110 protein-coding genes and 1 pseudogene (2 of these 111 only partly in view) are annotated in these 112,804 nt (G+C 65.4%); 51 read left to right on the plus strand and 60 right to left on the minus strand.

Going from position 1 to position 112,804, the window contains the following annotated elements:
- The 6 genes from WG908_RS01940 to WG908_RS01965 form a co-directional block, all read right to left on the minus strand.
- Window positions 1-360, minus strand: the start of a protein-coding gene (locus tag WG908_RS01940) for a peptidoglycan D,D-transpeptidase FtsI family protein (protein WP_340184857.1). 1,347 nt of this gene lie to the left of the window's left edge; 360 of the gene's 1,707 nt are visible here — the first part of the coding sequence; the start codon lies at window positions 358-360; its stop codon lies off the left edge, out of view.
- On the minus strand, window positions 360-1,010 hold the full coding sequence (locus WG908_RS01945) for a colicin transporter (RefSeq protein WP_340184858.1): 651 nt from the start codon (window positions 1,008-1,010) through the stop codon (window positions 360-362). The genes WG908_RS01940 and WG908_RS01945 overlap by 1 nt, the downstream gene beginning before the upstream one ends.
- On the minus strand, window positions 1,007-1,963 hold the full coding sequence (gene rsmH, locus WG908_RS01950; RefSeq protein ID WP_340184981.1) for a 16S rRNA (cytosine(1402)-N(4))-methyltransferase RsmH: 957 nt from the start codon (window positions 1,961-1,963) through the stop codon (window positions 1,007-1,009). The genes WG908_RS01945 and rsmH overlap by 4 nt, the downstream gene beginning before the upstream one ends.
- A gap of 2 nt (window positions 1,964-1,965) precedes the next feature.
- Window positions 1,966-2,463 carry a division/cell wall cluster transcriptional repressor MraZ gene (locus tag WG908_RS01955; protein ID WP_340184982.1) on the minus strand — a complete coding sequence of 166 codons (498 nt, stop codon included), beginning with the start codon at window positions 2,461-2,463 and terminating at the stop codon, window positions 1,966-1,968.
- Between the two features lie 470 nt (window positions 2,464-2,933).
- On the minus strand, window positions 2,934-3,227 hold the full coding sequence (locus tag WG908_RS01960) for a hypothetical protein (RefSeq protein ID WP_340184859.1): 294 nt from the start codon (window positions 3,225-3,227) through the stop codon (window positions 2,934-2,936).
- Window positions 3,228-3,276: 49 nt separating this feature from the next.
- A complete protein-coding gene (locus tag WG908_RS01965) occupies window positions 3,277-4,266 on the minus strand; it encodes a cysteine synthase A (RefSeq protein ID WP_340184860.1) in 990 nt (329 codons plus the stop codon).
- Between the two features lie 168 nt (window positions 4,267-4,434).
- On the opposite strand from WG908_RS01965, the gene WG908_RS01970 reads away from it, so the two are divergent.
- On the plus strand, window positions 4,435-5,394 hold the full coding sequence (locus tag WG908_RS01970; RefSeq protein WP_340184861.1) for a cell wall hydrolase: 960 nt from the start codon (window positions 4,435-4,437) through the stop codon (window positions 5,392-5,394).
- A gap of 366 nt (window positions 5,395-5,760) precedes the next feature.
- Window positions 5,761-5,889, plus strand: coding sequence for an entericidin A/B family lipoprotein (locus WG908_RS01975; RefSeq protein WP_340184862.1), 129 nt, complete (start codon window positions 5,761-5,763; stop codon window positions 5,887-5,889).
- 55 nt (window positions 5,890-5,944) lie between these two features.
- Here WG908_RS01975 and tatC read toward each other — a convergent pair whose 3' ends face one another.
- From tatC to WG908_RS02020, 9 genes are all read right to left on the minus strand, one after another.
- Window positions 5,945-6,721, minus strand: coding sequence for a twin-arginine translocase subunit TatC (gene tatC, locus WG908_RS01980; RefSeq protein WP_340184863.1), 777 nt, complete (start codon window positions 6,719-6,721; stop codon window positions 5,945-5,947).
- The gene (tatB, locus tag WG908_RS01985; protein ID WP_340184864.1) at window positions 6,718-7,095 is read right to left on the minus strand and encodes a Sec-independent protein translocase protein TatB; all 378 of its coding nucleotides are present in this window, start codon (window positions 7,093-7,095) and stop codon (window positions 6,718-6,720) included. Before tatB ends, tatC begins: the two co-directional genes overlap by 4 nt.
- 26 nt (window positions 7,096-7,121) lie before the next feature.
- On the minus strand, window positions 7,122-7,358 hold the full coding sequence (locus tag WG908_RS01990) for a twin-arginine translocase TatA/TatE family subunit (RefSeq protein WP_340184865.1): 237 nt from the start codon (window positions 7,356-7,358) through the stop codon (window positions 7,122-7,124).
- Window positions 7,359-7,385: 27 nt separating this feature from the next.
- Window positions 7,386-7,979: an SMC-Scp complex subunit ScpB gene (gene scpB / locus WG908_RS01995; RefSeq protein ID WP_340184866.1), complete on the minus strand. Its 594-nt coding sequence runs from the start codon at window positions 7,977-7,979 to the stop codon at window positions 7,386-7,388.
- Complete coding sequence (locus tag WG908_RS02000; protein WP_340184867.1) at window positions 7,976-8,749, minus strand: segregation and condensation protein A; 774 nt, start codon at window positions 8,747-8,749, stop codon at window positions 7,976-7,978. The genes scpB and WG908_RS02000 overlap by 4 nt, the downstream gene beginning before the upstream one ends.
- A 43-nt stretch (window positions 8,750-8,792) precedes the next feature.
- Window positions 8,793-9,806, minus strand: a complete 1,014-nt coding sequence (nagZ, locus tag WG908_RS02005; protein ID WP_340184868.1) for a beta-N-acetylhexosaminidase — start codon at window positions 9,804-9,806, stop codon at window positions 8,793-8,795.
- Between the two features lie 96 nt (window positions 9,807-9,902).
- Window positions 9,903-10,631, minus strand: coding sequence for an SPOR domain-containing protein (locus WG908_RS02010; RefSeq protein WP_340184869.1), 729 nt, complete (start codon window positions 10,629-10,631; stop codon window positions 9,903-9,905).
- 31 nt (window positions 10,632-10,662) lie between these two features.
- Entirely contained in the window at window positions 10,663-12,387 is a 1,725-nt protein-coding gene (gene argS, locus WG908_RS02015) for an arginine--tRNA ligase (protein ID WP_340184870.1), read from the minus strand.
- A 125-nt stretch (window positions 12,388-12,512) separates the two neighbouring features.
- Complete coding sequence (locus tag WG908_RS02020; protein WP_340184983.1) at window positions 12,513-13,121, minus strand: hypothetical protein; 609 nt, start codon at window positions 13,119-13,121, stop codon at window positions 12,513-12,515.
- 187 nt (window positions 13,122-13,308) lie between these two features.
- On the opposite strand from WG908_RS02020, the gene ispH reads away from it, so the two are divergent.
- The 3 genes from ispH (at window position 13,309) to rnhA (ending at window position 15,790) form a co-directional block, all read left to right on the plus strand.
- Entirely contained in the window at window positions 13,309-14,268 is a 960-nt protein-coding gene (gene ispH / locus WG908_RS02025) for a 4-hydroxy-3-methylbut-2-enyl diphosphate reductase (protein ID WP_340184871.1), read from the plus strand.
- A 5-nt stretch (window positions 14,269-14,273) separates the two neighbouring features.
- Window positions 14,274-15,251: a homoserine kinase gene (gene thrB, locus WG908_RS02030; RefSeq protein ID WP_340184872.1), complete on the plus strand. Its 978-nt coding sequence runs from the start codon at window positions 14,274-14,276 to the stop codon at window positions 15,249-15,251.
- An 86-nt stretch (window positions 15,252-15,337) separates the two neighbouring features.
- Window positions 15,338-15,790 (plus strand): ribonuclease HI, encoded by a 453-nt coding sequence (rnhA, locus tag WG908_RS02035; protein WP_340184873.1) that lies wholly within the window; start codon window positions 15,338-15,340, stop codon window positions 15,788-15,790.
- A 16-nt stretch (window positions 15,791-15,806) separates the two neighbouring features.
- Here rnhA and WG908_RS02040 read toward each other — a convergent pair whose 3' ends face one another.
- Window positions 15,807-16,910 carry an NAD(P)/FAD-dependent oxidoreductase gene (locus WG908_RS02040; protein ID WP_340184874.1) on the minus strand — a complete coding sequence of 368 codons (1,104 nt, stop codon included), beginning with the start codon at window positions 16,908-16,910 and terminating at the stop codon, window positions 15,807-15,809.
- Entirely contained in the window at window positions 16,907-17,869 is a 963-nt protein-coding gene (locus tag WG908_RS02045) for an alpha/beta fold hydrolase (RefSeq protein WP_445326651.1), read from the minus strand. Before WG908_RS02045 ends, WG908_RS02040 begins: the two co-directional genes overlap by 4 nt.
- 41 nt (window positions 17,870-17,910) lie before the next feature.
- Between WG908_RS02045 and WG908_RS02050 the strand changes: the two are divergent.
- From WG908_RS02050 to WG908_RS02080, 7 genes and pseudogenes are all read left to right on the plus strand, one after another.
- Window positions 17,911-18,406, plus strand: a pseudogene (locus WG908_RS02050) (A24 family peptidase).
- 52 nt (window positions 18,407-18,458) lie between these two features.
- Window positions 18,459-19,466, plus strand: a complete 1,008-nt coding sequence (gene cpaB / locus WG908_RS02055; protein ID WP_340184875.1) for a Flp pilus assembly protein CpaB — start codon at window positions 18,459-18,461, stop codon at window positions 19,464-19,466.
- Between the two features lies 1 nt (window position 19,467).
- Window positions 19,468-21,000, plus strand: a complete 1,533-nt coding sequence (locus WG908_RS02060; RefSeq protein ID WP_340184876.1) for a type II and III secretion system protein family protein — start codon at window positions 19,468-19,470, stop codon at window positions 20,998-21,000.
- A gap of 17 nt (window positions 21,001-21,017) precedes the next feature.
- A complete protein-coding gene (locus tag WG908_RS02065) occupies window positions 21,018-21,674 on the plus strand; it encodes a CpaD family pilus assembly protein (protein ID WP_340184877.1) in 657 nt (218 codons plus the stop codon).
- Between the two features lies 1 nt (window position 21,675).
- The gene (locus WG908_RS02070) at window positions 21,676-22,971 is read left to right on the plus strand and encodes a nucleotide-binding protein (RefSeq protein ID WP_340184878.1); all 1,296 of its coding nucleotides are present in this window, start codon (window positions 21,676-21,678) and stop codon (window positions 22,969-22,971) included.
- Window positions 22,972-23,029: 58 nt separating this feature from the next.
- Window positions 23,030-24,028 (plus strand): type II secretion system F family protein, encoded by a 999-nt coding sequence (locus WG908_RS02075; RefSeq protein ID WP_340184879.1) that lies wholly within the window; start codon window positions 23,030-23,032, stop codon window positions 24,026-24,028.
- 16 nt (window positions 24,029-24,044) lie between these two features.
- Window positions 24,045-25,037, plus strand: coding sequence for a type II secretion system F family protein (locus WG908_RS02080; protein WP_340184880.1), 993 nt, complete (start codon window positions 24,045-24,047; stop codon window positions 25,035-25,037).
- A 171-nt stretch (window positions 25,038-25,208) separates the two neighbouring features.
- On the opposite strand, the gene WG908_RS02085 is transcribed toward WG908_RS02080, so the two are convergent.
- The 6 genes from WG908_RS02085 to WG908_RS02110 form a co-directional block, all read right to left on the minus strand.
- Window positions 25,209-27,254 (minus strand): alpha/beta hydrolase family protein, encoded by a 2,046-nt coding sequence (locus WG908_RS02085; protein ID WP_340184881.1) that lies wholly within the window; start codon window positions 27,252-27,254, stop codon window positions 25,209-25,211.
- Between the two features lie 426 nt (window positions 27,255-27,680).
- Window positions 27,681-28,379: an aspartate/glutamate racemase family protein gene (locus WG908_RS02090; RefSeq protein ID WP_340184985.1), complete on the minus strand. Its 699-nt coding sequence runs from the start codon at window positions 28,377-28,379 to the stop codon at window positions 27,681-27,683.
- A 73-nt stretch (window positions 28,380-28,452) separates the two neighbouring features.
- Window positions 28,453-29,889 (minus strand): NAD(P)(+) transhydrogenase (Re/Si-specific) subunit beta, encoded by a 1,437-nt coding sequence (locus tag WG908_RS02095; RefSeq protein ID WP_340184882.1) that lies wholly within the window; start codon window positions 29,887-29,889, stop codon window positions 28,453-28,455.
- The gene (locus WG908_RS02100) at window positions 29,889-30,173 is read right to left on the minus strand and encodes a proton-translocating transhydrogenase family protein (RefSeq protein WP_340184986.1); all 285 of its coding nucleotides are present in this window, start codon (window positions 30,171-30,173) and stop codon (window positions 29,889-29,891) included. The genes WG908_RS02095 and WG908_RS02100 overlap by 1 nt, the downstream gene beginning before the upstream one ends.
- Before the next feature lie 78 nt (window positions 30,174-30,251).
- Window positions 30,252-31,373 carry an NAD(P) transhydrogenase subunit alpha gene (locus WG908_RS02105; protein ID WP_340184883.1) on the minus strand — a complete coding sequence of 374 codons (1,122 nt, stop codon included), beginning with the start codon at window positions 31,371-31,373 and terminating at the stop codon, window positions 30,252-30,254.
- Between the two features lie 28 nt (window positions 31,374-31,401).
- The gene (locus WG908_RS02110; protein WP_340184884.1) at window positions 31,402-31,527 is read right to left on the minus strand and encodes an aa3-type cytochrome c oxidase subunit IV; all 126 of its coding nucleotides are present in this window, start codon (window positions 31,525-31,527) and stop codon (window positions 31,402-31,404) included.
- Between the two features lie 150 nt (window positions 31,528-31,677).
- On the opposite strand from WG908_RS02110, the gene WG908_RS02115 reads away from it, so the two are divergent.
- Entirely contained in the window at window positions 31,678-33,123 is a 1,446-nt protein-coding gene (locus WG908_RS02115; RefSeq protein WP_340184885.1) for a sigma-54-dependent transcriptional regulator, read from the plus strand.
- A gap of 94 nt (window positions 33,124-33,217) precedes the next feature.
- A complete protein-coding gene (locus tag WG908_RS02120; RefSeq protein WP_340184886.1) occupies window positions 33,218-33,838 on the plus strand; it encodes a hypothetical protein in 621 nt (206 codons plus the stop codon).
- A gap of 3 nt (window positions 33,839-33,841) precedes the next feature.
- On the opposite strand, the gene folP is transcribed toward WG908_RS02120, so the two are convergent.
- Window positions 33,842-34,963, minus strand: a complete 1,122-nt coding sequence (gene folP, locus WG908_RS02125) for a dihydropteroate synthase (RefSeq protein WP_340184887.1) — start codon at window positions 34,961-34,963, stop codon at window positions 33,842-33,844.
- 7 nt (window positions 34,964-34,970) lie between these two features.
- On the minus strand, window positions 34,971-36,101 hold the full coding sequence (locus WG908_RS02130) for a site-specific DNA-methyltransferase (RefSeq protein ID WP_340184987.1): 1,131 nt from the start codon (window positions 36,099-36,101) through the stop codon (window positions 34,971-34,973).
- 313 nt (window positions 36,102-36,414) lie between these two features.
- Between WG908_RS02130 and WG908_RS02135 the strand changes: the two genes are divergently transcribed.
- Window positions 36,415-36,717, plus strand: a complete 303-nt coding sequence (locus WG908_RS02135) for an ArsR/SmtB family transcription factor (RefSeq protein WP_340184888.1) — start codon at window positions 36,415-36,417, stop codon at window positions 36,715-36,717.
- Here WG908_RS02135 and rnhB read toward each other — a convergent pair.
- The 6 genes from rnhB to WG908_RS02165 all read right to left on the minus strand — a co-directional run bounded on the left by rnhB (window position 36,712) and on the right by WG908_RS02165 (window position 43,972).
- Window positions 36,712-37,311, minus strand: coding sequence for a ribonuclease HII (gene rnhB / locus WG908_RS02140; RefSeq protein WP_340184889.1), 600 nt, complete (start codon window positions 37,309-37,311; stop codon window positions 36,712-36,714). The two genes, WG908_RS02135 and rnhB, sit on opposite strands and share 6 nt — an antisense overlap.
- Window positions 37,304-38,062 (minus strand): bifunctional hydroxymethylpyrimidine kinase/phosphomethylpyrimidine kinase, encoded by a 759-nt coding sequence (gene thiD, locus WG908_RS02145; RefSeq protein ID WP_340184890.1) that lies wholly within the window; start codon window positions 38,060-38,062, stop codon window positions 37,304-37,306. Before thiD ends, rnhB begins: the two co-directional genes overlap by 8 nt.
- Entirely contained in the window at window positions 38,059-38,283 is a 225-nt protein-coding gene (locus WG908_RS02150; protein ID WP_340184891.1) for a DUF1272 domain-containing protein, read from the minus strand. Before WG908_RS02150 ends, thiD begins: the two co-directional genes overlap by 4 nt.
- Window positions 38,283-39,623 carry a phosphoglucosamine mutase gene (gene glmM / locus WG908_RS02155; protein WP_340184892.1) on the minus strand — a complete coding sequence of 447 codons (1,341 nt, stop codon included), beginning with the start codon at window positions 39,621-39,623 and terminating at the stop codon, window positions 38,283-38,285. The genes WG908_RS02150 and glmM overlap by 1 nt, the downstream gene beginning before the upstream one ends.
- A 297-nt stretch (window positions 39,624-39,920) precedes the next feature.
- Window positions 39,921-42,707, minus strand: coding sequence for a DNA polymerase I (polA, locus tag WG908_RS02160; protein WP_340184893.1), 2,787 nt, complete (start codon window positions 42,705-42,707; stop codon window positions 39,921-39,923).
- 95 nt (window positions 42,708-42,802) lie between these two features.
- On the minus strand, window positions 42,803-43,972 hold the full coding sequence (locus WG908_RS02165) for a serine hydrolase (protein WP_340184988.1): 1,170 nt from the start codon (window positions 43,970-43,972) through the stop codon (window positions 42,803-42,805).
- A gap of 205 nt (window positions 43,973-44,177) precedes the next feature.
- On the opposite strand from WG908_RS02165, the gene WG908_RS02170 reads away from it, so the two are divergent.
- Window positions 44,178-44,981: an alpha/beta fold hydrolase gene (locus WG908_RS02170; protein ID WP_340184989.1), complete on the plus strand. Its 804-nt coding sequence runs from the start codon at window positions 44,178-44,180 to the stop codon at window positions 44,979-44,981.
- Window positions 44,982-45,068: 87 nt separating this feature from the next.
- Here the strand turns inward: WG908_RS02170 and nadB are convergent, their stop codons facing one another.
- The 6 genes from nadB to WG908_RS02195 form a co-directional block, all read right to left on the minus strand.
- Entirely contained in the window at window positions 45,069-46,676 is a 1,608-nt protein-coding gene (nadB, locus tag WG908_RS02175; protein ID WP_340184894.1) for an L-aspartate oxidase, read from the minus strand.
- Window positions 46,676-46,798: a putative endonuclease domain-containing protein gene (locus WG908_RS16520; RefSeq protein WP_445326644.1), complete on the minus strand. Its 123-nt coding sequence runs from the start codon at window positions 46,796-46,798 to the stop codon at window positions 46,676-46,678. Before WG908_RS16520 ends, nadB begins: the two co-directional genes overlap by 1 nt.
- A gap of 217 nt (window positions 46,799-47,015) precedes the next feature.
- A complete protein-coding gene (locus WG908_RS02180; protein ID WP_340184895.1) occupies window positions 47,016-47,948 on the minus strand; it encodes an ABC transporter ATP-binding protein in 933 nt (310 codons plus the stop codon).
- Window positions 47,949-47,992: 44 nt separating this feature from the next.
- Window positions 47,993-49,069, minus strand: a complete 1,077-nt coding sequence (locus tag WG908_RS02185) for a M48 family metallopeptidase (protein WP_340184896.1) — start codon at window positions 49,067-49,069, stop codon at window positions 47,993-47,995.
- Between the two features lie 9 nt (window positions 49,070-49,078).
- Entirely contained in the window at window positions 49,079-50,140 is a 1,062-nt protein-coding gene (locus tag WG908_RS02190) for a YjgN family protein (protein WP_340184897.1), read from the minus strand.
- An 89-nt stretch (window positions 50,141-50,229) separates the two neighbouring features.
- Window positions 50,230-50,667: an ExbD/TolR family protein gene (locus WG908_RS02195; protein WP_340184898.1), complete on the minus strand. Its 438-nt coding sequence runs from the start codon at window positions 50,665-50,667 to the stop codon at window positions 50,230-50,232.
- Between the two features lie 169 nt (window positions 50,668-50,836).
- On the opposite strand from WG908_RS02195, the gene thrS reads away from it, so the two are divergent.
- The 3 genes from thrS (at window position 50,837) to WG908_RS02210 (ending at window position 54,206) form a co-directional block, all read left to right on the plus strand.
- Window positions 50,837-52,819, plus strand: coding sequence for a threonine--tRNA ligase (thrS, locus tag WG908_RS02200; protein ID WP_340184990.1), 1,983 nt, complete (start codon window positions 50,837-50,839; stop codon window positions 52,817-52,819).
- A 127-nt stretch (window positions 52,820-52,946) separates the two neighbouring features.
- On the plus strand, window positions 52,947-53,480 hold the full coding sequence (gene infC / locus WG908_RS02205) for a translation initiation factor IF-3 (protein WP_340184899.1): 534 nt from the start codon (window positions 52,947-52,949) through the stop codon (window positions 53,478-53,480).
- Window positions 53,481-53,807: 327 nt separating this feature from the next.
- On the plus strand, window positions 53,808-54,206 hold the full coding sequence (locus WG908_RS02210) for a nuclear transport factor 2 family protein (RefSeq protein ID WP_340184900.1): 399 nt from the start codon (window positions 53,808-53,810) through the stop codon (window positions 54,204-54,206).
- Window positions 54,207-54,411: 205 nt separating this feature from the next.
- On the opposite strand, the gene tsf is transcribed toward WG908_RS02210, so the two are convergent.
- Both tsf and rpsB read right to left on the minus strand, forming a co-directional pair.
- Window positions 54,412-55,356, minus strand: a complete 945-nt coding sequence (gene tsf, locus WG908_RS02215) for a translation elongation factor Ts (protein ID WP_340184901.1) — start codon at window positions 55,354-55,356, stop codon at window positions 54,412-54,414.
- 131 nt (window positions 55,357-55,487) lie between these two features.
- Window positions 55,488-56,246 carry a 30S ribosomal protein S2 gene (rpsB, locus tag WG908_RS02220; RefSeq protein WP_340184902.1) on the minus strand — a complete coding sequence of 253 codons (759 nt, stop codon included), beginning with the start codon at window positions 56,244-56,246 and terminating at the stop codon, window positions 55,488-55,490.
- A gap of 252 nt (window positions 56,247-56,498) precedes the next feature.
- Here rpsB and WG908_RS02225 point away from each other — a divergent pair, with 252 nt between their 5' ends.
- The gene (locus WG908_RS02225; RefSeq protein ID WP_340184903.1) at window positions 56,499-56,720 is read left to right on the plus strand and encodes a hypothetical protein; all 222 of its coding nucleotides are present in this window, start codon (window positions 56,499-56,501) and stop codon (window positions 56,718-56,720) included.
- 39 nt (window positions 56,721-56,759) lie between these two features.
- Here the strand turns inward: WG908_RS02225 and WG908_RS02230 are convergent, their stop codons facing one another.
- Together WG908_RS02230 and WG908_RS02235 are read right to left on the minus strand one after the other, a co-directional pair.
- Complete coding sequence (locus tag WG908_RS02230; RefSeq protein ID WP_340184904.1) at window positions 56,760-57,542, minus strand: CDP-alcohol phosphatidyltransferase family protein; 783 nt, start codon at window positions 57,540-57,542, stop codon at window positions 56,760-56,762.
- Window positions 57,539-58,273 carry a phosphatidylserine decarboxylase gene (locus WG908_RS02235; RefSeq protein WP_340184905.1) on the minus strand — a complete coding sequence of 245 codons (735 nt, stop codon included), beginning with the start codon at window positions 58,271-58,273 and terminating at the stop codon, window positions 57,539-57,541. Before WG908_RS02235 ends, WG908_RS02230 begins: the two co-directional genes overlap by 4 nt.
- Window positions 58,274-58,426: 153 nt before the next feature.
- Here WG908_RS02235 and WG908_RS02240 point away from each other — a divergent pair, with 153 nt between their 5' ends.
- Both WG908_RS02240 and WG908_RS02245 read left to right on the plus strand, forming a co-directional pair.
- Entirely contained in the window at window positions 58,427-59,647 is a 1,221-nt protein-coding gene (locus tag WG908_RS02240; protein ID WP_340184906.1) for an NADP-dependent isocitrate dehydrogenase, read from the plus strand.
- Window positions 59,648-59,809: 162 nt separating this feature from the next.
- Window positions 59,810-61,423, plus strand: a complete 1,614-nt coding sequence (locus WG908_RS02245) for a GNAT family N-acetyltransferase (protein ID WP_340184907.1) — start codon at window positions 59,810-59,812, stop codon at window positions 61,421-61,423.
- Between the two features lie 225 nt (window positions 61,424-61,648).
- Here the strand turns inward: WG908_RS02245 and glmS are convergent, their stop codons facing one another.
- Both glmS and glmU read right to left on the minus strand, forming a co-directional pair.
- Window positions 61,649-63,472, minus strand: coding sequence for a glutamine--fructose-6-phosphate transaminase (isomerizing) (glmS, locus tag WG908_RS02250; protein ID WP_340184908.1), 1,824 nt, complete (start codon window positions 63,470-63,472; stop codon window positions 61,649-61,651).
- A 124-nt stretch (window positions 63,473-63,596) separates the two neighbouring features.
- The gene (gene glmU, locus WG908_RS02255; protein ID WP_340184991.1) at window positions 63,597-64,892 is read right to left on the minus strand and encodes a bifunctional UDP-N-acetylglucosamine diphosphorylase/glucosamine-1-phosphate N-acetyltransferase GlmU; all 1,296 of its coding nucleotides are present in this window, start codon (window positions 64,890-64,892) and stop codon (window positions 63,597-63,599) included.
- A 157-nt stretch (window positions 64,893-65,049) separates the two neighbouring features.
- On the opposite strand from glmU, the gene WG908_RS02260 reads away from it, so the two are divergent.
- Entirely contained in the window at window positions 65,050-65,721 is a 672-nt protein-coding gene (locus tag WG908_RS02260) for an HAD family hydrolase (protein ID WP_340184909.1), read from the plus strand.
- Here the strand turns inward: WG908_RS02260 and WG908_RS02265 are convergent.
- The gene (locus WG908_RS02265) at window positions 65,718-67,496 is read right to left on the minus strand and encodes an ABC-F family ATP-binding cassette domain-containing protein (RefSeq protein ID WP_340184910.1); all 1,779 of its coding nucleotides are present in this window, start codon (window positions 67,494-67,496) and stop codon (window positions 65,718-65,720) included. The two genes, WG908_RS02260 and WG908_RS02265, sit on opposite strands and share 4 nt — an antisense overlap.
- A 161-nt stretch (window positions 67,497-67,657) precedes the next feature.
- On the opposite strand from WG908_RS02265, the gene WG908_RS02270 reads away from it, so the two are divergent.
- The 5 genes from WG908_RS02270 to WG908_RS02290 all read left to right on the plus strand — a co-directional run bounded on the left by WG908_RS02270 (window position 67,658) and on the right by WG908_RS02290 (window position 71,268).
- Window positions 67,658-68,386: an SIMPL domain-containing protein gene (locus WG908_RS02270; protein ID WP_340184911.1), complete on the plus strand. Its 729-nt coding sequence runs from the start codon at window positions 67,658-67,660 to the stop codon at window positions 68,384-68,386.
- A 92-nt stretch (window positions 68,387-68,478) separates the two neighbouring features.
- Window positions 68,479-68,787, plus strand: a complete 309-nt coding sequence (locus WG908_RS02275) for a hypothetical protein (protein ID WP_445326645.1) — start codon at window positions 68,479-68,481, stop codon at window positions 68,785-68,787.
- A 39-nt stretch (window positions 68,788-68,826) separates the two neighbouring features.
- Complete coding sequence (locus WG908_RS02280) at window positions 68,827-69,492, plus strand: response regulator transcription factor (RefSeq protein ID WP_340184913.1); 666 nt, start codon at window positions 68,827-68,829, stop codon at window positions 69,490-69,492.
- Window positions 69,493-69,610: 118 nt separating this feature from the next.
- Window positions 69,611-70,915 (plus strand): sensor histidine kinase, encoded by a 1,305-nt coding sequence (locus WG908_RS02285; RefSeq protein ID WP_340184992.1) that lies wholly within the window; start codon window positions 69,611-69,613, stop codon window positions 70,913-70,915.
- The gene (locus WG908_RS02290; protein ID WP_340184914.1) at window positions 70,915-71,268 is read left to right on the plus strand and encodes a YbaN family protein; all 354 of its coding nucleotides are present in this window, start codon (window positions 70,915-70,917) and stop codon (window positions 71,266-71,268) included. Before WG908_RS02285 ends, WG908_RS02290 begins: the two co-directional genes overlap by 1 nt.
- A gap of 1 nt (window position 71,269) precedes the next feature.
- On the opposite strand, the gene WG908_RS02295 is transcribed toward WG908_RS02290, so the two are convergent.
- Both WG908_RS02295 and WG908_RS02300 read right to left on the minus strand, forming a co-directional pair.
- The gene (locus tag WG908_RS02295) at window positions 71,270-71,728 is read right to left on the minus strand and encodes a vgr related protein (RefSeq protein WP_340184915.1); all 459 of its coding nucleotides are present in this window, start codon (window positions 71,726-71,728) and stop codon (window positions 71,270-71,272) included.
- Complete coding sequence (locus WG908_RS02300) at window positions 71,725-72,201, minus strand: copper chaperone PCu(A)C (protein WP_340184916.1); 477 nt, start codon at window positions 72,199-72,201, stop codon at window positions 71,725-71,727. The genes WG908_RS02295 and WG908_RS02300 overlap by 4 nt, the downstream gene beginning before the upstream one ends.
- A gap of 175 nt (window positions 72,202-72,376) precedes the next feature.
- Between WG908_RS02300 and dnaK the strand changes: the two genes are divergently transcribed.
- Window positions 72,377-74,272 (plus strand): molecular chaperone DnaK, encoded by a 1,896-nt coding sequence (dnaK, locus tag WG908_RS02305; protein WP_340184917.1) that lies wholly within the window; start codon window positions 72,377-72,379, stop codon window positions 74,270-74,272.
- A gap of 107 nt (window positions 74,273-74,379) precedes the next feature.
- Window positions 74,380-75,504 carry a molecular chaperone DnaJ gene (gene dnaJ / locus WG908_RS02310; RefSeq protein WP_340184918.1) on the plus strand — a complete coding sequence of 375 codons (1,125 nt, stop codon included), beginning with the start codon at window positions 74,380-74,382 and terminating at the stop codon, window positions 75,502-75,504.
- Between the two features lie 45 nt (window positions 75,505-75,549).
- Here the strand turns inward: dnaJ and WG908_RS02315 are convergent, their stop codons facing one another.
- A complete protein-coding gene (locus WG908_RS02315) occupies window positions 75,550-76,773 on the minus strand; it encodes a polyhydroxyalkanoate depolymerase (RefSeq protein ID WP_340184993.1) in 1,224 nt (407 codons plus the stop codon).
- Between the two features lie 120 nt (window positions 76,774-76,893).
- Between WG908_RS02315 and WG908_RS02320 the strand changes: the two genes are divergently transcribed.
- Window positions 76,894-77,550, plus strand: a complete 657-nt coding sequence (locus WG908_RS02320; protein ID WP_340184919.1) for a glutathione S-transferase family protein — start codon at window positions 76,894-76,896, stop codon at window positions 77,548-77,550.
- A gap of 86 nt (window positions 77,551-77,636) precedes the next feature.
- Here the strand turns inward: WG908_RS02320 and WG908_RS02325 are convergent, their stop codons facing one another.
- The 4 genes from WG908_RS02325 to WG908_RS02340 all read right to left on the minus strand — a co-directional run bounded on the left by WG908_RS02325 (window position 77,637) and on the right by WG908_RS02340 (window position 82,121).
- Window positions 77,637-78,338, minus strand: coding sequence for a glutamine amidotransferase (locus tag WG908_RS02325; RefSeq protein ID WP_340184920.1), 702 nt, complete (start codon window positions 78,336-78,338; stop codon window positions 77,637-77,639).
- 100 nt (window positions 78,339-78,438) lie between these two features.
- Window positions 78,439-78,690 (minus strand): CBU_0592 family membrane protein, encoded by a 252-nt coding sequence (locus WG908_RS02330; protein WP_340184921.1) that lies wholly within the window; start codon window positions 78,688-78,690, stop codon window positions 78,439-78,441.
- Window positions 78,691-78,821: 131 nt separating this feature from the next.
- Entirely contained in the window at window positions 78,822-81,491 is a 2,670-nt protein-coding gene (gene acnA, locus WG908_RS02335) for an aconitate hydratase AcnA (RefSeq protein WP_340184922.1), read from the minus strand.
- 195 nt (window positions 81,492-81,686) lie between these two features.
- Complete coding sequence (locus tag WG908_RS02340) at window positions 81,687-82,121, minus strand: DUF6438 domain-containing protein (RefSeq protein WP_340184923.1); 435 nt, start codon at window positions 82,119-82,121, stop codon at window positions 81,687-81,689.
- 159 nt (window positions 82,122-82,280) lie between these two features.
- Between WG908_RS02340 and rph the strand changes: the two genes are divergently transcribed.
- Window positions 82,281-82,997 (plus strand): ribonuclease PH, encoded by a 717-nt coding sequence (gene rph / locus WG908_RS02345; RefSeq protein WP_340184924.1) that lies wholly within the window; start codon window positions 82,281-82,283, stop codon window positions 82,995-82,997.
- Between the two features lie 88 nt (window positions 82,998-83,085).
- Window positions 83,086-83,715, plus strand: coding sequence for an RdgB/HAM1 family non-canonical purine NTP pyrophosphatase (gene rdgB / locus WG908_RS02350; RefSeq protein ID WP_340184925.1), 630 nt, complete (start codon window positions 83,086-83,088; stop codon window positions 83,713-83,715).
- 142 nt (window positions 83,716-83,857) lie between these two features.
- Here the strand turns inward: rdgB and WG908_RS02355 are convergent, their stop codons facing one another.
- Window positions 83,858-84,535, minus strand: a complete 678-nt coding sequence (locus tag WG908_RS02355; protein ID WP_340184926.1) for a CAP domain-containing protein — start codon at window positions 84,533-84,535, stop codon at window positions 83,858-83,860.
- Between WG908_RS02355 and hemW the strand changes: the two genes are divergently transcribed.
- Window positions 84,534-85,718 (plus strand): radical SAM family heme chaperone HemW, encoded by a 1,185-nt coding sequence (gene hemW / locus WG908_RS02360; RefSeq protein ID WP_340184927.1) that lies wholly within the window; start codon window positions 84,534-84,536, stop codon window positions 85,716-85,718. The two genes, WG908_RS02355 and hemW, sit on opposite strands and share 2 nt — an antisense overlap.
- 8 nt (window positions 85,719-85,726) lie before the next feature.
- On the opposite strand, the gene WG908_RS02365 is transcribed toward hemW, so the two are convergent.
- Window positions 85,727-87,202 (minus strand): tetratricopeptide repeat protein, encoded by a 1,476-nt coding sequence (locus WG908_RS02365; protein ID WP_340184928.1) that lies wholly within the window; start codon window positions 87,200-87,202, stop codon window positions 85,727-85,729.
- Between the two features lie 78 nt (window positions 87,203-87,280).
- Entirely contained in the window at window positions 87,281-88,393 is a 1,113-nt protein-coding gene (ada, locus tag WG908_RS02370) for a bifunctional DNA-binding transcriptional regulator/O6-methylguanine-DNA methyltransferase Ada (protein WP_445326646.1), read from the minus strand.
- A gap of 101 nt (window positions 88,394-88,494) precedes the next feature.
- On the opposite strand from ada, the gene WG908_RS02375 reads away from it, so the two are divergent.
- From WG908_RS02375 to WG908_RS02410, 8 genes are all read left to right on the plus strand, one after another.
- Window positions 88,495-90,042: a S1C family serine protease gene (locus tag WG908_RS02375; RefSeq protein ID WP_340184930.1), complete on the plus strand. Its 1,548-nt coding sequence runs from the start codon at window positions 88,495-88,497 to the stop codon at window positions 90,040-90,042.
- A 196-nt stretch (window positions 90,043-90,238) separates the two neighbouring features.
- Window positions 90,239-90,793: a F0F1 ATP synthase subunit delta gene (locus tag WG908_RS02380; protein ID WP_340184994.1), complete on the plus strand. Its 555-nt coding sequence runs from the start codon at window positions 90,239-90,241 to the stop codon at window positions 90,791-90,793.
- 3 nt (window positions 90,794-90,796) lie between these two features.
- Window positions 90,797-92,326: a F0F1 ATP synthase subunit alpha gene (atpA, locus tag WG908_RS02385; RefSeq protein ID WP_340184931.1), complete on the plus strand. Its 1,530-nt coding sequence runs from the start codon at window positions 90,797-90,799 to the stop codon at window positions 92,324-92,326.
- A gap of 107 nt (window positions 92,327-92,433) precedes the next feature.
- Window positions 92,434-93,318: a F0F1 ATP synthase subunit gamma gene (locus WG908_RS02390; protein WP_340184932.1), complete on the plus strand. Its 885-nt coding sequence runs from the start codon at window positions 92,434-92,436 to the stop codon at window positions 93,316-93,318.
- A gap of 52 nt (window positions 93,319-93,370) precedes the next feature.
- The gene (locus WG908_RS02395) at window positions 93,371-93,655 is read left to right on the plus strand and encodes a hypothetical protein (RefSeq protein ID WP_340184933.1); all 285 of its coding nucleotides are present in this window, start codon (window positions 93,371-93,373) and stop codon (window positions 93,653-93,655) included.
- Window positions 93,656-93,682: 27 nt separating this feature from the next.
- Window positions 93,683-95,128 carry a F0F1 ATP synthase subunit beta gene (gene atpD / locus WG908_RS02400; protein WP_340184934.1) on the plus strand — a complete coding sequence of 482 codons (1,446 nt, stop codon included), beginning with the start codon at window positions 93,683-93,685 and terminating at the stop codon, window positions 95,126-95,128.
- A 4-nt stretch (window positions 95,129-95,132) separates the two neighbouring features.
- On the plus strand, window positions 95,133-95,759 hold the full coding sequence (locus tag WG908_RS02405) for a hypothetical protein (RefSeq protein WP_340184935.1): 627 nt from the start codon (window positions 95,133-95,135) through the stop codon (window positions 95,757-95,759).
- Window position 95,760: 1 nt separating this feature from the next.
- Window positions 95,761-96,015, plus strand: a complete 255-nt coding sequence (locus WG908_RS02410; protein ID WP_340184936.1) for an ATP synthase F1 subunit epsilon — start codon at window positions 95,761-95,763, stop codon at window positions 96,013-96,015.
- 90 nt (window positions 96,016-96,105) lie between these two features.
- Here the strand turns inward: WG908_RS02410 and WG908_RS02415 are convergent, their stop codons facing one another.
- The 3 genes from WG908_RS02415 to WG908_RS02425 form a co-directional block, all read right to left on the minus strand.
- Window positions 96,106-97,497 carry an FAD-binding oxidoreductase gene (locus WG908_RS02415; RefSeq protein ID WP_340184937.1) on the minus strand — a complete coding sequence of 464 codons (1,392 nt, stop codon included), beginning with the start codon at window positions 97,495-97,497 and terminating at the stop codon, window positions 96,106-96,108.
- Between the two features lie 103 nt (window positions 97,498-97,600).
- Window positions 97,601-98,449 carry an alpha/beta fold hydrolase gene (locus WG908_RS02420; protein ID WP_340184938.1) on the minus strand — a complete coding sequence of 283 codons (849 nt, stop codon included), beginning with the start codon at window positions 98,447-98,449 and terminating at the stop codon, window positions 97,601-97,603.
- A 71-nt stretch (window positions 98,450-98,520) separates the two neighbouring features.
- Complete coding sequence (locus tag WG908_RS02425; RefSeq protein ID WP_340184939.1) at window positions 98,521-100,818, minus strand: molybdopterin-containing oxidoreductase family protein; 2,298 nt, start codon at window positions 100,816-100,818, stop codon at window positions 98,521-98,523.
- A gap of 476 nt (window positions 100,819-101,294) precedes the next feature.
- Between WG908_RS02425 and WG908_RS02430 the strand changes: the two genes are divergently transcribed.
- Window positions 101,295-101,774, plus strand: coding sequence for a Ros/MucR family transcriptional regulator (locus WG908_RS02430; protein ID WP_445326647.1), 480 nt, complete (start codon window positions 101,295-101,297; stop codon window positions 101,772-101,774).
- A gap of 117 nt (window positions 101,775-101,891) precedes the next feature.
- Here the strand turns inward: WG908_RS02430 and WG908_RS02435 are convergent, their stop codons facing one another.
- Window positions 101,892-102,362, minus strand: a complete 471-nt coding sequence (locus tag WG908_RS02435) for an Lrp/AsnC family transcriptional regulator (RefSeq protein WP_340184940.1) — start codon at window positions 102,360-102,362, stop codon at window positions 101,892-101,894.
- Window positions 102,363-102,459: 97 nt separating this feature from the next.
- Here WG908_RS02435 and putA point away from each other — a divergent pair, with 97 nt between their 5' ends.
- Together putA and WG908_RS02445 are read left to right on the plus strand one after the other, a co-directional pair.
- The gene (gene putA, locus WG908_RS02440; protein ID WP_340184941.1) at window positions 102,460-106,086 is read left to right on the plus strand and encodes a trifunctional transcriptional regulator/proline dehydrogenase/L-glutamate gamma-semialdehyde dehydrogenase; all 3,627 of its coding nucleotides are present in this window, start codon (window positions 102,460-102,462) and stop codon (window positions 106,084-106,086) included.
- A gap of 172 nt (window positions 106,087-106,258) precedes the next feature.
- Complete coding sequence (locus WG908_RS02445) at window positions 106,259-107,233, plus strand: NADPH:quinone oxidoreductase family protein (RefSeq protein ID WP_340184942.1); 975 nt, start codon at window positions 106,259-106,261, stop codon at window positions 107,231-107,233.
- A 7-nt stretch (window positions 107,234-107,240) separates the two neighbouring features.
- Here the strand turns inward: WG908_RS02445 and WG908_RS02450 are convergent, their stop codons facing one another.
- The gene (locus WG908_RS02450; protein ID WP_340184943.1) at window positions 107,241-108,059 is read right to left on the minus strand and encodes an ATP-binding protein; all 819 of its coding nucleotides are present in this window, start codon (window positions 108,057-108,059) and stop codon (window positions 107,241-107,243) included.
- A gap of 132 nt (window positions 108,060-108,191) precedes the next feature.
- Here WG908_RS02450 and WG908_RS02455 point away from each other — a divergent pair, with 132 nt between their 5' ends.
- The 6 genes from WG908_RS02455 to WG908_RS02480 all read left to right on the plus strand — a co-directional run bounded on the left by WG908_RS02455 (window position 108,192) and on the right by WG908_RS02480 (window position 112,570).
- On the plus strand, window positions 108,192-109,124 hold the full coding sequence (locus tag WG908_RS02455) for an L-threonylcarbamoyladenylate synthase (protein ID WP_340184996.1): 933 nt from the start codon (window positions 108,192-108,194) through the stop codon (window positions 109,122-109,124).
- A gap of 68 nt (window positions 109,125-109,192) precedes the next feature.
- A complete protein-coding gene (locus tag WG908_RS02460) occupies window positions 109,193-109,549 on the plus strand; it encodes a hypothetical protein (protein ID WP_340184944.1) in 357 nt (118 codons plus the stop codon).
- A complete protein-coding gene (locus tag WG908_RS02465) occupies window positions 109,546-109,788 on the plus strand; it encodes a hypothetical protein (RefSeq protein WP_340184945.1) in 243 nt (80 codons plus the stop codon). Before WG908_RS02460 ends, WG908_RS02465 begins: the two co-directional genes overlap by 4 nt.
- 62 nt (window positions 109,789-109,850) lie before the next feature.
- Complete coding sequence (locus WG908_RS02470) at window positions 109,851-110,786, plus strand: DUF808 domain-containing protein (protein ID WP_340184946.1); 936 nt, start codon at window positions 109,851-109,853, stop codon at window positions 110,784-110,786.
- A 3-nt stretch (window positions 110,787-110,789) separates the two neighbouring features.
- Entirely contained in the window at window positions 110,790-112,163 is a 1,374-nt protein-coding gene (locus WG908_RS02475; RefSeq protein WP_340184947.1) for an MATE family efflux transporter, read from the plus strand.
- 86 nt (window positions 112,164-112,249) lie between these two features.
- Entirely contained in the window at window positions 112,250-112,570 is a 321-nt protein-coding gene (locus WG908_RS02480; RefSeq protein WP_340184948.1) for a hypothetical protein, read from the plus strand.
- 15 nt (window positions 112,571-112,585) lie between these two features.
- On the opposite strand, the gene WG908_RS02485 is transcribed toward WG908_RS02480, so the two are convergent.
- Window positions 112,586-112,804: the 3' end of an ABC transporter permease gene (locus tag WG908_RS02485; RefSeq protein ID WP_340184949.1), read on the minus strand. 552 nt of this gene lie beyond the right edge of the window; only the last 219 of its 771 coding nucleotides appear in the window; its start codon lies beyond the right edge, outside the window; it ends in the stop codon at window positions 112,586-112,588.

The following is a 112,804-nucleotide window of genomic DNA, read 5'->3' on the forward strand; positions in this document are numbered from 1 at the left end:
CTTGTAGAAGGTCGCCTCAGGCTCGTCGGGAAATATCTCGTGCAGCTTGCGCGCCAGTTCGGCGGGTTCGCCGATCAGCTTGGACGGGCGCACCGACACCGAATAGGCGTCCATCGTCCGCGCCAGCGGCGCGCCGTTACGATCGACGATATCCGCGCGCGGCAACATCGCGGACCCGGCATTGCCGCCATGCTCCGCGCTTGCGAACAGCCCGATCCACATCAGCCGCGCCGCCAGGATAAAGGTGATCGCGCCGAACAGGATCAGCAGCAACATCAGCCGGTTATGCGCGATCGCCGTCAGGTTGACGCGCTGCTTTGCGCCCCTGATCCCCGAAGGCTGAACAATGATCGTCGCCATCAGTTCGCCCCCTTCCTGCGTTCGCGCGCGGCCTTGGCGCTGATTTCGCCCAGCGTCGAATCATCGAGCAGCTTGTCGTCCAGCATCGCCATCCGTTCCGCCCGCCGCGCGACCGGGCTGGGGCGCGACACGTCCGCCGCCGCCGCCTTGACCTTTTCCACGGCCCGCGCCGGCGCCGGCGTCGGCGCCGGGACCTTGTCCTGCGCATGCGCCGACCGGATGATCGCGATTTCGCTGCTGATCTGGCTCGCGGCCGGGCTGGCCGGTGCGGGCTGGGGCGCGGGCACGGTTTCGGCCGGCGCTTCGACCATCGCCACCATCACCGGCTGCGCGACATAGGCCGGGCCATTGGGCTGCACCCCGTCGAGATGCGCTAGCGCCCGTTCGCCCGCCAGATATTGCTGGGCGGTCGGCGTGGCATAAAGGAAATCGTCGGCGTTCCACCGTTCAAGCTGCCGCATCGACGCGCGCGCGCCGAATTCGGTTTCCAGATAGCGGATATCGTTGCGCGCCAGCGCAATCTGCATCTGCACCCGCGCCAGTTCATTGCGCTCGGTCGCGACCCGCAACGACACCAGATAGGCCCCCAGCGCGCCCAGCGCGACCAGCAGGATCCAGAACAGGCTTTGCAGGCGCTTGACCGCGATCATGGACGAGCACTCCGGGCAGGAACGGCGGACGGAACGGGAGCGGCGGTGCGGACGGCGCTGCGCAGCGTCGCGGACCGGGCGCGGGGGTTGCGCGCCAGCTCCACAGCGCCGGGCCGCACCGCCTTGGCGGGCTTGTGGAAGGTCGGCTGCGCCGCGCTCGTGCGTTCGGGCAAGTGGCGCGACCCTGCCGCCTCGCCGCCGCTGCGACGGCGCAGGAACTGCTTGACGATCCGGTCTTCCAGGCTGTGGAAGGTGACGATGGCGAGCCGCCCGCCTTCCTCCAGCAATGCCTCGGCCGCTTCCAGCCCGCGCTCCAGCTCTTCCAGTTCGCGATTCACATGAATGCGGATCGCCTGGAAGCTGCGCGTGGCCGGGTCCTTCTTGTCATGCGGCTTGTGCCCCAGCGCGCGGCGCACGATCGCGGCGAGCTGACCGGTCCGCTCCACCGGGCGCGCCTCGACGATCGCCCGCGCGATCCGGCGCGACCGCGGCTCGTCGCCATAGCGGTAGAGCACGTCCGCTATCTCGTCTTCCGCCGCCTCGTTCAGAAAATCGGCCGCGCTCATGCCGTCCTGGCTCATCGTCATCAGCAACGGGCCGTCGGCCTGAAAGGAAAAGCCCCGGTCGGCCCGGTCGAGCTGCATCGACGACACGCCGATGTCGAGCGTGATGCCCGCAACCTTGTCGATGCCATGCTCGGCCAGCAGCGCCTGCATCCGCGAAAACTCGCCTTCGACCAGGATGATGGCGTTCGCCTGCGCGACGGCCTGCCCTTCGCGGATGGCGTCGGGATCGCGGTCGAACGCGACCACGCGGGCGCCGGCACGGGCCATCGCACTGGCATAGCCGCCCGCGCCGAATGTGCCGTCGACATGGATCTCGCCCGGGGCGATGGCGAGAGCGTCGAGCACTTCGGCAAGCAGAACGGGAATGTGAGGGGCAGGAGCAGGCAGGCTCACTTGCCGCCCTCCGCCTCGCGCTGGTCGAGCCAGCGCCTGACCTTGTTGCGGATGAGCGCCGGCCGGTCGGGGCTGGCCACCAGCGCTTCGGGCTTCCAGATCTGGAAATAGCGACCGACGCCGTAGAAAAAGGCGACGTCGGTGATCCCGGCCTCTTCCTTGATGTCGGGGTGCAGGAAAAAGCGGCCGCCTTCGTCGAAGTTGACGTCCTCGATCATGCCCAGGCGGTTTTCCCGTTCCAGGTCGCCGTTGAACGGGCGATTGGCGACGCGCGCCTCGCGCTCCAGTTCATTGACCTCTTCGAACAGGAACAGCTTGTGGGACAGGCCGAATCCGCTGGCGCAGCCATTGTCGATATGGATCGACAGGCACAGGCGATTTTCGCCGCCGCTCGCCTGCTTCACCTGGCGGCGCATCTCCAGGGGCAACACGAACCGGCCCTTGCCGTCCGCGACGCTGAATGCGTTACCCGAATAGAGAATGACGTCCGACACCGGATAAACCTGCCCTTTTTTGGGGGGCACAGGCCTCCTGCCGTCGAATTCCTGATGATTGAAATCCGGCGGTCAGGACTCACCAAAGCCTTGCTAACCCCAATGCTGAATTATCTATCAAGCATCCGGGCCAGTGGGAAGGGGAAAAGACGGGCAAATATGGGAAATCCTGTTTTCGGATGGGTTTTACATGATGCTCACCGCGCAATTGCATTATTTTCACGATTTGTTCTTGAACCGGACGGGAATGAGCTGGGCCAAAGACCTTCGCGCCGATGAAAGCCCAGCGCGCCCTGGCCGGAAGCGTCACGCGCAGCGCGCTGTTTTCAGCCGAAAGGGATCGCGGAACCGCCCGCCCTGCGGGTACAGCCCGTCCGCGCCGGGGACCAAGGCCAAAGCAAGGCACAAGGAACGGAACCGACCCGCCCGGTCGGCAGAGCGCAATCCCTCCACCCGCATCGGCAACAACGCTATTGCGGATCGCGGTCCATCGGCTTGCGCAGATTGGGGTCGGGTTGCAGGTCCGGCACGGCGGACGCCTGGTCGGCGGCGGGCTGCACGCCCAGTTCGGCCAGCGGATCCTTGGGCGCGATCGCATTGGTGCTCAGCGTGGGCACCGTCGGCGGCGGCTGCGCGGCATCGTCGACCCGCGCCTTGTCGATCACGATATTGGCCAGCCCGACGAGCAGCACCACGCCCGCCACGCCGGTCAGGCCGATCTGGACGCGCTGCAATCCTTCCCGACTACGGGGATTTTCATCCATGCGACGCTCTTTTGTGTCTGGCCGCCACAATCCGTGCCGACGATCCCTACTAGTGCGCCAGCCAGGGGAATACCGTCAACCCCTTCGATTCGAGCCATGCCCGGTTGTACAGCGTCGACAGGTAACGAAAGCCGGTATCGCACAATATCGTCACGATCCGCTTGCCCGGTCCCAATTGCCGCGCCAGCGCCACCGCGCCCGCCACGTTGATCCCCGACGACAGGCCCAGGCACAGCCCTTCCTCCGCCAACAGCCGCCGCACCCACACCAGCCCCTCCTCGTCGGAGATACGGAACTGGGTATCGATGGGCGCGCCTTCCAGATTGGCGGTGATCCGCCCCTGGCCGATGCCTTCTGCCACCGAACTGCCTACCGCCTTCAATTCGCCATGGGCGTAGAATTCGTACAGCGCCGCCCCTTCGGGATCGGCGAGCGCGATCGTGACCGCCTCGTCATGCGCCTTGAGGCCAAGGCCGACGCCCGCGATGGTGCCGCCGGTGCCCGCGGCGCAGGTAAAGCCGTCGATGCGGCCATCCATCTGGGTCCAGATTTCCTCGGCGGTGCCGACGATATGCGCCTTGCGATTGGCGATATTGTCGAACTGGTTGGCCCAGATCGCGCCTTCCGTTTCCTCCGCCAGGCGGCGCGAGGTGTGAACGAAATGGCCCGGATTGGAATAGGCGGCGGCCGGAACGGTGACCAGTTCGGCCCCCAGCGCACGCAGCGTGTCCATCTTCTCGCGGCTCTGTGTCTCGGGCATGACGATGATCGTCTTGTACCCCTTGGCGTTGGCGACCAGCGCCAGGCCGATGCCGGTATTGCCCGCCGTCCCCTCGACAATCGTACCGCCGGGCTGGAGCAGCCCCTTTTCCTCGGCATCGTTGACGATGAACAACGCCGCGCGGTCCTTGACCGACGCGCCGGGATTGGCAAATTCGCACTTGGCGAAAATATCGCACCCGGTTGCGTCGGACGGGCCGGCAAGGCGTACCATCGGGGTGTTGCCGATCAGCGCGAGACTATTATTTTGCAGCAGCATGTCCGCACGCATAGCGGAGCACCCCGCGCCTTGCCAAGCAAAGGAATGCAAGCGGCGATGAAAGGGCGATTTGGGGTGGCGTTAACATTTGGTCGCTGTCCTGTCCCAACCCGATACAGGGGCGAATCGGGGGGCGAAACCTTTACGCTTTTCCCCTAAAGGCCGATCATGTTCGAACGGAAACCCGGCGGAAAAGTCGTGCGGCAGGCCCTGTTGGCGTCGCTGGCGCTGGTCGCGCTCGCCTTGCCGCGCCTCCTGCCGGCCGCCCCGCTGGACATGCTGGCGGGCGATGCACGGCATCCCGACCGGACCGAAGCGGCAAGCGACAATTTTCCCGGCTCCGCCTTCTTCTTCGCCGAAGGGGCGTTCGATCCGGTGCCCGGCGCAAGGGTCATCGGCGGCGCGCATGTGCTGGGGCTGGACGAGGTCAAGGCCGCACCGGCCAGCGTCTTCCGGGGCATGACCGCGCTTGACGACTATCGCGCGCTTCATTGCCTGACCTCCGCCATCTATTATGAAGCCGGCAATGAGCCGATCGAAGGCCAGCGGGCGGTGGCGCAGGTCGTCCTCAACCGCGTCCGCAGCCGGCATTGGCCCGACAGCGTCTGCGCCGTCGTCTATGAAGGGTCCGAGCGCACCGACATGCGCTGCCAGTTCACCTTCAGCTGTGACGGATCGATGATGCGCGCGCCGAACGCCGCCGCCTGGGCGCGATCCATGCTGGTGGCGCGACAGGCGCTCGCCGGCATGGTCTATGCCCCCGCGGGCCTCGCCACCCATTATCATACGCTGGCGGTCAGCCCCGGATGGGCCGGCTCGCTTCGCCCGGTCGCGGTGATCGGCGCGCACATCTTCTACCGGATGCAGGGCGCCAACGGCACTTATGCGGCCTTTGCCACGCCCTATACGGGACGCGAGCTGATCTCCGGGCCGGCGCGCCGGATCTGGCCGGTGCGGACGGGCGGATTGCCGGACAGCCTCGCTCTTCCCGACCAGTCGACCGGCATGATGCCGACCGCACCGGAAACGTCCCGCTGGACGCGACCGGACGCGCCAGCGCGCGATGACAGCCTGCCCCAATCGACGATCCGGCCCGAATTTCGCAATACCGGCCGCCCTCTCATCTGACCATCGCACAAATTTTTATGCGTTAACCGCCTGACAACCTGAGAAGCGACTGGAATCGCAGGGATAAAATTATGCGATTTTTCCGCCGGCGCGGGAACCCGTCCGCGCATTTGCGGGTTCTGTATTCCGGATAGCAAATCTTTTGCCCCCCGCTCTTGCTATCCACAAAGTATGGGCCTGGACGCATCTCCCCCCGACGCGATCCAGGCCCAAATTTTTTTCACACCCCCGATCGTCGCTGCATCGTCGGCAAGCGCTACTCTTTCGCTAACGGAACGCTTTGCCTCGGCAGGGGTTTTCCCTTCGCCCCCCGCGCCGCGCGGGGTAGCTCCCATCATCATGCGGCGCTCGCGTAGGAGATATATCATGACCAAGAAGTTGATCACCGCCCTGTTGCTGTCCGGCTCGCTGTTCGTCACTGCCTGCAACACCGTCGAAGGCGCCGGCCGCGACGTGCAGAGCGCCGGACAAGCGGTCGAAAAAGCTGCCGATTGACTGCGTTCACGCCGTTTTTCGTGATTGGAGGCCTGCCCTGACCGGCAGGCCTTTTTCATGCGGCTGCGTCCCGAGCCTCGGCCTTGGCCTGGCGGCGGTCGGTGAACCAGATCGCGACGATCGTGATTTCATAGAGCAGCAGCAGCGGGATCGCGAGCATCAGCTGCGACACGACATCGGGGGGCGTCAGCACCGCCGCGACGATGAAGGCGGCAACGACCATGTACCGGCGCATGCCGATGAGCTGGGCGCGCGTGACGAACCCGGCGCGGTTGAGCAGCATCAGCAGCACGGGCATCAGGAAGCTGATGCCGAACGCCAGGATGAACTGCATGACCAGCGTCAGATAGGCGTCGGTGCTGGGCAGCGCCTCGACCTCAAGCCCGCTACTATTCCCCTGAAATTGCAGGAAGAAATGAAACGCGGTGGGCATCACGACATAATAGGCCAGCGCCGCGCCCATGGTGAACAGCACCGGCGTCATCACCAGGAAAGGCAGCAAGGCGCGCTTTTCCTTGGCATAGAGGCCCGGCGCGACAAAGGCCCACAGCTGGTTGGCGATGATCGGAAAGGACAGGAAGAAAGCACCGAAGATCGCGACCTTCACCTGCACGAAAAACGCTTCGTACAGCTTGGTATAGACCAGTCGTCCGCCGCCGCTGCCGAATGCTTCCCTGAGCGGCTGGACCAGGAAGGCGAAAAGATTTTCGGAAAAATAGAAGCAGACCGATCCGAACAGGAACAAGGTGATCACGCATTTGAGCAGTCGCCCGCGCAGTTCGATCAGGTGGTCGAGCAGCGGCGCCTTGCTCTCGTCGATGTCGTCGGTCATGCCGGGGCGTCATCCTTGCGTACCGACGGCGCGGGCGCCTCAGCGATGTAGGGCGGCGCTTCTTCCGCGACGAAGGGCGGCGTTTGGGTGACGTGGTCGGGCAGCGCGTCCATGGCCGGGGCGTCAGCGGCCGGTTCGGGCGGGTGCTCGGCCATGATGCGCTGGTTCTGGGCCGCCCATTTCTTTTCCAGCTCTTCCAGTTCCGCCTCGCGCACCATCGCGTCCAGACCGGTGCGGAAATGGCGGGCCATGCCCTGCGCCTTGCCGATGATCTGCCCTACCTTGTACAGAACGCGCGGCAGGTCCTTGGGTCCGATGACGATCACCGCGATGACGACGATCACCAGAAATTCGGTCGAATCGATGCCGAACATCAGCGTTTACCGCGAACCGGGCCGGATCAGGCCTTGGTCTTTTCTTCGGTCACAGGCGCGGCGTCCTGCTCGGGAACGCGATGGCCCTCGATTCGCGTCACGGGCTTGGCCGGGGCGGCATCGTCATCGTCGGCCATGCCCTTCTTGAAGCTCTTGATACCCTTGGCGACGTCGCCCATCAGGCCGGAAATGCGGCCGCCACCGAACAGCAGCATGACGACCAGGAGCACGATGACCCAGTGCATCAGCGAAAAGGAACCCATTTCAAATCTCCTGAAAGCAGACCTTATCTAGGCCTCTTCCTCATCATTTTCCACAACGGATTGGCCACCGATACCCTCCAGCGCGAGATCGACCGGGTCAAGCAGCCCCGCCGCGCGCAAATCGTCGATACCTGGAAGGTCGCGCCGGCTGCTAAGCCCGAAATGTGACAGAAATTCTTCGGTCGTCACATAAATCAGCGGGCGGCCCGGCACTTCGCGGCGGCCGGCGGGGCGCACCCAGCCCGCTTCCATCAACACGTCGAGCGTCCCCTTGCCGACCTGAACGCCCCGGATCGCTTCTATCTCGGCACGGCTGACCGGCTCATGATAGGCGATGATGGCCAGCGTCTCCATGCCCGCGCGCGACAGGCGGCGCGCTTCGTCCTTTTCGCGCCGCAATATATGGGCCAGGTCGGCGGCGGTCTGGAAATGCCAGCGCCCGCCGCGTTCGACCAGGTTGACGCCGCGCCCGGCATAGTCTCCCTCCAGCCGCCGCAGCGCGGCGCGCAGGTCGCCCGCATCGCCGACATGGGCGCGCAGGTCGGCAAGCGCCAGCGGCTCTTCACATGCGAACAGCGCCGCTTCGACCGCACGCACGAAATCGTCCGGCTCCTCGATCACAGCAGTGCGCCCGTGGCGGGCGTGGCGCGCAGATAGAGCGGCGCGAACGTCGCGTCCTGGCGCAGTTCCACCCGCCCCTGCCGCGCCAGTTCCAGCGCCGCGACGAAGCTGCTGGCGAGCGCCGACCGGCCCAGCATGCCCTTCGCGCCATCCGGCAGGAACGTCTCCAGCGCGCTCCAGTCGAGCGTTTCCCCCAGCAGCGCGGCGACGCGATGGATCGCCTCGTCCAGCGTCATCACCGGGCGGCGCGCAACCACATGGACGGCGGGCTGGGTGCGCGCACGGATCTGGCCATAGGCCTGGATGAGGTCGAACAGGGTCGCGCCCCAATGCGCCTTGCGTACCGCGCGCAACCCTTCGGGATCGGGGCGAACGAACACGTCGCGGCCGATGCGATCGCGCGCCATCAGCCGCGCGCCCGCCTCGCGCATCGCCTGCAACCGCTGGAGCCGCAGGTGCAGCCGCAACGCCAGTTCCTCTGGACTGGGTTCGGGCTGGGCCTCTCGCGGCAGCAGCAGGCCCGACTTGAGGTAGGCGAGCCACGCCGCCATCACCAGATAGTCGGCCGCCAGTTCCAGCCGCAGCGCCCGCGCGCCTTCGATATAGGCGAGATATTGTTCGGTCAGCGCGAGGATGGATATTTCGCGCAGGTCGACCTTCTGCGCCCGCGACAACGCCAGCAGCAGGTCGAGCGGCCCTTCCCAGCTGTCGAAGCTGACGGTGAGGATGTCGGCATCGGGCGCGACAGCCGCGACGAACAGGTCGTTCAACGCGCATTCTCCCCGCAGCAGGGAGGATCTGGGGGCGCGCTGCTCACGCCGTCGCCAGGTCCAGCAGCGTATCGCGGGTGGCGAGCAACTCATCGAGCGACGGCCCGTCCACCGCCCCGCCCGCCCCGGCCATCGCCCGGTCGAGCCGCGCGCGCGCCTGCGGCGTGATGTCGGGCAGGATGCCGGCGATGCCGGTCATTTCGTCCATCCGCCCCCAGCAGTTGAGCGCGATGTCGCATCCGGCGGCGATCACCCCCGCCGCGCGCGCCGGCACATCGCCCTCCAGCGCCTTCATGTCGAGATCGTCGGACATCAGCAACCCGTCAAAGCCGATCCGGCCCCGGATGATGTCGCCGATCACGGTGGGCGACAGGCTGGCGGCGCGGTCCGCATCCCAGGCGGTATAGACGATATGCGCGGTCATGCCGATCGCCGCATCCTTGAGCGCGCGGAACGGGGCGATGTCGGTTTCCAGCGCATAATCGTCGGCGGTGACGATCGGCAGCGCCTGGTGGCTGTCGACCAGCGCGCGACCATGGCCCGGCATATGCTTGACGATGCCGACCACGCCGCCCAGTTCCAGGCCATTGAGGATCGCGCGACCCAGCGCCGCGACCCGCATCGGCTCTGCCCCCAGCGTCCGGTCGCCCATGATGTCGCTCGCTCCGTCCTGCCGCACGTCGAGCAGCGGCAGCGCATCGACGTTGATTCCGACTTCCGCCAGCGTCAGCGCGATCGCATGGGCATTGGCGCGGGCGGCGGCGATCGCGCTGGACGGCGCGATCTCGTACAGGCGGTCGAACGCCTCGCCGCAGGGGAATTGCGGCCACACCGGCGGCTGCATCCGCGCGACCCGGCCGCCTTCCTGGTCGATCATGATCAGCAGGTCGTCGCGGCCGTGCAGCGCGCGCAGATCGTCGGTCAATGCCCGCACCTGCGCCCGGTCGGCGATGTTGCGGCGAAACAGGATATAGCCGGCGGGCTGCGCGTCGCCGAAAAAGGCGCGTTCGTCAGCGGTCAGGGTTTCGCCGGACAGGCCGAATATGACGGGTTTCATGACGCATGGTGGTAGCGGGCCGAACACGGCATGTCGAAGGGGATTTTACCCATCCCCTCCCTATCCCCTTCGCGCGAGGGGGGAGGAACGCGCCGATCAGTTGACGACCAGACAGCTTTCGCCCGCGACCTTGAGGCGGCCGCACAGGGTGGACGATTGCGCGCCGGCCCGCGCGCGCAGGCGGTACACGGTGCTGCCGCCGACTTCGGCCGGTTCGACCACCATCGCCAGCGGGGCGAGATAGGCGAAGCGTTTCGACAGACGGCCCCAGGCATCCTTGGCGCCGCTTTCGCTGCCATAGGCGCCCAGCTGGATCATCGACCCGGCGGGCACGGCCTTGGCGACGGGGCCGGCGGGCCGGGCAGCGGTTTCATCCGCGACCGGCGCACTGACGCGCGCGGACGGCCGGGTCGAGGCGGCAGCCCTGGGCCTTTCGGCGGGCGGCGTGGTCTGGGTGATCGGCGCTTCGGGCACGCGGCTCGGATCGATCCTGCCTTCGCGCGCCACGCCTTCGCTGGCGGCGAAACTGGCGTCGCCCTCGCCTGCGAATTTCCGCGCGTCGGCCTCGTTGGCGGCGACCTTATAATCTCCCGCCGGCGCCTCGATCAGCCGGCCCGCGCCGCTGTCGCCGCTGGTGCCGCCGTTCTGGAACCACCACACGCCCGCGACCAGCGCACCGATCAGGATAAGGCCAAGCAGGATGAGGCCCAGCAGGCGCAGCGGCGATACGCCGTCGCCATCATCCTCGTCGTCCAGCGCCGGCTCCAGCCAGGGCAGCCGGTCCTCGTCGTCCAGATCGAGTTGGCCGCGTGCATAATCGCCCATCGCCGGTGTCTCCGCCCTTGTCACGTCCGTGTCACTGCATTTGCGTCAGCGCGGCCACACCCATCAGGGCAAGGCCGTTGCGGATAATCTGCCCTATTCCGCGGCTGAGGAAAAGCCGCGTGGCGGTGAGGCCGGGATCGTCGGCCAGGATCACGCGCGCGTTCGGATCATCGTTGCCCATGTTCCACCAGCTATGGAACGCCGATGCCAAGTCATTGAGATAAAAGGCGATCCTGTGCGGTTCGCGCGCCATCGCCGCGCTTTCGACGATGCGCGGGAACTGGGCGGCGAGCTTGACCAGGGTCAGTTCGTGCGTCCCAAGCCGGGACAGGTCGGGCGCCGGCAGCGCAATCCCGGCCTCCTGCGCCCGCCGTTCGAGCGAGGAAATGCGCGCATGGGCATATTGGACGTAGAAGACCGGATTGTCCTTCGACGCCTCGACCACCTTGGCGAAGTCGAAATCCATCTGCGCGTCGGCCTTGCGCGTCAGCATGGTGAAGCGGACGACATCCTTGCCCACTTCATGCACGACGTCGGCCAGCGTCACGAAATTGCCCGCGCGCTTGGACATTTTCACCGGCTCGCCGTCGCGCAGCAGCCGGACCATCTGGATCAGCTTGACGTCGAAGCGCGCCTTGCCTTCCGTCAGCGCGGCGACCGCCGCCTGGATGCGCTTGACGGTGCCCGCATGGTCCGCGCCCCAGATGTCGATCAGCTGGTCGGCGCTTTGGGCCTTCTGGAAATGATAGGCCATGTCGGCGCCGAAATAGGTCCAGCTGCCGTTCGATTTCCTGATCGGCCGGTCCTGATCGTCGCCGAATTTGGTCGACCTGAACAGCGGCAGCTCGACCGGCTCCCAATCGTCGGGCAATTCGCCCTTGGGCGCTTCGAGCACGCCGTCATAGATGAGGTCGCGGGCGCGCAGCCACGCTTCGGCCGCTTCAGGCTTGCCCGCCGCCTGAAGCTCGGCTTCGGACGAAAAGACATCATGGACGATGCCCAGCAGCGCGAGATCGGCGCGGATCATGTCCATCATCGCCGCCACCGCGCTGGTGCGGAACAGGACGAGCCAGTCGCTCTCGGGCGCGCTCGCATAGCGGTCGCCATGCTCGGCGGCGAGCGCCTGGCCGACGGGGACCAGATAGTCGCCGGGATACAGCCCCTCGGGAATCGCGATCGCTTCGCCCAGCGCCTCGCGATACCGCAGATGCGCCGACCGGGCGAGAACGTCGACCTGTCCGCCCGCATCGTTGATATAATATTCGCGGATGACCTTGTGGCCGACATATTCGAGCAGGGTGGCGAGCGCGTCGCCCACCACCGCGCCGCGGCAATGACCCATATGCATGGGGCCGGTCGGGTTGGCGGACACATATTCGACGTTGACGGTAACGCCCTGCCCCAGGTCGGACCGGCCATAATCGTCGGCATCGGCGTGGATCGCGGCCAGTTCGGCGCGCCAGGTGGCGTCGGTCAGGGTCAGGTTGATGAAGCCGGGACCGGCGATCGCGGCGCTCGCCACCTCGTCCAGCGCCTGCAGCCCGGCGACGATCCTGTCCGCCAGCGCGCGCGGATTGGTGCCGGCGGGCTTGGCCAGCACCATCGCCGCGTTGGTCGACAGGTCGCCATGGGCGGGATCGCGCGGCGGCTCGACCGTAACGGCCTTGCGCGGCAGGCCGGCGGGTAGCGCGCCATCGGCCTCCAGCCGGTCGAGAACAGCGTTCAGATGGGCAGTGAAACGGGCGTAGAGGGACACGAATTGACTTCCTTCGATACCGTTCGCGATGCGCGAAGCCGAAGGGTTCAGCCGAGCATCGCGAGGCACTTCGCCGCGCTCGGTGGAAGGCTCCGACGCCGCTCAGCCCGAACGGGACATAGGCCTTAGCGAGTGGCGTTATATTTGAGCTGATCCTGGGTCAGGTTGAAACCCACGAGCAGTTCGAAGCTGGTTCGCAGCAACGCCGCCTTCACTTCGGGCAGGGCAAAGGGGTCGAGCGCGGCGTCGGCATCGCCAGCCTTGCGATTCTGCGTGATCTTTTCCTGGATTTCGGCGGGCAGCGACGCGGCCGCCCGGTCGACATAGGAACCGGCGGTCGCCTGCGCGCTGGCGCGATATTCGCCGGCGGCGAAGTTCAGCGTCACCTGGCCGACGCGCTTGGCGACGACGGCGTTGCCGCCGCGCATGACGACCGAGAAATAGGGCAGCGTCACCTGCCGCGCGGCGCTCGCCTCGCTGCGGCGGGCATGAACGGTGAAGGTCGCCTGGGTGTAGAATTGATCGGCTTCCGCACAGGTCGATCGCAGGTCGGTGATGTTGGCGACCACGTCGATCGCCGCGGCGTCGGTGCTCTGCGCCGGATTGAACAGGGTGATGTCGCCGGTATAGGCGGGAACCGCCGCCGTCGGACAGGCCGATCGCACCGCGACGACACCGCCGGTCGCGTCGATTTCGCCCCGCCGCGAACAGCCGGCGAGCGCCAGCATGGCCATACCGACCAACGCAATCTTGCAGACGGTCTGGTTTTTCGGAAACATCGGGCGTTGGGAGAAAGTCACTGGCAATCCTCGGAAACAGGCGAGGGCTTCTTATCCGTCCGTCCCGCCCCACGCAACCGAAACGAAGGAAGGGGTTTTTAGGGGTATGGCGTCGGCTGCGCCTTTCGCCTAAGTCGGCGCGATGCCTCAATCCAGCGCCCCCCGTCCGCCGCTTCGCCTGCTCATCGCCGCGCCGCGCGGCTTTTGCGCAGGGGTCGACCGCGCCATCGTGATCGTCGAACGCGCCCTCGAATCCTATGGCGCGCCGGTCTATGTGCGGCATGAGATCGTCCACAACAAATATGTCGTCGACACGCTCAAGGCCAAGGGCGCGATCTTCGTGGAGGAACTCGACCAGGTGCCCGACGGCGTGCCGGTGGTGTTTTCCGCCCATGGCGTGCCAAAGGCGGTGCCGGCGAAGGCGCAGGCGCGCAACCTCACCTATTTCGACGCCACCTGCCCGCTGGTCAGCAAGGTCCATCGCCAGGCCGAACGCCAGGTGATGGAGGGACGTCACATATTGTTCGTGGGCCATGACGGCCATCCCGAGGTGATCGGCACTTTCGGCCAGGTGCCGGACGGCAGCATGACCCTCATTGAAACGGTCGAGGATGCCGAGGCGTTCGCGCCCACCGACCCCGAAAGCCTCGCCTTCCTGACCCAGACCACCCTGTCGGTCGATGATACCGCCGCTATCGTCGACATGCTCAGGCGCCGCTTCCCCGCGATCGTCGGCCCGCGCGGCGAGGATATCTGCTATGCCACGTCCAACCGTCAGACGGCGGTCAAGGCGATCGCGTCGCGCTGCGATGCGCTTTATGTCATCGGCGCGCCCAACAGCTCCAACTCGCTGCGGCTGGTCGAGGTGTCGACGCGCGCGGGCACGCCTGCCCGCCTGATCCAGCGCGCCGGCGACATCGACTTTGACTGGCTCGAAGGGATCGGGACGCTCGGCCTGACCGCTGGCGCCTCCGCGCCCGAAGTCCTGGTGCGCGAAGTGGTCGATCGCATCGGCGAACGGTTCGACGTCACCGAAGAGCAAGTCGAAACCGCGCGCGAGACGATCGCCTTCAAGCTGCCCCGCGGCCTCGAAACGGCCTGACCGATATGGCCGTCTACACCCATGTTCCCGCCGAGGAGATCGACGCTTTCCTCGCCCGCTATGACGCCGGCCACCTGGTGTCGGCCAAGGGCATCGCCGAAGGCGTCGAAAACAGCAATTACCTGCTGGAAACGAGCGGCGCCGACGGAACCGGGCACCGCTATATCCTCACGCTCTACGAAAAGCGGGTGGATGAAGCGGACCTGCCCTTCTTCATGGACCTGCTCGACCATCTGGGCGCGCGCGGGTGCCTGGTTCCGCGCTTCATCGCCGATCGCGAAGGGCGGCGGTTGCAACAGCTGTCGGGCCGGCCCGCCTGCCTCATCGAATTTCTCACCGGCATTTCCGTGACCGAACCGACCCCGGCCCAGACCCGCGCGGCGGGCAGGGCGCTGGGCGAACTGCACCGTGCGGCCGAAGGCTTCACCGCGCAGCGCCGCAACACGCTCGACATCGACGGCTGGCATGACCTTGCGGCGAAATGCGGCGATGATCTTGACCGGATCGCGCCGGGGCTGCGCGCGCGGGTGACGGACGAACTCGCCTATCTCACCGCGCACTGGCCCGCCGACCTGCCCCGCTGCGTCATTCATGCCGACCTGTTCCCCGACAATGTGCTGATGCTGGGTGACGAGGTGACGGGTCTCATCGACTTTTATTTCAGCTGCACCGACATCCGCGCCTACGACCTTGCGGTCACCCACAGCGCCTGGTGCTTCAGCCATGACGGCGCGACCTGGTTTGCGGCGCGCGGCGCGGCGCTCGGCGCGGGCTATCGGACGGGCTTTGGCCTCACCGATGCCGAACGCGCCGCCTTTCCGATATTGTGCCGGGGGGCGGCGCTGCGCTTCCTTCTGACCCGCGCCTATGACTGGATCAACACGCCGCCCGACGCGCTGGTCACGCGCAAGGACCCGCTCGCCTATCTGCGCCGGCTCGATTTCTACGCCCGCGCCGATGCGAGCGAATTGCTGGGGTCTTGAAACGCCCCGTTCGGGCCGAGCTTGCGACGCCCCCCTTTCTCAAGACAGGATGAGCCATTCGAAAGGCTCAGCGCGAACGGATAGTCATGGATAGCGAACGCCTCCCTTCCGTGGAGATTTTCACCGACGGCGCGTGCAAGGGCAATCCCGGCCCCGGCGGCTGGGGCGCGGTGCTGCGCTTTGGCGACAGCGAAAAGGAACTGTCGGGCGGCGAGCCGCTGACCACCAACAACCGCATGGAGATGATGGCAGCGGTCGAAGCGCTCAACGCCCTCAAGAAACCATGCCGCGTCACGCTCCATACCGACAGCAAATATGTGATGGACGGCATCACCAAATGGGTGTTCGGCTGGCAGAAGAACGGCTGGAAGACCGCCGACCGCAAACCGGTCAAGAATGGCGAGATCTGGCAGGCGCTGCTCGCCGCCACCGCGCGTCATCAGGTGACGTGGAAATGGGTCAAGGGCCATGCCGGCCACCCCGAAAACGAGCGCGCCGACAAACTTGCCAGCGCCGCCGCCGACACATTTCGGCGGTAGGGCGCACCCGCCCCAATCAACCGAACCGCGCCGGCGAATACGCCCCGGCGTCGATATGCGCGACCGCTTGGGGCATCGCCCCGCCGGTCAGGAGCGCCGCGGCGAGCAGGGCCGCGGCAGGCGCGGTCTGGATGCCAAAGCCACCCTGCCCCGCGAACCAGAAGAACCCCGGAACCCCCCGGTCATAGCCATAGACAGGCGCGCGGTCGGGCGCGAAGCTGCGCAGGCCCGCCCATTTGCGCTCCACCGCCGCCACCGGCCAGTCGACCGCCCGCTCGAACCGCGCGATCGCCTGCGCCACCGCCAGTTCGTCGGGCGCGGCGTCGCAGGGCGGCGATGGCGCTTCGTCATGCGGGGTCAGCCATAGGCGCTCGGTCCCTTCCGGCTTGAAATAGAAGGACTGGCCAAGATCCATCACCAGCGGCAGCCCGGCCGAAGGCATGGCGGGCACACGCAACTGGACGACGGTGCGGCGCAACGGGACGATGCCGATCGGCGCGACGCCGCTCGCCCGCGCGACATCGTCGGCCCATGCCCCCGCCGCGTTGATCAGCAGGCCGCACCCGATCGTCCCGTCGCTGGTATCGACCCGCCAGCCGTCGCCCTGCGCCACGGCGCCGCGAAAGGCGGTCGCCGTCCGCAACTCTCCGCCCAGCCGGGCAAAGCGCCGCAGATAGGCCTGATGCAGCGCGGCCACATCGATGTCGCGGCAGCTCGGCTCCAGCAGGCCGACGGTCCAGTCGGGACGCACTCCGGGCAGATGGTCGGCCGGATCGACCGGGATCAGCTCCACCCGTCCGCCAAAATCCGCCAGCATCGCGTCGCGCGCCGCGACATCCCGCGCGCGCCCGATATGAAGCGTGCGGCGCGGCGTCAGGAACGGCCGGTCGGACAGCGCCGGGTCGGGCGCCAGCAGCAACGGTCCCGACGCAGTGGTCAACGGCTGGACCAGCGGCCCGCCATAGGTTTCTTCCCAGAAGGCGACCGACCGCCCGGTGGCGTGATAGCCCGGCTGCGCTTCCATCTCCAGGATCAGCACCGACGCGCCTGTCGCCAGCGCCGCGCCCAGGCTCGCCCCGGCAATGCCACCGCCGACGATGACGATGTCGGCGCTGGTCATCGCGCGGCCTGGTCCAGAAATGCGTCGATCTGATCGAGCGCGTCGAGCCGCACCCCGTCCAGCTCGCGCAAGATTTCATGCGCCGATTCGCGGCCATAGATATGAAGCTGCGCGTGCGGCAACCGTGCGGCGAAGCGGCGGATCGCGGCGGGCGACACCAGCCGGTCGGCGCTTGCCCCCAGGATCAGCATGGGCGTACGGATCGCGACGAGCGCCTCGTCCCGCTCCAGCGCCGCGACCGACCCGAACGCCTGCGCCACCCAGTTCCAGCTTGGCGGCCCCAGCGCGATCTCGCGGCTCTGGTCGCGCCACCACAGCTCGTCGGCATAGCGGGCAGGGTCGTGCGTCAGCCGGCGTTGCCGCATCCGCCGCTGGCGCTCCGACGTTTCCTTCTGGCTCCATGCCTGCCGCTCGCCCCGGCCGATGCGGCACATCAGCGTCGCGATGGCGCGCGCCGCCCATGTGGGCAACGGCGCGCTATTGAGGCCCAGCATCGGCGCGACCAGCACCGCCGCATCCGCCGACACCGCATCCTCCGCCAGCGCGCGCAACAGCAGATGACCGCCCATGCTGTGCCCCAGCATGACGTACGGCCCCTGCCCCTGCGCCTGCCAATCCGGCGCCAGCGCGGCCAGGTCGGCGATCCATTGCCCGAAATCGGCGATATGCCCGGTCATCGGATCATCGACCAGCCGGCCCGAACCGCCCTGCCCGCGCCAGTCGAAGCTGGTCACCGCCCATCCCCGCGCCGCCCAGTGCGCGATCACTTCGAGATATTTTTCGATGCTGTCGCCGCGCCCGCCCATCACCAGCATCTGGCCCCGGCGGCCCTCGCCCAGCCGGTAGCGGCGCAGCGGCCAGCCGTCCGGCGCGGCCCAATAGTCCAGCCGCCCGCCCGGCGGCCAGGCGCGGCGATCGAACGGGGGCGAAACGGGGGTCAGCGAATCCATCTCGCGCATGGTTACGGTTTGGTAAGCCATCGGGTCTAGAGCCATGTCCCATGACGGGGGAATATTTCAGACTGGGACTGATGGGCCTGCTTGCCGCGCTGCTGATCGTGGCGGCGGTGACGGATCTTCGCGCCCGGATCATATCCAATCGGCTGAACCTTGGCATCGCCGCGCTCGCGCCCGTCTGGTGGATCGCGTCGGGCCTGTCGCTGTGGCCCGGAGTGGCGGCGCAGCTGCTGGTTGCGGCAATCGTCTTCACCCTGTTTGCCGCCGCCTTTTCCTTTGGCTGGATGGGGGGCGGCGACGTCAAGCTGCTTGGCGCGCTGGCGCTGTGGTTCCCTTGGGAAGCGGTGCTCAGCCTGCTGATGCTGATGGCGGTGCTTGGCGGGGTCGTCACGCTGGCCACGGTAATCCACCATCGCATGACCCGGCGGCTGGGCCAGCCGGAAATACCCTATGGCATCGCAATCGCGCTGGCGGCGCTGTGGGTGATCGGCGGCAGCACGGCCGTCGGTTGGCGAACGATATCTTAACCAATTTGCGTGATGAGTACGGGCTGAGGGGGTGATCCCCCCGCTTCAGGGAGGCGAATTTCGTCATGGATGCAAAGAAAATCGTGCTGCTGGTGGGGGCGCTGATCATAGCGGTTACTACCGCTTTGCTGGCACGCAGCATGTTCAATTCTTCCAGCGCACCGCAGGTCAGTGCCGCCGCCATGCCGGAAGCCGATCAGCCTCATGTGCTGGTCGCGACCAAGGCACTGCCGGTCGGCACCATCATCGACGCGGAAAGCTTTCGCTTCCAACCCTGGCCCAAGGAACTGGTCGAACAGGTCTATTTCCTGCGCGGACAGGCAGACCCGGCCAAGCTGGCGGGCAGCGTCGTGCGCAATCCGGTCACCGCCGGCCAGCCGCTGACGCAAGGGTCGCTGATCCAGCCGGGCGACCGCGGCTTCCTCGCCGCCGCGCTCGGGCCGGGCATGCGCGCCATCACCGTACCCGTTTCGGCGCAAAGTTCGGTTGCCGGCTTCGTCTTCCCTGGCGACCGTGTCGACCTGATGCTCACCCAGTCGGTTGCCGGCGGCGGCGACGGCGAAGCGCTCAAGGTGTCCGAAACCATCCTGCGCAACCTGCGCGTGCTCGCCACCGACCAGCGCACCGATGCGATGGGTCCTGACGGCAAGCCGGTCGTTCAGACCTATTCCAACGTGACCGTCGAAGTGACGCCCAAGATCGCGGAAAAGATCCAGGTGGCGCAGACCATCGGTTCGCTGTCCATGTCGCTCCGTTCGATCGCCGACAATATGTCGGATCTGGACGCGGCGATCGCCGGCGGCGACATCGACCTGCCGGCCAACGCCGATCCCGCGACCGAAAAGAAGATCATCGCCAGGCTGGCGGCCCGGCCCGTCGAACGGGGCAGCACCTATTCGACCGGTGCGGACGTGTCGCGCTTCCAGCGCAGCTCGGTGCCGGCCAAGGCCGAAACCATGTCGCCGGTCGCGATGGGACCGAACGGCCCGCAGGCGACCGTCGCCTACAAGGGACCTGTGATCCGCGTAGCCCGCGGCACCAATGTGACCGAAGTTCCGGTCGGGGGGAAGTGAGATGACGGCCATTCACACGCTTTCGCCGCGCGCCGGCGTCGCCAGGATCATCGGATCGGCGGTCGCCGCCAGCCTGGCGCTCGGCACCATCGCGGTGCCCACCGCCAGCGTCAGCGCGGCATCGTCAAAGCAGGACAATGCGATCCTGCTGTCGGTCGGCGGCAGCCGGGTGGTCAACCTGCCGGGCAAGATGACCGATGTGGTCATCGCCGATCCCGATGTGGTCGACGTCCATGTCCGCTCCAACAACCAGCTCTACCTGCTGGCCAAGAAGCCCGGTGAAACCACCGTCTTCGTGACCCAGGGCAACGGCAAGATGCTGTTTTCCAGCACCGTGCGCGTCGGCAACAACCTGACCAGCATCGACCAGATGCTGCGCGTGGCGATGCCCGAAGCGAACATCGCCGTGAACAAGATGAACGGCATGGTGCTGCTGACCGGCACGGTCAAGGCGCCCGAGGACGCGGCCGAAGCCGAACGGCTGACGCAGGCCTTCGTCGGCAAGGATGTGACCGTGGTCAGCCGCCTGCTGATGGCGACCCCGCTTCAGGTCATGCTCCAGGTGCGCATCGCTGAAGTGAACCGCAATCTGGTGCACAAGATCGGCACCAATATCAGTGGCATTGGCAACGGCACAGGCAGCTTTTCCGGCTATGTCGCGCGGTCCGGTCGCCCGTTCTATTCGGGCACGGGGACGGCGGCCGATCCCCTGAAATTCGTTCAGCCGTCTGACGGTTCGACGACATTCGGCGGTGTCGCTCGCCTGTTCGGCATGGACATCATTGCCGCGCTCGACCTTGCCGAAGACAGCGGCCTTGCCACCTCGCTGGCCCAACCCAACCTGACCTCGCTGTCGGGCGAAACGGCCAGCTTCCTCGCCGGCGGCGAATATCCCTATACCGTGAACAACGGTCCTTCGTCGGGCAACAGCATCGAATTCAAGCAATATGGCGTGCAACTCGCCTTCACCCCCACGGTGCTGGCCGATGGCCGCATTTCGCTGCGGGTGCGCCCGACGGTTTCGAGCCTCGACTTTTCGGTCGATACCTCCGTCCCGGCGCTCAAGAGCCGGACGGCGGAAACCACCGTCGAACTGGGTTCGGGCCAGGCGTTCATGATCGCGGGCCTGCTCAGCAACGAAACCGGCAACAATGTCAGCAAGGTGCCCGGCATCGGCAACGTGCCCATCCTTGGCAGCCTGTTCAAGTCGCGCAGCTTCCAGCGCAACGAAACCGAACTGGTCATCGTCGTCACCCCCTATCTGGTGAAGCCGATGAACGCATCGGACGTTCACCTGCCGACCGATGGCTTCCGTACCGCCAATGAAGCGCAGGGCCTGTTGATGCAGCAGAGCGCGGACGGGGTCAGCGGCGATCGCGGTCCCGCCCCCACCCGCGCACCCGGCGCACCGGTGCCCGGCCCCGGCCCGCAGGCCTTCGCCCCCGCTCCCGCTCCCGCCCGCGCGCTCGCGGCGCGCGACGAAGGCAAGCGGGCGGGCAAGGGCGGCGCCGCCGCTCCCGGCTTCAGCTTCTGACCCGAAGGATGAACATCATGATCCGCACCGCAACCGCAAAGATCGTTCCCTTCAGCCTGCTGGCCCTGCTGGCGCTGCCATTGGGAGCCTGCTCCACCGACGGCACCGACAATCGCGGCCTTCAGTCGGTCCATCAGCCGGTCGTCAGCTACGCCTCCTACACCTATGATGTGCAGGCCGGCGGCGGCAGCCTTTCGAGCGCCGAAGCGCAGCGTCTTGAAGACTGGTTCTCCTCGATTGGCCTGAGCTACGGCGACCAGGTCGCGATCGTCATCGACGCGGGCTATTATAATCCCGACCTGCGCGACGGCATCGCCGATGTGGTGGCGCGCCATGGCCTGCTGGTCGGCGAGGACAGTTCGGCCGTGGCCGGCGCCGCGCCGGGCGGATCGGTCCGCCTGATCGTTCGCCGCGCGACCGCCAGCGTGCCTGGCTGCCCCGACTGGCGCACCAAGGCCGAAAGCGACATGAACATGGCCGCCTCGTCCAATTATGGCTGCGCGCTCAACAGCAACTGGGCGGCGATGGTCGCCAATCCCGAAGATCTGGTGCGCGGCCAGGACAATCAAAGCGGCCTGCGGACAGCGACGTCCAACCGCGCGATTTCCACCTATCGCGAAAAGGCCCCGACCGGATCGGGCGGGCTTCAGCAACTGACTGCGGGGGGAAACTGACATGAACGCACCCTGGAAACCCGGCGCGGGCGGCCCGCGTGATCCCTTCCACGCCTTTGTCTGCGACGATCACAGCTATGACCTGCTGCGCGCGGTCGCCAGCGAACTGGGCTGGCCGGCGGAAAAGGTCCACAAGGGCGGCATGCGCAATGCGGTGCAGAGCCTGTCGGTCAGCGCATCCCCGCAAATCCTGTTCGTCGACATGTCCGAAAGCGGCGACCCGCTCAACGACATCAACAGCCTCGCCGAAGTGTGCGAGCCGGGCACCGTCGTCATCGCGGCGGGGCAGGTCAACGACGTGCGCCTCTATCGCGATCTGGTCGCCAGCGGTATCCAGGACTATCTGCTCAAGCCCTTCGGCGCCGATCATCTGCGCGAGGCGCTGACCCAGGCGCAGGCGGTATTCCTGGCCCCGCGCGTCGACGCGTCGCAGGAACGTCCGCACATGACCGTCGCCGTCATCGGCACGCGCGGCGGCGCGGGCGCATCGACGATATCGACCTCGCTCGCCTGGCTGCTGAGCGAAAAGCACAAGCGTCCCACCGCGCTGCTCGACCTCGACGTGCATTTCGGCACCAATGCGCTGGCGATGGATCTGGAACCGGGCCGTGGCCTGACCGACGCGATCGACAATCCCAGCCGCATCGACGGCCTGTTCATCGAACGGGCGATGGTCCGCGCCAGCGAAACGCTCGCCATCCTGTCTGCCGAAGCCCCGATCAGCCAGCCGATGCTGACCGATGGCGGCGCCTTCTACCAGTTGCTTGAGGAGTTCCGCTCGGCTTTCGAAGCGAGCATCATCGACCTGCCGCGCAACATGCTGATCGCGCATCCGCACCTGATGAACGACGTCAACGTGACCGTGCTGGTCACCGAACTGACGCTGGCGGCGGCGCGCGACACCATCCGGCTGCTGTCATGGCTCAAGACCAATGCGCCGCAATCGCGCGTGCTGGTCGTCGCCAACCGGGTTCAGACCGGCACGATCGAGATCAGCCGCAAGGATTTCGAACAGTCGATCGAACGCAAGGTCGATGTGGTCATCCCCTTCGACCTGCGCATCGCCGCCCAGGCGGCAAAGCTCGGCAAGTCGCTCGCCGAAACCGCCAAGGGCAGCAAGGTCGGCGCCGCCTGCATCACGCTGATGGAACAGGTGCTGGGCGCGGCTGACGATGCCGAAGCGACGACCGACGGCAAGCCGGCCCGGAAGAAAGGCGACAGCCTGCTCGGCAAGTTCGGCGATCTTCGGGGCATGATGCCCTCGCGTCGCAAGGATCGCGCGTCGATCGAAGACTGAACGGCGCATCGCGGCCGGGCGCCGCGACGTCAGGGCGAACGAGGGAACAGGCGGACAGATGGACGGCAATATCATCCTGATGGCGGTGCTGCTTACAGCGATGCTCGGCCTGGTTTACATGGCGTTCGCCGGCCCCTCGCCCGAAGCCGCGCGCAAGCGCCGGGTCGCGCTGATCCGCGGCCGGCACAGCGATTCCGCCGAAGCGCTGCTGGAAGCGCGGATGCGCAAGGCGATTTCCAATCGCCCCACCGGCAACGACATGAAGGTCCTGTCGTCGCTGGTCCCCAACCCTGAAAACCTGACCAAGCGCCTGCGCATGACGGGCAGGAAATGGACGCTCAACCAGTATATGACGACCTGCGCGGTCATCACGCTGCTGGTCATCGCCTTCCTGATGCTGCGCGGCTTCCCCGTCTTACTGGCGGTGTTCGTCGGCACCGCCGCGGGCCTTGGCCTGCCCCACTGGTGGGTCGGGCGGCTGATCAAGCAGCGGGTCCAGAAATTCACCGCCAAATTCCCCGACGCGCTCGAACTGCTGGTGCGCGGCCTGCGATCGGGCCTGCCCATCGCCGAAACGCTGGGCATCGTGTCGAGCGAAATTCCAGGGCCAGTGGGCGAGGAATTCAAGCTGATCACCGAACGCATCCGCATCGGCAACACGATGGAACAGGCGTTGCAGGAAACCGCCGATAGGCTCGGCACGCCCGAATTCCAGTTTTTCGTCATCACCCTGTCGATCCAGCGCGAAACCGGCGGCAACCTTGCCGAAACGCTGTCGAACCTCGCCACGGTGTTGCGCCAGCGCGCGCAGATGAAGCTCAAGATCCGGGCCATGTCGTCGGAATCCAAGGCGTCGGCCTATATCATCGGCGCGCTACCGTTCCTGGTGTTCGGCATGATCTGCTACATCAACTTCAACTACATGACCCCCTTCTTCACGCCCGATCCGCTGGGCCTGTTCGGCCTCGGCACGATGCAGATCATCGGTATCGGCGGCATGTGCTGGATGGGCATCGGCGCCTTCATCATGGCGCAGATGGTCAATTTCGAAATCTAGGGGGGCAGGACGGACCATGGAAGCACAACCTCCTCCCGGCACGACGCTGATGGGCCTGACGGCCAGCGATGTCGGCACTCTCCTCGCCCTGCTGGCGACGCTGGCGGTACTGATGGCGCTCTATGCGGTCATGACCGTGCGCGATCCGATGGCCAAGCGGGTCAAGGCGCTCAACGAACGGCGCGAACAGCTCAAGGCCGGCATTACCGCCTCGACCGGCAAGCGCCGCGCCAGCCTGATCAAGAAAAACCAGACGACCGACCATATGCGGTCCTTCCTGTCGAGCCTCAAGGTGCTGCAGGACGACCAGCTCAAGGAAGCGCAGGTCCGCCTGGCGCAGGCCGGCATCCGGTCAAAGGACTGGGCGGTCGCGGTGATCTTTGGCCGCATGGTGTTGCCGATCGTCATCGGCGGCGGCGCGGCCCTGCTGCTCTACGGCCTGGGCGCCTTCCCCGAATGGGGCGGTTTCAAACGGTTCATGGCCTTCGCCGGCGCGCTGCTCCTGTCCTACAAGGCGCCCGACATCTTCATCGACAACAAGGTGCAAAAGCGCGCCGCTGCGATCCGCAAGGGGCTGCCCGACGCGCTCGACCTGCTCGTGATCTGCGCCGAAGCCGGCCTGACCGTGGACGCCGCCTTCAACCGCTGCGCCCGTGAACTGGGCAAGGCCTATCCCGAACTTGGCGACGAATTCCAGCTGACCGCGATCGAACTGTCCTTCCTGACCGAACGGCGCATGGCGTTCGAAAATCTCGCATCCCGCGTCAAGCTCGACGCGGTCAAGGGCGTGGTCACGACGATGGTCCAGACCGAAAAATACGGCACCCCGCTCGCATCGGCGCTGCGCGTGCTGTCGGCGGAATTCCGCCACGAACGCATGATGCGCGCCGAAGAAAAGGCCGCCCGCCTGCCCGCGATCATGACCGTCCCGCTGATCCTGTTCATCCTGCCGACGCTGTTCGTCGTCATCCTGGGTCCGGCCGCCTGCTCGATCAGCACGGCGTTCTGACCGTCCAGGCGCAGGGGCGCACGCCGCCCCTCGCGCCTGGCCGCACCCCGCCGCGATGGCCGGCCCGTTCTGTCGAGCTGGCGGGTGAGCCGCCACGGGCGAAAGCCGGGCCGAACGGCGCCCGATATCGCCGCATTGCATAATTACCGCCCCAACCGGGCGATATCGGCATCAGGGCGAAGCAGCCTTGCCCGGCTGCGTTGATGCCGGGGCCAGAGCAGGAGCAGGAGCAGGAGCAATCGCCGCGGAAGCGGCGGACGCATCGGCGGGATTATATCTTTCGATAAAGGCCACCGTCGCCTGCAACATGGCCAGGCGGGTCGACCCTTTCGACAGCCAATGGTCTTCGCCCGCCAAAGTCACGAACTCCACCGTCTTGCCCGCGCGGCGCAGCGCGGCGGCCATGTCGTTGCTCTGGTCGTACAGCACCACCGTGTCGTCCTTGCCGTGGATCAGCAGCACGGGCGCCGTCACCTTGTCCGCAAAGCGAAGCGGCGAAACAGCGCCCAGATCGCGGCGGACGCCGATCTGTTGCTCCAGGCCGCGCCGCATCGCCGGATCGTTGCGGCTTCTCGCCAGGTCGGTGGACATCAACCGCACGACGTCGGCCACGCCGTTGACGGACACCGCGCATCGATACACCCCCTGCTGCAAAGTCACGCCGGCCAGTGCGGCATAGCCGCCAAAGCTCGCGCCCATGATGCAGGCGCGCCTGGGGTCGGCGATGCCTTCGCGGGCGAGATAGGCAAGGCCGTCCGACATGTCGGTCTGCATCTTGCGACCCCATTCGCCATGGCCGGCGCGCTCGAACGCAGCGCCATAGCCGGTCGATCCCCGGAAATTGGGCTGGAGCACCGCATAGCCGCGCGACGCCAGCGCCTGCGCCCACCAATCGAAACCGATCATATCGTGCGACGACGGGCCACCATGCGGAAAGATGATCACCGGGAGATTCCTGGCTTCGCGACCGGGGGGCAGCGTCAAAACGCCCGCGATTTCCAAACCGTCTCCCGCCTTGTACCGGATCATCTTGACCGGTCCCACATCGGCCGGCGCCACGAGATAGGATTGGCCAAGCGGTTGAGCCCGGCTGGTCTTGATGTCGACCAGCCACCAGCTTTGCGGATCGTCACCCCCCTCGGTCTTGACGATCAGCGTGTCGAACGCGTCGTTCCAGTCGATCAGGGTGACGGCATATCCGGGGAACGCCTTGAGCGTCGCGTCGACGATCTTCTGCTGACGCCCATTGACGAAGCGATAGGCCGGCATTTCCCCCGTCACTCTATAGCCGATGAACCGGCGGCTGCGCGGGTCGATGAAGCTGTGCTGAACGTCCGCGTCGGCCAATATCTCCTTCGCTTCGCCACCGCCAAGCGCGACCTCAAACCGGTGGTTTTCGCCGTCGTCATCGTCGGTCAGGCTGTATATCAGGGTGTCGCCCGCGCTGCCCAGGCTGACGAGGTCCGCGCCGCCGAGCTTGCTGACACCGGTCGCAATCTTCTGCCCCTGCGCGTTGCGGATGCTCCAGCTTCCGCTCTTCGAAACATAGTCGAGCGTCGCAACCACGGTGCCGTCCGGGCCGAGCGTCCAACTGCGGTAGACGCCATCGCCCGAACGGTCGCCGATCTTGCGGGCGAACCCGGTCTGCAGGTCGACCTCATACAGCACCGGCTTGGTCGTGACGAGCCTGGGCTCGGTCGCACCACCCTTCTCAAGCGTGATACCGCCGAAATAGCCGTACCATTTCTCCCCGCGCCGATTGACCCCGTAAAAACCGCGCACGCCGCCGGTGATATTCTTGTTACCCTTGAATACAGCCCAGATCTTCCTCCCGTCGATCGGCACGACCACGGCGGAAAACAGTTCCGCCTGATCCGCCGTAAAGCCCATGCCCAGCGCAACCGTGTCGGATTTGTAAATGAGGATCTGGTTTTCACCGATCCAGTAGAGTTCCCGGACCTTCGCATCGCCCAGCGGAACGGCGAGCAACGCCCTGTTGCCATTGTCGAGCACGACGAGGCGGCGCTCCTCGCCAATGACGCCGATCACCGCGATCATGCGTCCCGATGGAGAGAGAACCGCATTCGAAAACCCCGGAAGCTTGCCATAGGCCGAAAGCGGCGGCGCAGCATCCGCGCGGGTGTGGCCGATGCCCAGTATCGCCACCACCAACATCGCCACCACCAACATCGCCACATTCGCCAAGAAATACTTCATGCCGCCCCCCGTTCCACAGGCATCCTAAGAGGGCGCAAGACAAGATGTAAATGCACCATTGCGGCGCGGATTTTTATGCCGAGCTTCACCTGCATCGCTATCCTTTTGGCTGCGGGCAGGACCAGCCATGGCGAAAGCCTCAATGGGGGCGACGCGGCGCCCAGCTTTGCATAGGCACAGCGACTGCTTCAATCTGGCAGATGTCCGCCAGCCCGCTTCCCGCGCATCGCCACGTCCACGAAGCAGGCGCGCATGCAGATAACGCGGCCCTGCGCGCACGGGCGCCCGACACATCGCTGTCCTACAGCCCGCCGCTTATGATAGCGTCGATCGGTTCTTTGACAGCGTGAACCCTTGGCTCAGTCCGCGCAACAATTCCCAAGCCCCGCGACATAAAATATCACATCGGGCGGGAAAAGTGCGAAGTTAAGCGGCGTCGCTCAGGATGAAGTCGACCCCCGCCTTCGCATGGATGCTGGTGCAATCGTAGATCGGCAGGACGTTCGCCTTGACGTCGACGATCATTTCCAGCTCGGTGCAGGCCAGCACCACCGCCTGCACATCTTCCTTGGCGATGTCGGTCAGTTCGGACTTCATATAGCGTTCCGATTCACGGCTGATCTTGCCCACGCTCAATTCGTCATAGACGATGCGGTCGATCCGATCGGCCAGGCCCGCATCGGCAGGCAGCAGCGAAACGCCATGGCTCACCAGCCGCTGGCGATAGAATTTTTCGGTCATGACGTTGCGCGTCCCGATCAGCGCGGCGCGCTCGATCCCGTCCGCGCGCATCCTGGCGCCAACGACATCGGCGATATGGATGATGGGAATGCCGACCGCGCCCTGCACCCGGTCATGAACGCGGTGCATGGAATTGGCGCAGATCAGCAGCGTGCCCGCGCCCGCCTGCTCCAGCCGGCGCGCGGACTCGATCAGAAGCCCGGCATTGACATCCCAGTCCTCCTGCGTGGCGCTCTGCGCGACATCGGCGAAATCCAGGCTCTCGATCAGCAGCGGCGCGCTGTGCCGGCCGCCTCTCGTGCGATGCACGGCCAGATTGATGATCTGATAATAGCGGGCGGTGGACGTCCAGCTCATGCCGCCGATCAAACCCAGTTTGCGCATCATGTCCCCAAATGAAAAGGGACGGCCAGGCGGTGTGCCCGGCCGTCCCGAAAGGGGTTAGGGGAAGCCCCCGTCAGTGGGCAAGCCCCTTGACGATTTCCTCGACCATCTTCTTGGCGTCGGCCAGCAACATCATGGTGTTATCCATGTAGAACACCTCGTTGTCGACGCCGGCATAGCCCGCACCGCCCATCGAGCGCTTCACGAACAGCACCGACTTGGCGTTGGCGACATCCAGGATCGGCATGCCGTAGATCGGCGACGTCTTGTCGGTCTTGGCCGCCGGGTTGGTGACGTCGTTCGCGCCAATGACGAAAGCGACGTCGGCCTGGCCGAATTCGCCGTTGATGTCTTCCAGCTCGAACACCTCGTCATAGGGGACGTTGGCTTCGGCCAGCAGCACGTTCATATGGCCCGGCATACGGCCCGCGACCGGATGGATGGCGTATTTGACCTTGACGCCTTCCTTCTTGAGCAGGTCGCCCATTTCGCGCAGCGCATGCTGCGCCTGGCTGACCGCCATGCCGTAGCCCGGCACGATGATCACGCTGTCGGCCTGTTTCATCAGGAACGCGGCGTCCTCGGCCGAACCACGCTTGTAGGCGCGGTCGATGACCGGACCGCCGGCACCCGACGGGCCGGTTTCAGCGCCAAAGCCACCCGCGATAACGCTCAGGAAGCCGCGGTTCATAGCCTTGCACATGATGTAGGACAGGATGGCGCCCGACGAACCCACCAGCGCGCCGGTGATGATCATCGCGGTGTTGCCAAGGGTGAAGCCCATGGCGGCGGCGGCCCAGCCCGAATAGCTGTTGAGCATCGACACCACGACCGGCATGTCCGCCCCGCCGATCGGGATGATCAGCAGGAAGCCGATGGCGAAGCTCAGGCCGATGACCGTCCAGAACAGCCACGGCGCCATAACGGTCGGCGCGGCCATCACGTAGAACCAGGCGATCAGGCCCAGGATCGCGACAAGCGTGCCCAGGTTGATGACATGGCGCGCGGGCAGCATGATCGGCTTGCCCGACATGTTGCCGTTGAGCTTGAGGAAGGCGATGACCGAACCCGAAAAGGTGATCGCGCCGATCGCCACGCCCAGGCCCAGCTCGATACGGCTGGCGTTGTGGATTTCGCCGGTGACCGCATCGAGGATGCCGAACGCGCCGGGATTGAGATAGGCGGCAGCGCCCACCAGCACGGCGGCAAGGCCGACGAGGCTGTGAAACGCCGCGACCAGTTGCGGCATGTCGGTCATCGCGATCTTGCGCGCGGTGATATAGCCGATCACGCCGCCGATGGCGATCGCGCCGACGATTTCGGGCAGGCTGACGACATCATGGGTCAACAGCGTGGTGGCGACGGCGATCGCCATGCCCGCCATGCCGAAACGGTTGCCGGTGCGGCTGGAAGCGGGGCTGGACAGCCCGCGCAGCGCCAGGATGAAGAAGACGCCGGCGACCAGATAGGCAAAGCCGACACCCCAGGAAATCTGAGCGACTTCGTGCATCACTTGCGCTCCTTCTTCTTGTACATCGCCAGCATGCGTTCGGTGACCGCAAAGCCGCCGAAGATGTTGACCGACGCCAGGATCACGGCCAGCAGGCCGAGATATTTGGCCGCCGCGCTACCTGCTTCGGCCGACGCGACCAGCGCGCCGACAATAATGACCGACGAAATGGCGTTGGTAACCGCCATCAGTGGCGTGTGCAGCGCCGGCGTCACCGACCACACCACATAATAGCCCACAAAACAGGCCATCACGAAAATCGACAGGATGGAAATAAAGTCCATCATTCCTACTCCCCGTTCGTCCCGAACTGGCTGCGGGACGTTGCCCGCCCGTGCAAAGGCACGAGCGGGTATCTTCCCCTAGCCGAGCAGCCGCTCGTTCACGACCTTGCCGCCCTGCGTCAGGCGGATGGCGTTGCCGATTTCTTCATCGAGCACCGGCGCATTCTTTTCCTTGTCCCAGAATGCGGACAGGAAATTGTAGAGATTGCGCGAGAACAGCGCCGATGCGTCGGTCGCAAGACGCGACGGCACGTTGCGATGGCCCACGATCTTGACGCCGTGGATCGTCACGACCTCGCCCGCCACGGCCCCTTCGACATTGCCGCCCTGCTCGACCGCAAGATCGACGATCACGCTGCCGGGCTTCATCGTCGCGATCTGCGCGTCGGTGATCAGGCGCGGCGCTGGCCGGCCAGGGATCAGGGCCGTCGTGATGACGATGTCCTGCTTGGCAATGTGGGCGGAAACCAGCTCGGCCTGCGCGGCCTTGTATTCGTCCGACATTTCGGTGGCGTAACCGCCGGTGCCTTCACCCTCGATGCCCGCCACCTTCTCGACGAAGATCGCCTTGGCGCCAAGCGATTCGATCTGCTCCTTGGTCGCGGCACGCACGTCGGTCGCGCTGACCTGTGCGCCCAGACGCCGCGCGGTGGCGATCGCCTGAAGACCCGCGACGCCCACGCCCATGATGAAGGCGCGGGCGGCCGAAACCGTGCCTGCCGCCGTCATCATCATCGGAAAGGCCTTGCCATATTCGGCAGCAGCGTCGAGCACCGCCTTGTAGCCCGACAGGTTCGACTGCGACGACAAAATGTCCATTGACTGCGCGCGCGTGATGCGGGGCATGAACTCCATGGCCAGCGCCTCGAAACCAGCGGCGGCATATGCGTCGACGCGCGCCCGTTCCCCGAAGGGATTGAGCCCCGCAGCGATCCACGCGCCAGGCTTGGCGCCCGCCAGGCTTGCGGGATCGGGACCCTGCACGCCCAGGATGATGTCCGCACCGGCAACGGTGGCGGCACGATCTGCAACGGTGGCGCCGGCGGCAGCATATTCTGCATCCGACACGGATGCAGTCAGCCCCGCGCCCGCTTCGACCGAAACCTGCGCGCCTAGCGCAATATATTTCTTCACGGTTTCCGGCGATGCGGCAACCCTGCGCTCGCCTGCGGCGAGCTCCTTGACGACGGCTATTTTCATTCTGGCATCCCCCTGATGGTCCCGACCTTTAGCCCGAGATCAGCAGCACGACCAGCGCCGCCACCGCAACGCTGACTATCGTACCCCACTTCATTACCGACACGAAGCCCGAATAGGTCTGTGTCGCGCTCTTCATATTGGCATCACCGGCCATGTAGGTCCCCTTTTGGCAAGGTTGTTCGCGCCCTCTTATCGGCAACCGGCTCACCCCTCAACCCGCAAACCCCAAAGAAATTCTTTTAGATTAAGGCGCTCTTTACTGGGGGGGCCGTAGGGTCCCCTACTGTCAAATTCGAGGGGTAAGATGACGCGCGACGGCGTTCCCATGCTGATGCTGATCGACGACGAACCCGCCCAGCGCCGCCTGGTGTCGGCTCTGGCGGCGCGCGCGGGCTGGCGCACGGTGCTGGCCGGCGACGGCGAAACCGCGATCGCCATGCTGGGCACGCAGGACGGCATGATGCTTGATGCGATCGTTCTCGACCAATGGAGTCCGGACTATGAGCCTGCGGGCCTGATCCGTGAAATTCGCGCCCGCCGCCCCGCGCTGCCGATTCTGATTCTGACCGCGCATAATAATGTCGCCGTAGCGGTGGACGCCATGCGTGCCGGGGCAACCGACTATTTGTCCAAGCCGATCGCGCCCGACCGCCTGCTCGCCGCCCTCAATGCGACGCTGACCGACGAATCCGGGCGGGGCGAGCTGCGCCCCCTGACCGAAAAGATCACCGCGCCGCTTGCCTTTGAAGATGTCGTCGGGTCCGCTCCGCAATTCCGCGCCGCGCTCGCTATCGCTGCGAAGGCGGCAAGGGCGCGTGTCCCCGTGCTGGTCGAGGGCGAAAGCGGCGTCGGCAAGGACGTCATTGCCCGCGCGATTCACGCCGCGTCACCCCGGCACAAACAGCCGATGGTGACGGTCAATTGCGGCGCCATTCCCGCCAATCTGGTCGAATCCGAACTGTTCGGGCATGAGCGCGGCGCGTTCACCGGCGCGTTCGACCGCCATGTCGGCAAGTTTCTCGCCGCCGACATGGGCACGATCTTCCTCGACGAAGTCAGTGAACTGCCCCTCGATGCGCAGGTCAAATTGCTGCGCGTGCTCCAGGATGGCGAGGTGCAGCCGGTCGGTGCCCGCTTCCCGTCCCATGCCGACGTGCGGGTGATCGCCGCCACCAACAAGCGACTGCTCAACGAAGTGGAAGCGGGTCGCTTTCGCGAAGACCTCTATTATCGGCTCAACGTCGTCCAGTTGACCGTGCCACCGCTGCGCGAACGGATGGGCGACATTCCTGCCCTGTGCCGTCACCTGCTGTCGCGGATCGCCGGCCAGCCCGGACTGCGCAGCCTGGGGCTGACGGGTGATGCACTCGCGCTGCTCCTGCAGCATGACTGGCCGGGCAATGTGCGACAGCTCCAGAATGCGCTGTTTCGTGCCGCCGTGCTGTGCGAAGGCGACGCGCTGACGCCACAGGATTTTCCGCAGATCGCTGCCCAGATCGAGGCGCGGGCCGTGGGCGGCGGATCGTCGGGCATCCAGGCATCGCGCCATTCGAACGACGAAGGCGCGGGCATCACCCTGTTCGAGGGCGACGGCCATGTCCGCCAACTCGCCGAAATCGAGGCGGACGTCATCCGCCTTGCCATCGGCCATTATCGCGGGCGCATGACCGAAGTGGCGCGCCGGCTGGGGATCGGCCGCTCGACTCTCTATCGCAAGCTCGCCGAACTGGGAATCGACAGCGCCGCCTGATGGGGCGCCGCCCACGCACATTTTGTCGCGCATAACTGGCCGGGTGCAGTCTGCGCCGTTGAATAAGCGGCGCGGCTATGCTTTGGGTCGGTGCATGATCAAACAGCTCAACATTCTCCTCCCCCTGCTGCTGATTTCCGCCTGCGGGCGTCAGGAGCCGGTCGCCGAAATGCCGAGCGAGGAAGAACTGGCGGCTGCGGCCAATGCCGCCGCTGCCGAGGCAGTCGCACATAGCGGTGCGCCTGCGCCCGCGGAGAATCGCAACCATGTGGACCTGGAGCATGGCTTTTCGATCACCTTCCCCGATGGTTGGACGCGCAACGCCGCCGCCAGCACCGCCGAGGGCGTGATATTCGAGGATCCGGGGGCCGGAGCCGACGTGCGCGTCTTCTGGCAGGCGAATGCCAACGACCAGGATTTGCAACAGATTGTCGAAGCGGTCAGCGCCGGGTCCGACACGGTCGACGGCGATTTCATCAGCGACCGGGAATATCGCGGCACGGCCAATGACGGCGAAGGCAATAATGTCGCGGTGCGCTTGCTGAAACAGCCAGGCGGATCGATCGTCACCGTGACCTTCGTCTATCCCGAAATGCTCAGCGAGCAATATCGTGGCATCGCCAAGGCGACGCTCGACAGCTTACGCATCTTTCCGCCCAAGGGCGCCGCAGGTCCGGTCCCCGCCGCCGCCGCCGGGACGAACGCCGCTCAATAGGCCTTAGCCGCCGGTCAATGCCGCATCGCGCAAACCGCGCCACACATGCAATGCCTGTGCGGTTTCGGGAACGTCGTGGACACGCACCATCTGGGCGCCGCAATCCGCCGCCTTTGTCGCCAGCGCCAAGGATCCGGCCAAACGGTGCGATGCGGGCGCTTCGTTCGACAGCGCGCCGATCATGCGCTTGCGACTGCCCGCGAACAGGATCGGTACGCCCAGCCCCTGGAACATCGCAAGGCGATTGACCAGCGCGAGATTGTCGGCGAGCGATTTGCCAAAGCCAAGGCCCGGATCGGCCATGATCCTGTCGCGGGCGATCCCTGCGTTAACGCAAGTCGCGATGCGCGCCTCCAGCATGTCGAATACATCTGTCACGACATCGGCATAGCCCGCGCCCTTGTCGTGCGGATCGTCGCCTGACGAGGGAGCATGCATCAGAACCACCGGGCACCCGGTCCGCGCCACGACATCCAGGGCGCATGGATCATGGCGCAGCGCGCTTACATCATTGACGATACCCGCTCCGGCGGCGAGCGCCGCTTCCATGACCGCGGCCTTGCGGGTGTCGACGGACACCGGCACGCCCGCAGCGGCCAGCCGCTCGATCACCGGCACGATGCGGGCAATCTCGTCGCCTTCCCACACCTTGTCGGCACGCGGACGGGTGGATTCGCCACCGACATCGATCAGCGCCGCGCCAGCCGCCGCCATCGCGAAACCTGCATCGGCCGCGCCCTGGGGATCGCCCAGATGGTTGCCACCATCGGAAAAGCTGTCCGGCGTCATGTTGAGAATGCCCATGACCTGCGGCGCGTCGAAACGGATGGTGCGGTCGCCAAGCATGAGCGGCGGACGCTGTCGGGATATGTTGGCGGCCAGCGCCTGCGCACGCATCCACAGGGAATCGGGCAATGTCGCGAGCGCCGCGTCGAATTCGGCCACCGGGACGTGCTGTTTTGCGACACGTCCGTCGCGGCCGATTGCGATAACCTCAAATCCCTGAAACCACAGCAGGCCATTGCCCAACCGCGCCACTTGCCCGTCAAGCCCAAAGGGCGAGTCGGCAAACCAGATCGGCCGGAGATAAAGCCGGGCGTCGGCAGAGATGGCCGAAAGGGTCATGCAGGCATCAAGGCTCGGTCGCGAGAATGTAGGTCTGGCGGAGCGTATCGATCGGCTTGAGCCCGCCGTCCGCTTCGTAGTGCCAGAACGTCCAGCCATTGCACGAAGGGGCATTCTGCACGCTCGCCCCCATCTTGTGGATCGAAGCGCCCTCCCCGCCCATGGTGAGCGAACCATCGGCCCGCACGGTGGCGCGCCAGCGACGCTTGAGGTCGGTCAGCACCGTGCCGGGCGTCACATGGCCGGTTTCGACCAGCGTACCAAAAGCAACCTTGGGCTGCTGGCGCGCGGTCTGCATGATGACCAGCGAGGATTCATCGAGCGGCAGCGCCGCTTCGATCCGTTCCAGCGCGACTTCGATATACGCGTCTTCCCGCTCTATGCCGATCCACTTGCGCCCCAGCCGCTTGGCGACCGCGCCGGTGGTGCCGGTGCCGAAAAAGGGATCGAGGATGATGTCGCCGGGCTTCGTGCAGGCCAGCATGACGCGATACAGCAAGGCTTCGGGCTTCTGCGTCGGATGCGCCTTGGTGCCATTACGCTTCAAACGCTCCTGACCGCCGCAAATCGGCAGCACCCAGTCCGAGCGCATCTGCAACTCGTCGTTCAGCGTCTTCATCGCCTTGTAGTTGAACGTATATCTGGCGTCCTCGCCCTGGCTGGCCCAGATCAGCGTTTCGTGAGCGTTGGTAAAGCGCGTGCCCTTGAAATTGGGCATCGGATTGGCCTTGCGCCAGATGATGTCGTTGAGGATCCAGAAGCCTTCATCCTGCAGCGCGGTGCCGACGCGGAAAATATTGTGATAGCTGCCGATCACCCAGATGGTGCCGTTGGGCTTCAATATGCGACGCGCCTCCTTCAACCAGGCTTTGGTGAAGCGGTCATAGGCGGCAAGCGTGTCGAACTTGTCCCAGTCATTATCGACTGCATCGACCCGTCCGCCTTCGGGTCGGAACAGGTCGCCGCCCAGTTGCAGATTATAGGGAGGATCGGCGAAGATCATGTCCACGCAGCCATCGGGCAGCTTGCTCATTTCCGCGATGCAATCTCCGCGCAACAGCCGGTCGGCCTCGATTGGCGCCGCTGGCGCCAGCACAGCCTTTTTCCGCCGCGTCGCGACGCGCTCCATGACCCCCATGTTCGCAATATCCCCCTTCATCTTGGCACCAGCGATGAGTCCTCGGGAGTCCGCCGTCAAGTTCAGTAACTTATCTGTTAACCTTGAGAAAAAGGTTAATGGTATGAGAACGAAAGGGGGTACCACGACATATTGAGTCCGCACAGCATGTCGGACTCAACATCAAGTGGTGTGGCGTAAAGGACTCCGTAGAATGCAGCGCCAGATTTTTTTGGTTAACGCCCTCGACCAGGCTAAGGCGGGCGATCTGCTTGACCGAACAATAACCTGATGATTATGAGAAATGCCTGTAAATTGGACTGAGTGGAATAGAATGTACGACTGCGATCCGATGTTCAAAGCGCTGGCGGACGGCACCCGGCGCGCCCTGTTCGAGCGATTGATCGCCGACGGGGAACTGAGTGTTCACGCCCTCACCCGCTTCGCCGGCGTATCGCAGCCTATGGTCTCGCGCCATCTGGGCAAGCTGCGCCGCGCCGGGTTGGTCACCGCGCGCAGGGCCGGCCGCGAAACCTATTATACCGCACGATCCAAGGGGCTGGCGCCGGTGGTGCAGTGGATGGCGCGCTATGGGGCGTTGTGGTCGCAAAGGTTCAATGCGCTGGAGGAATTATAGCAGCAACATCTGCGCCACGGGCGCGAAGCTGCGGCGGTGGAGCGGGGTCGGGCCGTGCGCACGCAGCGCGGCGAGATGGTGGCGACTGCCATAGCCCTTGTTGCTTTCCCAGCCATAATGTGGATGCGCGGCGGCGGCGGCCACCATCATCCGGTCGCGCGCCTCCTTGGCGAGGATCGACGCGGCGGCGATGGACAGGCATTTGGCGTCGCCTTCAACGATGGCGGTCGAAGCGTAGCGCCATTTAGGGCAACGATTGCCGTCGACCAGCACATGCGCGCAGTCCCGGTCCAGCGCGTCCACGGCCCGGGTCATGGCCAGCATCGTCGCCCAGAGGATGTTGAGGCTGTCGATTTCCTCGACGCTGGCCACGCCGATGCCCCAGCATAGCGCCTTGCGCTTGATGATCGGTTCGAGTTCGGCGCGTCGGGCGGCGCTCAACTGCTTGCTGTCGTTGAGACCTTCGGGACAATCGTCGGTCCGCAGGATCACCGCCGCTGCGACCACCGGCCCGGCGAGCGGGCCGCGTCCCGCCTCATCCACGCCCGCGACCAGCCCGGGATGATGGCGCAGTTCGTGAGAGAAGTCAGGCATGGGCGCGAAAACCATAAGGCACGCCCATCGGACCATGACCGCCACCCAGCCCCGGCGCACAATCCAGCGCCTGACGCACATAGGCGCGGCCTCGCTCGATCGCATCGGCGAGGCTCAACCCCTGTCCCAGTCCGGTGGCGATCGCGCTGGCCAGCGTACAGCCGGTGCCATGGGTATGCGGCGTGTCGATGCGCGCGTCGCGCCAGTCGCTGATCTGGCCGGACGGACCGATCAGCCGGTCAGTCAGCATCGGCCCTTCGCCATGTCCCCCCTTGGCGAGAATATGGGTGCCAAAGCGCGCGGCAATCGCGTCGCCCCCCAGCGATTGAAGTTCGGGGATATTGGGCGTGACCAGCGTGGCGAGTGTCATCAAGCTTTCGAACGCGGCGATAGTGGCGCCGTCAGCCAGCGCCGCGCCGCTGGTCGCGACCATGACGGGGTCGAAGACGATAGGCACGCCCTTCAGCACCGCCAGCCGGTCCGCCACCGCGCTCGCCGTCTGCGCGCTCCCGATCATGCCGATCTTGATCGCATCGACGCCGATGTCGCCGATGCAGCTATCCATCTGCGCCAGCACCATATCGGTCGGCACGGGATGCACGGCCTGTACGCCCAGCGTATTTTGCGCCGTGATCGCGGTGATCGCGGTCATGGCGTGGCCGCCGAGCATCGTCACCACCTTGATGTCCGCCTGGATGCCCGCGCCGCCGCCGCTGTCGGACCCGGCGATGATAAGAATGCGGGCCGTCATCCTTTGAACTTGCGTTCCGTCGAGGCCGGGTTGCTTGCCAGCGCCTTTCCCGTGCGAGTGGGGCGATCCATCAGTTCGCCGCCGCAATTGGGGCAGCGGTCATCGAGCGCCTCGGCGCACGTCGCGCAGAAGGTGCATTCGAACGAACAGATGAACGCGCCGGGCGCGTCGGCGGGAGTGGCCACGCCGCAGCGTTCGCAATCGGGCCGCATGTCGAGCATCAGGCCGCAACCTTTGCGACGGCGGCGCAGATGCGGTCGACCACGTCGCGGACCTGATCCTCGCGGTCGCCTTCGGCCATGACGCGGATGACGGGCTCGGTGCCCGATGGCCGGATGACCAGGCGGCCCGATCCGTTCAGTTCCGCCTGCGCCTGGGCGATGATGCGCTTGACCTCTTCATGTTCGAGCGGCTTGCCGCCTGCGAAGCGGACATTTTTGAGCAGTTGCGGCACCGGATCGAACTGGTGGAGCAATTCGCTGGCGGGCTTGCCCGAGCGGACCAGTGCGGCGAGCACCTGGAGCGCGGCGATGGTGCCGTCGCCTGTCGTCGCATAGTCGGACAGGATCATGTGGCCGGACTGTTCGCCGCCGACGTTGAAGCCGCCGGCGCGCATCCTTTCGAGCACATAACGGTCACCCACGCTGGTGCGTTCGAGGGCGATGCCCTGTCCGGTCAAAAAGCGTTCGAGGCCGAGGTTCGACATCACCGTCGCCACCAGCCCGCCGCCGCGCAGCGTCCCTTGCCGGGCGAAATTGGCCGCGATCAGCGCCATGATCTGGTCGCCGTCGACGATCGTGCCCTTTTCATCGACCACGATCAGCCGGTCGGCGTCGCCGTCCAGCGCTATGCCGATGTCGGCGCCCGAGGAGACGACGGTTTCCTGGCACAAAAGCGGCGCGGTGGAGCCGCAGCCGTCGTTGATGTTCGTCCCGTTGGGACCGACGCCGACCGCGACCACGGTCGCGCCCAGTTCCCACAGGGCCGAAGGCGCGACCTGATAGGCGGCCCCGTTGGCGCAATCGACCACGATCTTCAATCCGTCGAGGCGCAGGTCGGCGGGGAAGCTGGACTTGACCGCGTGGATATAGCGTCCGCGCGCGTCTTCGACCCGGCGGGCGCGGCCGATATCCTTGGACGCGGCGAGCGCGATGTCCTGATCGAGCAGGGCTTCGATCTTCAGTTCATCCTCGTCCGACAGCTTGTAGCCGTCCGGCCCGAACAGCTTGATCCCGTTATCGAAATAGGGGTTGTGGCTGGCCGAGATCATGACGCCAAGGTCCGCGCGCATCGAATGGGCGAGCATGGCGACGGCGGGCGTCGGGATCGGGCCGAACTGGACGACGTCCATGCCGACCGCGGTAAAGCCCGCGACCAGCGCGTTTTCGACCATATAGCCAGACAGCCGCGTATCCTTGCCAATCACCACGCGATGACGGTGATCGCCGCGCTGGAAATGGGTGCCCGCCGCCATGCCGACCTTCATCGCGAGCGCGGGCGTCATCGGCCACTGGTTGGTGCGTCCGCGAATGCCGTCGGTGCCGAAATATTGCCTGCTCACATGTCCCTCGCTGCTGCGCGCCGCAGAGTATCGCGTTGCGGGGCCATAGCAATGTTTGATCGACTTTCCACTGGCGAGCGGCCCCTTCGACGCGACGGGCGGACGAAGGCTGAAGCCTTAACTTCGCAGATTTCGCGCTCGACGTGACATTTTATTTCCTGCTGCTGTAACAAGATTACGCGATACCTGCCTGCCAAATCCCACGATCATAAAGAGCCGCCACCGGCATAGCATCGACCCCATGCTGTAGGACAGACCGCAGCCACGCACGCTGAGCGGCGAAGCGCGATGCTCCGGTCAGTGCGCCGCCCCCCAGCTTGGCCCGTGGCCGATCTCCACGCCCAGCGGCACCGACAGATGGACCAGCGGCGCGGCGGCGGTTTCCATGATGTGTCGGATGGTGGCGCCTGCGGCCTCGACATCGCCCTGTGGCACTTCGAACACCAGTTCGTCATGGACCTGGAGCAGCATCCTGACCCCGCCCAGCCCCGCCTGTCGCAGCGCCGGACCCATCCGTGCCATCGCGCGCTTGATGATGTCGGCGCTGGTGCCCTGGATAGGCGCATTGATCGCGGCGCGCTCGGCCCCCTGCCGTTCGTGCTGGATCGGGGCGCGGATGCGCGGGAACCATGTCTTGCGCCCGAACAGCGTCTCGGTATAGCCCAGCGCCCGCGCCTTCTCCAGCGTCTCGTTGATATAGACACTGATGCCGGGGAAGCGTTCATAATAGCGCGAGATCATGTCCTGCGCCTCGTCGGCGGATATTTCCAGCCGGGAAGCGAGGCCCCAGCGCGAAATGCCGTAGAGAATGGCGAAATTGATCGTCTTGGCGCGGCCGCGCGTGTCGCGATTGACCTCTCCGAACAGCTGCATGGCGGTGGCGGCGTGAATGTCCTCGCCAGCGAGAAACGCCTGCCTGAGCGCCGGCACGTCGGCGATATGGGCGGCGAGGCGCAGCTCGATCTGGCTATAGTCCGCCGCCAAAATCACATGGCCGGGTTCGGCGATGAAGGCGTGGCGGATCTGCCTGCCCACTTCGGTGCGGATCGGGATATTCTGAAGATTGGGATCGGTCGACGAGAGCCGCCCGGTCTGCGCGCCCGTGAGGCTGTAGCTGGTGTGGACGCGGCCTGTATCCTTGTTGATCTGGCTTTGCAGTGCGTCGGTATAGGTGGATTTGAGCTTCGAGAGTTGCCGCCAGTCGAGGATCTTGGCGGCGATCGGCGCGCCCTGCGCCTTTAGCTGCTCCAATATCGTGACGTCGGTGGAATAGGCGCCCGACTTGCCCTTCCTGCCGCCCTTGTAGCCCAGCTTGTCGAACAGGATCGCGCCCAGTTGCTGGGTCGAGCCGATCGCGAAAGGCTGGCCGGCAAGGTCATGGATTTCGGTTTCGAGCGCGGCGATGCCGGCGGTGAATTCAGCCGACAGGCGCGAAAGATGCTCGCGATCGACCTTGATCCCTTGATGCTCCATCTTCGCGATCACGCCGACCAGCGGGCGGTCGACCAGTTCATAGATGCGGGTCGCGCCCTCATGCGCGATCCGGTTCTTGAACAGCTTCCACAGGCGCAGCGTGACGTCAGCGTCTTCGGCGGCATATTCGGTGGCGCGGTCGAGCGGCACTTCGGCGAAGGTCAGCTGCTTCTTGCCGCTGCCCACCACATCCTTGAAGCCGATGCAGGTGTGGCCAAGATGGGTCTTGGCGGCTTCGTCCATCCCGTGCCCGGCGAGGCTCTGCCCGGCGTCGAGATCGAAGCTCATGACGATGGTGTCGTCGAACGGCGCAATCTCTATGCCGTGGCGGCGCAGGACGGTCAGGTCATATTTCAGGTTCTGGCCGACCTTGAGGACGCCGTCATCCTCCAGCAGCGGCTTGAGGCGCGCCAGCACCAGGTCCCTGTCCAACTGCACGGGCCTCTGCGCGAACATGTCGGTGCCGCCATGGCCGACCGGAATGTAGCAGGCGCGGTTCGGCCCGACCGCAAGGCTGATGCCGACCAGCGCGCACGATACGCAATCGAGCATGTCGGTTTCGGTATCGACCGCGACGACGCCTGTCGCATGGGCGGCGGCGATCCAGCGGTCGAGCGCGTCCGGCGTCACCACGGTTTCATAGAGGCTGCGGTCGATCGGCGGTTCTTCCTCGCGCGCGGGCGCGGCGGGGGCGGTGGTTTCACTGCGAGCGGCAGCGACGGTCGCGACGGCCACGGCGGCAGCGGGCGCGCCCAGCCGGGTCAGCAGCGACTTGAAGCCATGATGTTCCAGAAACTGCGCGAGCGGCTCCCTGGGGATGCCCTTGAGCGCCAGCTGCTCCAGCGGCTCTGGCAGCTCCATGCTGTCGTGCAGCGCCACCAGCCGGCGCGACAGGCGCGCCATGTCGGCATGAGCGATCAGATTTTCCTGCATCTTCGATTTCTTCATCGACGGCGCGGCTTCGAGCGCGGCTTCCAGCCCGCCATATTCGACGATCAGCTTCGCCGCGGTCTTGGGGCCGATGCCCGGCACGCCCGGCACATTGTCCACGCTGTCGCCCATCAGCGCCAGCACGTCACCCAGCCGTTCGGGGCCGACGCCGAACTTGCCCACGACATAGTCCGCCCCGCGCCGCTCGTTCTTCATCGTGTCGTACATGTCGACGCCCGGCTGGATCAGCTGCATCAGATCCTTGTCGGAACTGACGATGGTGACGTGCCAGCCCGCGGCGACGGCGGCCCTGGTATAGGTGGCGATGATGTCGTCCGCCTCGAACCCCGCTTCCTCGATACAGGGGAGCGAGAAGGCGCGGGTGGCGTCGCGGATCATCGGGAACTGGGGCACCAGGTCTTCGGGCGCGGGGGGGCGGTGCGCCTTATACTGGTCGTACATGTCGTTGCGGAAGGTGTGGCTGCCCTTGTCGAGGATGACGGCCATGTGCGTCGGCCCCTCCGCCCGGCCCAGTTCCTCGGCCAGCTTCCACAGCATCGTGGTGTAGCCATAGACCGCGCCGACGGGCTGGCCGTGGCGGTTGGTGAGCGGGGGAAGCTGATGATAGGCGCGGAAGATGTAGCCGCTGCCGTCGACGAGGTAGAGGTGATTCTGGGACATGGCGGCATGGATAGCGGACAATCGGGGCGTCCTCCAGTGCGACCCCGTCCCGCAAGGCTATCGCATGTCCGCAAGGCAGACGGATGGACGCGCCCTCACCTCAATTCATGATTGGCCGCAATCGCTTTCGCCACCGCCTGCATCAGGTCCCACCGTTCGGGGATCGGTGCTGTCGTGCTGCCGATCATCACCGCGACGGCATAGGCGGTGCCGTCCGGCGCGGTCATGATGCCGATGTCGTTGAAGCCGGTCGAGCGCGGCCCCAGTTCCTGGCCGGTGCCGGTCTTGTGCAGGTAGCGCCAGTCGCGCGGCACGCCGCCCTTGATGCGTTGCGGGCCGGTCTTGGCTTCCTCCATGATCGACAGCAGCAGACGGGTGGAGCCGGGCGAGAGCATGTCGCCTTCGCGCAGCTTGGCAAGAGCGGCGACGATCGAGGAGGGCGCCGCGCCATCGGGCGGGCTGGCGAGATAATTGTTGAGCGCCTTTTCGCGCACCGCCATCGGCAGCTTGGCGCGCGCGGTGTAGAAATTGCGGCCGATCGAATAATCCTGCCGCCAGTCCAGCCCGGCGGTGGTCGATTGCAGCAGCCGTTCGCCGGGGCCGAAGCGAATATTGCCGATCATCCGCCGCGCCAGGAAAGCGCGCACCGCATCCGGGCCGCCCGCCGCGCGCAACAGGGCGTCGTTGGCGGTATTGTCGCTTTGCGTCATCGCCCGGCGCATCAGGTCGATATAGGTGGTCGTCCAGCCCATCGTGCCGACATTGGCGGCGCTGGGCTGGTGAAACAGGGTCAGGTCCGACCGGGTGATGGTGGTCGAGCCGGCGAGGCTCAGCTTGCCGCGGTCGACCGCGTCGAGGAAGGTCATCGCCACCCACAGCTTCGACACGCTCTGCTGCGGAAACAGCGCGGTGCCGTTATGCGCGACGGTCCAGTCGCTGCCGATGCGGCGAACGGCGATGCCGACCTGGCCGCGAAAGGTGGTGCCAAGCGAGCGGATGACGCTGACCAGCGCCGGCGGGGGCGTTTCGCGCTGGTCGATGTCGCGATAGGGCAGCGGCGGGTTGGCGACGGGGCGCGGCGGATCGGTCGCGGTCGTCGGCTGGACAGTGCGGATCGGCACGTCGAGCCGCTTGGTGGGTCGGGCCTGCGCGCCCGGCGATTGCGGCGCGCTGACACATGCCGACACGGCGGTCACCAGCAATATCAGCCGGGCAACACCCCCGGCACGCGGGCGCAACAATTGCCCGAACCCTTCGAAACGCATCAAAATCCCCGCTTTCAACAAGGACCATAGGGGCTATGACCCACCTCGCCGTGCAAGCCCGATGCGACGAATGATAGGACTGGCGCGATGTAAGGAGTCTGAACGGGGAACCTGCGCGCTCATTTTCGGTTCAGGGCGGTCCGGGCAAGGGGGTGGAATGAGCATGGTCGAACCTGTGAGCCGGCGCCTGTGGCTGGGCGGGCTGATGGCGATGGCGGTGTTGCCGCGCGCGGCGGCGAGCGCGGCGGCAGCGGGCGCGCCCTTTTCGTCCCGCCGGATCATGGTGACGGTACGGGGGAGCGGGCCTGACGTGTTGCTGATCCCCGGCCTCGCCAGCGGACCGGGGGTGTGGAACGGCGTGCTGGCGGCGCTGCCGGGCTATCGTTTCCACCTGGTGCAGTTGCGCGGTTTTGCGGGGCTTGCGCCCGACCTCAACCGCAGCGGGCCGCTGATCGCGCCGGTCGCCGACGAGATCGCGCGCTATGTGGCGCAGGCGGGCCTGAGGCGACCGGCGGTGGTCGGCCATTCGATGGGCGCCACGCTGGCGATGATGCTGGGGCTGCGCGGGGTGGCAGGGCGAGTCATGGCGGTCGACATGCTGCCGGCGGGCGCGGGCATGGTGGGCGGCACCGCGAGCGGGATGGGCTATCTGGCCGATCAGCTGAGCCAGTATTTCACCGGCACCAAGGCGGGGCGCGCCTATCTGGCGCAGATCGTCGAGCAGGCGCCGGGGGCGAAGGGCAGCGACCCCGATGTCATCGCCAATGCGCTGCGCGACCTTGCGAACATCGATCTTGGCCCGCAACTGGCGCGGATGGGGGTACCGCTGAGCGTCGTCTATGCGGTGGGGGCCGATGGCGCACAGGCAGCGGAGATCGGGCGGCGGTTCCGCGCGGCCTATGCGGCCAAGAAGGATACGGCGCTGACCGCGATCGGGCCAAGCGGACATATGGTGATGAGCGAACAGGCCGCACGGTTCAACGCCGCGCTGCGGGGGTTCTTGCGGTAGGTTTCTGCGCGCCCCCGCCCGGCCTCCCACAGTGTATTCTGAATGGGAGGCCGGGTGGGGGCGCGGGCCGGTGCCGCCTTCCCGAAATCAAGGCGCGATCACCGTGTCGATCGCTTCGGGCAGCGTGTCGGGATAGTCGAGCGTGAAATGCAGGCCCCGGCTTTCCTTGCGGTGGAGCGCGGAGCGGACGATCAGGCGGCCGACCTCCAGCAGGTTGCGCAGTTCGATGAGGTCCGGGGTGACGCGGAAATTGCCGTAATAATCGTCGACCTCCTGCGCCAGCAGGGCGATGCGGTGCTGGGCGCGCTCCAGCCGCTTGGTGGTGCGCACGATGCCGACATAATCCCACATGAAGCGGCGGATTTCGCGCCAGTTATGCTGGACGATCACTTCCTCGTCGCTGTCCGTCACACGGCTTTCATCCCACGGGCGGATCGGCGGCGCGACGGGCAGATCATCCCAATGGGCGCGGATATGCCGGGCGGCCGCTTCGCCGAACACGAAACATTCGAGCAGCGAGTTGGACGCCAGCCGGTTGGCGCCGTGCAGGCCGCTTTCGGTGACTTCCCCGGCGGCATAGAGGCCGGGCAGATCGGTGCGGCCATCGAGGTCGATGACGACGCCGCCGCAGGTATAATGTTGCGCCGGGACCACCGGGATCGGATCGCGGGTGATGTCGATGCCAAGATCGAGCAGGCGCGCGTGGATGGTGGGAAAATGGTGCCGCACGAAGTCGGGCGGCTGGTGGCTGATGTCGAGATGGACATAGTCGAGGCCAAGGCGCTTGATTTCATGGTCGATGGCGCGGGCGACGACATCGCGCGGGGCCAGTTCGCCGCGGGCATCGAAGCGGGGCATGAACCGCTCGCCGCCGCCGGGGACGCCGGGAGGCAGCTTGAGCAGGCCGCCCTCGCCGCGCACCGCTTCGGTGATCAGGAAATTCTTGACCTCCAGATGGTAGAGGCAGGTCGGGTGGAACTGGTTCATTTCCATGTTGGACACGCGGCAGCCCGCGCGCCAGGCCATGGCGATGCCGTCGCCGGTGGCGCCGCGCGGGGCGGTGGAGAAGAGATAGGTGCGCCCCGCCCCGCCGGTGCACAAAATCGTCGCGCGCCCGAGCAGCGCGTCGACATGCTTGGTCGCCTTGTTGAAGGCATAGACGCCCCAGACATGGCCGTCGCCCGAATAGCGCACGCCATGGCGGCTGGTGATGAGGTCGACCGCGACCATGTCCTCGCACAGGGTGATGTTGGGGTTGGCGCGCGCCGCCTTGAGCAGCGCGACCTGCACCGCGTGGCCGGTGGCGTCATCGACATGGACGATGCGGCGGTGGCTGTGGCCGCCCTCGCGCGTCAGGTGCCAGCGCTCGCCGAACGCCTCGCCCGCGTTGAAGGGCACGCCGAGCGCGGCGAGCCGTTCGATCGCGGCGGGGGCGTTGGAAACGACGAATTCGACCGTCGCGCGATCGTTGAGGCCCGCGCCCGCGACCATCGTATCTTCGACATGGGCGTCGAAACTGTCGCCGCCGTCGAGCACGGCGGCGATCCCGCCCTGCGCCCAGTTGGTCGAACCGCCGTCGAGCGCGCCCTTGGCCAGCACCAGCACCTTGCGATCCTGCGCCAGGTTGATGGCAGCGGTCAGGCCGGCGGCGCCGGACCCGATGATGATGACGTCGTGAATCGTTGTGGTGGGCATTATCCGATCAGCTCCCCTCCCGCTTGCGGGAGGGGCCGGGGGTGGGCCTGCGCAAGGGCGGTTTTGATATGCGCTATGACGCCTTCAAGATTTTCCATCACATCGGCATAGGAAAAGCGCAAGATTTGATAGCCTTGGGCGCGGCAGTAATCGTTTCGCCGCGCAATTTTCGGCCGAGCTTTCGGTTGCCGAGTTGTTGCCAGAGCGGGCGTTCCGGGGCGGAGGCGGCGGTGCGCAGTGCCTTTGCGCGCGACGTGTGGCGTGGTTTGACAGGTTGCGCCGTCCTACCCCCTGGCCCCTTCCCGCCAGCGGGAGGGGGAACAGAAGAGGTTTCGTCTCTCACGCCGCCGCCGTCAGATGCAGGAACACATCCTCCAGGTCGGGATCGCGCGTGACCACGTCGACGATGGCGAGGCCGCTGGCCTGCACGGCGCTCAGCACCTGTCCCGCATTGGCGCGGTCCTTCATATAGGTGATGGTCAGGGTGCGGTCGCCGGACAGTTCGACCTTTTCGAAACAGGGCGCGGCAGGCGGCGTGGCGATGTCGCGGTCGACCGTCACCTGCACCACCTTTTCCTGCGCCATGTTGACCAGTTCGCGGGTCGGCTTGTCGGTGATGACGCGGCCATGGTTGATGATGGCGATACGGTCGCACAATTCTTCGGCCTCTTCCAGATAGTGCGTCGTCAGGACGATGGTGACGCCGGCGGCGTTGAGTTCCTTCACATAGGCCCAGAGCTGCTGGCGCAACTGCACGTCGACCCCGGCGGTCGGTTCGTCCAGCACCAGGATCGGCGGGCTGTGCACCATGGCCTTGGCCACCAGCAGCCGCCGCTTCATGCCGCCCGACAGGGTACGCGCATAGGCGTGCGCCTTGTCTTCCAGATGCACCGCGCGCAGCAATTCCATCGACCGCCGCCTGCCCTTGGGCACGCCGTAGAAGCCGGCCTGGTTCTCCAGCGTTTCGAAGGGCGTGAAAAAGGGGTCGAACACAATTTCCTGCGGCACGATGCCGATGCTGTTCTTGGCATTGCGCGGATTGGCGTCGATGTCGAAACCCCAGATGCTCGCCGACCCGCTGGTCTTGTTGACCAGACCGGCCAGGATGTTGATCGTCGTCGACTTGCCCGCGCCATTGGGTCCGAGCAGGCCGTATATCTGCCCGCGCGGGATCGACAGCGAAACGGCGTCGAGCGCCAGCTTGCCGCCCTTGTAGACCTTTGTCAGGTCGCGGATTTCGATGGCGGCTTGGGGTGTCGGGGTATCGGTCATCGCCGGGACATAATGCGGCGGCAGGAGCGAGGGAAGGCGCAGCGTCAGAAAAGCGCGTCCCGCCCCTTCGCAACGTTCGGATCGGCGGTGCAGGAGGCGCGCAGCGCGCGCCATTGGACGGGGTCGAGCGCGGGGCGATAGCGGACGCCCTTTTGCACGGCATTTTCGAAGCGTTTGCGCCGGTCGGCCGAAAGCGGGTGCGAGGACAGCCAGCTCATCGCCTGCGCGCCCCGCCCCGCATCCCCCGTGCCGCCCATGCGCGTGAAGAAGCCGGCTGTTGCGGCGGGGGAAATCGCGGCGGCGCGCAATTGATCGATCGCCACGCCATCGGCCGCGCTTTCCGCCTTGCGGCCGTAGCTGAGCGCGAGCACGCCGTTCAGATAGCCGCCGGCATTGCCGCTGAACCCGCCCAGCACGACGCTGAGGCCCAGTTGGCGAACCAGCCCGGTCATCGTGTCGCGATTGCGGACATGGCCAAGTTCATGGCCCAGCACGCCAGCAATCTCGTCGGCCGAGCCGGCCTTCTGGATCAGCCCGTCGAACAGGATGATGCGACCGCCCGGCAGGGTCACGGCATTTTCCATCGGAATATTGGCAAGCGAAACGTCGCGCGCTTCGCCGCCGGGGTCGATCCGCGCCACCAGCGCGCGCAGCGCGGCGTCCCCGGCGGGCGTATGGCACAGGCGGCCGCCGAAATCGCCGACCATCGCGTCACCCATGCGGTTTTCCCACGCCCGCGGGATCAGTGGCGCCACCCAGCCGGGCGTTTCGAGCACGACCCAGACCAGCAGCCCGGCGATGACGGTAAAGGCCGCCGCCGCTCGCCAGAAGCCCAAACGGTCGATCCAGCGGCCATAACGCTCGGGCCGGGGGAGATGCGCGGCGATCTCGGCCGGCGCCTCACCGGCAAAGCCCATGCGCCAGCCGGGGATGGCGCGATGGCCATAGGCGCTGCGCCCGCCCTCCGTGCCGATCACGGTCAGGTCGGCCCAGTCGACCGGAACGCCGGTCCAGTCGCTGTCCGATTGCGCGAGCGCGAAGCCCCCCTCGCGCGGATGCAGCACCACGATGCGCCGCAATGCGCTGACGCCGTCATAATGCCAGAGCAGGAAAGCGTTCATGCGCGGGGTTCAGAATGCCCCGACATCGAACGCATCCAGCAGGCCTTCGCCATGGCTGGCGGTCCGGGTCTGCGACTGGGTGAGTTCGTCGGTATGGATTTCCCCGGTCACGCCCAGATGGGTGATGAAGAATTTCCAGTGGCGATATTGCAGGAAGATCGCCCCGATGCCCAGCGTGGCGATGACCAGCGCGATATCGCCCAGGAACAGCATCAGCCATTCGCGTGTCCTGGCATAAAAGTGGAAGTTGAGGCCCGCGAGCGAGAGGCCATCGACCGCTACGCGGAAAAATTTGGCGTAGAAGGCGAGCGCGACGAGACCAAGGGCGATATAGAAGCCGAAGATCAGAATCCCGGCCACGATGATGAAACCGGCGGCCCCGGCAGGCGCGCCCCGCTGATTGATCGCCATGACGGCAATGCCAACGAACAGCAGGATCGGCAACAGATAGAAAAGCAGGAACCGCTTCATCGTCGGGCCATGCTCTCCCGCCGATTCGAACCGGTGCGGGCCGAAGCTCATTGCGTTCCAGCGTTCGTTCCACAGCGACATCATCGACCAGGGAATCATGAGGCCGAGCGCCAGGCTGCCGACGAACGTCTTCCACAGATAGGAGACGCCATAGCCAAAGCCGTTATCGTCGCTGCCGCCGCGTATGCCGTGCCACCAGCTGCGGCTGAGGCGATAGCGCAGCGCACGGAAGCGCGCGAGGCCGATCATGTACATGATCGTGAGGACAGACGCGAAGGTGAGGAGGCCGGCAATGCCCACCCGCCCTTGCAGGATCAACGCCTGCGCGCCGAACTGGAGGACGAAGAAAGGCAGGCCGAGCAGCAGCAGCACCATCAGGAAGCCCACGAACAGTTCCTTGCCGGTGCCGGTCCATTCAAGCTGGTCGTCGATGAAACGGGTGCGCGACCAGAGATAGCGGCGCGTCCGCGTCGTCGCCCAGAAGCGATAGATGCCCAAGGTGACGATGGTCAGCGCCAGATTGGTGAAGGCGATCGGCGCATATTCGCGCCAGCTTCCCTCAAACGCAAAGCCTTCACGGCCGATCTGATCTTCGTCCATGCGTCACCCCCCATAGTCCCCGACACGCAGCAGACTATGGGGCGACGAAACCGTCAAGGCAAATTGGAGCCGGCACGCGCCATGATCGTTCAGAACTGCGAATAGCGCTCGTTGCCCACGAAGCCCAATTTGGTCACGCCCGAGCGCCTGATATCGGCCAGCACTTCATCGACCGCCAGATAGCGGGCGTTGGCGTCGGGTTCGAACTGCAATTCGGGTTCGACCGGCATGTCGAGCGTGCGCGCAAGATAACGACGCAACGTCAGGCGATCGATCGGCGCGCCGTTCCACCGGACCATGCCGGCGGCATCGATGGTGAGCCGGTTCTTGACCGGATCGGGAAGATGCGCGGTGCGATCGTCCGGTGTCGTGGGCAGATCGATGCCAACGCTGTGAGTCTGGATCGGGATGGTGATGATGAACATGATCAACAGCACCAGCATGACGTCGATCAGCGGGGTGGTATTCATCTCGCTCATCGGGCCGGCGTCGTTGCCGGTGGAAGCAGGCTTTGCCGCAATCGCCATCGAACCTCTCCTTTTTTAGGTTATGATATAACATCATATGTGCACCCATTGCCGTCCGCCCGCAAGCCCCCCCTTCCCTTGACAGTCACACCCGCCCATTTAAGGGGAGAGGCCCGGAAATTCCGGCGCCTTTTGCCCATCCCCGAGAAAGCGATTCCCTGTGTCTGCCATGCTGAAGATCACCCTGCCCGACGGTTCCGTTCGCGAAGTCGCGCCGGGCACCACACCGGCGGACATTGCGGCGGCGATCGGGCCGGGCCTTGCCAAGGCGGCGATCGCCGCGCGCGTCGATGGCGAGTTGCGCGACATCATGCGCCCGCTGGAGGCGGACGCACAGCTTGCGCTGGTGACGGCGAAGGACGAGGCCGATGCGCTGGAGCTGGCGCGGCACGATTTCGCGCATGTCCTGGCCGAAGCGGTGCAGGCGCTGTTCCCCGGCACGCAGATCACGTTCGGGCCGTCGACCGACGATGGTTTCTACTATGATTTCGCGCCCGCCGAGCGCCCCTTCACCGAGGAGGACCTGCCCGCGATCGAAGCGAAGATGCGCGAGATCATCGCCGCCGACAAGCCGCTGGTGCGCGAGGAGATCGACCGCGACCTGCTGATCGCCAAATGGCGCGCGGCGGGCGAACGCTTCAAGGCGGAATGGGCCGCCGAACTGCCCGATGGCGAAACGCTGACCGTCTATCATTCGGGCAGCGACTGGTACGACATGTGCCGCGGGCCGCATCTCGCCTCCACGGGCAAGCTCGATCCGGCGGCGTTCAAGCTGACGCGCGTATCGGGCGCCTATTGGCGCGGCGACCAGAAAAATGCGATGCTGTCGCGCATCTACGGCACCGGCTGGCTCAACAAGAAGCAGCTCAACGAACATCTGACCCGCCTCGAAGAAGCGGCCAAGCGCGATCATCGCAAGATCGGGCAGGAAATGGACCTGTTCCACCTTCAGGCCGAAGCGCATGGGAGCGTGTTCTGGCATCCCAAGGGCTACCTGATCTGGCGCGAGCTGGAAGCCTATATGCGCCGGGCGATCGACAAGGCGGGCTATCGCGAGGTCAAGACGCCGCAGGTGATGGATGCGCGCCAGTGGGAGCAATCGGGCCATTGGGGCAAATATCGCGAGAATATGTTCGTGATCCCCGACGAAGTCCCCAATGTCGACGACGAAGGGCCGATCGTGTCGGACGATGCCGACTGGATGGCGCTCAAGCCGATGAACTGCCCGGCGCATGTCCTGATCTTTCGCCAGGGCATCAAGTCGTACCGCGACCTGCCGCTTCGCCTGTATGAAAATGGCTGCTGCCATCGCAACGAGCCGCATGGCGCGCTGCACGGCCTGATGCGCGTGCGCCAGTTCACCCAGGACGACGCCCATATCTTCTGCCGCGAGGACCAGATCGTCGAGGAGGTGCGCGCTTTCTGTGCCCTGGCCGACCGGATCTACAAGGATTTCGGCTTTACCTATTCGATCAAGCTGGCGCTGCGCCCGGAGAAGCGCTTCGGCAGCGAAGAGATGTGGGACATGGCCGAGACCGAGCTGCGCGCGGCGGTGGTCAGCGCCGGTCTCGCGACCGCCGATCATGGCTGGGAGGAACTGCCCGGCGAAGGCGCTTTCTACGCGCCGAAGCTGGAATGGCACCTGACCGACGCGATCGGGCGGACGTGGCAGGTCGGCACGATCCAGTCGGACCGCGTGCTGCCCGAACGGCTGGACGCCAGCTATGTCGCCGAAGATGGCGAGCGCCACCGGCCGGTGATGCTGCACCGCGCGATATTCGGCAGCTATGAGCGGTTCATCGGCATATTGGTCGAACATTTCGCGGGCCGGTTGCCGCTGTGGCTTGCGCCGGTGCAGGCGGTGGTGGCGACAATCGTGTCGGACGCCGACGATTATGCGGGCCAGGTGGTCGAGCGGCTGAAAGCGGCCGGTATCCGCGCCGAACTCGACGTGCGCAACGAGAAGATCAACTACAAGGTGCGCGAACACAGCCTGGCCAAGGTGCCCAACCTGCTGGTCGTCGGCCGGCGCGAGGCGGAAGAGGGCACGGTCGCTCTGCGCGTGCTGGGCAGCGAGGGCCAGACGATGCTGGGACTGGACGATGTGATTTCCCGGCTTGCAAATGAAGCGCTGCCGCCCGATATGCGTTGAGGCAGCAATGCCACAGGGTTCGTGATTCCGCTGGTGCGGAGGCGCGGACCCCTTTGCGCTTTGCATAAAAGCCGCTAAGAGCCGTTCGTTTTTCACGACCACAGGAGAGTCTGCTATACGTCCCCCGATGATGCGCCGCCCGCTGGCGCCGCCGCCGAAGTCCGGCCCTCGCTACAATGAATTCATCACCGTGCCCAAGGTCCGCGTGATCGACGAGGAAGGCGAAAATCTGGGCGTGATGTTCACGCAGGAGGCGATCGAGCAGGCCGCCGATGTCGGCCTGGACCTGGTCGAAGTGTCGCCCACCGCCGACCCGCCGGTGTGCAAGTTCCTGGACATCGGCAAGTTCAAGTACGAGGCCCAGAAAAAGGCCAACATCGCCCGCAAGACCCAGAAGACGCAGGAACTCAAAGAGATCAAGATGCGTCCGAACATCGACGATCATGATTATGATACGAAGATGAAGAAGGTCCATGATTTCATCGGCGACGGCGACAAGGTGAAGATCACCCTGCGTTTCCGCGGCCGCGAACTCAGCCACCAGCAACTTGGCATGGCCCTGTTGCAGCGGGTGGCGGAAAATGTCGCCGAAGTCGCCAAGGTCGAAGCCTATCCCCGCATGGAAGGCCGCCAGATGCTGATGGTGCTCGCGCCGAAATAAGCGCGCGCTGTCCGGCGTGAGACAGATGGGGGCGGTCCCGCGAGGTGCCGCCCCTTCCGTGTCTGCCGATGCCGACGAGTGGCGCATGTGCGGCGCGCGCCGATCATCCCGCTGCCGACTGAGGCGCACGGGCCGGTCGGCTTCCATGCCGGGTCATGGCCCGCCGATCCCGCCCGGCAGCCAATTATTTTCATGGTCGCAATCGCTTTCGGCCTTCCGGCTCTCTATATCCGTTCCCTGCCCGAAAGGCGGGCCGATGATCCGCGCGAAAGCGTGTCAGGCCTTGACGCCGATGCTCATCATCATGTCGAAAAAAGGGAGAAGCCGATGTCGACCACGCAAGAGAATGTTTCCAGTGTCACGGCCTTTTTGAATGCGATGAGCACAAGCGACGTCGAGGGCGTCAAGGCGCTGGCATCGGACGGTTTTGAATATTGGGTTGCGGGGCGCACGCCGCTGTCCGGCACCAGCAATCTGGCCCAGCTCACGGCGGCGATGCCAGAGTTTGGCAAGGCTTTCCCGAACGGGCTGCGCATCAGCATGACGGGCACCACCGCCGAGCATCGGCGGGTCGCGGTGGAAGCTGAGGGATCCGGCATCACCGCCGACGGCAAGACATACGAGAATGTCTATCATTTCCTGTTCATATTCGACGACGCCGGCAAGATCGCGAAGGTGCGCGAATATATGGACACCGCCCATATCATGGAAACCTTCGGGCAGTGAAGCACGGCGGCAGCACCGCCCGTTCCTGCCCGATTTCGCCCGATGCCCCGGCGACGCGGACATGATGGCGCTGCCCTGACATGAAATGGGGGGAGCACCATTTCGGCGCCCCCCCCATTTCAAACGCTCCAGCCGTGGCGCGGGGAGCACGGGGCTTTCCGCGACATTCGGCCCGATCCTTCCCGGCGAGCGGGAAGGATGAAAATCAGACCCCGGCGGCGGCGGCCACTTCGGCGGCGAAGTCGCTGACTTCCTTTTCGATGCCTTCGCCCAGCTGGAAGCGGACATAGCTGGTCAGCGTGATCGACTTGCCCGCGTCCTTCGCCGCCCTGGCGACGACGTCGGCGATCGGGGTCTTGTTGTCCATCACGAACAGCTGGCTCAGCAACGCCTGCTCCTTGGCGAACTTGGCGACCGATCCGTCGAGACGCTTGGCGAGGATGTCGGCGGGGATTTCCTTGCCGGCCTTGGCGGCTTCCTCGGTCGCCTTTTCAGCGGCGATGGCGCGTTCGCGCTCCAGCAGGGCGGGGTCGATGTCGGCCGCCGACAGCGCCAGCGGGAAGGCCGCGGCGATGTGCATCGCGATCTGCTTGCCAAGCGGCTCCAGCACGTCGGCGGGCGCATCGCCTTCCAGCCCGACGAGCACGCCGATCTTGCCCAGGCCCGGCGCCGCGGCATTATGGACATAGGAGACGACGACGCCCTGGGCGACTTCGACCTGGGCCACGCGGCGCAGCGTCTGATTTTCGCCGATGGTGGCAATGTTGGCCACCAGCTTTTCCGACACGGTGCCGCCCGAAGGATAGGCCTGCGACGCCAGCGCATCGGCTTCGGTCACGCCGCTGTTCAGCGCGATGCCGGCAACGGTGCGGACGAAATCCTGGAACTGGTCGTTCTTGGCGACGAAGTCGGTTTCGCTGTTCACTTCGACGGCAACGCCCCGCGTGCCGGCGACGGCGACGCCGACCAGCCCTTCAGCGGCGGTGCGGCTCGACTTCTTCTGCGCGGCGGCGAGGCCCTTGGCGCGCAGCCAGTCGCTTGCCGCTTCGATATCGCCATTGGCTTCGGTGAGCGCCTTCTTGCAATCCATCATGCCCGCGCCCGAACGGTCGCGCAGTTCCTTGACGGCGGCAGCGGTAATTTCGGCCATGCTTCGGCTCCTAGTCTTTTAGGGTTTCCATATGCAGGAGGGCGCGTTCCGTGCGGAGCGCGCCCTAGCCTGTCAGTCTTGCAATCTGGAGACAGCCACGCCGCGGATGCGGGTGACAGGTCCCCAAAAGCTTACGCCTGCGCGGCGATCTCTTCGGCTTCGGGCTCGTCGAGCGCGCCCAGATCGATGCCGGAGGCCTGCTGCGCGCCACGGTTGCCCTTGGTCGCGGCGGCGGCGATCGCATCGCAATAGACGCGGATGGCGCGGCTGGCGTCGTCATTGGCGGGAACCGGGAAGGCGATGCCGTCGGGCGACACGTTCGAATCGAGGATCGCGACGACCGGAATACCCAGCGTGTTGGCTTCCTTGATCGCCAGTTCTTCCTTGTTGGCGTCGATCACGAACATGACATCGGGGATGCCGTTCATGTCGCGGATGCCGCCCAGCGACATTTCCAGCTTCTCGCGCTCGCGAGTCATCTGGAGCACTTCCTTCTTGGTGAGGCCGTGGGTGTCGCCCGACAGCTTCTCTTCGAGGGTCTTGAGACGCTTGATCGACCCCGAAATCGTCTTCCAGTTGGTGAGCATGCCGCCCAGCCAGCGATGGTTGACGAAATGCTGGCCCGACTTGCGGGCGGCCTCCGCGATCGGTTCCTGCGCCTGGCGCTTGGTGCCGACGAACAGCACCTTGCCGCCGCTGGCGACGCTGGCCGAAACGAAGTCGAGCGCGCGCGCGAACAGCGGCACGGTCTGCGACAGGTCAAGGATGTGGATGCCGTTGCGCTCGCCGAAGATGTACGGCTTCATGCGCGGATTCCAGCGGTGGGTCTGGTGGCCGAAATGGGCGCCAGCCTCGATCAATTGCTGAATGGTGACGACAGGGGCCGCCATAAGTCTTTCTCCTTCCGGTTGAACCTCTGGGAATCGGGAACCGGCAAGCGCCTGAAAGGCACGCCCGGCACCGGATATGGTGATTCCCATGTGGAATGGCTGCGCCTTAGCCCCGCGAAAAGCGCATTGCAAGGCTTGACACGGCGCCAAAACCGGAACATAAAGTGAACAAACGGAACAAAGGCGCCCAGTTGCCGTTTGATCCGTCATTGTAGGGCAAGCCGTGCATGCGGCAAGACGAAAGTTTGAGATATGTTCGCAATCGTTGCCGGTCTCGTCTTTTCCGCCGCCTTCATCCTGGCTGCGTTCGTCATCGTCATGATGCTGGCGGCCTATCGGGACAAGATGATCGCTGCTTTGCTGTTCGAGCCTATTCCGCAAACCGCGCCGGTCTATACCCTGCGCGTCAGGCGCCCCCGCATGGTGCCGGCGCTTCGCCCGATTGCCCGCCCATCGGGCGCGCTGGCGGCGTAGCCGGGATCACGCCAGCCCGGTTGCGCCAGTTGGATTGCTTCACGCCTGTCCGGTCAGGGCATCCTGCTGGCGACGCGCCCTGGAATAGCTCATCATGCCCGCCGGTATCATCGCGACATAGATGAGGCTGATGCCCGACAAGGTGAGCCACGGATCGGTGATGAGCAGCGCGGCGAGCAGCCCCGCCAGCGCGATCACCTCCAGCCGGATGCGCTTGCGCAGCCGCAGCGCCGACCAGCTGTAGGTGGCAATGTTCGACAGCATCAGGAACGCGACGAAGGCGAGCCAGGGCGCGACCACATACCAGGCGCGAAACAGTTCGGTGCCGGTGACCAGCCACAGATAGAGCGGCACGAACGCCAGCCCCGCGCCGGCGGGCGCGGGCACGCCGGTCAGGAAGCCGGCTGATTTGTGCGGCTGGATATCCGCGTCGATATTGGCATTGAAGCGAGCGAGCCGCAGCGCGCAGGACAGGGCATGGGCGAGCGCGAAGATCCAGCCGAACTTGGGCATCGCGTGCAGCGACCAGAGATAGAGGATCAGCGCCGGGGCGACCCCGAACGCGATCGAATCGGACAGCGAATCCAGTTCCGCGCCGAAGCGGCTTTCGCCGCGCAACAATCGCGCGATGCGGCCGTCCAGCCCATCGAGCACGCCCGCGATCAGGATGGAGAGGACAGCGCGTTCCCATTCCCCCGAAATGCCGTAGCGCACCCCGGTCAGGCCAAAGCAGAGCGCCATCGCGGTGACGGCGTTGGGGGCCACCATGCGCAAGGTGATGCCCCGGCGCAGGCCGGCCGGAATGGGGCGCCGCTGCCTCATTGCTGGATGCCGGCGATCGTGCGCGAATCGCCGATCTGGCCGAGGATCGTTTCGCCCGCGACGGTGCGCTGGCCAAGCACGACGCGGGGCGCGGTGCCGGCGGGCAGATAGACGTCGACCCGGCTGCCGAAGCGGATGAGGCCGATGCGCTGACCGGCCGCGACCATGTCGCCCGGCTTCACGAACGGCACGATGCGCCGCGCGACCAGCCCCGCGATCTGGGTGAAGCCGATTCGCACGCCGTCATGGCGTTCGACCAGGATATGCTGGCGCTCATTATCCTCGCTGGCCTTGTCGAGATCGGCATTGAGGAATTTGCCCGAAATATAGACGACCGCCTTGATGGCGCCGCCGATCGGGGTGCGGTTGATATGAACGTCGAACACGCTCATGAAAATGGAAACGCGGATCATCGGCTGGTCGCCCAGACCGTCGACGCCGGCCATTTCGCGCGGCGGGGGCACGCGCTGGATAAGAGTGACCAGGCCGTCGGCGGGCGCGATGATCGCCCGGTCGTCCTGTGGCACCGCGCGGACCGGATCGCGGAAAAAGGCAAGCACCCAGGCGGTGACGATCAGCATCAGCCAGCCCAGCACGTCCCAGCCCAGGATGAAGAGCAGGCCGGTGATGCCCGCCGCGACCAGGCCGAATTTCACGCCTTCGCGATGCACCGCCGGGAAGCGCCACTTGACGTTGCCGCCCGCAGCGAGGGTAATCTCGTTATTGTCCATGGCACCGTCTTTAGGGAGAGACCCGCCCCCTGACAACGACCGATGCCCCGCTGTGGGTCCAAACCTGTCCAGAACAGTTGAACATTGGCGCCTCTTTGCCTAGGGCTGGCACGCATTCCATCCCAAGCACAGCACAGAAAGCGAACCAGGCGCATGGCGAAGATCAAGGTCAAGAACCCAGTCGTAGAGATTGACGGCGACGAGATGACACGGATCATCTGGCAATGGATTCGCGAGCGCCTGATCCTCCCCTACCTCGACATCGACCTTAAATATTACGACCTGAGCGTCGAGAAGCGCGACGAGACGAACGACCAGATCACCGTCGATTGCGCCAACGCGATCAAGCAATATGGCGTCGGCGTGAAGTGCGCGACCATCACCCCCGACGAACAGCGAGTCGAGGAATTCAACCTCAAGTCGATGTGGAAATCGCCCAACGGCACCATCCGCAACATCCTGGGCGGCGTCGTTTTCCGCGAACCGATCGTCATCCGCAACGTGCCGCGCCTGGTGCCCGGCTGGACCGACCCGATCGTCATCGGCCGCCATGCGTTCGGCGACCAGTATAAGGCGACCGACTTCCTGATTCCCGGCCCCGGCAAGCTGCGCATGGTGTGGGACGGCGAAAATGGCGAAAAGATCGAAAAGGAAGTGTTCGACTTCCCCGGCGCCGGCGTCGCCATGGGCATGTACAACCTGGACGAATCGATCGCCGATTTCGCCCGCGCCAGCATGAACTATGCGCTCGACCGCGGATGGCCGCTGTACCTGTCGACCAAGAACACCATCCTCAAGGCCTATGACGGCCGTTTCAAGGACCTGTTCCAGGAGGTGTTCGACGCCGAATTCGCCGACAAGTTCAAGGCCAAGGGCATCATCTACGAACATCGCCTGATCGACGACATGGTCGCATCGGCGCTCAAGTGGAGCGGCAAGTTCGTGTGGGCGTGCAAGAATTATGACGGCGACGTCCAGTCGGACACGGTCGCGCAGGGCTTCGGCTCGCTCGGCCTGATGACATCGGTGCTGCTGTCGCCCGACGGCAAGACGGTCGAGGCCGAAGCCGCGCACGGCACCGTCACCCGCCATTATCGCATGCACCAGCAGGGCAAGGCGACCTCCACCAACCCCATCGCGTCGATCTTCGCCTGGACCCAGGGCCTCGCCTTCCGTGGCAAGTTCGACGGCACGCCCGATGTCACCAAGTTCGCCGAAACGCTGGAGCGCGTGTGCATCAAGACCGTCGAAGACGGCGCGATGACCAAGGATCTGGCGCTGCTGATCGGCCCCGACCAGGCATGGATGACGACGGAGCAGTTCTTCGAACAGATCCGCGTCAACCTGGAAGCCGAAATGGGCAAATGGGCGTAAGGGCGCGGAACTGATCCGCGCCTGCGCGGTTCAGTACGGAAACGGAATGAGGCGGCGCCGTGCAACCGGCGCCGCCTTTTTCATAACTGGCCCCCGCCGCGATGACATCATCCCGTTCCCATGGGTGATCCATTGCGGGCGGACCTGGCAGGAGACGAGCAGATGACGACGGCAACCCGCAAGCGCCTCGAAGTGCGCACGGCCATCCCGACCGACGTGCGGGCTATTCTGCGGCTGATCGCGCGGGTCTATCCGGGGCTTCCCAATTATTCCCCCGCGACCGTGCGCGGCCAGATCAACAATTTCCCCGACGGCTGCTTCGTCGCGCTCTACGACAACAAGGTGGTGGGCTATTGCGCGACCATGCGGGTCAGCAAGGGCATGGCCTTTGCCACGCATGACTGGGAGGAAATCACCGCCAACGGCTTTGGCACGCGGCACAGCGCGGCCGGCGAATGGCTCTATGGCTATGAAATGGCGGTCGACCCCAAGCTGCGCGGCCTGCGCATCGGCCAGCGGCTCTATGACGAGCGCAAGGAACTGGCCGAGCAGCTCGACCTGCACGGCATCGTCATCGCTGGCCGCATGCCGGGCTATCTGCGCGCGAAGCGCAAGGTGGAGGGGCCAAAGGATTATCTGGACAAGGTCGTTCAGGGCAAGATCCGCGATCAGGTGGTCAGTTTCCAGCTCAAGAACCAGTTCGAGCCGATGGGCGTGCTGGAAAACTACCTGCCCGAAGACAAGCAGTCGGACGGCCATGCCGCGCACCTCGTATGGCGCAACCCCTATATCGACCCCGACGAAGCGCCCGAAATGCGCGTGCCGCGCGGCGTGGAGAGCGTCCGGCTCGCCACCTGCCAATTGCAGGCGCGCGCGGTCGGGGACTTTGACGAATTCATCCGCAACATCGAATATTTCGTCGACGTGGCGGCGGACTATCGCTCCGACTTCATCGTCTTCCCCGAACTGTTCACGCTGCCGCTGCTGTCTTTCGAGAACAAGACGCTGACGCCGATGGAGGCGATCGACAAGCTGACCAACTATACCCCGCGCCTGACCAGGGAACTGACGCGGATGGCGCTGGAATATAATATCAACATCATCGGCGGATCGCACCCGACCCGCGCCGACGATGGCGACATCCAGAATATCGCCTATGTCGCGCTGCGCGACGGCTCCGTCCACACCCAGGAAAAGATCCATCCCACGCCCAACGAAGCCTTTTGGTGGAACATCAAGGGCGGCGATTCGCTCGACGTGATCCAGACCGACTGCGGGCCGATCGGCGTCCTCATCTGCTACGACAGCGAATTTCCCGAACTCGCCCGCCGGTTGGTGGATCAGGGCGCGCGCATCATCTTCGTCCCCTTCTGCACCGATTCGCGCCTGGGCTACATGCGCGTGCGCTACTGCGCTCAGGCGCGGGCGATCGAAAACCAATGCTATGTCGTCATGTCGGGCAATGTCGGCAACCTGCCCAATGTCGACAATATGGACATACAATATGCGCAAAGCGCGATCCTGACGCCCTGCGACCTGCCGTTCGCGCGCGACGGCATCGCGGCGGAATCGACCGAAAATGTCGAGACGCTGACGATGGCGGACGTCAATCTGGCGGACCTGAGCTGGGCGCGGGCGGAGGGCACGGTGCGCAACCTGCGCGATCGGCGGTTCGACCTGTATCATATCGAATGGGATAGCAATCCCGACCATGCCCATGCGCCCAGCGGCGGGCCGGTGCCGGCTGGCGGGCATAATTCGCCGGGGGGTGGGTGAGCGGCGGGATGGGGGTTCGCCTGAGGGAGTGGCCGTTTCCAGGCAATGGTTCTGCATCGTCCAGCGGCAATTATCGGTCGTTCAGTGCCACTTCTCCCCATCGTCATGCCGGGCTTGACCCGGCATCCCGCTATTATTCGCAAACGCCAGAGAAGAAGCGGGACCCCGGATCAAGTCCGGGGTGACGAATGTGAATGTGTCAGCCACTGGCCATAAGCCACCCCCTCACTCCACCGTCACCGACTTCGCCAAATTCCTCGGCTGGTCCACATCGGTCCCCTTCGCCACCGCAACATGATAAGCGAGCAGCTGCACCGGCACCGCGTACACCAGCGGGGCGATCAGTGGGTGGACTTCGGGCATTTCGATGGTGGCCATGCAGCCCTCGCCTGCCTGGGCGATGCCTTCGGCGTCGGAGATCAGCACCACCTTGCCGCCGCGCGCCTGCACTTCCTGCATGTTGCTCACGGTTTTCTCGAACAGCGGGCCTGACGGCGCGATCACGATGACCGGCACATTGTCGTCGATCAGGGCGATCGGCCCGTGCTTCATTTCGCCCGCCGCATAGCCTTCGGCATGGATATAGCTGATTTCCTTGAGTTTCAGCGCCCCTTCGAGCGCCATCGGATAGTCGGGTCCGCGCCCGAGATAGAGCACGTCGCGCGCCGGCGCGATCAGGTGGGCCATCGCCTCGATCTGACCATCGCGGGCGAGCGCTTCATTGAGCGCGGCGGGCGCTTCGGACAGGTGCCAGACGATCTCCGATTCCTCGTCCGGCGTCAGCTTGCCGTTGGCGCGGGCGAGGTTGGCGGCGAGCGCGGCGAGCACCGCAAGCTGACAGGTGAAGGCCTTGGTCGATGCGACGCCGATTTCCGGCCCGGCATGGGTGGGCAGCAGCAGGTCGGCCTCGCGCGCCATCGAACTGGTGGGCACGTTGACGACCACCGCGATGATCTGGTCCGCCGCCTTGGCATGGCGCAGCGCCGCGAGCGTATCGGCGGTTTCGCCCGACTGGCTGATGAACAGGGCAAGGCCGCCCGGTTCCAGCACCGGGTCGCGATAGCGGAACTCACTCGCCACATCGATGTCGACCGGAATACGCGCGAATTTTTCGAACCAGTATTTCGCCACCAGCCCGGCATAATAGCTGGTGCCGCAGGCGACGATGGTGATGCGCCTGATGCGGCCCAGGTCGAAATCCATGTCGGGCAGCGACACCTGGTTTTCCATGCGGCGCAGGTAAGCGCGCAGCGTCTGGGCGACGACTACCGGCTGCTCGTAAATCTCCTTCTGCATGAAGTGGCGGTGATTGCCCTTGTCGATCAGCGCGCCCGAAACGCCCGAAATGGTGACGGGGCGCTCGACCGGCCGATTGTCCTTGTCGAAAATCTCCGCGCCCTGGGCGGTGATGACGACCCAGTCGCCTTCCTCCAGATAGGCGATACGCTGGGTCAGCGGCGCAAGCGCCAGCGCATCGGAGCCGAGATAGGTTTCACCGTCGCCATAGCCCACGACCAGCGGCGAGCCGAGACGCGCGCCGATCAGCATGTCGGGATGGCTGCGGAACACTATCGCCAGCGCAAACGCCCCGTGCAGGCGCGGCAGCACCTGGGCCACCGCATCCTTGGGCGACGCGCCCTGTTCGACGAGCTCGCTGACCAGATGAGCGACGACTTCGGTATCGGTCTGGCTGTCGAAAACCCGGCCACGCGCGGTCAATTCCTCGCGCAGGCTCTTGAAATTTTCGATGATGCCGTTGTGGACGAGCGCGATTTCGCCGGTCGCATGCGGGTGCGCGTTGCTGGTGGTCGGCGCGCCATGGGTGGCCCAGCGGGTATGGGCGATGCCCGTGGTGCCCGGCAGCGGCGCGGCGCGCAGTTCGGCGACGAGATTGACAAGCTTGCCCTCCGCCCGGCGACGGTCGATCACGCCGCCATGGACGGTGGCGACGCCGGCGCTGTCATAGCCGCGATATTCGAGCCGCTTGAGGCCGTCGACCAGACGGTCGGCGACGTCGTCCTTGCCGATGATTCCGATAATGCCGCACATGGAAATACGCCCCGCAACCCAGATGACCATTCAACGCGCCGATAGCGCGAGACTATGGCCATGCCATTAATGCGACGGCGGCGACAGGGGGGACGAAGGATTTGCGCGGCTTTGCGCGATCGATTCAGCGCTTTGCGGCCTTGAGCGCGGCCATTTTCTCGCGAAAGCGCGCGGCCCATCCCGCCCTGCCCTGCTGGGGTGGCCGCACCAGGCAAAGCGCGTCGGCCTCCACATCCTGCGTCACCACGCTGCCCGCGCCGACGATCGCGCCCGCGCCGATGCTGACGGGCGCGACCAGCGCGCTGTTGGAGCCGATGAAGGCGCCCGCGCCGATGTCCGTGCGATATTTGAGGAAGCCGTCATAATTGCAGGTGATCGTGCCCGCGCCGATATTGGCCCCCGCGCCGACGCTGGCATCGCCGATATAGGACAGGTGATTGGCCTTGGCCCCTTCCCCCAGCGTCGATTTCTTGATTTCGACGAAATTGCCGACCTTTGCCCCTGCACCGATGTCGGCGCCGGGGCGCAGCCGGGCATAGGGGCCGATTTCCGCGCCGCCGGCGATGGTCGCGCCCTCGATATGCGAAAAGGCGTGGATCGTCACGTCATCGCCGACGCGCACGCCCACGCCAAAGACGACATGCGGGGCGATGGCGACATCGCGGCCAAGCACCGTGTCATGGGCGAAGAACACCGTGTCCGGCGCGGTCAGCGTCACGCCTTCGCGCATGGCGTCGGCGCGGCGGCGGGCCTGCCACGCGGCCTCCACTCCGGCCAGTTCGGCGCGGCTGTTGACGCCCGCCACTTCCCAGGCGTCAGCCTCTATCACCGCGCTCTGGCTGCCGGGCAGCATGACGATGTCGGGCAGATAATATTCGCCCGCCGCATTGTCGTTGCCGATCTGGTCGAGCAGCACGAACAGGTCGGTCGAGCGCACCGCCATCAGGCCCGAATTGCACAGCGTCACCGCCCGCTCCGCTTCGGTGGCATCCTTATATTCGACCATTTTTTCGATGATCCCCTGGCCGTCGGCGACGATGCGGCCATAGGCGGCGGGGTCGTCGGGGCGGAAGCCGAGCACCACCGCGCGCGGATCGTCGCCCCGGTTGAGGCGGTCGAGCATCGCCTGCATCGTCGCGGCGGCGACCAGCGGCACGTCGCCATAGAGGATCAGCACGTCGCCGGCGAAGCCCGCCAGCGCGTCATGCGCCTGCGCAACGGCATGACCGGTGCCAAGCTGCCTGTCCTGCACGGCGATGACCGCGCCGGTGCCCGCGACCGCCGCCTCCACCTGCTCGCGCCCGGCGCCGACGACCACGACCTGGCGCTGCGGCGCGAGTTCGCCGACGCTGGCGAGCAGGTGGAGCAGCATCGGCCGGCCGGCGATGGGGTGCAGGACCTTGTGCCGCGCCGATTTCATCCGCGTCCCCTGCCCCGCGGCGAGGATGATGACGGCCAACGGGCGTTCGGGCGATTTGCTGGTCACTGGGCAATCCTGGAATCTGCGGACGGAAATCTCCCGGCTCTGTGCCATGTTTGCCTTGCCTTTGCCACCGCGCCGGCGGCATGGGGCGGCAATGGCCAACATTCCTTTCGATATCGTCGGGTTCGACCTGGACGGCACCCTGCTCGACACCAGCGGCGACCTGGCGGCGGCGGTCAACCATGCGATCGGCACCATCCATCGTCCGCCCTTTCCGGTCGGCGCGATCCGGCCGTTCGTCGGCAAGGGCGCCAAGGTGATGCTGGAACGGGCGCTGGCCGAATCGGGCGGATGCGACGAGGGGCTGGTGGCGCAACTGCTGCCGGTGTTGCTCGATTATTATCAGCAGAACCTGGCGATTCATTCGATTCCCTATCCCGGCATGCTGGCGGCGATGGATGCGCTCGACGCGGCGGGGGTGAAGCTCGCCATCTGCACCAACAAGGCGGAACGGTTCGCGGTGCCGCTGATGCACCAGCTGGGCCTGGCGGACCGCTTCGCCAGCATCATCGGTGGCGACACGGTGGGAATCGCCAAGCCCGACCCGGCGCCGATCCACGCGATGATCGAACGGGCGGGCGGCGGGCGCTGCATTTTCCTGGGCGACACGATCAACGACATCGCCGGCGCGCGCAATGCCGGCATCCCCAGCATCGCTGTCAGTTTCGGCTTTCTCGACGGGCCGGTCGAACATCTGAACGCCGACGCGGTGATCGACCATTTCGACGAACTGGTGCCGATGCTGGAGCGCTGGGGCGCAAATTAACGCAGCGCGTCGGCCTTTTCGGCCAGTTCCAGCCAGCGCATTTCTGCCTCGTCCTTTTCGTCGCGCGCCTTTTCGATAGCCCTGGTCAGCGCGTCGAAGCGTTTGGGATCGCGGGTGTAGAGCGCGGGGTCGGACAGCAGCGCCTCGTCCCGCGCGATCGCGGCCTCTATCTCCTCGATCCGCCTGGGGAGCAGGTCGAGATCGCGCTGATCCTTGTAGCTGAGCTTGGCGGATACCGGCTTTGGCGGGGCGAGAGCGGGCGCGGCTTTCCTGTCCGCCTTGGCGGCCTTGCGCGGATCGCGCTTGGCGAGCCAGTCGGCATAGCCGCCGACGATCACGTCGACCACGCCGGTGCCGTCCAGACCGAGCGTCACCGTGACAGTACGATCGAGGAAATCGCGGTCATGGCTGACGATGATGACCGTGCCGTCATAGTCGGCGATCACTTCCTGAAGCAGGTCGAGCGTTTCGAGATCGAGATCGTTGGTCGGCTCGTCCAGCACCAGCAGGTTGGATTCGCGGGCGAATTCGCGCGCGAACAGCAGCCGCGAGCGTTCCCCGCCCGACAGGGTGCCGACCTTCGCCTCGGCCAGCGACGGATCGAACAGAAAGTCCTTCAAATAGCCGTGGACATGCTTGCGCACCCCGCGAACGTCGATCCAGTCGCCGCCCTCGGCCAGCACCTCGCGCACGGTCTTGTCGGGCTGCATCAGGCTGCGCTGCTGGTCGATGAAGATCATGTCGAGCGTTTTCGCCAGCGTCACGCTGCCGCTGTCGGGCGCAAGTTCGCCGGTCAGGAGCTTCAACAGCGTGGTCTTGCCCGCGCCGTTGCCGCCGACGATGCCGATCCGGTCGCCGCGCTGGACGCGCAAGGACAGGTCGTTGATGATCGTGCGGTCGCCAAACGCCTTGCTGACATGCTCGACCTTGATGACGCTCCTGGTCTTGCTGTCATCGGCCGCCACCGCGATCTTCGCCACGCCCTGCGGCCCGACCATGGCGGCCCTGGCGGCGCGCATTTCCCACAGCTTGGCCAGCCGCCCCTGGTTGCGCTTGCGCCGCGCGGTGACGCCGCGTTCGAGCCAGTGCGCCTCGATCTTGAGCTTGGCGTCCATCTTTTCGGCAGCGCGCGCCTCTTCGGCATAGACCGCTTCCATCCATGTTTCGAACCCGCCAAAGCCGATCTCGCTGCGGCGCATGACGCCCCGGTCGAGCCACAGGGTCTGGCGGGTGAGGCGCGTCAGGAAGGCGCGGTCATGGCTGATGACGATGAACGCGCCGGTGTAGCGCGCAAGCCAGTTTTCGATCCAGTCGATCGCGGCGATGTCGAGATGGTTGGTCGGCTCGTCGAGCAGCAGCAGGTCGGGTTCGCTGGCGAGCGCGCGGGCGATGGCGGCGCGACGGCGCTCGCCCCCGCTGGCGGTTGCGGCGTCGCGCGACAGGTCGATGCCGAGCTGGTCGGCGATGGCTTCAACCTCATGCACGGGCGGGGCGAATTCGCCGGCCATCGCAAAATCATGGAGCGTTGCGAAGGCGCTGACGTCGGGGTCCTGTTCCAGCAGGATGATGCGCGCGCCGGGCACCGCCGATCGGGTGCCCTCGTCCGGCTCGATGATGCCGCCCAGAAGCTTGAGCAGCGTGGTCTTGCCCGCACCGTTGCGACCGATCAGCGCCAGCCGGTCCTTGGCCCCGACATGGATGTCGAGGCCGCGAAACAGCCAGTGCGACCCTTGCGAAAGGCCAAGATTTTCGAAACTGAGGATAGGAGCCGCCATGGGCGTGCAGCTAGGCGGTTAGGCGCGCGGTGGCAACCATCATCCGCCCCGGTCCGGGGAGGAACCATTGTTCGGCGCGACGGGTTTGAGCGCATGTCAGCGTCCATTCATCGCACCCGTTCCAAATGAGCGGCAGCCCCCCTTTCCAGGAGAGAATATTCATGAAATCCGCCCTGACCCTGATGGCGTTGGCATCAGCCGCGCTTCCCGCCGCGACGCTGGCGCAGACCAGCGTCACCATCGCCGAGACAGCACCGGTCGTGACGCTGAACATCACCGAGACGGTCGAGGCCGCGCCCGACATCGCCACCGTGGGCACGGGCGTGCAGACGCGCGCGCCCACCGCGCAACAGGCGATGCGCGACAATGCGACCAAGATGGAGAGCCTGGTCGCGGCGCTGGCGAGAGCGGGGATCGCGAAGAAGGATATCCAGACCAGTGGCATCAACCTGAGCGCCCAATATGACTACAACAACCGCGAGGGCGAGCCGGCCGGACCCCGTTTCCTGGGCTATGAGGCGTCCAATCAGGTCATGGTGAAGTTGCGCGACATCAAGCGCGTCGGCACGCTGCTCGATGCGATGGTCGCGGCCGGCGCGACCAACATCAGCGGGCCGAGCTTTGCCATCGACAATCCTGCGCCGATGCTGGTGCAGGCGCGCGGAGCCGCGCTGAAAAGTGCAAAAACGCAGGCCGACTATTATGCGCAGGCGGCGGGCTATCGCTCCGCGCGGCTGCTGTCGATCGCCGAAAGCAACAGCGGCGGCATGCCGCCCATGCCGATGGTCCAGAGCCGGTTCAAGGCGGAAGCCGCGGCGGACACGCCGGTCGAACCGGGCCAGGTGGGATCGTCGGTGACGCTGACCGTGCAATATGCGCTGGAACGCTGAATGACAGGCGGCGCGGCGGCTTCATGTCGCCGCGCTGTCGGGCGCATTCACCACCTGTTCAATGGCCCGTCGCTATGCGATGACGGATGACCATGAAGAATACCGCCCTGCTGGCCGGCCTGATCGCCATCCTGATCGGCATCGGCCCTTTTCCCATTGCCGATGCGCAGGGCCGCCGCGACGAACAGGACGCGGCGCGGCGCGCCATGCTGGACGGGCATGTCATGCCCTTTGCGCTGATCAAGCGCCGGGTGGACGCGGAAATGCGCGGCGCCACCTATGTCGGGTCCGAATTCAATCCCTCGTCCAACCGCTATCGGCTGAAATATGTTAGGGACGGAAAGGTCGTGTGGGTTGATGCGGACGGCCGAACGGGCGATATCATGGGCTTCGCGCGCTAGCCGCGCCGCGATTTGCCTGCACAGGAAGAACGGGGTCATATGCGTCTGCTGATTGTCGAGGATGAACCGAGCCTGGGGCAGCAGCTTCGGAACACGCTGGAGGGCGCGGGCTATGCCGTCGATCTGGCCAATGATGGCGAGGACGGTCATTTTCTGGGCTCGACCGAAAATTACGATGCGGTGGTGCTGGACCTTGGCCTGCCGTCGATCGACGGGCTGACCGTGCTCGACCGCTGGCGCAAGGAAGGCCGCGCCTTTCCGGTGCTGGTGCTGACCGCGCGCGACAGCTGGTCGGACAAGGTGGCGGGGCTGGACGCCGGCGCCGACGATTATCTGGCCAAGCCGTTCCAGAGCGAGGAACTGATCGCCCGGCTGCGCGCGCTCATCCGCCGCGCTTCGGGCAATGCGTCGAGTGAACTGACGGCCGGTGACGTGCGGCTCGACACGCGCAGCGGCAAGGTGACGCTGAGCGGCGAGCCGGTGAAGCTGACGGCGCAGGAATATAAGCTGTTGTCCTATCTGCTTCACCACAAGGGCAAGGTGGTCAGCCGCACCGAGTTGATCGAACATATTTACGATCAGGATTTCGACCGCGATTCCAATACGATCGAAGTGTTCGTCACGCGCATCCGCAAGAAGCTGGGGCCTGACGTCATCACCACGATCCGCGGCCTTGGCTACAGCCTGGACGAGCCGGGGCGGTAGTGCCCGCCTTTTCCCGTTCGGTTCGAGCGAAGGTCCTGGCCGGCCGGAAGCCGAACGGCTAGCGGCGATGGACAGCCCCCCTCCCACCGTCCTGTCCACCGGTTCCCTGAGCCGCCGGATGATCGGCATCGCCGCGCTGTGGATCAGCCTGCTGCTGCTGGGCGGCGGCGTCGCGCTCGACCGGGTGCTGACCGATGCGATCACGCGCAATTTCGACGGCGGCATGAACTATGTGCTGACCGCGATGATCGCGGCCGCCGAAATCGGCCCGGACGGCGAGGTGCTGTTCAACCGGCCGCTCGCCGACCAGCGGTTCCTGGAGCCAAATAGCGGGCTTTATTACCAGGTCAGCGCGCCGGGGCATGAGGACTGGCGCTCGCGGTCGCTGTGGGACCGTGCGCTCAAGGTGGAACCTGGCCATGCCGACCGCAGTTTCCATATCTATGACAGCAAGCAGTTTCCGGGCGAGGACCTGCGCATCATGGAGCGCTCGGTCGTCCTGCCGGGGTCGGACAAGCGCTGGATGTTCATGGTCGCGCAGGCGCGTTCGGGCCTCGATGCCCAGATCAGGACGCTGCGCTCTACCCTGTTCCAGAGCTTCGCGCTGCTGGCGCTGGGGCTGATGGTGCTGGTCACGCTCCAGACCATTTACGGGCTGCGGCCGCTGCGCCGGGTGCGCCTGGAAATCGTGCGGATGCGCAGCGGCGAAAAGAACCGCGTCACCGACCCGATGCCGTCCGAAGTGCTGCCGATGGTCGAGGAACTCAATGCCCTGCTCGCCCATAACGAGCGGCAGGCGGAAGAAGCGCGCACCCATGCCGGCAACCTTGCCCACGCGCTCAAGACGCCGCTGACGGTGATCATGAACGCCGCCACCGCGAAGGCGCCCGACCTTGGCGACGCGGTGATCCGCGAGGCGACGACGATGCGGCGGCAGGTCGACCATCACCTCGCCCGCGCCCGCGCCGTGGGCCGGCGCGGCGCGGCACAGAGCCGGGCGGCGGTATGGCCCAGCCTGGAAGCGGTCGAGCGGGCGGTGCGCCGGCTCTATCCCGATGCCCGCATCGACATGGATGGCGACCATGGCGCGGCCGTGCGGGTCGAGCGGCAGGATCTGGACGAACTGCTGGGCAACATCATCGAGAATGCGGCCAAATATGGCGGCGGCAGCGTGTTCACCACGGTCGGGCGCGCCGACGGGATGGTCGAGATAGTGGTCGAGGATGACGGTATGGGCATCCCGCCCGAAGAGCGCGAGCGCATCTTCGATCGCGGCGCGCGGCTCGATTCGGGCAAGCCCGGCACCGGCCTTGGCCTCGCCATCGTTCGCGACGTGGCCGAAATCTATGGCGGCACGGTGACGCTGGAGGAAAGCGAGGATCTGGGCGGGCTGCTGGTGCGGCTGCGGCTGCCGGCCGCCTGATGGCGCGAAGCCTGTACCTTCTGGCGGGGCTGCTGGCGCTGGGGCTGGGCGCGCTGGGCGTGTTCCTGCCGCTGTTGCCGACGGTGCCGTTCGTCATTCTGGCGGCCTTCTGCTTCGCGCGCTCCAGCCCGGCGCTGGAAGCGAAGCTGCTCGACCATGCCCATTTCGGCCCGCATATCCGACGCTGGCGGGAACGCGGCGCGATCAGCCGGCGCGGCAAGACAGCGGCGCTGGCGGCGTTCGGGTTCAGCGCCGCGGTCGCGTTGATCGCCGTGCCTTTCCCCTGGTTCCTGGCGCCCGTCGCGGCAGCGGTCGGCGGCGGCACATGGATATGGACGCGGCCCGAAGCCTGATCTACCCGAACGGCAGCAACGCCTCATAGACCGCCAGCGGCGGCTTGCCCGGCACGGCCCCGCCCTGTCGCAGCAGGAAGGCGTGACGGACGATTTCGGCCTGCTGCTCCAGGCCATAGCGGACAAAGGGCCGGCCCGGCACGATATCATAGCCATAGCGGCAAAAGGGATGGCGCATCAGCGGAAGGAAATAGCGGCCGCCGCGCTGGGCCTGCCACACATGAGTCATTTCATGGATGAAGTGGCCCTGGAGGTGGAGCGGCGCGGCGCAAAAATCGTCGCAGAACAGGCCGCCTGCGGGATGAAACCACAGGTGGCCGTCCGGGGCCATCGTCACCCGGCGCGGCTGGAACGGCCAGTATTTGCGGTTGTGGACGCGAACCGCATCATAGGCGATCGCCTGCCCGAACATCGTGGCGGCGAGCGCGACCTCATCGGCCGTGAGCGCGCGACCCTTCAATGGCCCTCATGCTCGTTCGCCGGGCCACCGCCCGCCGCAGCGGCCGCGCCGGGCTTTTGCACGACGGCATCGACGATGATTCGGTCGCCGTTGGAAAACAGGAAGGTCAGCGGCATCTTGCCCTGTGCCACCGCATCGGGATTGACCCCCCACAGCATGATATGCTTGCCCCCCGGCGCGAAGACGACCTTGCCCTTGGCCGGGATGTCGACGCTGTCGATCGGCTTCATCTTCATGACCCCGCCCTCGTTCACGCTCTCGTGCATTTCCACCCGCAGCGCGCGATCGGTCAGCACGCCGCGCAGGGTGACGGCCGTTTCGCCGGCGTGGGCGGTGAAATAGCCCGCCGAAGGGCTGTCCTTGTTGGGGCTGACGCGCACCCAGGCCTGGTCGACATAAGTGGGCGCGGGATCGCCGCACGCCACCAGCAACAGCGGCGCCAGCAAGGAAAGGGTGGGGATCGGCGCGCGCATGGCAAGGCTCCTGTGTCTGTGTCGTCTCAATTTGGTTCCATGCTAATCGCACACGATCCTTGTGCCAAGGCGAAGCGCGCCTATATCCGCCTAGCAAACGGCCTTGCCTTGGCGCTTTCGTGAGGTATGGGGCCGTCAACCGCTGAAATATGATTTGGGGTTTAAGAGGCAGAAAATGGCAAAAGTTATCGGTATCGACCTTGGCACCACCAACAGCTGCGTCGCCGTGATGGACGGCGGCAAGCCCAAGGTCATCGAAAATGCGGAAGGCGCGCGCACGACGCCTTCCATCGTCGCCTTCGCGAAAGATGGCGAGCGACTGATCGGCCAGCCGGCCAAGCGCCAGGCGGTTACCAACGGCGACAACACGATTTTCGCGGTAAAGCGCCTGATCGGCCGCCGTTTTGACGATCCCATGACCAAGAAGGACATGGAACTCGTCCCCTATGACATTGCCAAGGGCCCCAATGGCGACGCCTGGGTTCGCGCCGGAGGCCAGGATTACAGCCCCGCGCAGATTTCCGCCTTCATCCTGCAAAAGATGAAGGAAACCGCCGAGAGCTATCTGGGCGAAACCGTCACCCAGGCGGTCATCACCGTGCCCGCCTATTTCAACGACGCCCAGCGTCAGGCGACCAAGGATGCCGGCCAGATCGCCGGCCTTGAAGTGCTGCGCATCATCAACGAGCCGACCGCGGCGGCGCTGGCATACGGGTTGGACAAGCAGGACGGCAAGACCATCGCGGTCTATGACCTTGGCGGCGGCACCTTCGACATTTCGATCCTGGAAATCGGCGACGGCGTGTTCGAAGTGAAGTCGACCAACGGCGACACCTTCCTGGGCGGCGAGGATTTCGACGCCAAGCTGGTGCAGTTCCTGGCCGACGATTTCAAGAAGGCCGAAAGCATCGACCTGACCAAGGACAAGCTGGCGCTCCAGCGGCTGAAGGAAGCCGCCGAGAAAGCCAAGATCGAGCTGTCTTCGGCGCAATCGACCGAAGTCAACCTGCCCTTCATCACCGCCGATCAGAACGGCCCCAAGCATCTGGTCAAGACCATCACCCGGTCGGATCTGGAGCGGCTGGTCGCGGACCTGATCAAGCGGACGATGGAGCCGTGCAAGAAGGCGCTGGCCGACGCCGGCGTCAGCGCGAGCGACATCAGCGAAGTGGTGCTGGTGGGCGGCATGACCCGCATGCCCAAGGTGCGCGAGGCGGTGAAGGACTTCTTCGGCAAGGAGCCGCACACCGGCGTCAACCCCGATGAAGTCGTCGCCATGGGCGCGGCGATCCAGGCCGGCGTGTTGCAGGGCGACGTCAAGGACGTGCTGCTGCTCGACGTGACGCCGCTGAGCCTGGGCATCGAAACGCTGGGCGGCGTGTTCACGCGCATGATCGACCGCAACACCACGATCCCGGCGAAAAAGTCGCAGACCTATTCGACCGCCGACGACAATCAGCAGGCGGTGACCATCCGCGTGTTCCAGGGCGAACGGGAAATGGCAGCGGACAACAAGCTGCTCGGCCAGTTCGACCTGATCGGCATTCCCCCCGCCCCGCGCGGCGTGCCGCAGATCGAAGTCACGTTCGACATCGACGCCAACGGCCTGGTCAACGTGTCGGCCAAGGACAAGGGCACCGGCAAGGAACAGCAGATCCGCATCCAGGCGTCGGGCGGCCTGTCGGACGCCGACATCGACCAGATGGTCAAGGACGCCGAACGCTTCGCCGAAGACGACAAGAAGCGGCGGGCGGCGGCGGAAGCCAAGAACAACGCCGAAAGCCTGGTCCACACGACCGAGCAGCAGATTGCCGAGCATGGCGACAAGATCGACGCCGGGCTGAAGTCCGAGATCGAAACCGCGATCGCCGATACAAAGGCGGCAATCGAAGGCGGCGATGCCGAAGCGATGCAGGCCAAGGCGCAGGAGCTTGCCACGGTCGCGATGAAGCTTGGCCAGGCGATCTACGAGAAGGAACAGGCGGCAGCCGCTCCGGGCGGCGACGCGCCCAAGGCCGACGACGATGTCGTCGATGCCGAATTTTCCGAAGTGGACGACAACAAGGCGTAACGCGCGATGACACCGCTCTCGACCTCGCTTGCACCGGACGGATATGGTAGCTGTTGCCGCCGTTCGCCCCGAGCGAGGTCGGGAGCCGTTCGCGCGGCAGGGGCGACATGACGACCGAAACCGACTTCTACGAACTGCTTGAGGTGGAGCGCACGGCCGACGCCGCGACTCTCAAGAGCGCCTACCGCAAGCTGGCGATGAAATATCACCCGGACAAGACCGGGGGTTGCACCGACAGCGAGGCCAAGTTCAAGGCCGTGTCGCATGCCTATGAATGCCTGAAGGACCCGCAGAAGCGAGCGGCCTATGACCGGTTCGGTCACGCCGCTTTCCAGAATGGCGGGCCGGGCGCGGGCGGGCGCGGCGGCGCGGGCGGCTTTTCGGACCTTGGCGACATATTCGAAACGATATTCGGCCAGGGCGGCTTTGGCGGCGGCGGCCAGCGGCAGTCGCAACGGCGTGGCGCGGACCTGCGCTACGACATGGAAATCGGGCTGGACGAGGCCTATCACGGCAAGGCGACGGAAATCGACATCGAAGTGTCGGCGCCATGCGACAGCTGCGACGGGTCCGGCGCGCAGCCGGGCACCGGGGTCAAGACCTGCGGCACCTGCCACGGGCATGGCCAGGTGCGGGCGCAGCAGGGCTTTTTCGTGGTCGAACGCACCTGCCCGTCATGCCAGGGCGCAGGCCAGGTGATCGACAGCCCGTGCCGTTCATGCCGCGGCGAAGGCCGGGTCGACAAGCGCAAGACATTGTCGGTCAATATCCCCGCCGGGGTCGATGACGGAACGCGCATCCGCCTGTCGGGCGAAGGGGAAGCGGGGGCGCGCGGCGCGCCGGCGGGCGACCTTTATATTTTCCTGCACGTAAAGCGGCATGCCCTTTTCGAACGCGAAGGAACCAACCTGTTCTGTCGCGCGCCGGTCAGCTTCACAACCGCAGCGCTGGGCGGCATCATCGACGTACCGGGGCTGGACGGGCAGCGTCACGAAATCACGATTCCCGCCGGCATCCAGTCGGGCAAGCAGCTGCGCCAGCGCGGGGCGGGCATGCCCGTGCTCAACGGGCGCGGCCATGGCGACATGGTGGTGCAGATCGAGGTCGAGACGCCGACGCGGCTGACCGCCAAGCAGCGCGACCTGCTCGAAGCCTTCCGCGCGACCGAAACCGGCGAGGAATGCCCGCAGACCAGCGGCTTTTTCCGCAAGATCCGCGACATATTGGGCTGACCACGGAGGGGGCGGCGGCGATCGCTCCCCGCCCCGCAGGATGCGTCAGTTGACCGCCAGGATCATGTTGCGCACCTGGGGATAGACCTGATTTTCCCATTTCCTGCCGGAAAAGACGCCATAATGGCCAACGCCCGGTTGCAGATGGTGCCGTTTGAGATGCGGGCGCAGGCCGGTGCACAGCAGATGTGCGGCCGCCGTCTGGCCCACCGCGCAAATATCGTCCCTTTCCCCCTCTACGGTGAGCAACGCGGTCTTGCGGATCGCGCCCGGATTGACCAGCCGGCCCCGGTGCATCAGCTCGCCCCGCGCGAGCAGGGTCCGCTGAAACACCCGATCGACGGTTTCGAGATAAAATTCCTTGGTCATGTCGAGGACCGCGAAATATTCCTCGTAAAAGGATTTGATATGGTCGGCTTCGACCGTCTTGCCGTCGGCCAGCAACTGGTACAGTTCGCGATGCTGGGCGCCATGCCGCTCCAAGTTCATCGCCATGAAGGCCGATAGCTGGAGAAAACCGGGATAAACCTGGCGACCCGCGCCGGGATAGCGCATCGGCACCGTCGATATCAGGTTCTTTTCGAACCATTCGATCGACTTTTCATTGGCCAGTTCATTGACCACCGTGGGCGCCGCGCGGGTATCGATCGGCCCGCCCATCAGCGTCATGGATCGGGGCGTCGCCGGGTCGTTATCCTCTGACATGACCGCAACGGCCGCCAGCGCGGGAACGCAAGGCTGGCACACCGACAATAGATGCGCGCCCGGCCCCATATTCTGGAAAAAGCGGATCACATAGTCCACATAATCCTCGAACCCGAACCGTCCCGCGCTGGCCGGAACATCGCGGGCATTCTTCCAGTCGGTGATGTACACGTCATGGTCGCGCAGCAACGTCTGCACCGTGCTGCGCAGCAAGGTCGCGAAATGGCCCGACATGGGGGCGACGACCAGAACGCGCGGCTGGGGCGTTTCCACATCGTCCTTGGCAAAGTGCAGCAGGCCGCCAAAGGGCAGGTCCAGCAGCACTTCCTCGCGCACGGCCACCTCGGCATTGCCGCACAGCACCGTGTGAATGTCATATGCGGGCCGGACGTGCGTCAATTCCGCGCCCTGGAACACGTCCATCAGCGCGAACATCCGCCGAGGCATTGCCCAATCGGCCACGGGTCCCATGCCGTTCCGCATCTGAAGCGCCATGCGGGCGGCGATCCTGGCTGGCGTCAACATGTCGGTCCACGCCTGATAGCCGCTGTAGAGCAACTGCATCTTGTCCAACAAACCTTTTTCGTTCTGGCAGCGATTCGGGCTTGTGCCGATGCTGCTTATTGCGTTCTATGCTGCGCCGCATCATGTGCGAAAGCAAGCGTCTTTGCATGGAGAGGGTATATGGCAACCGCCGAGTTAAGCCTGTCGAGCAAAAATTACTCCTCCTGGTCATTGCGGGGATGGCTGTTGTGCCGATTGGCGGGCCTGCGGGTCATCGAACGCATGGTGGCGCTCGACGACCCGGAAAATCGCGCGGAACTGCTGCTGCTGACTCCGTCGGTGCTGGTCCCGCGGCTCGATCATGAAGGCGCAAGCGTGTGGGACACGCTGGCCATCGCCGAATATCTGCATGAGATGTATCCGGGCGCCGGCATGTATCCCGACGACCGTATCGTCCGCGCGCATTGCCGGTCGGTGTCGGGCGAAATTCATTCGGGCTTCGCCAACCTGCGATCGGCGCTGCCGATGAACCTGCGCGTGCGGCACGAGAAATTCCCGATCTTTTCAGGCGCCAAGCCCGATATCGAACGGGTCGAGGCGATCTGGGGCGAATGCCTGGTCAATTATGGCGGCCCCTATCTGTTCGGGGCGAAGCCGACCGTCGCGGACGCCATGTTCGCGCCGGTCGCCCAGCGGTTCCTGACCTATGCCGTGCCGATGTCGCCGGTCGCCGCCGCCTATTGCAATACCATCGCCGACTGGGACCTGATGGCCGAATGGATGGAAGCGGCGCTGGCCGAACCTGAAGAAATGGAAGAACTCGATATCGAGTTCTAGCAGGCGGCATCGTCGGCCGGCCTGGACGATGGGGCAGACAAAGGCAAAGGAGCATGATCCGATTGCGATCGGGTCAGGCTCATGCGCTAGCTGTCAAGCGCCCCCAGCCATTCGCCGATCATCGCGCGCCCGGCGGCGACCGCGCCCGGTCCGTGCCGGGCATGATCGGCGCGCAGCGCATGGCGGCACGCGCCGGCGCAATCCAGATCGGCCCAGAAATGGGTCAGCCATTCTTCAAATCGCGGGTCTTCGCCCATTTCGGCGTGAAATTGCAGCGCCAGCAGATTGCGGCCGCGCCGAAACGCCTGGTTGGCGTAGGCGGGCGTGGACGCCAGCCGCTCGACCCCATCGGGCAGGTCGAACGTATCGCCATGCCAGTGGAGCACCGGGACGCCGGCCAGATGGCGCAGCGGGGAAGCCGCACCGGATTCGTTCAGCGTCACCGGCGCAAAGCCCAGTTCGGTCGTGCCGCCGGGATAGACCCGCGCGCCCAGCGCCGCCGCGATCATCTGGCTGCCAAGGCATACGCCCAGCGTGGGCCGGTTTTTCGCGATGCGGGTGGAAAGCTTGTCGATCTGCACCGGTATCCAGGGATGGATATCGGCTTCATAGACGCCCATCGGCCCGCCCATCATGATCAGCAGGTCTGGCTCTGACAGATCCACCTCGGGAAAATCGGTGCCCGCCACATCGACCCGTTCGATATGATAGCCCGCCGCCTCGATCGGCTGAAGGAAGCCGGCGGCGCCTTCGCGGGGGACATGGCGGACGATGAGGGCAGTTTTCATGATGCGAAAATGGCGGGGCCTTGCGATGGTCTTCGCCCTGCTTCTATGATCCGCCGCCGCGCCGCGCCAGTGAGTTGAACTTGGGCGGGCGATATGCCCGCTATGCCCGCCTGCGTCGCGCTATCCGCCACAGGGCGGCGAGGCCGATCGCGCTCCACACGATATTGAGCACCATCGAGGGGATAGCGCCATGCCACCAGGTATTGACCACGAAGAAGGCCGCCCCCACCGCGTTCATCCCCTGAAACGCGGGAGAATTGCCCGACAGACGGCCCGCCGAAACGAGGACATAGGCGCTCAGCACCAGCACCGCGCCGATCCAGCCGACGATTTCCACGAGCAGATCGATCATTGGCCACACCCCTTCAAGTCAGAGACTGTCATTCGCGGCATATCCGCATGGACGATGCCGAAACGGCACATCGAAAAAAGACCCCCTCCTTGCGGAGGGGGCCTTTCGATCCGGGGATGCGCAATCAGCGATCAGGCCGCGAGCTTGCGCAGGACATATTGCAGGATGCCGCCGTTCAGGAAATATTCCAGCTCGTTGATCGTGTCGATCCGGCAGAGCGCGGTGAAGGTGAAGGTCGATCCGTCGGCGCGCTTGACGATCACGTCGACGTCCTGGCGCGGCTTCAGGCCAGCGACATTCTGGATGGTGAAGGTCTCGTCGCCCGTCAGTCCGAGCGAATCCCTGCTCTCGCCATTCTTGAACTGAAGCGGCAGTACGCCCATGCCGACCAGGTTCGAACGGTGGATACGCTCGAAGCTTTCGACGATGACCGAGCGGACGCCGAGCAGGTTGGTGCCCTTGGCCGCCCAGTCGCGCGACGATCCGGTGCCATATTCCTTGCCGCCGATGACGACCAGCGGCGTGCCGTCCGCCTTGTGCTTCATCGCCGCGTCGTAGATCGGCAGGACTTCGCCTTCATAGCGGGTCATGCCGCCTTCGACGCCGTCCAGCATCAGGTTCTTGATGCGGATATTGGCGAAGGTGCCGCGCATCATGACTTCATGATGGCCACGGCGCGCGCCGTAACTGTTGAAGTCGGCCTGGGCGACCTGATGTTCGGACAGCCACTTGCCCGCCGGGCTGGACGCCTTGATCGAACCGGCCGGCGAGATGTGGTCGGTCGTGATCGAATCGCCGAAGATCGCCAGCGGCTTGGCTTCGATGATGTCGTGGACCGGCGCCGGGGTCATGCTCAGCCCTTCGAAATAGGGCGGGTTGGCGACATAGGTGGAACCGGCGCGCCAGCTATAGGTGTCCGATCCGGTCACGTCGATCGCCTGCCAGTGGGCATCGCCCTTGTAGACATTGGCGTAGCGCGCCTGGAACATCGCGCGGTCCATGCAGCCGGCCATGGTCGTGGCGACTTCAAGGTTGGTGGGCCAGATGTCCTTGAGGTAAACATCGTTGCCCGCGGTGCTGACGCCGATCGGCGTGGTGATGAAATCCTCGATCACCGTGCCCTTGAGCGCATAGGCGACGACCAGCGGGGGCGAGGCCAGGAAGTTGGCGCGCACGTCAGGCGACACGCGGCCTTCGAAATTGCGGTTGCCGGAGATGACGGCGGCGGCGACCAGGCCGTTTTCGTTGATCGCCGCGCTGATCGCGGGCGCCAGCGGACCGGAGTTGCCGATGCAGGTGGTGCAACCATAGCCCACCAGATTGAAGCCGACGGCGTCCAGATGCGACTGGAGACCGGCGCGTTCCAGATAGTCGGTGACGACCTGGCTGCCGGGGGCAAGCGAGGTCTTGACCCAGGGCTTGGGCTTCAAACCCAGTTCGTTCGCCTTCTTGGCGACGAGGCCGGCGGCGACCAGAACGCCGGGGTTCGACGTGTTGGTGCAGCTGGTGATCGCGGCGATGGTGACGTCGCCGTCGCCGATGTCGAAATCCTTGCCCTCGACCGGAACGCGCTGCTGCGCCTTCTTGTAGACATTGGCCATGTCGGCATTGAACACGTCATCGACTTCCGGCAGCGACACGCGGTCCTGCGGGCGCTTGGGACCGGCAAGGCTGGGAACGACGGTGGCCAGGTCCAGTTCCAGCGTGTCGGTGAAGACCGGGTCGAGCGCCGGGTCGATCCAGAAGCCCTGCTCCTTGGCATAGGCTTCGACCAGCGCGATATTCTCGTCGGTGCGGCCGGTCAGGCGCATATAGTCGAGCGTCTTGTCGTCGATGCCGAAGAAGCCGCAGGTCGCGCCATATTCGGGCGCCATGTTGGCGAGCGTGGCGCGATCGGCGAGGCTGAGCGAGGCAAGGCCGGGGCCGAAATATTCGACGAAGCGGCCGACCACGCCCTTGGCGCGCAGCATCTGCGTAGCGGTCAGCACGAGATCGGTGGCGGTGACGCCTTCCATCATCTCGCCGACCAGCTTGAAGCCCACGACTTCGGGGATCAGCATGGACACGGGCTGGCCCAGCATCGCCGCCTCAGCCTCGATGCCGCCCACGCCCCAGCCCAGAACGCCCAGGCCGTTGATCATCGTGGTGTGGCTGTCGGTGCCGACGCAGGTGTCGGGATAGGCGACGAGCGTACCGTCCGGCGCTTCGCTCGACCACACGGCCTGCGCGATATTTTCCAGGTTCACCTGATGGCAGATGCCGGTGCCCGGCGGCACGGCGTAGAAATTGGCGAGCGACTTGCTGCCCCATTTGAGGAAGTCGTAGCGCTCCATATTGCGCTGATATTCGATTTCCACATTCTGTTCGAACGCCTTGGGCGTGCCGAATTCGTCGACCATGACCGAATGGTCGATGACGAGGTGGACGGGCACCTGCGGGTTGATCTTGCTGGCGTCGGCGCCCAGCGCGTTCATCGCGTCGCGCATCGCGGCGAGGTCGACGACGCAAGGCACGCCGGTGAAATCCTGCAACAGCACGCGGGCGGGGCGATACTGGATCTCGCGCTCGGCCTTGCCCCTGTCCTTCTGCCAGTCGACGATCGCCTGGATGTCATCGGTGGTGACGGTGACGCCATCTTCGAAGCGGAGCAGGTTTTCGAGCAGCACCTTCATCGAGAAAGGCAGCTTTGACACGTCGCCGAGCTTCGCCGCCGCCTTTTTCAGCGAATAATAGGCAATGTCCTTGCCCCCGACATTCAAAGTGTCGCGTGTGCCCAGCGTATCCTGTCCGATGGCGGTCATAAGTCGTGCGTCTCCTCGCATGTGCCCCGGCCGCGCGGCTATGGGGGGAGACGCAATGCCATCCCCTCCCCTTGCTCTGCGGGGGAGGCGACGGGAAGCGTATCAACCGGCGGTCAAAAGCGGATGGTCCCGATGTTGCAGCGCCATAGCGAAAGCGGCCCACGAGTCAATCGGAAGCGCCGGTGCCGTGACGCTTCAGGGACGCGCCTTGAGCATCGGTGCGATGTCGAGCGTCCGCGGCGTCGCAACCAGCGCCGCGCGCAGCCTGGCATAGCGCGCATCCTGGCAGCCCGACTGGAAATCCAGTTGCGTCCTGCTTGCCCCGGCCTGGTCCCACGCGATCTTGTAGGTCGGCATGTCGGTAGCGAAGCGCGTGCAATGTTCCTTGCCGCCGATCCGCTTGGCCGTGCCCGTCGCCGGTCGGAACGGCGCGAGCGCGGCCCTCAGCCTGCGATATTGCGCGGCGGTGACGGTAAAGCGCGTGGGGCCGGGCACAGCCGTATTTTTGCGCGGTTCGAGCAGGCCCGATCCGTCCGGCGTCACGGTGACGCTATAGCTTGGACAGACGCCGAAGCAGGGTCCGGCCGCGATGCTTATCGTATCGCCGGGGGTCCCCGGCCGGGACGTCACGACATCCCCCCCGGCACTTGCGCACGCCCCGAGCATCAACACCGCCGCCCCAACCCACATCCGCTTTCCCGCCAACATCGCCTGTCCGTCCTTTTTTTGTCGCCTCTGCGCCCACGCGGCGCTAAGCCCGCGCGCTTAACGCTTCGGAGAATAATATATATGCGTCCCTCAGGCCGCGCGCCCGATCAAATGCGCGATATCACAATGGAACCCGGTTTCACCATTCATGCCGAAGGCAGCTGCCTGGTCAGCTTTGGCGACACCCGCGTGCTGTGCACCGCATCGGTCGAGGAAAAGGTGCCGCCCTTTCTGCGCGGCAAGGGATCAGGCTGGGTCACGGCGGAATATGGGATGCTGCCCCGCGCCACCCATACGCGCGGCAGCCGGGAGGCCGCCAAGGGCAAGCAGTCGGGCCGCACCCAGGAAATCCAGCGCCTGATCGGTCGCAGCTTGCGCACCGTGGTGGACATGAAGAAGCTGGGCGAGCGCCAGATCGTGATCGATTGCGACGTCATCCAGGCCGATGGCGGCACCCGCACGGCGGCGATCTCCGGCTCGTGGGTCGCGCTGCGCATCGCGGTGGACAAGCTGCTGGCGTCCGGCGCGCTCAAGGAAGACCCGATCATCCAGAAGGTCGCGGCGATCAGCTGCGGCATCTATGAAGGCACGCCGGTCCTCGACCTCGACTATGCCGAGGACAGCAATGCCGAAACCGACGCCAACCTGATTCTGACCGGCGACGGCAAGTTCGCCGAAGTCCAGGCCACCGCCGAGGGCGCGGCCTATGACGAGGAAGAACTGCTGCGCCTGCTGCGCCTGGCGCGCATCGGCTGCGCGAAGATCTTCGCGGCGCAGGATGCGGCGACCGGGCGGTAATTCAACCCCGTCCGGTTCGAGCCTGTCGAGAACCCATTTCGCAAATCCGCTTCTCGACAAGCTCGAAGCGAACGGAGATAATGCCCGCATGTCAGACGATTTCGGACAGGAACAGGCGATCCGCAAGCTGACCCCCGGCAAGCTGGTGATCGCCAGCCATAATGCGGGCAAGGTGCGCGAAATCGCCGCGCTGCTTGGCCCTTATGGCATCGAGCCGATCTCCGCCGCGTCGCTCGACCTGCCCGAACCGGAGGAAACCGGCACCACCTTCATCGCCAATGCGGAACTGAAGGCGTTGCAGGCCGCCGACCTGTCCGGCCTGCCCGCGCTGGCCGATGACAGCGGCCTGTGCGTCGAGGCGCTGGGCGGCGATCCGGGACTGTTTTCGGCGCGCTGGGCCGGGCCGGGCAAGGATTTCACTCTCGCCATGCAGAAAGTATGGGACGGGGTAACCGCCAAAGGCCCGGACGCCGGCCATGACGCCCATTTCATCTGCGCTCTGGCGCTCGCCTGGCCCGACGGCCATGTCGAAGCGTTCGAGGGCCGGGTCGACGGCACGCTGGTCTGGCCGCCGCGTGGGGACAGGGGCTTTGGCTATGACCCGATGTTCGTGCCGCTTGGGTTCGATATCAGCTTCGGCGAAATGGACCCGGAGAAGAAACACGCGATGAGCCACCGCGCCGATGCGTTCAGGAAGCTGGTAGCGGCGGTTTTTTGACTGGCTCCTTCCTCCCCGTGCCGACAGGGGAATCTCATAGGACTTTTGCCATCCCTACAATGTCATCCTGAATTTATTTCAGCATGACGATCAAGGAGCGGGCAGTTGCATATGGGATAGCTCTGTCCTTGCCGGGGAGAAATTACCGGCCGCCGCTCGCCAGCTCGATCGGCGTTGCGGCCCCATCCAGCGGCCCTTGCCCGAACGCATTGCCCGCGGGAAAGTAGCGGCATACGAGATAGTCGTAGTTCGCGCCTTCCCCCAGTGCGCAGCCGACCTTGCGGGTGCCGCGCCAGATCATCTGGCTATAATGGCCGACATCCTGCCAGCGCCCGCTGGTGCTCAGGTCCGGCAGTTTGCCGTCGGCCCGAAACAGCCTTTTCTCGTCCGCAAAAGCGCCGATCATGACGTCATAGCCATAGAGGCGGCGCGGCCCCATCCACAGATTTTCGCCGCTGGGAATCGCCCGGCTGCCGCGCGGGCTGTGCCGGAACGCGCCGGTCCGCGCCATATCGGCGGCATGGCGCGCCGCGTCCGCCGCCAGCGCCTCGTCCCATTCCAGCGGCGCGACGCCGACCAGCGCGCGCTCGCCATTATGCGCGTCCAGCATCGCAGCGCGCAACAGCCGCTCGCCGCGGGCGGGCTCCGCCATGCCATAATGGGAAGCGGGCATGACCGCCGCGGTCGGCACGGCGGCAGGCGCGATCACCGCCGCCTTGCTGCCCGGCGCGCCGTCCGACGCCGCCTGCGCCCCGCTCGCAAACAGCGACGCAGCCCATAGCCCCGCGCGCAGAATCGGTTTAGGGCCGCCCCCAGCCATGTCGTTCCATACCCCCGAAATGTCGCCGGCCCGCACCGACGCCCAAGCCCTATATATTCACTGGCCCTTTTGCGTATCCAAATGTCCCTATTGCGATTTTAACAGTCATGTGCGTGACCGGATCGACACAGCGGCCTGGGAAAGCGCGCTGCTGGCGGACATGGCGCATGAGGCGCAACTGACCGGCGCGCAGGCGGGCGGACGGCCGCTCTCCTCCATCTTCTTTGGCGGCGGCACGCCATCGCTGATGCCCCCGGCGCTGGTCGAAACCCTGATCGCCGCCGCGCAGCGCCACTGGGGCTTCACCCCGGACATTGAAATCACGCTGGAGGCCAACCCCAATTCGGTCGAAGCAGCGCGCTTTGCCGATATTGCCGCCGCCGGGGTCAACCGCGTGTCGCTGGGCTTGCAGGCGCTCGACAATGACGCGCTGCATTTCCTGGGCCGTGCCCATAATGTGGACGAAGGGCTGGCCGCGCTGGCGACCGCGCAGGCAGCGTTTGCGCGGGTGAGCTTCGACCTGATCTACGCTCGCCCGGACCAGAGCGAGGCGGCCTGGGAAGCGGAACTCGCCCGCGCCTTGTCCTTCGGCACCGGCCATCTCTCGCTCTATCAGCTCACGATCGAGCCGGGCACGCGCTTTGCGACGCTGGTGGCGCAGGGCAAGCTGACCCCCGCCGATCCCGATCATGGCGCGACCCTGTATGAACTGACGCAGGCGATGACGGACACGGCGGGCATCCCCGCCTATGAAATCAGCAACCACGCCCGGCCGGGGCAGGAAAGCCGGCATAACCTGACCTATTGGCGCTATGGCGATTATCTGGGCATCGGGCCGGGCGCGCATGGCCGGCGCGGCGCGGTGGCGACATTGCGCCACAAGAAGCCGGAAAACTGGATGAGCGCCCTCACCCGCAACGGCCACGGCATCCAGAGCGAGCAGCCGCTGACTCCGGAGGAGCGTGGCAGCGAGGCGTTGCTGATGGGCCTGCGGCTGGGCGAGGGTGTCGATCTCGACCGGATCGCCGCCGCAACGGGCGTTCCGGTCGAACGGCTGGTCATCGACCGGGGGGTCGAACAACTGTCCGCGCTGGGCCTGGTCGAGCGGCGGAGTGAACGATTGCGGGTCGAACCGCGCGGGATGTTGCTGCTCGACGCCATCCTGCCGCAACTGGTCGCCTGACGCGGGACCTATTTTCCCTTCGCCACCGCGTCATATTCCGCCTTCATCCTGATCGCGGCCTCGCGCATGTCCGAAGCATGCGGCGAAAAGGCGATCGGGTCGAGCAGGCGCGACGCCGTGGCATAATCACCCTTGGTCGCCAGCGCGGTCGCCAGGTTGAATCGATAGGTCGGGTTTTGCGGCAAAAGCTGAAGCGCCCCGTTCAAACCGTCATAGCCAAGCGCGGGCATTGGGCCGCCCTTCATCGCGTGATAGCGGTAGTACAGGGCAAGCGGCACCGGATTTGCGGTGTCGGCGCGGTTGGCGCGGACGATGGCGGTGAGCGCCGCCTTCCAGTCCTCCGGCTTGTCGCTGTCATGCGCCCGGTCGAGCAATATTTCAGCGCGCGTCGCCTGGGCGTCGGACGAGGCCGCATCGAGAGCGACCGCCCGGTCGGCGGCGACGAGCGCGGCCGCCTTGTCCTCGATCAGCCATTCCGCCTCCGCCAATATCGCCGCGGCATGGGCGCTGGCGGGGAATTTGGCGGCGGTGGCGCGGATCGACTGGACGAGCGCGGGGCGTTCATCCCTGGGAACGCCGGCATAGAGGCGCAATTCATCCTCCATCAGCGCGGCTCGCGCCGGCTCGACCGCGCTGGCAGCGACATCGACAGCCGGCATTTGCGTGGGCTTGAACGTCGAAACCATCATTCGCGCCTTCATATAGGCGCGCAGTTCCTTTTCCAGTGCCGCCGTGCCACCCTCGAAATAGCCGTCCACCGTGACACCGGACACGCCGCTCACCATATCCTTCAGGTAACGTTGGAACTCCGCTCCGCGCTTATCATTATACTCGAAATAGTGGGTTACGAGCCACGCGGTGCCATAATAGCGGTCGCCCTGCTCAAGGCTTAACCCATCCGTTTCGCGCGCGAACAGCTCTGCCAGCGGAAAGATCGACAACGTGACCAGCGTGGGCGCGCGGGCCATCGGAACATTGCCAAATATGATTGACCCGTCCTTGGGAAATGTGATGACGGAGAAGAATTCGGCGAACCCCTCCACATACCAGGCGGGATAGGCGGCGGGGAAATAGTGCAGCATGAAATGATGCGTATATTCGTGGAACAGGATGTCCTCGGCGCCCACATCGAATCGATGCGCCTTGCGCTCGCGCGACAGCACCGCATAGCCGAAGCGGTCGTTGGTCCGGTAAAAGCCGTCGATGTTGCGATTGCGGGCCAGCGCCTTCACCTTGGCATCGCTGGACAGCAGGAACACCCGCACCGGATTGCCGACCTTTTCGTCGGGAGTCTTGGTGACCGTACGCAGCAGGAAGTCGAATTTTTCGAGCTTGGTCGCGAAGGTTTCGAGCTGGTCCGCGCTCACGTCGCCATAGACGGTGAAGTGCGGCGCTTTGACCTGATGCCATTCCGCCCGCGCCGCGCCCGGCAGCAGCAGGCCGGCGGCCAGCGCGAGCCAGCCTGCGCGAATGATATGTCGCATTGAAACCCCCTGCCGTTCCATGTCCGGGTCTGGCGCAAAGCGGCGAGCAGGTGAAGCGAAAAAGACACCAGTGCGGCTCTAACCCTTGCGTTCCCGCTCCAGCAGGCGCGCCTTGCGGTCCAGCCCCCAGGCATAGCCGCCCAGCGTCCCGTCGGCGCGCAGCACGCGGTGGCAGGGGACGAGCAGCGCCAGCGGATTGTCGCCGCATGCCGTGCCCGCCGCACGGATCGCACTCGGTCTGCCGATGGCGTCTGCGACCTGCTTGTAGGTGCGCGTTTCGCCGGGCGGGATAGCGCGCAGCGCGCTCCACACCGCCTGCTGGAAGGCGGTGCCCTGCACGTCCATGGGCAGGCTGGCGCCACGCGCGGGCGTTTCGGCCAGCGCCACGACCTGATCGGTCAGAACGTCCAGAGCCCGATCGGCGGGCAAGATGTCGGCATGGGGAAAGCGGCGACGCAAATCGGCCTCGCCCTCGTCGAAGGCGATGCGCACCAGGCCCTTTGCGGTGGCGGCGACCAGTATCGGTCCCAGGCTGCTGGGCGCGACGCGATAGCGGATGGTGACGCCCCGGCCGCCATCGCGCCAGGCGCTGGGCGTCATGCCCAGATGGCGCGCGGCGTCGGCATAGGCGCGACTGGGCGCGTTATAGCCGGCCGCATAGATCGCATCGGTAACGCTTCCCCCGCTGTCCAGCGCGTTCGCCAGCCGGGCGGCGCGCAGGGCGCGGGCGTGCGCGGCGGGGGTCAGGCCGGTCGCGCGCTTGAACAGGCGGTGGAAATGATGGGGGGCATAGCCGACATGAGCGGCGATGGCGTCGAGCGAGAGCGGCGTATCAGCCGCCGCGATCAGCGCGAGCGCGGCTCCGACCGCGGCCACGTCCCGCCCCTGTTCGTCCGGGCGGCAGCGCAGGCAGGCGCGGAACCCCGCCGCCCGCGCCGCCGCCGAATCGGGGTAGAAGCACATATTTTCGCGCCGGGGATGGCGCGCGGCGCAGCTTGGCTTGCAATAGATGCCGGTAGAAGTCACCGCGCCGACAAACTGCCCGTCCATCGCCCGGTCGCGCGCCAGGAAGGCGGCCCAGCAGGCGTCATCTGTGGGCATGCGCGCGGCTGGAGACGGGGACGCGGCTGGAACCGGGCGCAAGTCCGGGGCCGAATCCAAGGTGGTCGCTGGGCGGGTCATCTGGTTCATGACTATCCGATAGCGCGACAACAAACACCATGCTTCCCGCCGCTTGCGGTCAAAGCTTATTGCCTAACGCTTCGCGCGCCAGCATAGGATGGCGCGAACCCATGGCTGCGCTCCTCCGCTCCCTTTTCATTCTTTCCATGCTGATCGGCGGCATCGCATCGGCGCGCGCCGAAAGCCAGGACATCGCCGCCGCCGCGCGCGGGGTGGTGCGCGTCGTGCTGGTCGCGACCGACGGCAGCGAAGCCTATTTCGTCGGCCATGGTTCAGGCTTTGCCGTCGCACCCGACAAGATATTGACCAACGCCCATGTCGTCGAACTGGCGCGCGAGGAAAAGAACCTGGTCATCGGCGTCATCCCGTCGGAAGGCACCAAGACCCATGGCGGGCGCATCGTCGCCTATTCGCCCGGCAACGACCTGGCGCTGATCCAGCTGGAGGAAGGGACGCTGCCGGTCAGCACCTTTTTTGCAGGCGCCGTGAGCGACGGCGCGCATGTGACCGCCATCGGCTATCCGGGCACTGTCGACCGCGCCCAGGGCCTGGGCCTCAAACAGATGGTCGAACCGATGGGCACGGTGAAGACCAGCGGCACTTTGTCGGCGGGGCGCAGCAGCCGCAGCTTCGACACGATATTGCACACGGCGCCGCTGGCGGCGGGCAACAGCGGCGGGCCGCTGGTCGACGATTGCGGCCGGGTGCTGGGCGTCAACAGCTTCGGTTCGGTATCGGACGGCAATGACGCCGAATTCGGTTTCGCCGTGTCGTGGCGCGAGGTCGCATCCTTCCTGCGGCAGGCGGGCGTGCCGGCGCTGCGCACGGTCGCGCCATGCCGGTCGATGGCGGAGGCCGATGCGGCCGATGCGGCCCTGGCCCAGCGCGAGGCGCAGGTGACCGAGGATTCGACGCGGGCAAGGACCGACGCCCAGAACGCCGCCCTTACCAAGGCGCGCGACGCCGCCGAGCGCGAGGTCATATCGGCGCGCGAAAATGCGATGGCGGGCGCGGCGGTGCTGTTGGCGTTCGCTGTGCTGGGGCTGGGCGCGGGCGGGCTGTTCTATACGCAGGGCAAGGAACGGCAGGCGATGTGGGCGATCGGCGGCGGCGGAGCGCTGCTGCTGGGGGCGCTGGCGATGTTCGTGCTGCGCCCCGGCTTCGACAGCGTCGACGCGCAGGTGCAGGTGCCGATCGACAATGGCACGACATCCAACGGCGCCTACGCCTGGGCAGGCGACAACATCTGTCGCATCGACATGGCCCGCAGCCGCGTCACCGTGTCGCAGCCGGTCGACCTGCCGTTTCACTGGGCCGAGGGCGGCTGCGTCAATGGCGATACGCAATATCTTGAACTGGGCACGCAATGGCAGCGCGTCGACGTGCCCGGCCAGGGCCATTATGCGACGCTGAGCCAGTTCGACCCGGCAAGCGGCACGCTCAAGGTTCAGCGCTGGCTGCCCGACGGCGAAATGATGGCCAGGCTGCGCGCGCTGGTGGCGCAGGCCGGGGCCGATGGCTGTTCGACCGACCCGGCGCAGCGCACCGCCATCGCCAGCCTGCAATCGGACATCCGCGCGCTGTTGCCGGCGCAGCCCAACGAACGGCTGGTGCATCATTGCCAGAAGGGTCGGCTGGCGCCGCAGGAGGGCGGTTGATATTCCGTCGGGCCAAGGGATAGGTTTCTCTGGAAAACCCTTGAAAGCGGTGGGACGAAAGCATCGCGAATGAATCGCGCCCGCCCGCTTGCATAGTCACAATCGCGCTGCTAACCGGCCCCCGAAGAAGAGGGGACGGCCAGTGTCGCGCCCCTCTATCAGCATGACCGGTATGAAACTGGAGGACGGTAAGCGCGTGGAGATTTCCAGCGGCATTCAGGCGAGCCTCAGCGGCCGATACGCAGTGGCCCTGTTCGACCTTGCCCTTGACGGCAAGAGCCTCGACACGGTTGCGCAAAGCCTGGCGGCGCTCAAGCGCGCCATCGCCGAATCGGCGGAATTCAAGGGGCTGATCAACAGCCCGGTGCTGGGTCGCGAGGAAACCGCGCGCACGGTCGCCGCCGTCGCCGGATCTATGGGGCTGGACCCGCTGACCACCAGATTCCTGGGCGTGCTGGCGGCCAATCGTCGCCTGTCACAGCTGCCCGCGGTGATCCGCGCCTATGAAACGCTGTTGTCGAATCACAAGGGCGTGGCGCGGGCCGAAGTGACCAGCGCCCATCCGCTGAGCAAGACCCAGACAGGCGCGCTGGAAAAGAGCCTGCGCGCCCGCGTCGGCCGTGACGTATCGCTCGATACGAAGGTCGACCCTGCGATCCTGGGCGGGCTGGTCGTCAAGATCGGCAGCCAGATGATCGACAGCTCCATCCGCACAAGATTGAACACTCTCGCCCAGGCGATGAAAGGCTAAGTCATGGATATCAACGCCGCAGAAATTTCCAAGGTCATCAAGGACCAGATCGCCAGTTTCGGCACCGAAGCACAGGTCAGCGAAGTCGGCTCCGTGCTGACCGTCGGCGACGGCATCGCCCGCGTCCATGGCCTCGACAACGTCCAGGCGGGCGAAATGGTCGAGTTCGCCAACGGCATTCAGGGCATGGCGCTGAACCTGGAAGCCGACAATGTCGGCGTCGTGATCTTCGGGTCCGACAGCGAGATCAAGGAAGGCGACACCGTCAAGCGCACCGGCACCATCGTCGACGTGCCGGTCGGCAAGGGCCTGCTGGGCCGCGTCGTGGATGGCCTTGGCAATCCCATCGACGGCAAGGGTCCGATCGTGTCCGACCAGCGTATGCGCGTCGAGCGCAAGGCGCCCGGCATCATCCCGCGCACATCGGTCCATGAACCGGTGCAGACCGGCCTCAAGGCCATCGACACGCTCGTCCCCGTCGGCCGTGGCCAGCGCGAGCTGATCATCGGCGATCGCCAGACCGGCAAGACCGCCGTCGCGATCGACACCTTCATCAACCAGAAGGCCGCGAACGCGGGAGATGACGAAAGCAAGAAGCTCTATTGCATCTATGTCGCCATCGGCCAGAAGCGCTCCACCGTCGCCCAGATCGTCAAGCAGCTCGAAGAAAATGGCGCGATGGAATATTCGATCGTCGTCGCCGCGACCGCTTCGGAACCCGCTCCGCTCCAGTATCTCGCGCCCTATACCGGCGTGACGATGGGCGAATATTTCCGCGACAACGGCATGCACGCCGTCATCGTCTATGACGATCTGTCGAAGCAGGCCGTCGCCTATCGCCAGATGTCGCTGCTGCTGCGTCGTCCTCCGGGCCGCGAAGCCTATCCGGGCGACGTGTTCTATCTGCACAGCCGCCTGCTGGAGCGCGCGGCCAAGATGAACGACGCCAACGGTTCGGGTTCGCTGACCGCGCTGCCGATCATCGAAACGCAGGCGGGCGACGTGTCCGCCTATATTCCGACCAACGTGATCTCGATCACCGATGGCCAGATCTTCCTCGAAACCAACCTCTTCTACCAGGGCATCCGCCCGGCCATCAACGTCGGCCTCTCGGTGTCGCGCGTCGGTTCCGCCGCGCAGACCAAGGCGATGAAGAAGGTGTCCGGCTCGATCAAGCTGGAGCTGGCCCAATATCGCGAAATGGCGGCCTTCGCCCAGTTCGGGTCCGACCTCGACGCTTCGACCCAGAAGCTGCTCAATCGTGGTGCGCGCCTGACCGAATTGCTCAAGCAGGCGCAATTTTCGCCGCTGCCGTTCGAAGAACAGACCGCGTCGATCTTTGCCGGCACCAACGGCTATCTCGACGGCATCCCGGTGTCGGACGTGAACCGTTACGAAGAACTGATGCTCGCCTATCTGCGCCACGATCACCCGGACGTGCTGACCGCGATTCGCGACAGCAAGGATCTGGGCGACGATGCCAAGGGCAAGCTGAAGGCCGCGCTGGACTCGTTCGGCAAGACTTTTGCTTAAAGATAATGTCGTCATCCCAGCGAAGGCTGGGATCTCAGGCCGCTTGGCGCATAGCAAGAGGCACGAGATCCTGACCTTCGTCAGGATGACGAACTGAAGGGTTCGTCATGGCAAGCCTCAAGGAACTGAAGATCCGGATCGGGTCGGTCAAATCGACCCAGAAGATCACCAAGGCCAAGCAGATGGTGGCCGCCGCGAAGCTGCGCAAGGCGCAGGCCGCAGCCGAAGCCGCGCGCCCCTATTCCAGCCGTCTGGAAGCGGTGGTCGCGTCGCTGGCTTCCAAGATCGCCGGCGGATCGGGCGAAGGCGCGTCGCCGCTGCTCGCCGGTACCGGCAAGGACGAGGTGCATCTGCTGGTCGTCGCCAACTCCGACCGTGGCCTGGCCGGCGCGTTCAACGCCAACATCGTCAAAGCCGCGCGCCTGAAGGCCGACGAGCTGATCGAAGCCGGCAAGACCGTCAAATTCTACCTGATCGGCCGCAAGGGCCGGCCGGTGATCAACCGCATGTATCCGGGCCAGATTGTCGCGCAATATGACACGACTGGCGCGAAGCAGCCCGGTTACGACCAGGCGCAGGCGGTCGCGCACGAACTGACGACCATGTATCTGAACGGCAAGTTCGATGTCGCGCATCTGTTTTACTCGCGCTTCAAATCCGCGCTGGCGCAGATCCCGACGGAACAGCAGATCATCCCGGTCAAGATCCCTGCCGACGCCGACCGCAACGCCATCGGCGCGACGGTGGAATATGAACCGAGCGAGGAAGCGATCCTGGACGAATTGTTGCCGCGCAACATCACGATCCAGTTGTTCAAGGCGCTGCTTGAAAACAACGCATCCGAACAGGGCGCGTCGATGACCGCGATGGACAATGCGACCCGCAACGCCGGCGACCTCATCAGCAAGCTGACCATCCAGTATAACCGCAGCCGCCAGGCCGCGATCACCACCGAACTGGTGGAGATTATTTCGGGTGCGGAGGCGCTTTAAAAATGCGGCGCTCCTGCTCGCGCTGATCGCGAGCGGGTGCGCTCACGAAGGCATGGAAGATTTGAGCGAATGGTCGCTCGGACAGTTTGAAGCAATGAAGATTGCGTTGGAGGAAGCGAAGAGTTCGGGCAAAGGCGTCACATTTCAGCGAAATGTGGAAATTCGACATCGCAGTTGTACGGATGAAAAGGCAGATTTGGTGAACTGCTCATACGAGATGCGTCAGCCTCTCGATCTATTGGGCAACACATTCACCGATTGGAAGCCGGTAAAGCGCACCTTCAGAAAGATATTTTGGACACGGAGTTGGGTCGAAGCGGAAGCGCCCAGCCGATAGGAACGTAGAAGGCAAGGAAACGAAGTCATGGCAACCACCAACAATGTAGGCCGCATTTCGCAGGTCATCGGCGCTGTCGTCGACGTGACCTTCCCCGATGCGCTCCCGTCGATCCTCTCGGCGCTGGAAACCAGCAATAACGGCCAGCGGCTGGTGCTGGAAGTCGCCCAGCATCTGGGCGAAAACACCGTCCGCACCATCGCGATGGATTCGACCGAGGGTCTGACCCGCGGGCAGGAAGTCACCGACACCGGCGCGCAGATCACCATGCCGGTGGGTCCCGAAACGCTGGGCCGGATCATGAACGTCATCGGCGAGCCGATCGACGAGCGCGGCCCGATCGGTGCCAAGACCCATTCGCCGATCCACGCCAAGGCGCCCGAGTTCATCGACCAGTCGACCGAAAGCTCGATCCTGGTCACCGGCATCAAGGTCATCGACCTGCTCGCCCCTTACGCCAAGGGTGGCAAGATCGGCCTGTTCGGCGGCGCGGGCGTCGGCAAGACGGTTCTCATTCAGGAACTGATCAACAACATCGCCAAGGGCCATGGCGGCACATCCGTGTTCGCGGGCGTCGGCGAGCGCACGCGCGAGGGTAATGATCTCTATCACGAATTCCTCGACGCCGGCGTCATCGCCAAGGACGCCGACGGCAACGCGATCAGCGAAGGCTCCAAGGTCGCGCTCGTATATGGCCAGATGAACGAGCCGCCGGGCGCCCGTGCCCGCGTCGCCCTGTCGGGTCTGACCATCGCCGAATATTTCCGCGACGTCGAAAATCAGGACGTGCTGTTCTTCGTCGACAATATTTTCCGCTTCACCCAGGCGGGCGCGGAAGTGTCCGCTCTGCTGGGCCGCATTCCTTCGGCCGTGGGCTATCAGCCGACCCTGTCGACCGACATGGGCCAGTTGCAGGAGCGCATCACCTCGACCAATAAGGGGTCGATCACCTCGGTGCAGGCCGTCTACGTTCCTGCAGACGACCTTACCGATCCGGCTCCGGCAACCTCGTTCGCGCATTTGGACGCGACGACCGTTCTCAACCGCGCCATTTCGGAACTGGGCATCTATCCGGCGGTCGATCCGCTCGATTCGACCAGCCGCGTGCTGGAGCCGCGCACCGTTGGCCAGGAACATTATGACACCGCCCGCGCCGTCCAGTCGATCCTCCAGAAGTACAAGTCGCTTCAGGACATCATCGCCATTCTGGGCATGGACGAGCTGTCCGAAGAGGACAAGCTGACCGTCGCCCGCGCGCGCAAGATCCAGAAGTTCCTGTCGCAGCCCTTCCACGTCGCCGAAGTCTTCACCGGCATCAGCGGCAAGTTCGTCGCGGTCGAGGATACGGTCAAGTCGTTCAAGGCGGTGGTCGACGGTCAATATGACCATCTGCCCGAAAACGCCTTCTACATGGTCGGCGGCATCGACGAAGCCGTCGCCAAGGCCAAGAAGCTGGCGGCCGAGGCGGCTTAAATACATGAAGGGGCTTGCACTGTTTGGATTGGCGCTCGCTGCGCCCGCATCGGCGCAAGCCCCTCCGCCTCATATTGAGGATAAATCTCCGGCGGCAAAAGACCGTGAAATACGTTCTCTTGCCGTTAATCTCGACAATGTTATCAAGGCTTGTAGTGCAATCTCAGTGCGCGGTGGGTCGGCAGATAAAAGCATTCGTCGCCCTGAGCAGGCAGCGATCGATCGTGGATTGTTGACATATTCAACCGATATTCCACCAAATATCGTAGCCGCCTCAAACCCTCGTTTCGGAAAATTTCGGTTCGGCAAATGGTTTGATCCACATGCCCAAATACTGATCCTGGCTTATGAGACGACGCCTCTCTGCTTGGTGCTCGTGGGGCAATCCCAATGGGTACAGGAAGCAAGACCGGAATTATATGCGCTTATCCAAAATGACAATTTTTGGAAACCAAGCAAAATAGATCAGCTTACATCAGAAAGTGATGGGTCATTTCTCCATACCGTATTCATTGCTGACACAGGTAATTCCAGTCAGCCGACCATTAGCATCATGGCCAATACTGGACCTGAGAAAGATGGTAACGCTCAGCTGACTATGACAGTTTCTTTGATCTCAAAAGGCCAATAACATGCCCCTTCATTTCGAACTCGTGACCCCGGAAAAGCTCGTTCGTTCGGACGAGGTGTGGCAGGTCGTGGTGCCCGGCACCGATGGCGACTTCGGCGTGCTGGAGGGCCATGCGCCCTTCATGTCGACCGTGCGCGACGGCAGCATCCAGATCTATGCGACGCAAGGGTCCGCGCCGGAAATCATCCCGGTCGAAGGCGGCTTTGCCGAAGTCAATGAAAAGGGATTGACGGTCCTGGCTGAAAAGGCGGGCTGAACCCGCCCCGCGCCTCCGCCGCCCTCCCCCTGCCGCCCAGATGCGACGGGCGGTGATGACGGCCCTTCGCCCGGCGGCCCGCAAGGCCCCTTACAGGAATATCTTGCCCGGATTCATCAGGTTCCGGGGATCGAGCACCTGCTTTATGGCGCGCATGGTGGCAACCGCGCCCTCGCCATGTTCATGCACCAGATGATGCCGCTTCATCAGGCCGATGCCATGCTCGCCCGTGCAGCTTCCGCCCACTGAGATCGCCCGGTCGATCATCCGCTCATACACTTGTTCGGCCCGTTCCCGCTCGCCGGCATCGTCGGGGTCGATCGCGAACAGGACGTGGAAATTGCCGTCGCCGACATGGCCGACGATCGGCGCGGTCAGGCCGTTGGCGTCGATATCCTGCCGCACGGCCAGCACCGCGTCCGACAGGTGCGACACCGGCACGCACACGTCCGACGTCCACACCCCCGCCCCCGGTTTCAGCGCGACCGCCGCGAAATAGGCGTTGTGGCGCGCCTTCCACAACCGGTTGCGTTCCTCGGTCGAACTGGTCCACTGAAAATCCGAACCGCCATTGCCGCGCGCCAGCATGGCGGCCATATCCGCCTGCTCGGCGGTGGCCGTGGGCGATCCGTGAAATTCCAGGAACAGATGCGGCTTTTCCGGCAGGTCCAGATGCGACCAGGCATTGCAGGCGCGCACCTGAACATCGTCGAGAAATTCGACCCGCGCCACCGGCACGCCCAGCTGGACAAGCTCCGTCACGGTGGCGACCGCGCCCGCCAGATCGTCGAACACGCATGTCGCGGCCGCGATCGTTTCGGGAATGCCATAGAGGCGCAATCGCACCTGCGTGATGATCCCCAGCGTCCCTTCGGACCCGACATAGAGCCGCGTCAGGTCATATCCCGCCGCCGACTTGCGCGCGCGGCCGCCGGTATGGATGATCGTGCCGTCGGGCTGGACGACCGTCAGCCCCAATATATTGGTGGCCATGGTGCCGTATCGCACGGCATTGGTGCCCGACGCACGGGTCGCGGCCATGCCGCCCAGCGTCGCGTTGGCGCCGGGATCGATGGGGAAGAACAGCCCCCGGTCGCGCAGCTCATGGTTCAACGCCTCGCGCGTCACCCCGGCCTCGACGATGCCATCGAGATCGCCGTCATGAACCTCAAGGACCCTGTCCATCTTCGACAGGTTGATCGCCACGCCACCATGGGGAGCGGCGATATGGCCTTCCAGCGACGTGCCCGCCCCGCTCGGCACCATGGCAATGCCGTGGGCAGAGCATATCCGCGCGATCTCGCTGACCTCCTGCGTCGTCATCGGAAAGGCGACGGCATCGGGCAGGTGCAGATGGGGATAGGATTCGCCCCGGCCATATTGCTCGCGCATGCCCACGCGGGTCGTGAACCGATCCCCCAGCAGCCGGGCGAGCGCATCCGCGGGCGCATGATCCAGGCGGTCCGCGACATCAACATCCATGATCGGCGATCCTTCCATTGCTGACTATGCTACCATCCCTGCCCTCAGGTCGCAAAACCCCACGCCATGGGGCGAACGGCCCCCACCCGTCAGCGACCGAGGGTCAAAAGCATCTTTGCAGGAAATCCATGCAGCCTTCGTTGAAGGCATCGTTGCTGTCGCCGACGACCATATGGCCCACGCCCTGCACATCCATGATTTCCAGATGCGGCAAGGCTGCGATCATCATGTCGACGCCGCTGTCATCGACGATATCGCTATGGCCGCCGCGCATCAGCAGCAGCGGCAGCGTGATCCGGTCGCTCAGGCGGCCAAGATCCTCGGCGATGGTTTGCGGCCACCCGTCGCCCGTCGCTTCGATGACGCGCGGGTCCCAATGCCAATAGAGCCGGCCATCGGCTCGCAACCGGACATTTCGGGCAAGGCCGCCGGGGTTTGACCGTCGCGCGGGGTTGGGCCGAAACGCCGACACGGCCTGGGCCACCTCTTCGATGTTCGCAAAGCCGTTGGGATGCGCGCCCATGAAGCGGTTGATCTTTTCGACCCCCTCCTGCGCGGGTTGCAAGGTGATGTCGACCATCACCAGCGCCCGCGCGACGGGATCGGGCGTCGAACCGATCGCATGAAAGGCCGTCAGACCCCCCATTGACGCGCCGATCAGCGCCGCGGGCCGATCCAGGTCGGAAAGCACCGCCAGAAGATCGTCCGACAGCGCCGAAATCGCATAGTCCCCGGTCGGCGACCAGTCGCTGTCGCCATGGCCTCGCGCGTCATAGGCCAGGGCGCGATAGCCGTTGTCGGCCAGCACCTGCATCGTCCTGGCCCATGAATGGCGGGTCTGGCCGCCGCCGTGGAGCAGGACCACCGGCCGCCCGTCCACAGGTCCGGCGACATCCCCCCTCAGGCACAGGCCCTCTTTCGTCGTTATTTCATAGGGCGCAGACACAGGCACATCATCTCCTCAAGGCAACAGCGCCGGATCATCGCCGCGCCTTGCCGCAATAGCAATCCTGCGGCACGGCTTCAGCCGGGCAATCGAACGATATTGATCGGCACGCCGGACATATGCGGCATCGCGTTGATCGCTTCGAAATTCCTGTCGGTGTCGATCAGGGCATTGACCGCCGATCCCGTCTCGGCCGGATCCTCGTTGCTGCCGGGCAACGCGCCCCAGCCATGGGCCATGGATATGACGCCGGGCTTGACGCCCTCGTCGACCCCGACAATCGCGGCCACCCGCCCATGGGCGGACACCAGTTCCACCCGGTCGCCGGCGGCGACGCCATGCGCGGCCAGATCATCGGGGTGCAGGAAGGCGGGGTTATAGGGCGTGCGCTTTCTGACCGCCTTGATATCGCGCCCGTTGCTGTTGAACAGGTCGCGCATCCGCCGGGTCGACAGCCGATGGGTAAAGCGCATGCCGTCCCGATCCGGGGCCTTTGCAAGATAGTCTTCCAGCTCGGCGCGCACATCGTGCGGCATGACGTCGAACCTGCCGCGCGCTCCGTCGCGCGGCGGCTTGACGACCTCGTCGATCGCCGCCTCTATCCCGTTGGGACTGGCCTTCAATTCATCCAGCGACACCTGCCCGTTCCTGATGAGGATCGCGATCAGGTCGTCCGTCGTCGGCGGCGTTTCCATGTCGAGCGGCACGCCGTCATAGGCTATCGTGCGGCCCATCCGCTTCGCGATCGCCCAGAACACATACCAGTCGTCGACGACGTCGCTGCCCCTGGGGGGGTTCAGCACCGCCGGGGCATAGCGCGCATGGGCGCCAGGAAACATGTTCATGCCCGGCGGATTCCACTGAAGATCGGCGCGCTCATACTGCATCCGTGGCGGCAGGATATAATGGGCGAAATGCGTGCTGGGCGTGCGCCACGGGTCGATCGCCACCAGCAGGTCAAGCTCGGCCATCGCCTGCGCGGCCTTGCGCTGGTCGGGAAGCGATGTCAGCGGGTTGCTGCCATCCAGGATCAGCGCGCGGATCCTGTCCTTGCCGGGGGTGAGGATTTCGTCGGTCAGCGTGCCGGTCGGCCGCTCGCCGAACATCTCGTACGCGCCGCGAATCCGGCTCGGCCCGCTTTCCTCCCAGTTCCGGCCGGGCGCCATGACCTCGGCATGGACGGGATAGCGGCGCGCCAGCGGGTCCATCTGGTGCACGGCGTCGCCTTCGCGGAGGTAACGGCCGCACAGGATGTTGATCGTTTCCGCCAGATGCTGCGCCAGGTTGGAAAAGGGCGACATGCACACCCCGGTCGCGGTATGGACGCCGCCCACCCTGGAATCCCGCGCGAACAGCGCGATCGCTTCGAACAACTGGCCAGACGCCAGGCCGGCGCGCGCCTCGACATAATCGGGCGTCAGCGGCTCGACCGCGGCGCGCAAAGCGGCCATCCCCTCCTCGCCGACATGATCGGCGCAGAATTTCCGGTCTTCCCATCCTTCCGAAAGGATGATGCGGATCATCCCGCCCAGGATCGCGACATCCTCGCCCGGAAAGGGCTGAAGCAGCAGGTCGGCAACATTGGCCGTTTCGGTCCGGCGCGGGTCGATGACGATCAGCTTGAGGCCGTTGGCCCGCGCCTGCTTCAATCGCTTGACGGGATCGACCAGCAGGATCGGCGGCGATCCATGCGCCACCATCGGGTTCGCGCCGACCAGCATGGCCACGTCCATGTTATTGAGGTCGGCATAGCCCGCCGCCCAGCTGCCCAACCGGCCTGCGGATATGAATTTGGCGGACTGGTCGATGGTGATCGTCGAAAAATATTGCCGCGATCCCAACGCCGCCAGAAAATGCCGGTGAATCCGGTAGGCCGGCACATTGTACAGGCCGCCATTGCCGCAAAACACGCCCAGCGCGTCCGGCCCGTGCCGATCGACCAGCGCGGCGATCTTGCCCGCGATTTCATCGAGCGCCTGTTCCGAACCGATCTGCCGATAGCTGCCGTCCGGCTGCCGCTTGAGCGGATGGAGCAGCCGGGCGGCACCGTGATGCGCTTCGTCGGCCTGCAATCCCTTGAAACAGGCATAGCCCTGCGTCATCAGGTCGGCGCGGTTGCCGCGTATCGCCACGATGCGATCGTCATCGTCGTCGATGGTCAGATGCATGCCGCAGGCGGCTGAACAAATCCTGCAAAATGAAGTCGCCTCGCGCACGGTCATGGGCCTCTCCTGCTGATCGATGTCGGATCGACGATGATGCTCTACGGCGTTCACGCGCGCCGGGGGCGACAGCAATATACATAAGTGGAACAGGCGGAAAGCCGGCCTGGCCGGGTGTACGGTAAAAAATGGGAGCAGGGCGCCGTCATGCATCGGCACGCGTCCGAAATCTCGCGTCCAGTATCTCGCAGTATCGCGCGCGCCCGTGCGGCATGCGGGAATCGGCTATCGGATCGCATCGCGACGACGACGCCATCGCAAGTCGATCATATAGACGATGATCCTAAACCATTGCGTCAAACTGGCACATGCCACTGTGCAGCAAGTATAGTTACCTCCAAAAAGTGGGAATGACACCTGTACGACAATCCCGCCCGGCGGTGAAGACCGGGTCTCGATCGGAAAAAAGCAGAGCATTTGAAAATCAGCGGTTTCCAGTCGGCCACGACCAAGATTTTCCGCGCAGAAACATGTGCAATTTCTTCCTGCATGACATGGCGCCGAACCAAAAAACGGGCTATCCAAACCTGCTGCGCAATACTCTGCACGACAGGGCTTAGAGGACTAGCCGAGCGGCTTCTTTTGCTGTAGTGGCGCGGGGCAACTATTGTATAAAGGGACGCTTTATAATGACAACGAACGCTGGCGACGAAATTCTCGTCACCCTGACCGCCGATATCGTGGCGGCGCATGTTTCCAACAATTCGGTCAGCGTCAGCGACGTCGCATCGCTGATCAGCAATGTGCATGCCGCATTGTCGGGCCTGGGCACCGCCGCCTCGCCCGAAGCGCCCAAGCAGGAACCTGCCGTTTCGGTCCGTTCGTCGATCAAGCCGGACTATATCGTCTGCCTTGAAGATGGCAAAAAGCTCAAGATGCTCAAGCGCCATCTGATGACCCATTATCAGATGACGCCGGCCGACTATCGCGCCAAATGGGGTCTGCCCGCCGACTATCCGATGACCGCGCCCAATTACGCCGCGCAGCGCAAGGAACTTGCGGTCAAGATCGGCCTGGGGCGCAAGGCGCAGACGACCACGCCGGCGGCCAAGGCGCCGGCAAAGCGCGGTCGCAAGCCCAAGGCAGAGACCGCGACCGAACTCGCCTGACACGCTGTGCAACATCCACCGCACAGGCGCACGGCGCCGTAGCGGCGGATGACCAAGGCCATTTCGAAAACCCCGCCTTTCGTTACCGAAAGGCGGGGTTTTTGCCATTCCCCCGCATCAGACGCCACGGTCCTTCACCGTTTCCATCGCGACGAAGGTCGACGTGCTTTCGACATGCGGCAGGCTCGATATCCTTTCGCCCAACACCGTCCGATACATCCGAATATCGGCGGTTCGCACCTTGAGCAGATAATCGAAGCTGCTGGCGATCATGTGGCATTCCTCGATCTCGGCAATGCGCCGCGCCGCCGCGTTGAATTCTTCCAGCGCCTTTTCGCGCGTGTCGGACAGTTTGACTTCGGTGAACGCGACATGATCCAGCCCCAGCTTGGCCGAATCCACCGTCGCGCGAAATCCCAATATGACGCGATTGTCGAGCAACCGCCGCAGCCGGACCTGGCATGGCGTCTTCGACAATCCCACGCGCCGGGCAAGGTCGGTGACGGTCATCCGGCCATCGTCGATCAACGCCGCGACGATCTTGCGATCGAATTCGTCCAGATTGCCTGGATTGGTCGCTTTCGTCATGATTTTCGCCTGCATTTCTTTGATATATAAGTCGATCCGACGCCTTTTCGCGCAAATTAGGTCTGATCGCCCCTGTCGTCCGATATATCATGGCGCGATGTCGCAGCAATCCGCCTTCGTCGCCTTTGCCCCGCCTATCCGCGAACAGTCCGCGCTGAGGCGGGCTGTCACCGCCGCATGTCGCCGCGACGAGGCGCAATGCATCGCCCCCCTTCTGGATGCGGCCATGCTCGATCCTTCCGTCCGCGCATCGGTGCGGGACACGGCGCGCCAACTGGTCGCATCGTTGCGCGCGAAGCGCAAACGGTCGGGCGTCGAGGCGCTGGTGCAGGAATATTCGCTGTCCAGCGATGAAGGCTTGGCGCTGATGTGCCTGGCCGAAGCATTGCTTCGCATCCCCGACAGCGCCACGCGCGACGCGCTGATCCGCGACAAGATCGCCGATGGCGACTGGAGCGCGCATCTGGGCGAGGGACGATCGCTGTTCGTCAACGCCGCCACCTGGGGGCTGGTCGTGACCGGCAAGCTGGTCGGCAGCGTCGACGACGGCGGCATGGGCGCGGCGCTCGCGCGGCTGGTCGCCCGCGCCGGCGAACCGGTGATCCGGCGCGGCGTCGACCTGGCCATGCGGCTGATGGGCGAACAGTTCGTCACAGGCGAAACCATCGCCCAGGCGCTTCAGCGCGCCCGCCCGCTGGAAGCGCAGGGCTTCCGCTACAGCTATGACATGCTGGGCGAAGCCGCGACGACGGCGGCGGATGCCGAACGCTATTATCGCGACTATGAAGCCGCGATCCACGCCATCGGCAAGGCCGCGGACGGGCGCGGCATCCTGCAGGGTCCGGGCATTTCGATCAAGCTGTCGGCACTGCACCCGCGCTACGGCCGGGCACAGGCGGACCGGGTGATGGCCGAACTGCTGCCGCGCGTGCGGGACCTGGCGATCCTGTCGAAACGCTACGACATCGGCCTCAACATCGACGCCGAAGAAGCCGACCGGCTCGAACTCTCGCTCGACCTGCTTGAAAGCCTCGCGCTCGATCGGGACCTTCGCGGATGGGATGGGCTGGGCTTCGTCGTCCAGGCCTATGGCAAGCGCTGCCCCTTCGTCATCGACTGGATCGTCGACCTCGCACGCCGTGCCGGTCGCCGCATCATGGTCCGCCTGGTCAAGGGCGCCTATTGGGATGCGGAAATCAAGCGCGCGCAGGTGGACGGGCTGGCGGGCTTCCCCGTCTATACCCGCAAGCTCCATACCGATGTCGCCTATATTGCCTGCGCCCGCATGCTGCTGGCCGCGCCCGACGCGGTCTTCCCCCAATTCGCCACGCATAATGCCCAGACGCTCGCCACCATCTACCATCTGGCCGGGCCGGATTTCAGCCCCGGCCAATATGAGTTTCAATGCCTGCACGGCATGGGCGAAGCACTGTATGAACAGGTCGTGGGCAAGGATGGGCTGGACCGCCCCTGCCGCATTTATGCGCCGGTCGGCACGCACGAAACGCTGCTCGCCTACCTGGTCCGTCGCCTGCTGGAAAACGGCGCCAATTCCTCCTTCGTCAATCGCATCGCCGATCCGGCGGTGCCGATAGCGGACCTGATCGCCGACCCGGTGGCGCTGGTGCGCGCCATGCCTGACCCCGGTGCGCCGCACGACCGCATCGCCCTGCCCGCCGACATCTATCCCGGCCGGCGCAATTCCGCCGGCATAGACCTTGGCGACGAAGTCGCCCTGGCGGAGCTGAGCGCCGCGCTCGGGCAGAGCGCGGCGACGGCATGGCATGCGCAACCGATGATCGCGGGGTCGACGACGGAGCGCCCCGCACGCCCCGTCGTCGATCCCGCCGATCATCGCGACGTCGTCGGAACGGTTGCCTTCGCACTGGAATCGGACGCTCTCGACGCCGCCCGCATCGCCGCGCGGGCCGCGCCGCGCTGGGCCGCGACGCCGGTCGCGGCGCGCGCCGCCCATTTGGACCGCGCCGCCGACCTGTTCCAGGCACGGATGCCGATCCTGCTCGGCCTCATCGCCCGCGAAGCCGGCAAGTCCCTTCCCAACGCCATCGCCGAAGTGCGCGAAGCTATCGATTTCCTGCGCTATTATGCCGTGCAGGCACGCGCGACCTTCACCCCGGTTCAGCGTCCGCTGGGGCCGGTCGCCTGCATCAGCCCGTGGAACTTCCCGCTCGCGATCTTCACAGGGCAAGTCGCGGCGGCGCTGGTCGCGGGCAATCCAGTGCTGGCCAAGCCCGCCGAGGAAACCCCGCTGATCGCGGCGGAAGCGGTTCGCCTGCTGCACCGGGCGGGCATTCCCACCGATGTCCTGCACCTGCTTCCGGGCGACGGCGCCATCGGCGCCGCGCTCGTCGCCGCCCCGGAAACGGCGGGGGTCATGTTTACCGGCTCGACCGACGTGGCGCGGCTGATCCAGCGTCAGCTCGCCACGCGCCTGTCGCGTGAGGGAAAGCCCATTCCGCTGATCGCCGAAACCGGCGGCCAGAACGCGATGATCGTCGATTCCTCCGCGCTCGCCGAACAGGTGGTCGCCGACGTCATCGCCTCCGCCTTCGACAGCGCGGGCCAGCGCTGCTCGGCGTTGCGCATCCTGTGCCTTCAGAACGAAATCGCCGATCGCACCCTCGCCATGCTCGAATGCGCGATCGCCCAGTTGCGGATCGGCCGGACGGATCGGCTCGCCGTCGATATCGGCCCGGTCATCACCGCCGATGCGCAGCAAGGGATCGACCTGCATATCGGCGACATGCGCGGCATGGGCCGGCGCGTCCAGCAGCGGGCGCTCAGCCGGGCGCATCTCCACGGCACCTTCGTACCGCCGACGATCATCGAGATCGAGCGGCTGGGCGATCTCAAGCGCGAGATATTCGGCCCCGTCCTGCACGTCCTGCGGTTCCGGCGCGAGCGGCTGGACGATCTGATCGACGCGATCAACGCCACCGGCTACGGCCTCACATTCGGGCTGCACACGCGGCTCGATGCCACGCTGGCGCATGTCGCCGGGCGAGTGAAGGCAGGCAATCTCTACATCAACCGCAACATCATCGGCGCGATCGTGGGCGTTCAGCCCTTTGGCGGGAGCGGGCTGTCCGGCACCGGACCAAAGGCGGGCGGACCGCTATATCTTGGCCGGCTGACGATCGCGCCCCCTGCGGCGATCGCTCCCACGGGCGCGACCGCCGCCCCGCTGCGCGACTTCATCCTGTGGCTCGAACAACGGGGCGACGCGAAAGGCGCGACGCTCGCACGCGCTTTCGCCGCGGCCTCGCCGATCGGCCATGCGGTCGAGCTGCCCGGCCCCGTGGGCGAGCGCAACCTGTACGCCCTGCATCCGCGCGGGCGCATCCTGATGCGGCCGGCGACCAACGATGGCCTGATGGCCCAGATTGCCGCCATACTCGCCACCGGCAACCGGGGGTTTGTCGAAGGGATGGCGTTGCCCGCGGGCCTGCCCGCCAGCGTTGCCGCGATGCTCTTAAAGGATGACGACGAACCCTGCGCCGCCGCGCTGGTCGAGGGCGGCGCGGATCAGGTCGCGGCGCTGTTGCGCGACGTTGCCGCCCTGCCCGGCCCCATCCTGTCGGTCCACGCCGCCGATCCGGGGCAGGCGCTTCCCTATCATCTCGAATGGCTGATGGAAGAAGTGTCGACCTCCATCAACACCACCGCCGCCGGCGGCAACGCCAGCCTGATGATGATCGACTGATGTGATCGCCCCGGAACAGTCCGCATGACGGCGGCGCGGCGGGATGCGGCCCCTTGCCGCTCTCGCCGATACGATGGACCCGGTTCTGCCGTTGCCCCGAAAGCCGGATTATGTTTGACGCAATCATGCGGCGCCGCGTAGCGACTGCCCCTCCCGCCAACCGAAAGCCCCTATGCGCGCCCTCCATGTGATCGCCCCGTCCCCAAGCTTTGAAGGCTGCGACATTCGGGACGTTCCCGTCCCCGATATCGGGCCGGGCCAGGTGCTGGTGCGGGTCGAGGCGGCCGCCCTCAACTTCCCCGATCTGCTGATGGCGCAGGGGCTGTACCAGTTCAGGCCGGACCCGCCGTTCATTCTGGGCATGGAAATGTCGGGCGTCGTCGAACGCGCCGGCCCCGGCTGCGGCTTCAAGGTCGGGGACGCCGTAGCCGGCACCACCAGGGTGGGCAGCTTCGCCCGCTATGTCGCGGTCGACGCGCACCTGCTGCGCCACAAGCCCGCCACTTTCACCCATGCGCAGGCCGCGGCGTTCGGCATCGCCTATATCACCGCCTATGTGGCGCTGGTGCGCCTGGGGCAGCTCCAGCCCGATCAATGGCTGCTGGTCCATGGGGCGAGCGGCGGTGTCGGGCTGGCCGCCGTCGATCTGGGGCTGGCGCTGGGCGCGCGGGTGATCGCGGCCTCCGGCTCCGCCGCCAAGCTCGACACGATCATGGCGCGATATGCGCCGCACGCGATCCTCGACACCGGCAAGCCCTTCCGCGAACGGGTCAAGGCCATCACAAATGGCGGCGCCGACTGCATCTATGATCCGGTGGGCGGCGATATTTTCGATGAAAGCACGCGCTGCATCGCCTTTGGCGGCAAGCTGCTGGTCGTCGGCTTCACATCCGGGCGCATTCCCACCATCGCCGCCAACATGCCGCTTATCAAGGGATTTTCGGTGGTCGGCGTGCGCGCCGGCGAATATGGTCGGCGCTTTCCACAACTGGGCAAGGACAATCTCGACGCGATATGGCGCATGGCGGGCGAAGGCAGCCTGACGCCGCATGTCCATTGCGAAATGCCGCTTGGCGACTGGTGCGAAGCGTTCAGCCTGATGAACGACCGGAAGGTGACGGGCCGGATCATCCTCCTGCCCGACTGACGGGGTTTCAGATCGACAGGCCGCTGCGCCCGGCCAGTTCCACCACATATTGCCACGCGACGCGGCCCGACCGGCTGCCCCGCTGGGTCGACCACCGGATCGCCTCCATCGGATCGAACGCCAGCCCCAGGCTTTGCGCATAGCCCGCGACGATATCGACATAGGCCTGCTGGTCGATGGCGTGGAAGCCAAGGCTCAACCCGAAGCGATCGGACAGCGCCATTTTGTCGTCGATGACGTCGCGCGGGTTCACCGGATCATCCTGCTCGGACAGGTGCCGGGGCACGATATGGCGGCGGTTCGACGTAACATAGAGCCGCGCATTGGCGGGCCGCGCCGCCGTGCCGCCCTGAAGCAGCGAGCGCAGCGTTCGCGCGCCCGCGCCATCGCCTTCTTCGAAGCCCAGATCGTCGATGAACAGGATGAATGGTCTGTCCGTATCGCGCAGCAGTGAAAACAGGCGCGGCAAGCTGGCCAGATCATCGATCGCACATTGCAGCAGCGCGATATCCGCGCCTTCGCCCTGTAACCGGGCCACCACCGATCCAACCGCCGCCGACTTGCCGGTGCCGCGCGCGCCCCACAGCAGCACATCGTGCGCGGCATGGCCGGCGGCGTGGCGGCGGCTGTTTTCCAGCAGCGCGCCCTTTTGCGCGTCGATCCCCGACAGCAGCGCATAATCGACCGGCGCGAACGCCTCGACCGGACAGATCGCGCCGCCATCCCACATATAGGCGCGGTGCGCGTGCAGATCGGCGGATGGCGGCGGGGCGGGCGCGATGCGTTCCAGCGCCTGCGCGATGCGGATCAATACCTGCTCGGTCATATGGAGCGCTCTAGCCGCCCCGTCCCCCGCGGGCAATATCGCGCGCCCGTAACCATGGCGACGCATTGCCCTTTTACCCCCCTGTTTTCCGCGGCTATAGCGAAAGGCGTGACCATTCCGACCCATCATCCCATGACGAAGATCAGCCCCTATGGCGCGGCGTCGCTGCGCGAGGCGGCGATGCTGATCCGGGCGGGGGAGCCGGTCGCGGTGCCGACCGAAACGGTCTATGGCCTTGCCGCCGACGCGACCGACGACCGGGCGGTGGCCGCGATCTTCGCCGCCAAGGGCCGGCCCAGCTTCAATCCGCTGATCGTCCATGTCGCCGATCTCGCCATGGCGCAGTCGCTGGCCGCGCTCAACCCGGTCGCCCTCCTGCTCGCCGACCGCTTCTGGCCGGGTCCGCTGACGATGATATTGCCCGTGCGCCGCGACAGCGGCCTGTCGCCGCAGATCATGGCCGGCCTCCCCACCGTCGCGCTGCGCCTGCCCGCGCATCCGGCGATGCGCGCGCTCATCCGCGAAAGCGGGCGGCCGCTCGCTGCCCCTTCGGCCAATCGCAGCGGCTCGATCAGCCCGACTCGCGCCGAACATGTCCTCGCCAGCCTCGACGGGCGCATCCGCATGATCCTGGATGAAGGACCGACCAGCGAGGGGCTGGAATCGACCATCGTCGCTCCCGAAGACACGCAGATCCGTGTGCTGCGCCCCGGCCCCATCACGACCGCGATGCTGGAACAGGCGGCCGGCTTGCCCGTGATCGTCGGCGCGCCGGTGGGCCGGGTCGAAGCGCCCGGCCAGCTCGAAAGCCATTATGCGCCGTCCAAGCCCGTGCGGCTGGACGCGCTGACGGCGGCCAAGGACGAATATCTGATCGGTTTCGGCCTCATGCCCTGCCATGCCAATCTCAGCCCCGACGCCGACCTGCGCGAAGCCGCCGCCCAGCTCTTCGCCGCGCTGCATCAGGCCGACGCCAGCGCCGCCGCGCGCATCGCCATCGCGCCGATCCCGTCCGAAGGGCTGGGCGCCGCGATCAACGACCGGCTGCGCCGCGCGGCGGCCTGACCGTCGCGCCCGTACCGCGACCGTCACGGTCGCACGGAACGAGCGCGACGGCGCGGCGTTCTCCCCGCATGACCTCGCCCCCGACGGACACCAGCGTGATCGAACGGCTCGCCCGGCATCTTGCCGCGGGCGACCCCGCCGGCTGGCCTGCGTTCATCGAAGACGCCGCCAGCATCGTCGCCCTGCTCAAGGAGCCGGACGCGGCGATGCGCAACGCCGGTAACGATGCCATGTGGCGGCGGATGATCGACGCCGCGCTCACCGAACGCTGGTCGCTCGACGAAGCGATCGGGCGCGCGGCCATGTCCCCGGCCCCTGCCGGCACCGACGAGGAAGGCGACATCGCACTCCATGCCGACGATTCCGGCACGCGCGACCGGGCGGGCTGGGTCCATATCAATCCGAACACAGAAAGCAGGACATGATGGGTTTGCTCAAATTCGCCTTCGTTGGCGGCATCGCCGCCTATGGCTGGAAAAGCTTGCGGCAGTGGCAGGTCAGGCAGGCCGCCGACGACCGCGGGCCGGTCGGCTCGTCGGGCATCGTGCGCGACGCCGGGCCTGACGAACAGGAAGGCATCGACGCGAAGGACTGGGACCTGGTCGACGAACAGATCGACGAATCCTTCCCCGCCAGCGATCCGCCGGGTCGGGGCGTCAACTGACGTTGCGCCTGCGCGGCACGACCGATAGAGAGCCGCAATCTGAATTCGGGGGTTGAAACGATATGCCGTCAGGTCTGATCGCGCTGCTGGACGATGTCGCCGGCATCGCCAAGATCGCCGCGACCTCCATCGATGACGTTGCGGCCGCCGCCGGCAAGGCGGGCACGAAGGCGGCCGGCGTGGTGATCGACGATGCCGCCGTCACCCCGCGCTATGTGGTCGGCCTCACGCCCGACCGCGAACTGCCGATCATCTACAAGATCGCCAAGGGGTCGCTTCGCAACAAGCTGGTGTTCCTGCTCCCGGCCGCCATGCTGCTCAGCGCCTTCGCGCCCTGGCTGCTGCCGCCGCTGCTGATGGTGGGCGGCGCGTTTTTATGCTTTGAGGCGGCCGAAAAGCTTTTGGAAGCGATCCAGGGCGGGCATGACGTGGCCCAGGACGCCATCGCCACGCTGTCCTCGCAGGACATGGAGGATCAAAAGGTCGCCGGCGCGATCCGTACCGACTTCATCCTGTCGGGCGAGATCATGGCGATCGCGCTCGGCACCGTCGCGACCCAATCATTGTGGGAACAGGCGGTCATTCTGCTGGTGGTGGCGGTTCTCATCACGGTGGGCGTCTATGGCGTGGTCGGCCTGATCGTGAAGATGGACGATATCGGCCTGCACATGGCGCAGCGCGGGTCGGCGCTGGCGCGCGGCGTCGGGCGCGGCCTCGTCCACGCCATGCCGGTCCTGATGCAGATATTGAGCGTGGTCGGCACCGCGGCGATGCTGTGGGTCGGCGGCGGCCTCATCGTCCACGGGCTGCACGAATTCCATGTCGATGCCATTCCCGACACCATCCACCATGCGGCGCAGGGTGCGGCGAGCGCGCTGCCCGCGATCGGCCCGGTGGTCGATTGGGTCGTCAACGCGATCGGCGCCGGTATCGTCGGCCTGGTCGTTGGCGGCATCATCGTCGCCGTCCTGCACATCATGCCTCGCAAAGCCCATTGAGGCATGACATCGCCCTGGCGCCTGGAGGCGCGAGCGCTGGTCGCGCTCGCGCTGCCGATGATCGCGGGCAATATCGCCTGGGCCGGCATCGCCGCGACCGACCTGCTGCTGCTGGGGCGCATCGGGTCTGACGCCGTCGCCGCCGGGGCGCTGGCGATCAACCTGTTCAATGCCCTGCTGATCTTCGGCATGGGCCTCGTCACCGCCGCATCGCCGTTGATCGCGGCCGCGCGCGGACGGCGGTTCCATGCGGTGCGCGACATTCGCCGCACGGTGCGCCAGACGCTGTGGGCAGCGGCGATGCTCGTGCTGCCCGCCTGGGCGCTGCTATGGCACAGCGAAGCCATCCTGATCGCGATGGGGCAGGACGGGGATCTGGCGCGCCAGGCCGGCCTGCTGATGCGCGGCCTGCAATGGGCGCTGCTCCCCTTCCTTGGCTTCACCACGCTGCGCAATTTCATCGCCGCGCTCGAACGGCCGGCCTGGAGCGTCGTCCTGATGGCGCTGGCGATCCCGTTCAACATCATCGTTGGATGGGCGCTGATCTTCGGCCATCTGGGGCTGCCCGCGCTGGGGCTGCTGGGCGCGGGCATCGCCGGCACCCTGTCCTCGACCTTCCTGTTCGCCGGCCTCGTCCTGGTCGTGCTGATGGACCGGCGCTTTTCCCGCTATCATCTGTTCGGCCGCTTCTGGCGTGCCGATGGCGGACGGCTGCGGGCGGTATGGGCGATCGGCCTTCCGATTGCGATCACGCTGGGCTTCGAAACCACCATATTCAACGCCTCTGCCTTCCTGATGGGGCTGATCGACCGCGAATCGCTGGCCGCCCACGCTGTCGCCATCCAGATCGCGGCGATCGTCTTCATGGTGCCGATGGGCATCGGCCAGGCGGCGACGGTGCGCGTCGGCATCGCCTATGGCCGGGGCGATCGCGCCGCCATCGGCCGCGCCGGATGGCTGGCGCTGATGCTGGGCACCGGCTTCGCGCTCGCCACCGCCGCGCTGCTGGTGACGATGCCGCGCCTGCTGGTCGGCGCCTTCCTCGACCTGCACGATCCCGCCAATCGCGTGACCATCGGTCTGGCGGTCGGCTTCCTCGGCATCGCCGCCCTGTTCCAGATCGTCGACGCCGCGCAGGCGGTCGGCGCGGGGATATTGCGCGGATTGCACGACACCACCGTGCCGATGATCTTCGCGATGCTGGGCTATTGGGGCATCGGCATCGGCGTCGGCACGCTGCTGGCCTTTCCGCTGCACATGCGCGGCTTTGGCATCTGGATCGGCCTCGCCACCGGCCTGGGCGTCGTCGCGCTGCTACTGGTCGTGCGCTGGACGCTGCGTGATCGCCTGGGATTGATGGCGCGGCCGCCACGGTAACGGCCCGTCGCCAAACCGGCGCGATCCATGGTGCATTGCACAAAAAGACCTTTTGCCACGGCCGTCAATTTGCTATGGATCGGGCCATGCAAGCTCCTACGACCATCCTTGAATCGATCGCGCTGCAAAAGTGCCTCGTCGCGACATATAATAAAATGACGGTCACGCTGGCCCCCCATATCCTCTACACGCGCCATGATGAAATGTTCATCGACGCGGTGACGATTGCGCGGGACGGCGCGGCGCCGCGCGAATTGAAACTGGGCACGTTCAAGCTGGCGGGGCTTGGCGACCTGCGCGTTCTCGACGAACATTTCGAATATATGGGCGGCCTCTATGACGCCGACGACCGCAAATATAAGGGCGTCACCCTGTTCGCCGTCCAGCCCGAAAATGAAAACGCCTGAACCGCCCGTCGCGGCCTATTTTTTCAGGCGGTAGCCGGTCCTGAACATCCAGCCGATCACCGCGCTGCACAGCGCCAGCATCCCCAGCACGAACAACAGGCTGTAGTGGATGGCGACGTCGCCCTGGCCGAAAAAGGTCCAGCGAAAGCCCGAAATCAGATAGACCACCGGATTGAACAGGGTGATCGTCCGCCACGGTTCGGGCAGCATGGCGATCGAATAAAAGGCCCCGCC

The organism is Sphingobium anseongense, assembly GCF_037725245.1.
In the GTDB taxonomy this organism is placed as follows: domain Bacteria; phylum Pseudomonadota; class Alphaproteobacteria; order Sphingomonadales; family Sphingomonadaceae; genus Sphingobium.

Excerpts from the sequence above, each read along its gene's own strand:
- WG908_RS01945 (WP_340184858.1), bottom strand. The coding sequence starts at position 1,010 with ATGATCGCGGTCAAGCGCCTGCAAAGCCTGTTCTGGATCCTGCTGGTC.
- WG908_RS01960 (WP_340184859.1), bottom strand. The coding sequence starts at position 3,227 with ATGGATGAAAATCCCCGTAGTCGGGAAGGATTGCAGCGCGTCCAGATC.
- WG908_RS01965 (WP_340184860.1), bottom strand. The coding sequence starts at position 4,266 with ATGCTGCTGCAAAATAATAGTCTCGCGCTGATCGGCAACACCCCGATG.
- WG908_RS01970 (WP_340184861.1), top strand. The coding sequence starts at position 4,435 with ATGTTCGAACGGAAACCCGGCGGAAAAGTCGTGCGGCAGGCCCTGTTG.
- WG908_RS01975 (WP_340184862.1), top strand. The coding sequence starts at position 5,761 with ATGACCAAGAAGTTGATCACCGCCCTGTTGCTGTCCGGCTCGCTGTTC.
- tatC (WP_340184863.1), bottom strand. The coding sequence starts at position 6,721 with ATGACCGACGACATCGACGAGAGCAAGGCGCCGCTGCTCGACCACCTG.
- tatB (WP_340184864.1), bottom strand. The coding sequence starts at position 7,095 with ATGTTCGGCATCGATTCGACCGAATTTCTGGTGATCGTCGTCATCGCG.
- WG908_RS01990 (WP_340184865.1), bottom strand. The coding sequence starts at position 7,358 with ATGGGTTCCTTTTCGCTGATGCACTGGGTCATCGTGCTCCTGGTCGTC.
- nagZ (WP_340184868.1), bottom strand. The coding sequence starts at position 9,806 with ATGAAACCCGTCATATTCGGCCTGTCCGGCGAAACCCTGACCGCTGAC.
- WG908_RS02010 (WP_340184869.1), bottom strand. The coding sequence starts at position 10,631 with ATGGGCGATTATGCACGCGGCCAACTCGATCTGGACGACGAGGACCGG.
- WG908_RS02020 (WP_340184983.1), bottom strand. The coding sequence starts at position 13,121 with ATGGCCATGCTGGCGCTCGCCGGCTGTTCGCGGCGGGGCGAAATCGAC.
- ispH (WP_340184871.1), top strand. The coding sequence starts at position 13,309 with ATGCCTCAATCCAGCGCCCCCCGTCCGCCGCTTCGCCTGCTCATCGCC.
- thrB (WP_340184872.1), top strand. The coding sequence starts at position 14,274 with ATGGCCGTCTACACCCATGTTCCCGCCGAGGAGATCGACGCTTTCCTC.
- rnhA (WP_340184873.1), top strand. The coding sequence starts at position 15,338 with ATGGATAGCGAACGCCTCCCTTCCGTGGAGATTTTCACCGACGGCGCG.
- WG908_RS02040 (WP_340184874.1), bottom strand. The coding sequence starts at position 16,910 with ATGACCAGCGCCGACATCGTCATCGTCGGCGGTGGCATTGCCGGGGCG.
- WG908_RS02045 (WP_445326651.1), bottom strand. The coding sequence starts at position 17,869 with ATGCGCGAGATGGATTCGCTGACCCCCGTTTCGCCCCCGTTCGATCGC.
- cpaB (WP_340184875.1), top strand. The coding sequence starts at position 18,459 with ATGGATGCAAAGAAAATCGTGCTGCTGGTGGGGGCGCTGATCATAGCG.
- WG908_RS02060 (WP_340184876.1), top strand. The coding sequence starts at position 19,468 with ATGACGGCCATTCACACGCTTTCGCCGCGCGCCGGCGTCGCCAGGATC.
- WG908_RS02065 (WP_340184877.1), top strand. The coding sequence starts at position 21,018 with ATGATCCGCACCGCAACCGCAAAGATCGTTCCCTTCAGCCTGCTGGCC.
- WG908_RS02070 (WP_340184878.1), top strand. The coding sequence starts at position 21,676 with ATGAACGCACCCTGGAAACCCGGCGCGGGCGGCCCGCGTGATCCCTTC.
- WG908_RS02075 (WP_340184879.1), top strand. The coding sequence starts at position 23,030 with ATGGACGGCAATATCATCCTGATGGCGGTGCTGCTTACAGCGATGCTC.
- WG908_RS02080 (WP_340184880.1), top strand. The coding sequence starts at position 24,045 with ATGGAAGCACAACCTCCTCCCGGCACGACGCTGATGGGCCTGACGGCC.
- WG908_RS02085 (WP_340184881.1), bottom strand. The coding sequence starts at position 27,254 with ATGAAGTATTTCTTGGCGAATGTGGCGATGTTGGTGGTGGCGATGTTG.
- WG908_RS02090 (WP_340184985.1), bottom strand. The coding sequence starts at position 28,379 with ATGCGCAAACTGGGTTTGATCGGCGGCATGAGCTGGACGTCCACCGCC.
- WG908_RS02095 (WP_340184882.1), bottom strand. The coding sequence starts at position 29,889 with ATGCACGAAGTCGCTCAGATTTCCTGGGGTGTCGGCTTTGCCTATCTG.
- WG908_RS02100 (WP_340184986.1), bottom strand. The coding sequence starts at position 30,173 with ATGGACTTTATTTCCATCCTGTCGATTTTCGTGATGGCCTGTTTTGTG.
- WG908_RS02105 (WP_340184883.1), bottom strand. The coding sequence starts at position 31,373 with ATGAAAATAGCCGTCGTCAAGGAGCTCGCCGCAGGCGAGCGCAGGGTT.
- WG908_RS02110 (WP_340184884.1), bottom strand. The coding sequence starts at position 31,527 with ATGGCCGGTGATGCCAATATGAAGAGCGCGACACAGACCTATTCGGGC.
- WG908_RS02115 (WP_340184885.1), top strand. The coding sequence starts at position 31,678 with ATGACGCGCGACGGCGTTCCCATGCTGATGCTGATCGACGACGAACCC.
- WG908_RS02120 (WP_340184886.1), top strand. The coding sequence starts at position 33,218 with ATGATCAAACAGCTCAACATTCTCCTCCCCCTGCTGCTGATTTCCGCC.
- folP (WP_340184887.1), bottom strand. The coding sequence starts at position 34,963 with ATGACCCTTTCGGCCATCTCTGCCGACGCCCGGCTTTATCTCCGGCCG.
- WG908_RS02130 (WP_340184987.1), bottom strand. The coding sequence starts at position 36,101 with ATGGGGGTCATGGAGCGCGTCGCGACGCGGCGGAAAAAGGCTGTGCTG.
- WG908_RS02135 (WP_340184888.1), top strand. The coding sequence starts at position 36,415 with ATGTACGACTGCGATCCGATGTTCAAAGCGCTGGCGGACGGCACCCGG.
- rnhB (WP_340184889.1), bottom strand. The coding sequence starts at position 37,311 with ATGCCTGACTTCTCTCACGAACTGCGCCATCATCCCGGGCTGGTCGCG.
- thiD (WP_340184890.1), bottom strand. The coding sequence starts at position 38,062 with ATGACGGCCCGCATTCTTATCATCGCCGGGTCCGACAGCGGCGGCGGC.
- WG908_RS02150 (WP_340184891.1), bottom strand. The coding sequence starts at position 38,283 with ATGCTCGACATGCGGCCCGATTGCGAACGCTGCGGCGTGGCCACTCCC.
- polA (WP_340184893.1), bottom strand. The coding sequence starts at position 42,707 with ATGTCCCAGAATCACCTCTACCTCGTCGACGGCAGCGGCTACATCTTC.
- WG908_RS02165 (WP_340184988.1), bottom strand. The coding sequence starts at position 43,972 with ATGCGTTTCGAAGGGTTCGGGCAATTGTTGCGCCCGCGTGCCGGGGGT.
- WG908_RS02170 (WP_340184989.1), top strand. The coding sequence starts at position 44,178 with ATGGCGATGGCGGTGTTGCCGCGCGCGGCGGCGAGCGCGGCGGCAGCG.
- nadB (WP_340184894.1), bottom strand. The coding sequence starts at position 46,676 with ATGCCCACCACAACGATTCACGACGTCATCATCATCGGGTCCGGCGCC.
- WG908_RS02180 (WP_340184895.1), bottom strand. The coding sequence starts at position 47,948 with ATGACCGATACCCCGACACCCCAAGCCGCCATCGAAATCCGCGACCTG.
- WG908_RS02185 (WP_340184896.1), bottom strand. The coding sequence starts at position 49,069 with ATGAACGCTTTCCTGCTCTGGCATTATGACGGCGTCAGCGCATTGCGG.
- WG908_RS02190 (WP_340184897.1), bottom strand. The coding sequence starts at position 50,140 with ATGGACGAAGATCAGATCGGCCGTGAAGGCTTTGCGTTTGAGGGAAGC.
- WG908_RS02195 (WP_340184898.1), bottom strand. The coding sequence starts at position 50,667 with ATGGCGATTGCGGCAAAGCCTGCTTCCACCGGCAACGACGCCGGCCCG.
- thrS (WP_340184990.1), top strand. The coding sequence starts at position 50,837 with ATGCTGAAGATCACCCTGCCCGACGGTTCCGTTCGCGAAGTCGCGCCG.
- infC (WP_340184899.1), top strand. The coding sequence starts at position 52,947 with ATGATGCGCCGCCCGCTGGCGCCGCCGCCGAAGTCCGGCCCTCGCTAC.
- WG908_RS02210 (WP_340184900.1), top strand. The coding sequence starts at position 53,808 with ATGTCGACCACGCAAGAGAATGTTTCCAGTGTCACGGCCTTTTTGAAT.
- tsf (WP_340184901.1), bottom strand. The coding sequence starts at position 55,356 with ATGGCCGAAATTACCGCTGCCGCCGTCAAGGAACTGCGCGACCGTTCG.
- rpsB (WP_340184902.1), bottom strand. The coding sequence starts at position 56,246 with ATGGCGGCCCCTGTCGTCACCATTCAGCAATTGATCGAGGCTGGCGCC.
- WG908_RS02225 (WP_340184903.1), top strand. The coding sequence starts at position 56,499 with ATGTTCGCAATCGTTGCCGGTCTCGTCTTTTCCGCCGCCTTCATCCTG.
- WG908_RS02230 (WP_340184904.1), bottom strand. The coding sequence starts at position 57,542 with ATGAGGCAGCGGCGCCCCATTCCGGCCGGCCTGCGCCGGGGCATCACC.
- WG908_RS02235 (WP_340184905.1), bottom strand. The coding sequence starts at position 58,273 with ATGGACAATAACGAGATTACCCTCGCTGCGGGCGGCAACGTCAAGTGG.
- WG908_RS02240 (WP_340184906.1), top strand. The coding sequence starts at position 58,427 with ATGGCGAAGATCAAGGTCAAGAACCCAGTCGTAGAGATTGACGGCGAC.
- WG908_RS02245 (WP_340184907.1), top strand. The coding sequence starts at position 59,810 with ATGACGACGGCAACCCGCAAGCGCCTCGAAGTGCGCACGGCCATCCCG.
- glmS (WP_340184908.1), bottom strand. The coding sequence starts at position 63,472 with ATGTGCGGCATTATCGGAATCATCGGCAAGGACGACGTCGCCGACCGT.
- glmU (WP_340184991.1), bottom strand. The coding sequence starts at position 64,892 with ATGAAATCGGCGCGGCACAAGGTCCTGCACCCCATCGCCGGCCGGCCG.
- WG908_RS02260 (WP_340184909.1), top strand. The coding sequence starts at position 65,050 with ATGGCCAACATTCCTTTCGATATCGTCGGGTTCGACCTGGACGGCACC.
- WG908_RS02265 (WP_340184910.1), bottom strand. The coding sequence starts at position 67,496 with ATGGCGGCTCCTATCCTCAGTTTCGAAAATCTTGGCCTTTCGCAAGGG.
- WG908_RS02270 (WP_340184911.1), top strand. The coding sequence starts at position 67,658 with ATGAAATCCGCCCTGACCCTGATGGCGTTGGCATCAGCCGCGCTTCCC.
- WG908_RS02275 (WP_445326645.1), top strand. The coding sequence starts at position 68,479 with ATGAAGAATACCGCCCTGCTGGCCGGCCTGATCGCCATCCTGATCGGC.
- WG908_RS02280 (WP_340184913.1), top strand. The coding sequence starts at position 68,827 with ATGCGTCTGCTGATTGTCGAGGATGAACCGAGCCTGGGGCAGCAGCTT.
- WG908_RS02285 (WP_340184992.1), top strand. The coding sequence starts at position 69,611 with ATGATCGGCATCGCCGCGCTGTGGATCAGCCTGCTGCTGCTGGGCGGC.
- WG908_RS02290 (WP_340184914.1), top strand. The coding sequence starts at position 70,915 with ATGGCGCGAAGCCTGTACCTTCTGGCGGGGCTGCTGGCGCTGGGGCTG.
- WG908_RS02300 (WP_340184916.1), bottom strand. The coding sequence starts at position 72,201 with ATGCGCGCGCCGATCCCCACCCTTTCCTTGCTGGCGCCGCTGTTGCTG.
- dnaK (WP_340184917.1), top strand. The coding sequence starts at position 72,377 with ATGGCAAAAGTTATCGGTATCGACCTTGGCACCACCAACAGCTGCGTC.
- dnaJ (WP_340184918.1), top strand. The coding sequence starts at position 74,380 with ATGACGACCGAAACCGACTTCTACGAACTGCTTGAGGTGGAGCGCACG.
- WG908_RS02315 (WP_340184993.1), bottom strand. The coding sequence starts at position 76,773 with ATGCAGTTGCTCTACAGCGGCTATCAGGCGTGGACCGACATGTTGACG.
- WG908_RS02320 (WP_340184919.1), top strand. The coding sequence starts at position 76,894 with ATGGCAACCGCCGAGTTAAGCCTGTCGAGCAAAAATTACTCCTCCTGG.
- WG908_RS02325 (WP_340184920.1), bottom strand. The coding sequence starts at position 78,338 with ATGAAAACTGCCCTCATCGTCCGCCATGTCCCCCGCGAAGGCGCCGCC.
- WG908_RS02330 (WP_340184921.1), bottom strand. The coding sequence starts at position 78,690 with ATGATCGATCTGCTCGTGGAAATCGTCGGCTGGATCGGCGCGGTGCTG.
- acnA (WP_340184922.1), bottom strand. The coding sequence starts at position 81,491 with ATGACCGCCATCGGACAGGATACGCTGGGCACACGCGACACTTTGAAT.
- rph (WP_340184924.1), top strand. The coding sequence starts at position 82,281 with ATGCGTCCCTCAGGCCGCGCGCCCGATCAAATGCGCGATATCACAATG.
- rdgB (WP_340184925.1), top strand. The coding sequence starts at position 83,086 with ATGTCAGACGATTTCGGACAGGAACAGGCGATCCGCAAGCTGACCCCC.
- hemW (WP_340184927.1), top strand. The coding sequence starts at position 84,534 with ATGTCGTTCCATACCCCCGAAATGTCGCCGGCCCGCACCGACGCCCAA.
- WG908_RS02355 (WP_340184926.1), bottom strand. The coding sequence starts at position 84,535 with ATGGCTGGGGGCGGCCCTAAACCGATTCTGCGCGCGGGGCTATGGGCT.
- WG908_RS02365 (WP_340184928.1), bottom strand. The coding sequence starts at position 87,202 with ATGCGACATATCATTCGCGCAGGCTGGCTCGCGCTGGCCGCCGGCCTG.
- ada (WP_445326646.1), bottom strand. The coding sequence starts at position 88,393 with ATGAACCAGATGACCCGCCCAGCGACCACCTTGGATTCGGCCCCGGAC.
- WG908_RS02375 (WP_340184930.1), top strand. The coding sequence starts at position 88,495 with ATGGCTGCGCTCCTCCGCTCCCTTTTCATTCTTTCCATGCTGATCGGC.
- atpA (WP_340184931.1), top strand. The coding sequence starts at position 90,797 with ATGGATATCAACGCCGCAGAAATTTCCAAGGTCATCAAGGACCAGATC.
- WG908_RS02390 (WP_340184932.1), top strand. The coding sequence starts at position 92,434 with ATGGCAAGCCTCAAGGAACTGAAGATCCGGATCGGGTCGGTCAAATCG.
- WG908_RS02395 (WP_340184933.1), top strand. The coding sequence starts at position 93,371 with ATGGAAGATTTGAGCGAATGGTCGCTCGGACAGTTTGAAGCAATGAAG.
- atpD (WP_340184934.1), top strand. The coding sequence starts at position 93,683 with ATGGCAACCACCAACAATGTAGGCCGCATTTCGCAGGTCATCGGCGCT.
- WG908_RS02405 (WP_340184935.1), top strand. The coding sequence starts at position 95,133 with ATGAAGGGGCTTGCACTGTTTGGATTGGCGCTCGCTGCGCCCGCATCG.
- WG908_RS02410 (WP_340184936.1), top strand. The coding sequence starts at position 95,761 with ATGCCCCTTCATTTCGAACTCGTGACCCCGGAAAAGCTCGTTCGTTCG.
- WG908_RS02415 (WP_340184937.1), bottom strand. The coding sequence starts at position 97,497 with ATGGATGTTGATGTCGCGGACCGCCTGGATCATGCGCCCGCGGATGCG.
- WG908_RS02425 (WP_340184939.1), bottom strand. The coding sequence starts at position 100,818 with ATGCATGACGGCGCCCTGCTCCCATTTTTTACCGTACACCCGGCCAGG.
- WG908_RS02430 (WP_445326647.1), top strand. The coding sequence starts at position 101,295 with ATGACAACGAACGCTGGCGACGAAATTCTCGTCACCCTGACCGCCGAT.
- WG908_RS02435 (WP_340184940.1), bottom strand. The coding sequence starts at position 102,362 with ATGACGAAAGCGACCAATCCAGGCAATCTGGACGAATTCGATCGCAAG.
- putA (WP_340184941.1), top strand. The coding sequence starts at position 102,460 with ATGTCGCAGCAATCCGCCTTCGTCGCCTTTGCCCCGCCTATCCGCGAA.
- WG908_RS02445 (WP_340184942.1), top strand. The coding sequence starts at position 106,259 with ATGCGCGCCCTCCATGTGATCGCCCCGTCCCCAAGCTTTGAAGGCTGC.
- WG908_RS02450 (WP_340184943.1), bottom strand. The coding sequence starts at position 108,059 with ATGACCGAGCAGGTATTGATCCGCATCGCGCAGGCGCTGGAACGCATC.
- WG908_RS02455 (WP_340184996.1), top strand. The coding sequence starts at position 108,192 with ATGACGAAGATCAGCCCCTATGGCGCGGCGTCGCTGCGCGAGGCGGCG.
- WG908_RS02460 (WP_340184944.1), top strand. The coding sequence starts at position 109,193 with ATGACCTCGCCCCCGACGGACACCAGCGTGATCGAACGGCTCGCCCGG.
- WG908_RS02465 (WP_340184945.1), top strand. The coding sequence starts at position 109,546 with ATGATGGGTTTGCTCAAATTCGCCTTCGTTGGCGGCATCGCCGCCTAT.
- WG908_RS02470 (WP_340184946.1), top strand. The coding sequence starts at position 109,851 with ATGCCGTCAGGTCTGATCGCGCTGCTGGACGATGTCGCCGGCATCGCC.
- WG908_RS02475 (WP_340184947.1), top strand. The coding sequence starts at position 110,790 with ATGACATCGCCCTGGCGCCTGGAGGCGCGAGCGCTGGTCGCGCTCGCG.
- WG908_RS02480 (WP_340184948.1), top strand. The coding sequence starts at position 112,250 with ATGCAAGCTCCTACGACCATCCTTGAATCGATCGCGCTGCAAAAGTGC.